Source organism: Aestuariivita sp. (genome assembly GCF_021404545.1).
In the GTDB taxonomy this organism is placed as follows: Bacteria; Pseudomonadota; Alphaproteobacteria; order Rhodobacterales; family Rhodobacteraceae; genus Aestuariivita.
The window spans coordinates 1-94,217 of record NZ_JAAWWD010000064.1; the positions used below are offsets into that span (position 1 = coordinate 1).

At 63.0% G+C, this 94,217-nt stretch carries 89 protein-coding genes, 1 tRNA gene and 1 pseudogene; 35 read left to right on the plus strand and 56 right to left on the minus strand.

Going from position 1 to position 94,217, the window contains the following annotated elements:
- Window positions 1-57: 57 nt before the first annotated feature.
- Window positions 58-651, minus strand: a complete 594-nt coding sequence (locus HEP69_RS20580; protein WP_290560390.1) for a riboflavin synthase — start codon at window positions 649-651, stop codon at window positions 58-60.
- Between the two features lie 158 nt (window positions 652-809).
- Here HEP69_RS20580 and HEP69_RS20585 point away from each other — a divergent pair, with 158 nt between their 5' ends.
- From HEP69_RS20585 to HEP69_RS20595, 3 genes are all read left to right on the plus strand, one after another.
- The gene (locus HEP69_RS20585; protein ID WP_290560391.1) at window positions 810-2,105 is read left to right on the plus strand and encodes a capsular biosynthesis protein; all 1,296 of its coding nucleotides are present in this window, start codon (window positions 810-812) and stop codon (window positions 2,103-2,105) included.
- 160 nt (window positions 2,106-2,265) lie between these two features.
- Window positions 2,266-3,396, plus strand: coding sequence for a polysaccharide biosynthesis/export family protein (locus HEP69_RS20590; RefSeq protein WP_290560392.1), 1,131 nt, complete (start codon window positions 2,266-2,268; stop codon window positions 3,394-3,396).
- Window position 3,397: 1 nt separating this feature from the next.
- Window positions 3,398-5,413: a capsular polysaccharide biosynthesis protein gene (locus HEP69_RS20595; protein ID WP_290560393.1), complete on the plus strand. Its 2,016-nt coding sequence runs from the start codon at window positions 3,398-3,400 to the stop codon at window positions 5,411-5,413.
- Window positions 5,414-5,422: 9 nt separating this feature from the next.
- Here HEP69_RS20595 and ribD read toward each other — a convergent pair whose 3' ends face one another.
- The 12 genes from ribD to HEP69_RS20655 form a co-directional block, all read right to left on the minus strand.
- Complete coding sequence (gene ribD, locus HEP69_RS20600; RefSeq protein WP_290560394.1) at window positions 5,423-6,526, minus strand: bifunctional diaminohydroxyphosphoribosylaminopyrimidine deaminase/5-amino-6-(5-phosphoribosylamino)uracil reductase RibD; 1,104 nt, start codon at window positions 6,524-6,526, stop codon at window positions 5,423-5,425.
- A gap of 6 nt (window positions 6,527-6,532) precedes the next feature.
- Complete coding sequence (gene nrdR / locus HEP69_RS20605) at window positions 6,533-7,000, minus strand: transcriptional regulator NrdR (RefSeq protein WP_290560395.1); 468 nt, start codon at window positions 6,998-7,000, stop codon at window positions 6,533-6,535.
- 123 nt (window positions 7,001-7,123) lie between these two features.
- Entirely contained in the window at window positions 7,124-7,543 is a 420-nt protein-coding gene (locus HEP69_RS20610; protein ID WP_290560474.1) for a secondary thiamine-phosphate synthase enzyme YjbQ, read from the minus strand.
- Window positions 7,544-7,546: 3 nt separating this feature from the next.
- Window positions 7,547-7,975: a hypothetical protein gene (locus HEP69_RS20615; RefSeq protein WP_290560396.1), complete on the minus strand. Its 429-nt coding sequence runs from the start codon at window positions 7,973-7,975 to the stop codon at window positions 7,547-7,549.
- 15 nt (window positions 7,976-7,990) lie between these two features.
- Window positions 7,991-8,392: a hypothetical protein gene (locus HEP69_RS20620; RefSeq protein WP_290560397.1), complete on the minus strand. Its 402-nt coding sequence runs from the start codon at window positions 8,390-8,392 to the stop codon at window positions 7,991-7,993.
- Window positions 8,393-8,833: 441 nt separating this feature from the next.
- Window positions 8,834-10,822, minus strand: coding sequence for an RNA polymerase sigma factor RpoD (rpoD, locus tag HEP69_RS20625; protein WP_290560398.1), 1,989 nt, complete (start codon window positions 10,820-10,822; stop codon window positions 8,834-8,836).
- A 115-nt stretch (window positions 10,823-10,937) separates the two neighbouring features.
- Window positions 10,938-12,884, minus strand: coding sequence for a DNA primase (dnaG, locus tag HEP69_RS20630; protein WP_290560399.1), 1,947 nt, complete (start codon window positions 12,882-12,884; stop codon window positions 10,938-10,940).
- Window positions 12,885-12,903: 19 nt separating this feature from the next.
- Window positions 12,904-13,233 carry a hypothetical protein gene (locus HEP69_RS20635; RefSeq protein ID WP_290560400.1) on the minus strand — a complete coding sequence of 110 codons (330 nt, stop codon included), beginning with the start codon at window positions 13,231-13,233 and terminating at the stop codon, window positions 12,904-12,906.
- Window positions 13,234-13,270: 37 nt separating this feature from the next.
- Window positions 13,271-13,816, minus strand: coding sequence for a sarcosine oxidase subunit gamma (locus HEP69_RS20640; RefSeq protein ID WP_290560401.1), 546 nt, complete (start codon window positions 13,814-13,816; stop codon window positions 13,271-13,273).
- Window positions 13,809-16,739 (minus strand): sarcosine oxidase subunit alpha family protein, encoded by a 2,931-nt coding sequence (locus HEP69_RS20645; RefSeq protein ID WP_290560402.1) that lies wholly within the window; start codon window positions 16,737-16,739, stop codon window positions 13,809-13,811. The genes HEP69_RS20640 and HEP69_RS20645 overlap by 8 nt, the downstream gene beginning before the upstream one ends.
- Window positions 16,736-17,002 (minus strand): sarcosine oxidase subunit delta, encoded by a 267-nt coding sequence (locus tag HEP69_RS20650; RefSeq protein ID WP_290560403.1) that lies wholly within the window; start codon window positions 17,000-17,002, stop codon window positions 16,736-16,738. The genes HEP69_RS20645 and HEP69_RS20650 overlap by 4 nt, the downstream gene beginning before the upstream one ends.
- 58 nt (window positions 17,003-17,060) lie before the next feature.
- On the minus strand, window positions 17,061-18,314 hold the full coding sequence (locus HEP69_RS20655) for a sarcosine oxidase subunit beta family protein (protein WP_290560404.1): 1,254 nt from the start codon (window positions 18,312-18,314) through the stop codon (window positions 17,061-17,063).
- Between the two features lie 252 nt (window positions 18,315-18,566).
- Between HEP69_RS20655 and HEP69_RS20660 the strand changes: the two genes are divergently transcribed.
- Both HEP69_RS20660 and HEP69_RS20665 read left to right on the plus strand, forming a co-directional pair.
- Window positions 18,567-22,007, plus strand: coding sequence for a pyruvate carboxylase (locus HEP69_RS20660; RefSeq protein ID WP_290560405.1), 3,441 nt, complete (start codon window positions 18,567-18,569; stop codon window positions 22,005-22,007).
- 193 nt (window positions 22,008-22,200) lie between these two features.
- Window positions 22,201-22,275, plus strand: a tRNA-Gly gene (locus tag HEP69_RS20665).
- A 703-nt stretch (window positions 22,276-22,978) separates the two neighbouring features.
- On the opposite strand, the gene HEP69_RS20670 is transcribed toward HEP69_RS20665, so the two are convergent.
- From HEP69_RS20670 to HEP69_RS20685, 4 genes are all read right to left on the minus strand, one after another.
- A complete protein-coding gene (locus HEP69_RS20670) occupies window positions 22,979-23,992 on the minus strand; it encodes a GGDEF domain-containing protein (protein ID WP_366111738.1) in 1,014 nt (337 codons plus the stop codon).
- Window positions 23,989-24,576 (minus strand): heme NO-binding domain-containing protein, encoded by a 588-nt coding sequence (locus HEP69_RS20675; RefSeq protein ID WP_290560407.1) that lies wholly within the window; start codon window positions 24,574-24,576, stop codon window positions 23,989-23,991. Before HEP69_RS20675 ends, HEP69_RS20670 begins: the two co-directional genes overlap by 4 nt.
- Window positions 24,577-24,675: 99 nt before the next feature.
- Entirely contained in the window at window positions 24,676-26,442 is a 1,767-nt protein-coding gene (locus HEP69_RS20680; RefSeq protein ID WP_290560408.1) for a DUF4153 domain-containing protein, read from the minus strand.
- 294 nt (window positions 26,443-26,736) lie between these two features.
- A complete protein-coding gene (locus HEP69_RS20685) occupies window positions 26,737-28,296 on the minus strand; it encodes a trimethylamine methyltransferase family protein (protein WP_290560409.1) in 1,560 nt (519 codons plus the stop codon).
- A gap of 202 nt (window positions 28,297-28,498) precedes the next feature.
- Between HEP69_RS20685 and HEP69_RS20690 the strand changes: the two genes are divergently transcribed.
- A complete protein-coding gene (locus tag HEP69_RS20690; protein WP_290560410.1) occupies window positions 28,499-28,636 on the plus strand; it encodes a hypothetical protein in 138 nt (45 codons plus the stop codon).
- A gap of 293 nt (window positions 28,637-28,929) precedes the next feature.
- Here HEP69_RS20690 and HEP69_RS20695 read toward each other — a convergent pair whose 3' ends face one another.
- The 4 genes from HEP69_RS20695 to HEP69_RS20710 form a co-directional block, all read right to left on the minus strand.
- Window positions 28,930-29,184 carry a hypothetical protein gene (locus tag HEP69_RS20695; RefSeq protein WP_290560411.1) on the minus strand — a complete coding sequence of 85 codons (255 nt, stop codon included), beginning with the start codon at window positions 29,182-29,184 and terminating at the stop codon, window positions 28,930-28,932.
- A gap of 786 nt (window positions 29,185-29,970) precedes the next feature.
- Entirely contained in the window at window positions 29,971-30,456 is a 486-nt protein-coding gene (locus HEP69_RS20700; protein ID WP_290560412.1) for a RidA family protein, read from the minus strand.
- A gap of 12 nt (window positions 30,457-30,468) precedes the next feature.
- Window positions 30,469-31,164 carry an HAD family hydrolase gene (locus tag HEP69_RS20705; protein WP_290560413.1) on the minus strand — a complete coding sequence of 232 codons (696 nt, stop codon included), beginning with the start codon at window positions 31,162-31,164 and terminating at the stop codon, window positions 30,469-30,471.
- A gap of 4 nt (window positions 31,165-31,168) precedes the next feature.
- A complete protein-coding gene (locus HEP69_RS20710; RefSeq protein WP_290560414.1) occupies window positions 31,169-31,453 on the minus strand; it encodes a DUF3572 domain-containing protein in 285 nt (94 codons plus the stop codon).
- Window positions 31,454-31,549: 96 nt separating this feature from the next.
- Between HEP69_RS20710 and HEP69_RS20715 the strand changes: the two genes are divergently transcribed.
- A complete protein-coding gene (locus HEP69_RS20715; RefSeq protein WP_290560415.1) occupies window positions 31,550-32,947 on the plus strand; it encodes a diguanylate cyclase in 1,398 nt (465 codons plus the stop codon).
- 259 nt (window positions 32,948-33,206) lie between these two features.
- Here HEP69_RS20715 and HEP69_RS20720 read toward each other — a convergent pair whose 3' ends face one another.
- The 4 genes from HEP69_RS20720 to HEP69_RS20735 form a co-directional block, all read right to left on the minus strand.
- On the minus strand, window positions 33,207-33,698 hold the full coding sequence (locus tag HEP69_RS20720; protein ID WP_290560416.1) for a periplasmic heavy metal sensor: 492 nt from the start codon (window positions 33,696-33,698) through the stop codon (window positions 33,207-33,209).
- A 3-nt stretch (window positions 33,699-33,701) separates the two neighbouring features.
- Window positions 33,702-34,058 (minus strand): hypothetical protein, encoded by a 357-nt coding sequence (locus HEP69_RS20725; protein WP_290560417.1) that lies wholly within the window; start codon window positions 34,056-34,058, stop codon window positions 33,702-33,704.
- A complete protein-coding gene (locus HEP69_RS20730) occupies window positions 34,048-34,644 on the minus strand; it encodes an RNA polymerase sigma factor (protein WP_290560475.1) in 597 nt (198 codons plus the stop codon). The genes HEP69_RS20725 and HEP69_RS20730 overlap by 11 nt, the downstream gene beginning before the upstream one ends.
- Window positions 34,645-34,711: 67 nt before the next feature.
- The gene (locus HEP69_RS20735; protein WP_290560418.1) at window positions 34,712-35,179 is read right to left on the minus strand and encodes an EF-hand domain-containing protein; all 468 of its coding nucleotides are present in this window, start codon (window positions 35,177-35,179) and stop codon (window positions 34,712-34,714) included.
- Window positions 35,180-35,378: 199 nt separating this feature from the next.
- On the opposite strand from HEP69_RS20735, the gene HEP69_RS20740 reads away from it, so the two are divergent.
- Window positions 35,379-35,786 carry a DUF983 domain-containing protein gene (locus tag HEP69_RS20740; protein WP_290560419.1) on the plus strand — a complete coding sequence of 136 codons (408 nt, stop codon included), beginning with the start codon at window positions 35,379-35,381 and terminating at the stop codon, window positions 35,784-35,786.
- Between the two features lie 31 nt (window positions 35,787-35,817).
- Entirely contained in the window at window positions 35,818-36,522 is a 705-nt protein-coding gene (locus HEP69_RS20745; protein ID WP_290560420.1) for an NUDIX hydrolase, read from the plus strand.
- A gap of 23 nt (window positions 36,523-36,545) precedes the next feature.
- On the opposite strand, the gene HEP69_RS20750 is transcribed toward HEP69_RS20745, so the two are convergent.
- Window positions 36,546-37,448: an EamA family transporter gene (locus tag HEP69_RS20750; protein ID WP_290560421.1), complete on the minus strand. Its 903-nt coding sequence runs from the start codon at window positions 37,446-37,448 to the stop codon at window positions 36,546-36,548.
- A 21-nt stretch (window positions 37,449-37,469) separates the two neighbouring features.
- The gene (locus tag HEP69_RS20755) at window positions 37,470-38,393 is read right to left on the minus strand and encodes a fatty acid desaturase (protein WP_290560422.1); all 924 of its coding nucleotides are present in this window, start codon (window positions 38,391-38,393) and stop codon (window positions 37,470-37,472) included.
- A gap of 107 nt (window positions 38,394-38,500) precedes the next feature.
- Here HEP69_RS20755 and HEP69_RS20760 point away from each other — a divergent pair, with 107 nt between their 5' ends.
- Window positions 38,501-39,358 carry a helix-turn-helix transcriptional regulator gene (locus HEP69_RS20760; protein WP_290560423.1) on the plus strand — a complete coding sequence of 286 codons (858 nt, stop codon included), beginning with the start codon at window positions 38,501-38,503 and terminating at the stop codon, window positions 39,356-39,358.
- A 197-nt stretch (window positions 39,359-39,555) separates the two neighbouring features.
- Here HEP69_RS20760 and HEP69_RS20765 read toward each other — a convergent pair whose 3' ends face one another.
- The gene (locus tag HEP69_RS20765) at window positions 39,556-40,305 is read right to left on the minus strand and encodes an SDR family oxidoreductase (RefSeq protein WP_290560424.1); all 750 of its coding nucleotides are present in this window, start codon (window positions 40,303-40,305) and stop codon (window positions 39,556-39,558) included.
- The gene (locus HEP69_RS20770; RefSeq protein WP_290560425.1) at window positions 40,302-41,774 is read right to left on the minus strand and encodes a carnitine 3-dehydrogenase; all 1,473 of its coding nucleotides are present in this window, start codon (window positions 41,772-41,774) and stop codon (window positions 40,302-40,304) included. Before HEP69_RS20770 ends, HEP69_RS20765 begins: the two co-directional genes overlap by 4 nt.
- Before the next feature lie 76 nt (window positions 41,775-41,850).
- Between HEP69_RS20770 and HEP69_RS20775 the strand changes: the two genes are divergently transcribed.
- Window positions 41,851-42,318, plus strand: a complete 468-nt coding sequence (locus HEP69_RS20775; protein ID WP_290560426.1) for a DUF1203 domain-containing protein — start codon at window positions 41,851-41,853, stop codon at window positions 42,316-42,318.
- A gap of 44 nt (window positions 42,319-42,362) precedes the next feature.
- Here HEP69_RS20775 and HEP69_RS20780 read toward each other — a convergent pair whose 3' ends face one another.
- Window positions 42,363-43,277: a 3-keto-5-aminohexanoate cleavage protein gene (locus HEP69_RS20780; RefSeq protein WP_290560427.1), complete on the minus strand. Its 915-nt coding sequence runs from the start codon at window positions 43,275-43,277 to the stop codon at window positions 42,363-42,365.
- A 97-nt stretch (window positions 43,278-43,374) separates the two neighbouring features.
- Here HEP69_RS20780 and HEP69_RS20785 point away from each other — a divergent pair, with 97 nt between their 5' ends.
- Complete coding sequence (locus tag HEP69_RS20785) at window positions 43,375-44,340, plus strand: GlxA family transcriptional regulator (protein ID WP_290560428.1); 966 nt, start codon at window positions 43,375-43,377, stop codon at window positions 44,338-44,340.
- A 7-nt stretch (window positions 44,341-44,347) separates the two neighbouring features.
- Here HEP69_RS20785 and HEP69_RS20790 read toward each other — a convergent pair whose 3' ends face one another.
- The 9 genes from HEP69_RS20790 to HEP69_RS20830 form a co-directional block, all read right to left on the minus strand.
- Window positions 44,348-45,391, minus strand: a complete 1,044-nt coding sequence (locus HEP69_RS20790) for an aldo/keto reductase (protein ID WP_290560429.1) — start codon at window positions 45,389-45,391, stop codon at window positions 44,348-44,350.
- Between the two features lie 97 nt (window positions 45,392-45,488).
- Window positions 45,489-46,343 carry a VOC family protein gene (locus HEP69_RS20795; protein WP_290560430.1) on the minus strand — a complete coding sequence of 285 codons (855 nt, stop codon included), beginning with the start codon at window positions 46,341-46,343 and terminating at the stop codon, window positions 45,489-45,491.
- Window positions 46,344-46,379: 36 nt separating this feature from the next.
- Complete coding sequence (locus HEP69_RS20800; protein ID WP_290560431.1) at window positions 46,380-47,696, minus strand: TRAP transporter large permease subunit; 1,317 nt, start codon at window positions 47,694-47,696, stop codon at window positions 46,380-46,382.
- Window positions 47,696-48,271 carry a TRAP transporter small permease subunit gene (locus HEP69_RS20805; RefSeq protein ID WP_290560432.1) on the minus strand — a complete coding sequence of 192 codons (576 nt, stop codon included), beginning with the start codon at window positions 48,269-48,271 and terminating at the stop codon, window positions 47,696-47,698. Before HEP69_RS20805 ends, HEP69_RS20800 begins: the two co-directional genes overlap by 1 nt.
- 75 nt (window positions 48,272-48,346) lie before the next feature.
- A complete protein-coding gene (locus HEP69_RS20810) occupies window positions 48,347-49,459 on the minus strand; it encodes a hypothetical protein (RefSeq protein WP_290560433.1) in 1,113 nt (370 codons plus the stop codon).
- A gap of 80 nt (window positions 49,460-49,539) precedes the next feature.
- A complete protein-coding gene (locus HEP69_RS20815; protein ID WP_290560434.1) occupies window positions 49,540-50,544 on the minus strand; it encodes a zinc-binding dehydrogenase in 1,005 nt (334 codons plus the stop codon).
- A complete protein-coding gene (locus HEP69_RS20820; protein WP_290560435.1) occupies window positions 50,544-52,055 on the minus strand; it encodes a class I adenylate-forming enzyme family protein in 1,512 nt (503 codons plus the stop codon). Before HEP69_RS20820 ends, HEP69_RS20815 begins: the two co-directional genes overlap by 1 nt.
- 13 nt (window positions 52,056-52,068) lie before the next feature.
- Window positions 52,069-52,491 (minus strand): PaaI family thioesterase, encoded by a 423-nt coding sequence (locus tag HEP69_RS20825; RefSeq protein ID WP_290560436.1) that lies wholly within the window; start codon window positions 52,489-52,491, stop codon window positions 52,069-52,071.
- A gap of 15 nt (window positions 52,492-52,506) precedes the next feature.
- On the minus strand, window positions 52,507-53,130 hold the full coding sequence (locus HEP69_RS20830) for a VOC family protein (protein WP_290560437.1): 624 nt from the start codon (window positions 53,128-53,130) through the stop codon (window positions 52,507-52,509).
- A 215-nt stretch (window positions 53,131-53,345) separates the two neighbouring features.
- On the opposite strand from HEP69_RS20830, the gene HEP69_RS20835 reads away from it, so the two are divergent.
- Window positions 53,346-54,350, plus strand: a complete 1,005-nt coding sequence (locus HEP69_RS20835) for a TetR family transcriptional regulator (protein WP_290560438.1) — start codon at window positions 53,346-53,348, stop codon at window positions 54,348-54,350.
- Between the two features lie 195 nt (window positions 54,351-54,545).
- Here HEP69_RS20835 and HEP69_RS20840 read toward each other — a convergent pair whose 3' ends face one another.
- Genes HEP69_RS20840 through HEP69_RS20855 form a run of 4 tightly spaced genes read right to left on the minus strand, consistent with a single transcriptional unit; the run spans window position 54,546 to window position 59,373 of the window.
- Window positions 54,546-55,064, minus strand: a complete 519-nt coding sequence (locus HEP69_RS20840) for a hypothetical protein (protein WP_290560439.1) — start codon at window positions 55,062-55,064, stop codon at window positions 54,546-54,548.
- Window positions 55,057-57,846 carry a 2Fe-2S iron-sulfur cluster-binding protein gene (locus HEP69_RS20845; protein WP_290560440.1) on the minus strand — a complete coding sequence of 930 codons (2,790 nt, stop codon included), beginning with the start codon at window positions 57,844-57,846 and terminating at the stop codon, window positions 55,057-55,059. Before HEP69_RS20845 ends, HEP69_RS20840 begins: the two co-directional genes overlap by 8 nt.
- Window positions 57,843-58,109, minus strand: coding sequence for a sarcosine oxidase subunit delta (locus HEP69_RS20850; RefSeq protein WP_290560441.1), 267 nt, complete (start codon window positions 58,107-58,109; stop codon window positions 57,843-57,845). Before HEP69_RS20850 ends, HEP69_RS20845 begins: the two co-directional genes overlap by 4 nt.
- A 10-nt stretch (window positions 58,110-58,119) precedes the next feature.
- A complete protein-coding gene (locus HEP69_RS20855) occupies window positions 58,120-59,373 on the minus strand; it encodes a sarcosine oxidase subunit beta family protein (RefSeq protein ID WP_290560442.1) in 1,254 nt (417 codons plus the stop codon).
- A gap of 83 nt (window positions 59,374-59,456) precedes the next feature.
- On the opposite strand from HEP69_RS20855, the gene HEP69_RS20860 reads away from it, so the two are divergent.
- Complete coding sequence (locus tag HEP69_RS20860) at window positions 59,457-60,101, plus strand: TetR/AcrR family transcriptional regulator (protein WP_290560443.1); 645 nt, start codon at window positions 59,457-59,459, stop codon at window positions 60,099-60,101.
- Between the two features lie 135 nt (window positions 60,102-60,236).
- Window positions 60,237-60,698 (plus strand): MarR family transcriptional regulator, encoded by a 462-nt coding sequence (locus tag HEP69_RS20865; protein WP_290560444.1) that lies wholly within the window; start codon window positions 60,237-60,239, stop codon window positions 60,696-60,698.
- A gap of 18 nt (window positions 60,699-60,716) precedes the next feature.
- Here HEP69_RS20865 and HEP69_RS20870 read toward each other — a convergent pair whose 3' ends face one another.
- On the minus strand, window positions 60,717-61,397 hold the full coding sequence (locus HEP69_RS20870) for an SOS response-associated peptidase (protein WP_290560445.1): 681 nt from the start codon (window positions 61,395-61,397) through the stop codon (window positions 60,717-60,719).
- An 88-nt stretch (window positions 61,398-61,485) separates the two neighbouring features.
- Between HEP69_RS20870 and HEP69_RS20875 the strand changes: the two genes are divergently transcribed.
- Window positions 61,486-63,270: a tetratricopeptide repeat-containing sulfotransferase family protein gene (locus HEP69_RS20875; RefSeq protein ID WP_290560446.1), complete on the plus strand. Its 1,785-nt coding sequence runs from the start codon at window positions 61,486-61,488 to the stop codon at window positions 63,268-63,270.
- A gap of 3 nt (window positions 63,271-63,273) precedes the next feature.
- On the opposite strand, the gene HEP69_RS20880 is transcribed toward HEP69_RS20875, so the two are convergent.
- Window positions 63,274-64,848, minus strand: coding sequence for a bifunctional metallophosphatase/5'-nucleotidase (locus HEP69_RS20880; protein ID WP_290560447.1), 1,575 nt, complete (start codon window positions 64,846-64,848; stop codon window positions 63,274-63,276).
- A gap of 274 nt (window positions 64,849-65,122) precedes the next feature.
- Between HEP69_RS20880 and HEP69_RS20885 the strand changes: the two are divergent.
- The 4 genes and pseudogenes from HEP69_RS20885 to arsC all read left to right on the plus strand — a co-directional run.
- A pseudogene (locus HEP69_RS20885) lies at window positions 65,123-65,449 on the plus strand (DUF952 domain-containing protein); the annotation flags it as partial.
- Complete coding sequence (locus HEP69_RS20890; protein WP_290560476.1) at window positions 65,432-65,887, plus strand: DUF1330 domain-containing protein; 456 nt, start codon at window positions 65,432-65,434, stop codon at window positions 65,885-65,887. The pseudogene HEP69_RS20885 and the gene HEP69_RS20890, both read left to right, overlap by 18 nt.
- Window positions 65,884-66,939 (plus strand): quinone-dependent dihydroorotate dehydrogenase, encoded by a 1,056-nt coding sequence (locus tag HEP69_RS20895; RefSeq protein ID WP_290560448.1) that lies wholly within the window; start codon window positions 65,884-65,886, stop codon window positions 66,937-66,939. Before HEP69_RS20890 ends, HEP69_RS20895 begins: the two co-directional genes overlap by 4 nt.
- A complete protein-coding gene (gene arsC / locus HEP69_RS20900) occupies window positions 66,936-67,280 on the plus strand; it encodes an arsenate reductase (glutaredoxin) (RefSeq protein ID WP_290560449.1) in 345 nt (114 codons plus the stop codon). The genes HEP69_RS20895 and arsC overlap by 4 nt, the downstream gene beginning before the upstream one ends.
- Here the strand turns inward: arsC and HEP69_RS20905 are convergent.
- From HEP69_RS20905 to HEP69_RS20915, 3 genes are read right to left on the minus strand one after another with little or no spacing between them, the layout of a single operon-like run.
- Window positions 67,277-68,599 (minus strand): MATE family efflux transporter, encoded by a 1,323-nt coding sequence (locus HEP69_RS20905; RefSeq protein ID WP_290560450.1) that lies wholly within the window; start codon window positions 68,597-68,599, stop codon window positions 67,277-67,279. The genes arsC and HEP69_RS20905 overlap by 4 nt on opposite strands.
- Before the next feature lies 1 nt (window position 68,600).
- Window positions 68,601-69,110, minus strand: a complete 510-nt coding sequence (locus HEP69_RS20910) for a PaaI family thioesterase (protein WP_290560451.1) — start codon at window positions 69,108-69,110, stop codon at window positions 68,601-68,603.
- The gene (locus HEP69_RS20915; RefSeq protein ID WP_290560452.1) at window positions 69,110-69,529 is read right to left on the minus strand and encodes a PaaI family thioesterase; all 420 of its coding nucleotides are present in this window, start codon (window positions 69,527-69,529) and stop codon (window positions 69,110-69,112) included. The genes HEP69_RS20910 and HEP69_RS20915 overlap by 1 nt, the downstream gene beginning before the upstream one ends.
- A 117-nt stretch (window positions 69,530-69,646) precedes the next feature.
- Between HEP69_RS20915 and HEP69_RS20920 the strand changes: the two genes are divergently transcribed.
- The 10 genes from HEP69_RS20920 to HEP69_RS20965 all read left to right on the plus strand — a co-directional run bounded on the left by HEP69_RS20920 (window position 69,647) and on the right by HEP69_RS20965 (window position 79,933).
- Entirely contained in the window at window positions 69,647-70,015 is a 369-nt protein-coding gene (locus HEP69_RS20920) for a MerR family DNA-binding transcriptional regulator (protein ID WP_290560453.1), read from the plus strand.
- A gap of 92 nt (window positions 70,016-70,107) precedes the next feature.
- Window positions 70,108-71,091, plus strand: coding sequence for an arginase family protein (locus tag HEP69_RS20925; protein WP_290560454.1), 984 nt, complete (start codon window positions 70,108-70,110; stop codon window positions 71,089-71,091).
- 257 nt (window positions 71,092-71,348) lie between these two features.
- On the plus strand, window positions 71,349-71,750 hold the full coding sequence (locus HEP69_RS20930; RefSeq protein WP_290560477.1) for a MerR family DNA-binding transcriptional regulator: 402 nt from the start codon (window positions 71,349-71,351) through the stop codon (window positions 71,748-71,750).
- Between the two features lie 39 nt (window positions 71,751-71,789).
- Window positions 71,790-73,571, plus strand: a complete 1,782-nt coding sequence (locus HEP69_RS20935) for an acyl-CoA dehydrogenase C-terminal domain-containing protein (protein WP_290560455.1) — start codon at window positions 71,790-71,792, stop codon at window positions 73,569-73,571.
- A 110-nt stretch (window positions 73,572-73,681) separates the two neighbouring features.
- A complete protein-coding gene (locus HEP69_RS20940) occupies window positions 73,682-73,894 on the plus strand; it encodes a hypothetical protein (protein WP_290560456.1) in 213 nt (70 codons plus the stop codon).
- A 28-nt stretch (window positions 73,895-73,922) separates the two neighbouring features.
- Window positions 73,923-75,080 carry an acyl-CoA dehydrogenase family protein gene (locus tag HEP69_RS20945; RefSeq protein WP_290560457.1) on the plus strand — a complete coding sequence of 386 codons (1,158 nt, stop codon included), beginning with the start codon at window positions 73,923-73,925 and terminating at the stop codon, window positions 75,078-75,080.
- A 286-nt stretch (window positions 75,081-75,366) separates the two neighbouring features.
- Window positions 75,367-76,005, plus strand: coding sequence for a glutathione S-transferase family protein (locus HEP69_RS20950; RefSeq protein ID WP_290560458.1), 639 nt, complete (start codon window positions 75,367-75,369; stop codon window positions 76,003-76,005).
- A gap of 15 nt (window positions 76,006-76,020) precedes the next feature.
- Window positions 76,021-77,232, plus strand: coding sequence for an acetyl-CoA C-acetyltransferase (locus HEP69_RS20955; RefSeq protein ID WP_290560459.1), 1,212 nt, complete (start codon window positions 76,021-76,023; stop codon window positions 77,230-77,232).
- A gap of 5 nt (window positions 77,233-77,237) precedes the next feature.
- Window positions 77,238-77,681, plus strand: a complete 444-nt coding sequence (locus HEP69_RS20960; RefSeq protein WP_290560460.1) for a hypothetical protein — start codon at window positions 77,238-77,240, stop codon at window positions 77,679-77,681.
- A 50-nt stretch (window positions 77,682-77,731) separates the two neighbouring features.
- Window positions 77,732-79,933 (plus strand): 3-hydroxyacyl-CoA dehydrogenase NAD-binding domain-containing protein, encoded by a 2,202-nt coding sequence (locus HEP69_RS20965; protein WP_290560461.1) that lies wholly within the window; start codon window positions 77,732-77,734, stop codon window positions 79,931-79,933.
- 156 nt (window positions 79,934-80,089) lie between these two features.
- Here HEP69_RS20965 and HEP69_RS20970 read toward each other — a convergent pair whose 3' ends face one another.
- Together HEP69_RS20970 and HEP69_RS20975 are read right to left on the minus strand one after the other, a co-directional pair.
- Window positions 80,090-80,740, minus strand: a complete 651-nt coding sequence (locus HEP69_RS20970) for a sulfotransferase family 2 domain-containing protein (protein ID WP_290560462.1) — start codon at window positions 80,738-80,740, stop codon at window positions 80,090-80,092.
- Window positions 80,741-80,749: 9 nt separating this feature from the next.
- Window positions 80,750-81,658 (minus strand): DMT family transporter, encoded by a 909-nt coding sequence (locus HEP69_RS20975; protein ID WP_290560463.1) that lies wholly within the window; start codon window positions 81,656-81,658, stop codon window positions 80,750-80,752.
- A 78-nt stretch (window positions 81,659-81,736) separates the two neighbouring features.
- Here HEP69_RS20975 and HEP69_RS20980 point away from each other — a divergent pair, with 78 nt between their 5' ends.
- Together HEP69_RS20980 and HEP69_RS20985 are read left to right on the plus strand one after the other, a co-directional pair.
- Window positions 81,737-83,362, plus strand: a complete 1,626-nt coding sequence (locus tag HEP69_RS20980; protein ID WP_290560464.1) for an AMP-binding protein — start codon at window positions 81,737-81,739, stop codon at window positions 83,360-83,362.
- 288 nt (window positions 83,363-83,650) lie between these two features.
- A complete protein-coding gene (locus tag HEP69_RS20985) occupies window positions 83,651-84,664 on the plus strand; it encodes a hypothetical protein (RefSeq protein WP_290560465.1) in 1,014 nt (337 codons plus the stop codon).
- 31 nt (window positions 84,665-84,695) lie between these two features.
- Here the strand turns inward: HEP69_RS20985 and HEP69_RS20990 are convergent, their stop codons facing one another.
- The 6 genes from HEP69_RS20990 to HEP69_RS21015 form a co-directional block, all read right to left on the minus strand.
- On the minus strand, window positions 84,696-85,814 hold the full coding sequence (locus tag HEP69_RS20990) for an SPOR domain-containing protein (RefSeq protein WP_290560466.1): 1,119 nt from the start codon (window positions 85,812-85,814) through the stop codon (window positions 84,696-84,698).
- Between the two features lie 223 nt (window positions 85,815-86,037).
- Window positions 86,038-86,670, minus strand: a complete 633-nt coding sequence (gene upp, locus HEP69_RS20995) for a uracil phosphoribosyltransferase (RefSeq protein ID WP_290560467.1) — start codon at window positions 86,668-86,670, stop codon at window positions 86,038-86,040.
- A 53-nt stretch (window positions 86,671-86,723) separates the two neighbouring features.
- On the minus strand, window positions 86,724-87,935 hold the full coding sequence (locus tag HEP69_RS21000; RefSeq protein WP_290560468.1) for a phosphopentomutase: 1,212 nt from the start codon (window positions 87,933-87,935) through the stop codon (window positions 86,724-86,726).
- Entirely contained in the window at window positions 87,935-89,239 is a 1,305-nt protein-coding gene (locus HEP69_RS21005) for a thymidine phosphorylase (RefSeq protein ID WP_290560469.1), read from the minus strand. The genes HEP69_RS21000 and HEP69_RS21005 overlap by 1 nt, the downstream gene beginning before the upstream one ends.
- Complete coding sequence (locus HEP69_RS21010; protein ID WP_290560470.1) at window positions 89,239-89,634, minus strand: cytidine deaminase; 396 nt, start codon at window positions 89,632-89,634, stop codon at window positions 89,239-89,241. Before HEP69_RS21010 ends, HEP69_RS21005 begins: the two co-directional genes overlap by 1 nt.
- Window positions 89,631-90,719, minus strand: a complete 1,089-nt coding sequence (locus HEP69_RS21015; RefSeq protein ID WP_290560471.1) for a cupin domain-containing protein — start codon at window positions 90,717-90,719, stop codon at window positions 89,631-89,633. Before HEP69_RS21015 ends, HEP69_RS21010 begins: the two co-directional genes overlap by 4 nt.
- 146 nt (window positions 90,720-90,865) lie before the next feature.
- Between HEP69_RS21015 and HEP69_RS21020 the strand changes: the two genes are divergently transcribed.
- From HEP69_RS21020 to HEP69_RS21025, 3 genes are all read left to right on the plus strand, one after another.
- Window positions 90,866-93,139 (plus strand): NADP-dependent malic enzyme, encoded by a 2,274-nt coding sequence (locus tag HEP69_RS21020; RefSeq protein WP_290560472.1) that lies wholly within the window; start codon window positions 90,866-90,868, stop codon window positions 93,137-93,139.
- A 138-nt stretch (window positions 93,140-93,277) separates the two neighbouring features.
- Window positions 93,278-93,559, plus strand: coding sequence for a metallophosphoesterase family protein (locus HEP69_RS23795; RefSeq protein WP_366111753.1), 282 nt, complete (start codon window positions 93,278-93,280; stop codon window positions 93,557-93,559).
- A gap of 152 nt (window positions 93,560-93,711) precedes the next feature.
- The coding region (locus HEP69_RS21025; protein ID WP_290560473.1) for an AMP-binding protein at window positions 93,712-94,217 on the plus strand (506 nt) is incomplete at its 3' end.

Sequence of the window (94,217 nt, forward strand, 5' to 3'; positions counted from 1 at the left end):
GGGGGGCTGGCCCCCCAACGCAAATGGCGTGCCGACCCGAACCAATGCCGGACCGGCCTACCCCCGCATCACTTCGCCCAGCCGTGCCACATAGCGCGCCAGCGTATCGATCTCCAGATTGACCCGGTCGCCAACGGCCGCATCGCCCCAGGTCGTCACCTCTTTGGTGTGCGGAATGAAGTTGATGCCAAAGATCGCGCCCTGCACTTCATTCACCGTCAGAGACGTCCCGTTCAACGCAACCGATCCCTTGGGCGCGATGAACTTGGCCAGATCCTCGGGCGCGCGCAGCTGCACCCGGGTGCTGTCGCCCTCATCGACAACCGACAGTACCTCGGCCACTCCGTCGATATGGCCCGACACAATGTGCCCGCCCAGCTCATCGCCCACGCGCAATGCCCGCTCCAGGTTCACACGGTGGCCCACCGTCCAGCGATCGAGATTGGTCTTGGACACCGTCTCGGCGCTGATCTGCACGTCATACCAGTCCGGGCCCAGCGCGATCACGGTCAGACAGACCCCGTCAGACGCGATGGAGGCCCCGATATCAATCCCATCGGTGTCATACCCGGTGGTGATCCGTGCGCGCAGATCGCCCGCCTGCTCCAGCTCCGCGATGGTGCCGATATCGGTGATGATCCCTGTAAACATGTGCGGCCTCCCCGGGGTTTTTGCGCCCTTTCACCTAGAGGCACACCTCGCCTACGGCAAGGCCCAACATCTTGCGCAACGGTCACGCGATTGCCATAGTTTAGCCGAACTTGCGGCTTAAGAGGTCACCCATGCCATTCCGGCACGTTACCAGGACCATGACCCAAGCATCGCAAGGCACCCGTGTATTTCTGTTTCTGCAAGGACCGCATGGCCCGTTTTTCAACAAGCTAGGGCGCATGCTGCGCGCTGCGGGTGCGGATGTCTGGCGCGTCGGCTTTAACGCGGGCGACCGGGCCTTCTGGTTTCATCCGTCGACCTATATCCCGTTTCGCGGCACGGTCGAGGACTGGCCAAAGACCTTTGCCGGTCTGATCGAGGCCAAGGGCGTCACCGATATCGTGCTTTATGGCGACACCCGACCCATCCACGCCGAAGCGGTCAAGGCCGCGCGGGCGCGCGGGCTGATGATCCATGTCTTCGAAGAAGGGTACATGCGGCCCTATTGGGTCACCTATGAGCGTGGCGGAACGAATGGCAATTCACGCCTGATGGATCTGTCGATCGAGGATATGCAAAAGGCGCTGGCCCTGTCGGATATGGAGGCGCCGCTGCCCCCTGCCCATTGGGGCGACATGCGCCAGCACATATTCTATGGCGCGCTTTATCATTGGTTCGTAATGTTCCGGAACGGCCAGTATCGCAATTTCCGGCCTCACCGATCCTTGACCGTGACCAAGGAATTCCAACTCTATCTCAAACGTCTGCTGCTGATGCCGTTTCAGGCCATCGACAGGCGACTTGCCACCGCACGGATTGTACTGGGCGGGTTTCCCTACCATCTGGCGCTCTTGCAGTTGGAACATGACAGCTCGTTCCAGATGCATTCGCCCTTCTCGACGATGACAGAGTTCCTGGCCGAGATCGTGGAGGGGTTCGCGGCAGGCGCCCCGCGCCATCACCATCTGGTGATCAAGGCGCATCCGCTGGAGGATGGCCGCGTCAACGTGCGGCGGGCGCTGCGCAAACTGGCGCGCGACCACGGGATCTCGAAACGGGTGCATTATGTGCGCGGCGGCAAGCTGGCACAGCTTCTGACCGATGCGCGCAGCGCGGTCACCGTGAACTCCACGGCCGCGCAGCAGGTGCTGTGGCGGGGCATCCCGCTCAAGGTCTTTGGCCGTGCGGTCTATGACAAGCCCGAATTTGTCTCAAAGCAGCCGCTGCGCGAATTCTTTGCCGGGGCCGCGCGCCCAGATGGCCGGGCCTATAAGGACTATCGCCGGTTTCTGCTCGAAACCAGCCAGGTTCCGGGCGGGTATTACTCTGCCAGCGCACGCAGACAGCTCCTGCGTCAGGTGGTCGATATGATGCTCTCGCCCGAAGATCCCTATGACGCCTTCAAGTCCGGCACCGCTGCGCCACGGCAACAGTTGCGTCTGGTGACCCAGTAACCACAAGGTCTAGGGCCAGACCGCGCCAGCGCGGCGCACAGGCAACAGTTCGGGGCGCAGGCCAAATCCCTTCACATACGGGGACTGGATTTTTGTGCGGGATTCCGATACGTTACAAAAAAAAACTTGAGGCAGAAACATAGGTCGAGGAGACCGAGCAGTGTATCCCAAACAAAAACGATGGGTGAAAACCGTCGTGCTGACCGCCGCTGTACTGGCCCTGTCGGCATGTTCGCTGTTGCCCAATGCCGGCCCCAATAAACGCCAGATCTTTTCCGGATCGGTCCAACGCGAAGGCGATGCCTTTATCGTCTCGGTCAACGACCGGGTCACACGCGCCACCGCCGTGATCCCCGCACTGGGCTTTTCGGAAGGGTTCAAGAACGCCTCGCCGCTCACCTCCGACACGATCCGGCCAGGCGACACGCTGGGCCTGACGATCTGGGAAAACGTCGATGACGGCCTGCTGGCCAGTGAAGGCGCCAACGCCACAGCGTTGGAAGAGGTGCAGGTCGACAGCGCGGGCTTCATCTTTGTGCCCTACGCTGGACGTCTGCGCGCGGCTGGTAACACGCCCGAGGCACTGCGCGGCATCATCACCCGTCAGCTCGAAGAACAAACCCCAGATCCTCAGGTACAGGTGCGCCGCCTCGCCGGGGACGGCTCCACCGTGACCATCATCGGCGCGGGCGGTCAGGGCGTCTTTGCGATCGAACGGCCGACCCGGACCCTGTCGTCGATGCTGGCCAGTGCTGGCGGCATCGTAACCGAGCCTGAAATCACCCGCCTCACTGTGACGCGGGGCGGTCAGCAGGGCACGATCTGGTTCAACGATCTGGTCGAGCATCCGGAACTCGACATCGCGCTACGCGGCGGCGACCGTATCTTTGTCGAAGAGGACACCCGCTCTTTCACCGCGCTGGGGGCCACCGCATCGCAGGCGCGCGTACCGTTTGTCAGCCAGAACCTTTCCGCCCTGGAAGGGATCGCCCAGGTTGGCGGTCTGTTGACCTTTGCCGCCGATCCAACCGGTGTCTTTGTCCTGCGGAACGAAGCGCCCGAGATCGCCGCCCAGGTGTTGGGCCGGGACGATCTGATCGGGCCGCAGCGAATGGTCTATGTGCTGGATCTGACCGAGCCTAACGGTCTTTTCATGGCACGCGACTTCGTGATCCGCGACGGTGACACCCTTTATGTGACCGAAGCCCCGTTTACCCAGTGGAACAAGACAATCTCGTCGCTCACGGGGGGTCTGACCACCGTCAGCTCGCTGACAACCCTGTCCGAGTAACATGGCCCGCATGTCGGGTATGCCTGCCGCCGGTGAGACCTCTCCCCGGCGGCTTTTCGTCTATAATGGCGGGTTTCTCACCCAATGGCGGCTCCGCCGTATCCTGACGCTGGCGGGCTACCGGATCGGTTTGGGCTTGCCTGGCGCGAACGATATGGTCGGTGTCTGGGGCAACAGCCCGACCGCCCATCGCGGTCTTGGCGTGGCCGCGCGGCGCAAGGTGCCAGTTCTGCGGGTCGAGGATGCGTTCTTACGCTCCATCCATCCCGGACGCGCGGGCGCGCCGCCCATCGGTCTGCATCTGGATCGAAACGGCGTGCATTTCGACGCCAGCCAGCGCTCGGATCTGGAACAGATGCTCGCCACGGCCCCCCTGGACGACACCGCCCTCTTGAACCGCGCACGCCATGCGATCGTCCGGCTGAAAGAAGCGCATCTGTCGAAATACAATGCCCATGATCCGCGCCTGCCGCCGCCCGATCCCGGCTATGTGCTGGTCATCGATCAGACCCGCGGCGATGCTTCGGTCACCGCCAGCGGCGCAGATCGCGCGGCGTTCCTGGAAATGCTCGCCTTCGCGCAGGAGGAAAACCCCGGCGCGCGCGTCCTGATCAAAGCGCATCCCGAAACAACCAGCGGCTATCGCGCAGGATATTTCGGGCCCGAGGATGAGAACGACCGCATTGCGCTTTACACCGATCCCGCAAGCCCGTGGTCGCTGTTCGAAGGGGCGGTGGGTGTTTACACCATGTCCTCGCAAATGGGTTTCGAGGCGATCCTGGCCGGTCACAAGCCCCGCGTCTTCGGCACGCCGTTCTATGCGGGATGGGGACTGACGGTCGATCACGCCGACCTGCCCCACCGCACGCGCAGTCTGACCCGAGCGCAGCTATTTGCCGCCGCGATGATCCTCTATCCGGTGTGGTACGATCCCTTTCGCGACCGGCTCTGCACGCTAGAGCGGGTTCTGGACATGATGGAGGCGCAGGTGAGCGCCTTTCGCGCCGACCGCGACGGCTGGGTTGCCAGCGGAATACGGCTGTGGAAGCGCAAACCGTTCCAGCGGGTCTTCGGTCAGGAAAAACGTATGATCTTCACCGATGATGCCGACCGGGCCCGCTCTATGGGCCGTGCCTGGATGATCTGGGCGGGCAAGGCCGGAGCCGAACACGCAGGTGCGGTGCGGATCGAGGATGGGCTGTTACGCTCACGCGGGCTGGGCGCCGAACTGGTCCCGCCGCTGTCCCTGGTCACCGATGATCTGGGCATCTACTACGATCCGACCCGGCCCAGCCGTTTGGAGCACTGGATCGCCCGGCGCGAGACCCTGCGCCCCGATCAGGCCCTGAGGGCCGAGCGGTTGATCGAGGCGCTGACCGTCAAGGGGCTCAGCAAATACAACCTCGGCGGCGCACTCCCCGACCTGCCCCGGGGGCATCGCATCCTGGTGCCGGGCCAGGTGGAGGACGACGCCTCGATCCTGACCGGTGCGGGCGCGGTGCGCACCAACCGCGCACTGCTCAAGGCCGCGCGCGCCGCCAACCCCGAGGCGGTGCTGATCTACAAGCCGCACCCGGATGTGGAGGCGGGTCTGCGCAAGGGCGCCATCGACGCGCAGGATCTGGCCGATTTCACTGCCGAACACGCGGATATGGCGGCGCTCTTGGGTGCCGTGCAAGAGGTCTGGACCATCACCTCCGGCACCGGGTTCGAGGCGCTTTTGAGGGGGCTTTCGGTGACCACTCTGGGCGCGCCCTTCTATGCCGGGTGGGGCCTGACCCGGGATCTGGCAGAGATGCCCGCCCGGCGCGAGGCGCGGCCCGATCTAAACGGGTTGGCGCATGCTGTGCTGATCGATTATCCGCGCTACTTCGACCCGGTGACCGGGCGGGCCTGTCCGGTTGAGGTGGTGGTGGATCGGCTGGCCTCGGGCACCGTTCCACATCCCGGAGCCGTCAATCGAGCGCTTGCGAAGCTGCAAGGGATCTTTGCCACCTACGCCCATCTTTGGCGATAAGCGGTGCGCTCAGCTTTCCTTCCGCTTCCAGCGGTGCAGGATGTCATCCCCCACGGGCTTTACGTCCACCAGATCGAAACGCGGCGCGGACTCAAGCCGATCAAGCCCCATGGCGCCGATCGCGGGCAGACCTTCGGCCCCGATCGCCAACCCGGCCGAGAATCCGATCAGTTCATCCACCAGATCGGCGGCCAATAGCGAGGCCGCCAGCGCGCTGCCTCCCTCGCAAAATACCGAAGTCAGACCGGCACTGCCCAGTTGCTGCACGACATCGCCGGGATCGAGCTGCGCACCAGCCACGGCACATGGGAACAGCCGTGCGCCCAGCCAATCCCAGGCGGTGCGCCTCTCGGCATCCGCATCGCCGCCATGCATCAACCACACTGGGACAGCGCGCGCGCTGCGCGCCAATTGCCCGAGCAGCGGCAGATCCAGCCTGCGGGACACGACGACGCGGACCGGCTGATGGGCGATACCCAGATCGCGCACGGTCAGAGATGGATCATCGGCGCGCGCCGTCCCCGCGCCAACCATCACCGCGTCATGGCGCGCGCGCATCGCATGCACCAGACGCCGCGCGGGCGCACCCGTGATCCACTGGCTTTGCCCAGTCGCGGTGGCGATCCGGCCATCGAAACTGGCGGCGAGTTTCAGGGTCACGCGCGGGCGCCCCAGATCGGTCTTGAGGAAAAACCCCGCGTGATCGGCAGCGGCCTCGTCCACACAGATGCCGGTGGTGACGGCGATCCCGGCGGCACGCAGCATCGCAAAGCCCTGCCCCGCCACGCGCGCATCGCTGTCCTCGATCGGGGCGACGACACGCGCGATGCCCGCCGCGATCAGCGCCTCGGCACAAGGCGGGGTGGCACCGTGATGGGCGCAAGGCTCCAGACTGACATAGACGGTGGCGCCACGCGCGGCCGCACCTGCTTGCGCCAGCGCCTCGGTCTCGGCATGGGGGCGGCCTCCGGGCTGGGTCCAGCCGCGCCCCAGCACGCGGCCCTCGCGCACGATCACGCAGCCGACAGCCGGGTTCGGCCAGACACGCCCCTGCCCCCGCCGCCCCAGCGACAAGGCCAGACGCATCCACCTGATATCGGTGGCGCGGTCCATGCCGGATCAGCTTTCCGGTGGAACCGGTGGGCGCAGCTCCTGGACGAAATCCTCGAAATCATCCGCCGCCTGGAAATTCTTGTAAACGCTGGCAAATCGCACGTAAGCGACGGTGTCGATCCGGGCCAGAGCCTCCATCACGATCTCACCGATTTTTTTGGACGGGATGTCCGTCTCACCCATGCTTTCAAGCCGCCGCACGATGCCCGAGATCATTTGGTCGATGCGTTCGGGCTCGATGGGTCGTTTCTGCATCGAAATCCGGATGGAGCGTTCAAGCTTGTCCCGGTCGAAATCCTCGCGCTTGCCGCTGCTTTTGATCACCACAAGATCGCGCAACTGCACCCGCTCATAAGTGGTGAAGCGCCCGCCGCAGGCCGGACAGAACCGCCGCCTGCGAATGGAGACGTGATCCTCGGCGGGCCGGGAATCTTTCACCTGAGTGTCGATATTTCCGCAAAACGGGCAGCGCATCGGCCTCCCCCTCTCCAGTTTTCCGCCTCTGTTGTGGGACGTGGAGCCCACTTATCCACAACTATAGGGACAACGCTAGGATTTGGGTAGGGGGGAAATGCGGCCCCCAGACATGGTGGGCCACTATCGTGTCAGATGGGCGACAACCTGACGTGTGTGCGGTGCGCGGCGGTGCTCGAAAACAAAGATGCCTTGCCAGGTGCCCAGCAGAGGTGCTCCATCTGCGACCGGGATGGACAGACTGACCGGCATCATTGCGGCCTTGATATGGGCAGGCATATCATCGGGGCCCTCATAGGTGTGGCGCAGATAACCCATTGTTGGGTGATCGGAAGGCGGCACCAACCGGTCGAAGAACGCGGTCAGATCCGTCTGCACCTCTGGATCGGCATTTTCTTGGATCAGCAGCGACGCGCTGGTGTGGCGCACAAAGAGTGTCAGGAGCCCGGGACCGCTCTGCGTCTCGGACACCCAGCGCCGGACCGGATCGGTGAACTCGTACAGGCCGGGTCCGGCGGTATGGATGTCAAAGGAGGTCTGCACCACTCAGGGAAAGAGTTTCCGCTGGTCGCCCAGCCCGCCATAGCAATACTGTTCAGCGAATGCGGCACGCAGGCTGTCGCCAATCGCATCGAGGTTCAATGTCAGGGGTTTGGTCGCGAAATTCGCAGCCTCTGGCGGCGCGTCGAGCGAGAACGTGACAGCGATGCGGTTGGTGCGCGTTTGGGCCGTGTCGCGTCCAGCCACCAGATAGACCGGCTGATTGGCGGCCACGCCAAGGACGCGGCGGGCATAATCACCCGCAGCACACCAGAAATCCGACGCGCCCGCCCCGGCGCGCTGGATCACCTCAAAGCGGGTCTGCGTGATCGGGTTGACCTCAAGGTGGTTTTTGGCGCGAAACGCCCAGGCGCTCGACGGCAACGCAATCACAATCGCAAGGCCGAGTGCGGCGCTCATCGCATAAAAACTCATTGCGTTATCCTTTCATCACGGTCGGCTGACCACGACGCCGCAGAACTCGCGGGCCACGGCCACGCTCAGGTTATCGCCCGGCACCTTCACCGTCAGCACCAATTGCGGCGTGAGCGGTGTGATGCCTGCGGCCCGGGGGTCCAAGGTGAAGCGCACTGCGGTGCGCCCCGGCTCGGTCACGCTCGGCTGGCGCCCGCTGACCAGGTAGACCCGGGTGTTGGTCGGCACACCCAAGGAAAACGCATAATCGCCGGCCGCACACCAGAACTGGCGTGCCCCCGAAATACCGGGCCGCCCGACAACCTCGTAAACGCCGCCGCCGATATCGGCCACGTTCAGCCGGTTTTCGGCAGTGAACGCCTGCGCGCTGAACGGAAGGGTGGCAATCAGGGCAGCAATGGCGAAGGCGCGGCGCATGGGAATAGCTCCTTTTTGAGTTGGATTTTTTTGACTATGTGACGCGTGGCAGGCTGGGGGCCAGTATCGCTCACGCGGGTTTTACCGAAAAGGAGTTTTGTGGTCGCGGCACAGTGGTTGACAGGAGGGGACCCCGCATGGGCTCGGCCCAGCCGATCAGCCTTCCGGGCCATGGCATCACAGCGGGGATGCGCCCTGTGTTTTCAAGCGCGCCTAAAGGTTTCCACCAGCAAGACCGCCTGGGCAAACTCACCACCAACAACGTGATTTTTGACCTGCGGCATCCGCCTCCCGGCCCAGACCCATCTCGGGTTGCGGCGATCATCCGACTGGAGAGAGAGAACAGCCTGTTGGCAAACAGCCCCTTTCTGCCCGCAATTGGCTGAAAGGGAACGTTTCGATAGTGTCATCCGTCAACGACCGGAACCGGCCAAACCAGCCTTACTGGTCCAGGAATGACCGCAGCTTGCGCGACCGCGAGGGATGCTTGAGCTTTCTCAGCGCCTTGGCCTCGATCTGACGGATCCGTTCGCGCGTCACGCTGAATTGCTGGCCCACCTCTTCGAGCGTGTGATCGGTGTTCATCCCGATGCCGAACCGCATGCGCAATACCCGTTCCTCGCGCGGGGTGAGAGAGGCCAGAACCCGCGTCGTGGTTTCCTTGAGGTTTTCCTGAATGGCACTGTCGAGCGGCAGGACGGCGTTCTTGTCTTCGATGAAGTCGCCAAGCTGGCTGTCTTCCTCGTCGCCAATGGGCGTTTCCAGCGAAATCGGCTCCTTGGCGATCTTCATCACCTTGCGCACCTTTTCCAAAGGCATCTGGAGCTTCTCGGCAAGTTCCTCGGGCGTGGGTTCGCGACCGATCTCGTGCAGCATCTGGCGGCCGGTGCGCACCAGCTTGTTGATCGTCTCGATCATATGCACCGGGATACGGATGGTGCGGGCCTGATCGGCGATGGACCGGGTGATCGCCTGCCGAATCCACCACGTCGCATAGGTGGAGAATTTGTAGCCGCGGCGATACTCGAACTTGTCCACCGCCTTCATCAGGCCGATATTGCCTTCCTGAATAAGATCAAGGAATTGCAAGCCGCGGTTGGTGTATTTCTTGGCGATCGAGATCACCAGGCGCAGGTTGGCTTCCACCATTTCCTTTTTGGCCTGGCGCGCTTCTTTCTCGCCCTTCTGGACCTGGTTCACGATGCGGCGGAATTCAGAGATATCCAGGCCGACATACTGGCCCACCTGGGCCATATCGGCGCGCAGTTCTTCGACCTTTTCGGTGGAGCGTTCGATGAACATCTGCCAGCCGCGCCCCGACTTGTCACCCATTTCGGCCAGCCAGTTTGGATCAAGCTCGCGACCGCGATAGGCGTCGATGAATTCCTTGCGGTTGATCCGCGCCTGATCGGCCAGTTTGACCATCGCGCTGTCAATTGACATCACCCGACGGTTGATACCGTAAAGCTGGTCGATCAGCGCCTCGATCCGGTTGTTGTGCAGGTGCAGTCCGTTGACCAGTTCCACGATCTCGGAGCGCAATTTCTGATAGGTCGCCTCATCCTTGACCGAGAAGGTGTCATCTTCGTTCAGCGTGGCGGAGATCCGGCTGTCCTGCATCTCGCTCAACTGCGCGTAATCGCCTGCGATCTGCTCCAGCGTGACCAGCACCTGATCCTTGAGCACGGCTTCCATCGCGGCCAGCGACATGTTGGCCTGATCGTCCTCGTCCTCGTCATCATCCGTGGCAATCGGGTTGCCATCGGCATCAAGCTCGGGCGTGCTTTCGGTCTCTTCCTTCTTGGGTGCCACCTGGGTGGCATCGACAAGCGGCTCTTCGACCTCGCCATCCTCGCCCAACTGGCCCGAGAACGTGGTTTCCAGATCAATCACATCGCGCAGAAGGATCTCTTCGCTCAGAAGTTCTTCGCGCCAGATGGTGATCGCCTGAAAGGTCAGCGGGCTTTCACACAAGCCCGCGATCATCGTGTTGCGCCCGGCCTCGATCCGCTTGGCGATGGCAATCTCGCCCTCGCGGCTCAACAGCTCGACCGACCCCATTTCGCGCAGATACATGCGCACCGGATCGTCGGTGCGGTCCAGTTTCTCCTGACCCGTGGAGCCCAGCGTCAGATCGCGCGCGGTCTCGGTCGTGGCCACCTCGGTCGAGCCTCTTTGCTCTTCCTCCTCGGCCTCTTCATCCTCGATGATGTTGATGCCCATTTCGCTGAGCATCGACATGACATCTTCGATCTGTTCGGAATTCACCTGATCGGGCGGCAGCACCTGATTGAGTTGATCATAGGTGATATACCCCTTTTCGCGCGCCTCGCCGATCATCTTCTTGACGGCGGCTTGGCTCATGTCAAAGGAGTGTTCCGCATCCTGATCATCGGATTTGCGGTCTTCATTCGTGTCTTTGGCGGCCATTAAATGCTCCCGAAGGCTACGGAGTGATTCGACATGAACCGAATCAATAGCGCGTTTCTGTGATTCGTCACCCCGTTTACCCTGTTTTTCTTTAGCTTTCCTTTACCAAATCGACTCAGCGCTCCGGTTTGGAAAACCTGATCTTGTCCAAAAGCGCGTCGAACGCCTGGCGTTCATCCCGGTTGATTCGCGCGCCGTTCTGTCCCGTGTCATACGCGGCCTTGTCTTCCTGCTGACTGCGCATCGCGCGATTTCGCGCTTCGGCCGCCTGACCCAGCCGCCAGGTCACCGCCTCATCGGCGGCGCCGTCAAGATCTTCGGTCGCCTCGGCAACCTCGGCCATCACCCCGCGATAGGCGTCCAGTTTGGCAAGCTCCTCGGCGACCGTCATCTGGGCGAGGTCCACGTTGCCGGGCTGACGCACGCAGGGCGTTATCGCGACATGGCGAAGGGCGTGCAGATTTTCAAGGGCCTGCGCGCCCAATTGCGCTTCGATTTGGTCCCCAAGCACGTCAGGTGTGTCAATCGCGACACGCAAAATCAGATCGCGCAGGATCGCATGGTCGGGATCGGCGCAGCGCAGCCCCTCGATCCCGCTCTCGAACTCGGCAGCGACCTGGGGCGTGGCGATGATGGCGGCCAGGATCACGGCCTCGCGCAGGCGCTCCTCGGCACCCTCGCCCGCCGCCACCAGCATAGAGGATTTGGTGTCGGCCCGAGGGGTGGCCAGTGCCTGGCGTCCAGGTTGCCAGGGCTTGCGGGCGCCGCCGCCGCGCGCGGGTCGGAACAGCTGCCAGCGCAGATCCTTGATCTCGGCGCCGTAATGCTGGCGGATCGACGGATCGCGGATCAGCTTGATCTTGTCGCGCAGCGCCTTGTCCAGCGCCGCCTTGCGCTCGGGGCTGTCAAAGCTCTTGCCCTCGGTCTCGCGCTGCCACAGCAGCCGCACCATAGGCATCGCCTGATCCAGTACCGCCTGCACGGCCTGCGGTCCTTTGGCGCGGAGCAGATCGTCAGGGTCCTGCCCTTCGGGCATGATGGCAAAGCGCAGGGATTGGCCCGCCTCCAAGAGCGGCAGCGCCAGATCGATCAGCCGCATCGCCGCGCGCAGGCCCGCCGTATCGCCATCCAGCGCGATGATCGGCTCGGGCGCGATGCGCCATAGCAATTGCAGCTGCGGTTCCGTCACCGCAGTACCCAGCGGCGCCACCGAGGCGCCAAAGCCCGCCTCCGCCAGCGCGATGACATCCATATACCCTTCGGCCACGATCAAGGGCTGGCCCTTGCCCGCAGCCGTGCGCGCGGGCCCGTGGTTGTAAAGGCTGCGGCCCTTGTCGAAAAGCTCTGTCTCAGGGGAATTCAGGTATTTGGCATTGTCGCTGGGGTCCATCGCGCGCCCGCCAAAGGCGATGGCGCGCCCGCGCGCGTCGCGGATCGGGAACATGATCCGGTTGCGAAACGTGTCATAGGGTTTCTTGCCCTTGGTGGAGGCTTTGGCGAGCCCCGCGCCAAGGATCAGATCCTCCTCCACGCCCTTGCCGCGCAGATGATCCCAGAGCGCCTGCCAGCCATCCGGAGCAAAGCCGATCTCCCAACGCTCAAGCACAGCGTCGCTCAGGCCACGGCGGGTCAGATAATCGCGTGCGTCGGACGCCGCCCCGGTGCGCAGTTGCAGGCGAAAAAACTGCACGGCCTGCTCCATCACATCGGCCAATTGCGTGCGCCGGTCGGCCTTTTGCTGGGCTTGCGGGTCGCGGGCGGGCATCGGCATCCCGGCCTCACGTGCCAGAATCTCGACCGCCTCCATAAAGCTAACGTTTTCGGTGTCCTTGACAAAGCCGATCGCATCGCCTTTCGCGTGGCAGCCAAAGCAGTAATAGAACCCCTTGCGGTCATCGACATGAAAAGACGCGGTTTTTTCCTGGTGAAAGGGGCACGGCGCCCACATGTCGCCCTTGCCCTGATTGGACTTGCGCGCATCCCACATCACCTTGCGCCCCACCACCTGGGTCAGGCTGGTGCGGCTGCGCAATTCGTCCAAGAATCCGGGTGGCAAGCTCATCCCCACCAACCTAGCAGGATTAGTCGCCGGGCAAAACCGACGACAGGTCTGTTGTCAGACAGGTCTGCTTCCAGAACGCCGCCAGATCCTGATCCAGCGCGGCTTCGGGCTGCATATAGACGTAATTGGTCAAAAGCGGGATCACCTGCTCGGTGTAACTGGCGCCCAGCTCGGCATGCGCTCGGTTCAGCTTGCGGGTCGCACGCCGCTCGGTATCGCCATCCACACGCAGCGCTTGCGCCTCGGCCACGATACCTGCGGTAATCTCGCAGGCTTCGGGGGCAATTTCATCGGCCTGCACCGCCAAGGGTATCAGGGTCAGGGCCAAAACAGTCAGGGTGAGCCGCATCGGATCCTCCGGAATCACGTGTTACACGCGGCGCACATTACCCCCGTGCAGCGACACCTTCCATGGCGGTTTCGAGATCGTGAACGAGTGTGGCGGACATCGACCGAAACACCATGATCTGAAACGCGCGCTCTCCGACCCGGGTGATCGAGGCCGTCATATGCATCAGCTGCGTGCGTGCCGTGTGTCCGCGTTTAAAGCTCTGGGGTCTCAGATCAATCGGCACCAGCCGCGCGAGCACCTCTTCGACCCCTTCCCCGTCAAGGCGCACAACCGACCAAGCATCGGATTGATCGGTGAGCGCGGCAAATCTGCCCAGCGCCACATCCGGTTCCGGCCCGATCAGCACCGCCTGCCCGCGGGAAAACCAGACCGCGCGTGCCCCTTCTTTGCCGGTGGCCCGGTTGGGGGCCGGAAACGCCATGCCATGCGCGGTCTTGAGCGCCTCGGACAAGGCCCCTTCCCGCCCCTTGAACGGCGCCACCGAGGTGATCGACGTCATCTCGACCTCCGTCAGGCTGATCCCGTCCATAGTCTTGGGCAACAGCCCGTCACAGGGGCTCTTGGCAATCAAATCAACCACGGACGCGCCCTCCTTCTGGGTCAAAAAAGACCGGGTTCACAACTTCGCAGAGCGCTTCGATCCCCCGCACGTGATCGACCATTTTCACAGTCTCACCATACCGGTCCGGCCCGTTCTTCAGAAAGCCCAGCGCCAGCATGCTGCCCAGGCTCGGCGAAAAGCCCACCGAAGTGATATAGCCCTGATCGTTAAGGCGCACCGGGTCGGCCCCTTGGGCAAAAAGATGCGCGCCCGTGGTCAGCTGTTTCGTCGCACCGGCGGGTTTCAGCCCCACCAGCCGTTCGCGCTCGGGGTCCATCAGACCGGGCCGCGCGGCCATGACCTTGCCGATGCAGTCTTTCTTGGCCGACACCATCCGCTCCATCCCGATATCAAAGGCAGTCACCCGGCCATGGATTTCGGAATGGGTGATGAACCCTTTTTCGATCCGGAGCACATTGAGCGCCTCCATCCCGTAGGCGCCGCCCTCCATCCCTTCGGCCCGGGCCACCAACAACCGGAAGAGGCTGTCGCCATACCGTGCGGGCACCGCGATCTCATAGGCGTGCTCGCCCGAAAAGGAGATCCGAAAGAGCCGCCCCTTGATGCCCGCGACGGAGATCTCGCCACAGGCCATGAACGGCCAGGTCGCATCGTCGAGCGGCAGATCCAGCAGGTTGTTCAACAGCGCGCGTGATTTCGGACCTGCCACGGCGAACTGCGCCCATTGCTCGGTCACTGACGTGAACGATACGTCCCATTCGGGGTGCAGGCATTGATGCACGAAATCCAGATGCGCCATCACCTGGCCCGCCGCGGCAGTTGTGGTGGTCATCACATAGTGATGCTCGGCCAGCCGCGCGGTGGTGCCGTCATCCATCACATGGCCATCCTCGCGCAGCATCAGACCATAGCGCACGCGCCCGACCTTCAGTGTCGAGAACATGTTGATATAGACGAAATCCAGAAGCTTGGCCGCATCGGGGCCCTGAATATCGACCTTTCCCAGGGTCGAGACATCGCAAATCCCCACCGCATTACGGACATAACCCACCTCCCGGTCGCAGGACTGGCGCCATGTGTCCTCTCCGGGATGTGGGAAATAGCTGGGCCTGTACCAGAGCCCTGCCTCGATCATCGGTGCTTTGCGTTCAACCGTGGCCTTGTGAGAGGTGGTGAAGCGTTCGGGCGCGAACCCCTTGCCCTGTGCCCCCGATCCCATCGCGGCCATCGCAACCGGTGCATAAGGCGGGCGAAAGGTGGTTGTCCCGGTCTCGGGGATCGCGCGACCGGTGGCATCGGCCAGCACGGCCAGCGCGGCAACATTGGAATTCTTGCCCTGATCAGTCGCCATGCCTTGGGTGGTATAGCGCTTCATATGCTCGACCGAGCGGAAGTTCTCCACCGCGGCCTGCCTGACATCCTTGACCGTCACATCGTTCTGAAAATCGAGCCAGGCGCGCCCCTTGCCCGGCACATGCCAGAGCGGCGCTGGACGATACGGATCATCCTCGGCCTCGGGCAGATCCAGCTCGGAGACGCTCTTGCCAAGATCGGCGACGATGCCTCCGGCGGCCTCGGCACCTTCGCGCAGGCAGGCGGCGGTCGACATCGCTCCGTTGCAGGCGCCTGCCACCTCCATGCCCGGAATGGCGTCGGGGCGCGGCACAAAGGCCAGGATATCGTCGCGCCAGGCGGGCCGCCCGTTCATGTGGCAGGTCAAATGCACCGTCGGGTTCCAGCCGCCCGTCATCGCAAGACAATCGGTTGAGATCTTCTCCTCCCGCCCAGCCGTCCGGATGGTGATGCTCTCCAGATGTTTGCCGCCCGCGCTGTCGCACACGACCGCCCCCTTATAGACCGGCACGTCGATGGGCGCATCGGCGTCGGCGCGCGCGTCAACCACGGCGGCCACATGCACGCCCGCGGATTTGAGATCCCGCGCGGTGCGGTAGATATCGTCAGTGTTGCCAAAGACGGACACGGCCCGCCCCGGGCTCACGCCCCAGCGATTGAGATAGGCGCGCACGGCCCCCGCCGTCATGATCCCGGGCCGGTCGTTGTTGGCGAATGCCACCGGACGCTCCAGCGCGCCCGCCGCCAGGATCGCACGCTTGGCGACGATGCGCCAGAACGTCTCCAGCGGGCGATGGCCCGCACGGGGCAAATGATGCCCGACCCGTTCAAGCGCCCCATAGGTGCCCTGATCATAGGCCCCAGTGACGGTGGTCCGGGTCATCAGGCGCACATTGGGCATCCCACCCAGGTCCTCGAGCATGGACGCGACCCACTCAGGGCCGGATGTCCCGCCCACCTCATGGCGTTCGGCCAAAAGCCGCCCGCCCATGCGCGCATCCTCATCGGCCAGAATCACATCGAGACCCGCGCGCGCCGCCGTCTGCGCCGCCATCAAGCCTGCTGGCCCCGCGCCGATCACCAGAAGGTCGCAGAACGCCCAGGCCCGCTCGTACCGATCCTCCACCGGGTCGCCGGACAGCGCGCCCAGACCGGCGGCCCGGCGGATCACCGGCTCATAAAGCTTTTCCCAAAAGGCGCGCGGCCACATGAAGGTCTTGTAGTAAAATCCCGCACCCAGGAACGGCGCCGCCAGATCGTTGACCGACATCACGTCAAAGGCAAGCGACGGCCAGCGGTTCTGCGAGCGGGCCTCCAGCCCCTCATAGATCTCCTGCACCGTGGCGCGCATATTGGGATCCTGAGCGGGCCCCGTGCCCACGGTGACCAGCGCATTGGGCTCCTCACTGCCTGCGGTCAGCACACCGCGCGGGCGGTGATACTTGAACGACCGCCCCATAAGGCGCACATCATTGGCCAAGAGGGCCGAGGCCAGCGTGTCGCCCTCAAAGCCCTCATACCGCACCCCGTCAAAGGTGAACCCCACAGGGGTCGCGCGGTCGATCAGCCCTTTGCCCAGAACTCTCATGCGCGCACCTCGTCGGCTGCCAGTTGGGTCTCCAACACCTCATGGGTCACGGTATTGCGCGTCACCACCACCCAGGCCGAACACCCCGCCGCGTGATGCCACAGATCGCGCGTTACACCCGCCGGGTTGTCGCGCAGATGCACGTAATCGTCCCACGCGGCCTCCGAGGCATCGGGTGAAGGTCGGCGCAAGGCCACATCCGCCCCCCGATACGAGAACTCGCGGCTGTCCCGCTCACCGCAAATCGGACAGGTGATCCTCATGGGCGCTGCTCCATTGCTTCTTCTTGCTTAAAAATACGACATCCCACGGCAGCCACCCTCAATGCAGGTTGTGTTGAGAGCCTGTGCCCTCTTCATCCATCAACCCATAACCGTCCCGGAACCGGTCCAGGCGGAATTTGGTGGCGTTCTCGTGATAGCGCTCCGTCGCCATCAGATGGGCAAAGGCATGGCCCGAGCCGGGCACCGCCTTAAATCCGCCGTAACACCAGCCGCCATTCAGGTAGAGCCCTTCAATCCCGGTCCGGTCGATAATGGGCGAGCCGTCGGGCGTCATGTCCATGATGCCGCCCCAGGACCGCAGCACCCGCGCCTTGCCGATCATCGGCATCAGCGCGATGCCCGCTTCCATCACATGTTCGGCCATGGGCAGGTTGCCGCGCGCCGCGTATGACGCGTAGAAATCCAGATCGCCGCCAAAGACCAGACCGCCCTTGTCAGACTGGCTGATATAGAAGTGCCCCATCCCGAAGGTCACGACGTGGTCGATGCAGGGCTTGAGCCCTTCGGTGACAAAGGCCTGGAGGATATTGCTTTCGATCGGCAGACGCATCCCGGCCATCGCCGCCACCTGACCCGAGCGGCCCGCGACCACGATCCCGACCTTTCTGGCCCGGATCGGCCCGCGTGAGGTTTGCACGCCGGTAACCTTGCCATCCTCGATGTCGATCCCGGTCACCTCGCAATTCTGCAACAGATCCACCCCGCGCCGGTCGGCACCGCGCGCAAATCCCCAGGCCACCGCGTCATGGCGCGCCGTACCGCCGCGGGGATGGTAAAGCCCGCCATAGATCGGAAAGCGCGCATTGTCGTAATCGAGATAAGGCAACATCTTTTTCACGCGCGCGCGGTCCAGAAGCTGTGCATCATCGCCCTGATTGACTATCGCATTCGCACGCCGTGCCGCATAATCGCGCTGCCCATCGGAATGAAAGAGGTTGATAACCCCGCGCTGGGAATGCATCACATTGTAATTGAGATCTTCTTCCAGCCCTTCCCACAATTTCAGGGAATGACTGTAGAACTCGGAATTGCCCGGCATCGTGTAATTGGCCCGCACGATGGTGGTGTTGCGCCCTACATTGCCGCCGCCGATGTAACCCTTTTCCAGCACCGCGATATTGGTCAGGCCGTGCTCCTTGGCCAGGTAATAGGCCGTCGCCAGACCGTGCCCACCACCCCCGATGATCACGATGTCATAGTCGGGTTTCGGCTCGGGATCACGCCAATGCGGGCCCCATCCCTTGTTGCCGGTAAGCCCCTCCTTGAGGACGCGCAGGCCGGAAAAACGCATGATCATCTCCTTGATCCGCCGGGACGATCCTACCCGACCCGGCCACTGCTATCAGGGCAGCCCGGCCCTGCCCAATCGCTTTTTCGACAAAAACATGCTCCGAACCGACGCACCCTGTTGCCGATAGGCCCGGATAGGCACAAGCCTGCGGGCCGGTTGCGCAAACATCGGCGATCTTGCCAGTTGCCCCTGTTTACGACGTGGCGGAAACTTCATAATGATCCGCAGAACCTGCCAAGCCAGAGGGCGCATATGACCGAGTTCCGCAAGATCCTGATCGCCAATCGCGGCGAAATCGCCATCCGCATCATGCGCGCCGCCAATGAGATGGGCAAACGCACCGTGGCCATCTTTGCCGAAGAGGACAAGCTGGGCCTGCATCGGTTCAAGGCGGATGAAGCGTACCGCATCGGCGAGGGGATGGGACCCGTTGCGGCCTATCTGTCGATCGACGAGATGATCCGCGTGGCCAAGCAATGCGGTGCGGATGCCATCCATCCAGGATACGGGCTCTTGTCTGAAAATCCCGATTTCGTGGATGCCTGTACCCAGAACGGCATCACCTTTATCGGACCCAAAGCCGACACCATGCGTGCGCTGGGTGACAAGGCCAGCGCACGCAAAGTCGCGATAGAAGCCGGTGTCCCTGTGATCCCCGCCACCGAGGTGCTGGGTGACGACATGGATGCGATCCGCAAGGAGGCGGGCAAGATCGGTTATCCGCTGATGCTCAAGGCCTCCTGGGGCGGCGGCGGGCGTGGCATGCGCCCGATCCAGGCCGAGGCGGAGTTGGAGGAAAAGGTCCTCGAAGGGCGCCGGGAGGCCGAGGCCGCATTCGGCAATGGCGAAGGCTATCTGGAAAAGATGATCCTGCGCGCGCGCCACGTGGAGGTGCAGATCCTGGGCGACAAACATGGCGGCATGTATCACCTGTTTGAGCGCGACTGCTCGGTCCAGCGGCGCAATCAAAAGGTCGTGGAACGCGCGCCCGCGCCCTACCTCTCTGACCGGCAACGCGCCGAGATTTGCGAGCTCGGCTACAAAATCTGCAAACACGTGAATTACGAATGCGCGGGCACGGTCGAGTTCCTGATGGATATGGAGACAGACCAGTTCTATTTCATCGAGGTGAACCCGCGCGTGCAGGTCGAACATACCGTCACCGAAGAGGTCACGGGCATCGACATCGTGCAGGCCCAGATCCTGATCGCCGAGGGCAAGACCATTGCCGAAGCCACCGGCAAGCCCACCCAGGAGGATGTGGTTCTGACCGGCCACGCGCTGCAAACCCGGATCACCACCGAAGACCCCCAAAACAATTTCATCCCTGATTACGGTCGCATCACCGCATACCGCGAAGCCACGGGCATGGGCATCCGTCTGGATGGCGGCACGGCCTATACCGGCGGGGTGATCACGCGGTATTACGATTCGCTTCTGACCAAGGTCACCGCCAAAGCGCCCACGCCCGAAATGGCGATTGCCCGGATGGACCGCGCCCTGCGTGAATTCCGCATCCGCGGGGTCAGCACCAATATCGCCTTTGTCGAGAACCTGCTGAAACATCCCACCTTTCTGTCGAATGAATACACGACCAAGTTTATCGACGAGACACCGGCCCTCTTTCAGTTCAACAAGCGCCGCGACCGCGGCACAAAGGTGCTGACCTATATCGCCGATATCACGGTGAACGGGCATCCCGAGACCAAGGACCGCCCGCGTCCGTCCGCCGATCTCAAAGATCCAAGACCGCCCGCCTTGCGGGCCGAACCGATGATGGGCACGCGCAACCTGCTGGAACAAAAGGGCCCGCAGGCCGTTGCCGACTGGATGGGCAAACAACGCCAGTTGCTGATCACCGACACCACCATGCGCGACGGGCACCAAAGCCTGCTGGCAACCCGGATGCGTTCGATTGACATGATCCGCGTCGCCCCTGCCTATGCCGCGAACCTGCCGCAGCTCTTCTCGGTCGAATGCTGGGGCGGCGCGACCTTCGATGTGGCCTACCGGTTCTTGCAGGAATGCCCCTGGCAACGTCTGCGCGATCTGCGCGAGGCGATGCCCAACGTGATGACACAGATGCTGCTGCGCGGATCCAACGGCGTCGGCTATACCAATTACCCCGACAATGTGGTGCAGGAATTCGTGCGGGTCGCGGCCACCACCGGCATCGACGTGTTCCGGGTGTTCGACAGCCTCAACTGGGTCGAGAACATGCGCGTCGCGATGGATGCGGTAATCGACCAGAACAAGATCTGCGAAGGCACCGTCTGCTATACCGGCGACATCATGGATCCTGAGAGGTCCAAATACGATCTCAGATACTATGTCGATACGGCAAAGGAGCTGCGTGACGCGGGCGCCCATATCCTGGGCCTCAAGGATATGGCGGGCCTTCTCAAGCCGGCAGCCGCGCGCGTTCTGATCAAAGCCCTGAAGGAAGAGGTCGGCCTGCCCATCCATTTCCACACGCATGATACGGCCGGTGTGGCTTGTGCGACGATCCTTGCGGCCAGTGAGGCAGGTGTGGATGCGGTGGATTGCGCGATGGACGCGCTCTCGGGCAACACCTCGCAGGCGACCTTGGGCACGGTGGTCGAAGCGCTCAAGAACACCGACCGCGACAGCGGGCTGAACACGGGCGCGATCCGCGAAATCTCGGATTACTGGGAGGCCGTGCGCGCCCACTATGCGGCATTCGAGACCGGGCAACAGGCGCCCTCCTCCGAGGTGTACCTGCACGAGATGCCCGGCGGCCAGTTCACCAACCTCAAGGCACAGGCCCGCTCGCTGGGTCTGGAGGAGCGCTGGCATGAGGTCGCCCACACCTATGCCGATGTGAACCGCATGTTCGGCGATATCGTGAAGGTCACCCCATCCTCCAAGGTGGTAGGCGATATGGCCCTGATGATGGTCAGCCAGGGGCTGAGCCGGGCCGAGGTCGAAGACCCCGACACCGATGTCGCCTTCCCCGACAGCGTGGTCGACATGATGCGGGGCAATCTGGGCCAGCCTCCGGGCGGGTTTCCGCAGATGATTCTGCAAAAGGTGCTCAAGGATGAGGCGCCCAACACCGAACGCCCGGGCAAGCATCTGTCGCCGGTCGATCTCGAAGCGACGCGCGCCGATGTCTCGACGCAGATGGGCGGAAAATCCGTGGATGACGAAGATCTCTCGGGCTATCTGATGTATCCCAAGGTGTTTCTCGATTACATGGGTAGGCATCGCCAATACGGGCCTGTCCGCACATTGCCGACCAAGACATTCTTCTATGGCATGCAATCCGGCGAAGAGATCACCGCCGAGATCGACCCCGGAAAGACCCTGGAAATCCGCTGTCAGGCGATTGGCGAGACGGACGAGAACGGAGAGGTCCGCGTGTTCTTTGAGCTAAACGGCCAACCTCGTGTGATCCGGGTGCCAAACCGTCTGGTGAAATCGACCACCGTGGCGCGGCCCAAGGCCGAGGACGGAAACCCCAACCACGTGGGCGCGCCGATGCCTGGCGTGGTGGCGACGGTGGCCGCACAGGCAGGCAAAGAGGTCAAGGAGGGCGATCTTCTGCTCACAATCGAAGCGATGAAGATGGAGACAGGCATCCATGCGGAGCGCGATGCAATCGTCAAGGCACTGCATGTCACGCCAGGCGGTCAGATCGATGCAAAGGATTTGCTCGTCGAGTTCGAATAACCTGCCAGGATGTGCGTCTGCCATCGGCCCGGTCTTGCGCGGGTCATGGGGTGGTGCAGAAACTGTGTCAGTTTCTGGCCAGTTTCTGTGTCAGAAACTGCTCCGGTTGCGGGCACCGACTTTTTTGTCCGCCGACGCATTTTCCTCTTGAAGCAGACCGCCCGGGCCAGTATCTCACAGCTCACCCAAGGACGCGGGCGTAGCTCAGGGGTAGAGCATTACCTTGCCAAGGTAAGGGTCGTGAGTTCGAATCTCATCGCCCGCTCCACTTTCATCCCACAGGATGGGGAATTTACAACAGGGTCGCCATTCGGCGGCCCTGTGTGCGTTTTGAGCCTGGGCACCCAGGAACCGGGTGTCGAGCACAGCCATCCGGTGATCAGACAGTGTCTTCGGCGCCTCACACTCCCGCAGAGGACAGGCGCACGCCCTCAACCAAGCCTGATCAGAACCGGCACCATCTGTATACCGCTTTCTCACCTCACGTGCCGGACCCACCAGATCAAGACCAGCCGCCCACCGTCAGGAAGACGGGCCCTGTCCTGCGGCAGCTAACCCGACCGTTTGCCAGTCCGGTCTTTTAGCCAGACAACGCAAAAGCCTCAGATGGGAGGCTCGTGGCACGCGTTGCAGTGACCCCGAACTGGCACCGACCACGCAGGTTCCCCGATTTGGGCAGACCGGCGGCTCCTGTGAGACGGCCGCCCCCGATAAACAAATGGCATAGCGTCCGAGCGGCCAGAACGCCGACCGGCGCCTGGCTCATGGGCATGGCACCAATCCAGGTCTTGTGAAGCGTCGACCCTCGCTGTCCTGGCATCCAGTCCAGTGCGCCTGAGACAGACACCATCTGCAATATGCCGCACGGCCCCCCGCCACCCCCGCGATGCGATGACAGATAACCGAGCTGCCGCGGCATCCGTCATTATCGCCCGCGCAAGGCCGCCACCACGCCCAGCCTTCCTAAGCGGTCAGACGTTTGTCGGATCCTTCACATGCACGCCTGTTCCGGCCGGCTTCAGCTGATGGTGAAAAACATGTCGCCCGCGCCCGGCGTTCTTGGACGCGTAAAGCGCAATATCGGCATCCTTAAAGAGTTGCGCGATCTCAGGCGCATCATAATCGGATGAAAACACGCTGCCGATGCTGCACGAGATGCGCGACGTCTCGCGGTCAAACGCCATCGGTTCCCGCAACCGGCTGATCAACCGCGCCCCAATCTGCTCCACCGCGACGACCGAGACCGGGCTGTCGATAATCAGCACGAACTCGTCCCCTCCGACCCGGGCGACCACGTCGCGATCCCGTGTCTCCTCCCGCATGATCTGGCCGACCCGTCGCAACACCTGATCGCCGACATCATGACCCAGCCGGTCATTCACCTGCTTGAAGAAATCCAGATCCACCTGCATCAATGCGAATCTGCCGTTTCGGGCAATCAACCGCTTCATCATGACTTCCAGCCCGCGCCGGTTCGTGAGGCCCGTCAGCGCATCGGTCACGGCCTGTTCCTCTGCGATGTCGCGGGCCCCCCTCAGACGCTGGTTGAGCCTGCGCGAGGCATCCATTGCGGCCGATTTCGCCTCTACCAGATAGAGCAGTTCAATGGTCAGATCGGTGGCCGCGAAATCCGCATGTGTCAGCGCATAATCCTGAACCGCCTCGACAATCGAAATCCCAAAAGACAGGTTGATCAACAGTCCGGTGCCGGACGGATCAGGCACGCTAACCGCCTTGAACGCGGTATGGGGCGCATCGCGAAACCGCAGATGCAGCGTGCGCCCCCGCATCGCCATCAGACCTGCGGCACAATCGATCCCCTGCGGCCGCGTCACCTCGAACATCTCAAGAATGCGGCGCCCAACCATCCCGGTATCGGGACGCAGCTTTTGCAATGTGGGACCGGCATGGCGGATAATCCCATCGGTATCCAGAATGGCATGCATTGGACAGATCAGGTCCATGGAGTCTTCTCGGGCCGTCATGCGCATCTCACTCCAAGTTCAAAAGTCTTGCCTTCGGAAAACGGGTCCTGAACAATCGCGATTGCAATCTCCTCCCCTTGCTCGCCGTATCCGTGGTGATCCAGCACCGCCAAGGCGCCATAGTCATCCGCCATTGCCCGCAGCACACCGACCATTACGTGGCCGAACCCTTCCAAACCCGGCTTGCACCTCAACCGGAACTGTCCTTGGCCCTGCTCGATCAGTGTCAGCTGCGGCAAAATCAGATCGTCCATCGCCAGGCGGACACGGTCGGACAACTCATCCAGCGAATGAAGGAAATCCTGATAGGTGACACCGCCGAACCGCATCAGACGCCGGATCGCGGGCAGCGACGGGCTGGCCACGAGGAAGGTGCCAAAATCCTCCAGCACCGCCTCGCGCGGCCGTCTCAACCGCTCAGCGATCGTGGCCAGCATACGATCGGTCAGGCACGGCTCATAGGTCAGCATGGCTTCAAACTCGGTGAACCCCAGACGTGCCTGACCTGCCACCTCAAGCCAGGTCGTCTGACCGTAGGTGTCAATCACAAACCGCTCGATCCCTTTATTGATCAGCCCGTGCATTCCGACCTCAGTATTCTGAGAGACCATTATGCCGCTTCAGGATCAAGAAATCCTGAAACAGATAGGAATGTACATATTTTTCCGCGAGACAGCGCGCCGTCAGTTTCCGGGAACCAGACGCAGGCTTTCAAGCTGCAGGGCGGACACACCGCTGGGGACAACCTCAAAGGCACCCTCAAGAACCTGCGAAATCGCATCCGGCGGCAGTTGCGCCCAACTGCCCGAGCCCAGATCATAGAGCTCCCGCACCCGTTCGGCGATACGCCCTCCGCGAATGACGACATGGTTGGCTTCCACCCGACCGCCAGCATCAAACAGGATCACAGCCTGATCCGTGGCCGCAATACCGGGCAGGAAAGCGCCCGAGATCCAGACACAGCCCGGCCTGTCATTCACCTCGCGGGCGCAACCGTCAGACCAGCGAGTGATCCGATAGTCGGGCAAATCGGCAAAGAGATCCGCCGACAGCGTCACCGCGCCCTGCGGACGGACGCCGATCCGCGGGATCAGCGCCTCAAGGTCCGTCCGTGCGCTCTGCCCGATAACGCTGCGCTGAAAATCATACCGTGTCTGCGCCGTGTCCAGCGCCGCCAGCCGCGCGGTCAGGACAGGATCGTCCAGCCCGGCCAGCCGGGCCAGCGCCGTCTGTCCGGCGCGCCCCCATTCGGACCGCATCTCCCACAGGGGCAACTGGTCGGCGGTTGCAAGACCCTGCTCAAATCGGGCAAGCTGGCTCTGGGCCGAGATCCGTTCCGCGTGCAACAGCGGCGTGAGCCACAGCGCCGCAGCCCCCAGCGACATCAGCGCCATAACCACGTTGCCACGCCGGATCGCCTCACGCCAGGCAGGCCCGCGCAAAGCCGCCACGACATAGGTCAGGCCATAAAGCAACAGCAGACCCGCCACGGTCGCCGCCAATACCCGTTCAGGCGTCCAGGCATATTGTTCCACCCGCAGCATCACCGCCCAAAACGCCAGCGCGCTAAGCACCGGCACCGTAAAGGCCAGCGCCCGCGCCGCCGCACGCATCAGCGGCGCGTGGACCCCTTGGGTATCGTCACGGTCAAGCGCGGTGCTGATCAGCGAAATCGCCGCAATAGCCACACCCATCAGGGTTGCCGCAGACGAAAAATCGCCAAAAAGCTGCGACAGCCCCCGGAACGGCAGGACCGCCAGAAACACCGAGACAACGACCAGCAGGACCGGCAACACCAGGCGCAGGAGCCGCAACAGAAGCTGAGGCGAGACGACCTCGCGCAGCTCGAACGCCACGGCCAATCCCAAACCCAGCATCGCACCGCTCAGCGCGAAACGCACCCAATCGACGTCAAAAAGGACCTCGATCACATCGATACCGACCAGCTCCAAAAGCGCGTTTGACAGGAACACGACACTCCAGAAGACCCCGACAAACAGCCACCCGGCCGCATAACGCACCGTGATCGTCCAGGCTGTGTCAAAAAGCGTGGCATAGTCCATGACCCGGGCCCTGTCCGACATCAGCACCGACAAAAACGGTGTCGCCAGCACCACGAACACACCCGCAAAGACAAGGCCTATCCCATCATCCAGAAACTGGCTGGCATCGGCGAACCGAAACCCCGCCCAACTGATCAACCCCGTCACAGGCAGCGCCAGTATCACCGCGCCAATCAGCGACCGGCCAACAGACAAGGGGCCCGACAGCGCCAGGGCCACGCCGAAAAACACCGCTGAAAACGAAAAAAGTGCCAGAAACACCCGGGCACCCATGACCTGCGCGCCCCAACTGTCCGCCAGCGCCCACAGGCAAAAGGCCCCGATCGCACCAAAGGCAATCAGAAAGAGGCGCGCGCCGATCCCCGCATCGCTGTCTATCTGCCGCATATCCCTGCCCCCGATGACCTGATCCTAAAGCTAATGCCAAGCCATGCCCGGGCCAAGAGGGCGCAACCGCGCCACCGCTCACTTTGTGTACCGGCTGACGCGAAAGACAGCCGACCAAAGGCGCCTTTTGTGTACCCTCGCGGCCAAAACGCCGACGTGTCTCCCACCGCACGAACCGGCCCGAACGGGCCCAGGGTTTGGGACAGCGTCCCAAGGCCCGTGCGGCCGCGCACAAATAGAATAGAATGCGGCGCAGCCGCTCCGGCAGATCAGACCCACCGGTCATGGGCGCGGTCAGAAATCCGTCGGGGCGCCACCTTCGCGTTTGCGACGCTCCACAAAGGCGGCCAATTCCTCCCGAATACCTTCATCCATCGGCGGCGGCTCGAACCCGCCGATGATCTCCTTAAAGATGTGATGCGCCCGCTCCGGCGTCCAGACAGCGCCCGCGGCCTCCCAGGCCTCATAGTTCTTCCAGTCCGACAGGTACGGCTGATAGAACGCCGTGGTATAGCGGTCCTGGGTGTGCTGAATGCCAAAGAAATGGCCCTGATTGCCGACTTCCCGGATCGCGTCCAGAGCGATCTCATCCGGCCCGGTCGCGGTGATCGCGGGCTCCATATAGCGCTGGATCTGTTGCAGGATCTCGCAATCCATGATGAATTTCTCCGGGCTCGCGATCAGCCCGCCCTCCAGCCAGCCCGCCGCGTGATAGACCATGTTGGTGCCCGACTGCACCGCCGCCCAGAGCGAGTTCGACGTCTCCCACATCGCCTGCCCGTCCGGCACATTGGCCGCACAGACGCCCGAGGACCGCATCGGCAGACCGTAATACCGGGCAAGCTGCCCCGTCATCTGTGTGGAGCGCATGTATTCCGGTGTCCCAAACGCAGGCGCGCCCGATTTCATATCCACATTCGATGTAAATGTGCCAATCGCACAAGGGCATCCGGGATTGATGTATTGCGCCAGGGCAATCGCACACAGCCCTTCGGCAATCGACTGCGCCACCGCACCGGCCATCGTGACCGGCGCCATGGCTCCGGCCAGGGTGAACGGTGTCACCACCAACCCTTGCCCGCGCCGCGCCAGCCGCATCCAGCCATCCAGCATCGGATAGTCGTGTTTCAGCGGCGAGGTTGAATTGATGTTGGTGTACATGCGCGGGCTGGCGTCGAAGTCCTCGTGGCTTAGCCCGGCCGCGATGCGCACCATCTCCATCACATCCTCAACCCGCTCTTTGCCCAGCGAATAGGCATGCATGGTTTTGTCGGTCAGCGTCAGCTTGTCATACACAACATCCAGGTGACGCACGCTGGCGTGGATATCCACCGGCTCCACCGGATAGCCGCCCGCGAAATGGATGCAGTTGAAATACTGCGTCAGTTTCAGCAGGTTGGCGCACATCTCGCGGTTGCCGGGCACCTTCCGCCCGATCTCCATGTCCCAGTAATTGGGCGGGGACGACACATTGCCAAAAAGGATATGTTTGCCCCCGATGGTGATCTTGTGGTCCCGATTGCGCGGGGTGATGGTGAATTCCGACGGCGCCTTGCCCACCATCTCCATCACAAAGTCCCGGCCCATCCGAACCAGCTCACCGTCGATGGAGCACCCCGCCTCGCGGAAGATTTCCAGCGCTTCGGGGTTCAGGATTTCGATCCCGATCTCCTCGAGGATACGCATCGCACCCTCGTGAATGGCCGCCACGCCCTCCTCGTTCAGAGGCTCGGTCGGGCGATCGATATTGATCGGCAAACGCCAGGGCATCTGGTCGATCACCTCGCCCCCGCGCCTGAGCGCGTTCCCCGCGCGTCCGCCACCGCGTCGTCTGCGTGTTGCCACCTCTGCCATCTGTCCGGTGCCTCCTGAGACCTCTTGGGTCTCAGAAGGCCTCAACTGCGCCCGAATGGCGGCGCTGTTTGCGACGCTTCCTGTCGTTTTCTGAGCGGACCCCTCAAATCCAGCGCGGCCAAGCCGTGTCGGGGTCTGGACCGCCCGAATGCTGTGATCGAAGCGCGACACCACGCACACGGTATTCGAAGGGCACCGAAAGATGACGATCAAACAAAAAACTGGCGGCGTGATCGAGAGCGCGCTCACCGCTTCAAACCTGCCGTCGAAAAAGGCGATTGGCGATGACGGGACCAAGGCGGGAGGCGCGGCCGACGCTATCTTAGCGGTTTTCGCTTGAGGATCAGTCAGGCGCATCCTCGGGCTGGGACGGCTCGGATAGCGAGACCTATGCGGCACCCAGGGTAAGCGTACCCTCGCAGCCACCGCCCGGAACCTCCGGACCCCGGCCACACTCAAGCCGATGATGCCCACAGCCGGACAAATGGCGGGCGCGCACGAGATCCAAGTCAAATCGACGCGGTGGTTTGCGGAAACAAGCCAGAACCAAAGGCTTTTTCGACAAAATCAGCCCAAACTGTCAGATGCTGCGGTCCTCATGGCTGGCGAAGAACGGGCGACCGAAAGGATCTGTCAGATCTTTCCAGACTGCGGCAGGTCAATTGTCCGATCCGCCTCTCTCTGCACGGCGGATTGAGCTCCTGACCAAGCCTGGGCAGCCGCATTGAGTTTTTCCGCCCCAAACATCGTCAGGCACAGCACCCGCTTGCAGGCGCCGGACATATCGGCGACCGCTTCAAACAGTCCGGATCGAACAGGCGGTGCGACGCCGCGCGATGTGGTCGAGTGATCCATGCCCACGACATCCGGCATTTCCTGGATCGTCATCGTCCCGACACCCGCCATCGCACAGCACGTCACCGGCGCCAAAACCAGCGCGCACCATCCAGTTGGGCGCGCTGCTTGCGCTCTTGCTCGGGTCATTGGCATTCAGTACGGGCGCATTTGTCTTCGGAGGCCTGCTGTCTCCAATGGCTGGACGTCTTGGTGTTTCCGTTAACGCGGTGGCGCAATTGCGGACGGCCTTCGCGATTGGCTGCACGGTTGGCGGCCTCATTGGCGGCGTCTTCGGCCGGCAGGCTTTGCTTTGGTACATATCGGCCCTCAGCATCCTTGTCGCTGTGTTGATCGCCATCCTTGTGCCCCCGAATGCGGCGATCGCAAATGGACCTGTCCGGCAAGATGCCTCATGGGTTCTGCGCTGGCCGCTGACTGGCCTTTATGCCACGACCTGTCTTGCGGTTTCGGCACCCTTTGCATCGGTCGGTCTGATTGGGCCCATCGGCGACGCTGGCCTTCGCGCTGAACGGCGCAACCGTGTTTCTCGGGCAAGGCGGCGGTAGCGCTCTGGCTGGGATTGGCTCTGGTCTGGGGGGGCTGGTCGGCGCATCGCTGATGGGCCTTGGTCTGGGCCTTTTGGGGATGGAGTTGGCAACCCGGGTATCAGCTTACCCGAGCGCCACGATCTGCAAGACGACGTTTCGCAGACCCTTTCACGCCTCCGATTGCCCCGCAAACAGAGGTCTTTTAGCCATACCGGACGGCAGTCATGTACGCATGGTCGATAAGCGGCGGAGGGCGCACTCTCCGATATGCGTCAGATCTGCATAACGGTCAGACCCGGACTTCGACTTCCGCCTCGATCTCCACCGCAATCTGCATCGGCAGCGAGGACATGCCCACCGCCGAGCGTGCGTGCTGTCCGATCTCGGGGCCGAACACATCCAGGATCAGGTTGGAGAACCCGTTGATCACCGTAGGTTGCTGTGAAAACTCGGGCGCGCAGTTGACCATGCCAAACGCGTGCACCCAGCCGCTCACCCGGTCGAGATCACCCAAGGTCCGTTTCAGACCAGCAATCATCGCCAGCCCCGTCAACCTGGCCAGATGCGCCGCCTCTTCGACCGTGACATCCGTTCCGACCTTCCCAAAAGGTCCAGCGACCGATCCGTCCGGGTTCAACGGCCCGGTGCCCGAGATAAAGGCCCGCGTGCCGCGCAGGTTCACTTCCGGAAACGGCAGCACCATACCTTCGGGCAGTTGCAAGGGCGCAGGCAGAACCAGCCCCCGTTCGGCCAGTTTCGCGTCTACTTTCGACATCGTTGGTTCCTTTCAGGATGCGTTTCGATCCAGCCAGCCTGGAAGATGGCCGATATCGGGGAATACCGCGTCGGCATAGGGTGTCAGCGTCTCGCTCTGGGCCATCCCGGTCAGGACGCCAATCGTGCCCATACCCGCGCGCCGCCCGGCGATCAGATCATGCGTGCTGTCGCCAACCATTACCGTTTCGGCCGGTGAGACATCGACCGCGGCACAAAACGCCAGCAGCGGCTCGGGCATCGGCTTGGCGCCATAGCCGCTGTCGAACCCCGCGACAAAGGCAAACCGGTCCAATATCCCTGCCTCGCCCAGATGGGCATGGGCGACCTCTTCGCTGTCATTGGTCATCACGCCGAGGGTAAGGCCCCGCGCGGCCAGCCCGTCGAGAAACGGCTCCAGCGGCACCGCTTCGGCCTGGGGTGCCGCGGCCGCCTCGCCATTGAGCATATCAAGGAATGCGTCCGCCTGCTCTTCCGGGAAATGCGGCAAGAGCGCCTCGGCCACCTCGCCGGGTGTGCCCGCGATCGCCACGCTGTCGGGCCGGAACCGGCGGGTTGTCATATCAAAGCCGATGTGATGCCCAATCCGGGTGGCGCGCGTATGATTCCCCTTTGCGGCGCGCAACAGGAACGACACGGCCCAGGCCTCCCAAGTGGCGCCGAAATCGAAGAGCGTGCCGTCCTTGTCGAAAAGAATCGCCTTGATCATCCGCTCATGTCCAATGCACCTGCGCCCCGCCCGGCAAAGCAGCGCGCGCCTGCATCGGGGTCTCATAGCTCAGATCCTGGGCATCGCAGAATGCCACCACCCAAGCGTCGTCCATCGTCAGGAACTCCAGAACCGACCCCAGAAACTCCGGATCGGCGGCCCGGGCGCGCAGATCGCCCTCCGACGCGCCCGACGCGCCAAGAAACACCGGCAGCAGATCGTCATTGGCCACAAGCCAACCCAGCGCCTGGAGCGCCACGGTCTCGGCGAATTCTTGCGTCATGCTCATGAGTACGAAGTGTTTTAGCGATCGCGGAAAGGGTTTGTTAACCAGTTACCTAAAGACTGTGACGTAGACGTCAAGCATGATGGCGAAAGGACAAACGTGCAAGGAACGCTTCTGATCGCGGACGGGGTGGCCACCAACAGGATCCTGCTCAAGACCAAACTGGCAGCGTCCACCTTTGAAATGGTCCAGGTGGCAAGTGCGGCCAGCCTGATCAAGGCCGCACGTGCCAAACGCCCTGCGTTGATTCTGTTGGCCGATACCTTGCCGGATGCGCGGGCCGCTGCCTTGTGCGGTTGGCTCAAGTCCGACAGCGATCTCAAAGAGACCCCTTTGATCGTGATCGCCCGCTCCGATGATATGACCGAACGACTGATTCTGTTACAGGCCGGCGCGGATGAGGTCTTTGCCCCGCCGCTCAAGAAAACGGTGCTTCAGGCGCGTGTGCGCAGCCTGGTGCGGGCCCGCACGGGGGTGGAGGAGTTGATGCTGCGTGACGGCACTTCGCGGGCGCTGGGATTTGGCGAGGCTCAGGACGGCTTTGCACCGGCCGCCAACGTGGCGCTGCTGACTTGCGACGCCGGGACTGCGGTGCGCTGGCGCACCGATCTGACCCAGCATCTGAGTGCTGCGCGGCTGTCGGCCTATGGGTTCGGCGATGCGATGGCGGGCATTTTGCGCAAGGCGGTGCCGGATGTGTTTGTGATCGGCCTGAGCGGGAAGACAGCGCCTGAGGGGCTGCGGCTTCTTGCGGATCTGCGCGCCAACCCGACCACGCGCCATGCAGGCGTTCTGGCGGTGTTGGAGGATGATGCCCAACCCCTCGCGGCGGACGCGCTGGATCTGGGCGCGGGCGATCTGATGGTTCATGGATTTGAACCGCGCGAACTGGCCCTGCGCCTGAAGAGCCAGATCGCCCAGAAACAGACGCATGACAGGCTGCGCACCTCGGTCGAGATCGGGCTGCGCGCGGCGGTGATCGACCCGATGACCGGGCTGTTCAATCGGCGATACGCTATGCCGTATCTGAGCCGCGTGATCGGTCAGCATATCCAGGGCGGGCGCAGCTTTGCGGTGATGTTGGCCGATCTCGATCATTTCAAGGCGATCAACGACCGGTTTGGCCACGTCGCGGGCGACGCGGTGCTGACAGAGACGGCTCAACGGCTCAAGAACGATCTGCGGGCCGAGGATTTGATTGCTCGCATCGGCGGGGAGGAGTTTCTGATCGTACTGCCGGATGCCTCCAAGAAAGAGGCGCAGGTCGCAGCGGAACGATTGCGCAAACGCATTGATGCAGAGGCCTTTGTGTTGCCGGAAGGCGCCGGAACAGCGCATGTGACGGTCAGCATCGGTGTGGCGGTGATCTGTCAGGGCGTCTTGCGTCCGCATAGCGGCGGGGACACGACCACGACCCTGCTGAAATTGGCCGATGATGCGCTTTATGGATCCAAAGGGGCCGGCCGCAACCAGGTGACGCTGGTGGATGCGGCGTGACGGATCGGGGCAGAGCCATGCTCCTTCTGGGATCCGGCGCCGCGCATTTGGGGCGTTGAGCCGACCGGACGGCACCGGCCAAAGACCGGTATTCGCCCATTCCTGCGGGGTCGGACAGTCGCCCGAGACGGGGCCTTTCCACAAGGCCGATACCGCTGCGCCCCGCGCACCGCACGGCGACGGGCCCTGCGCCGTTATCGACAGTCCGGCGCTGTGTCGGCTGGCGCGCAGTTGCCCCGGCCCAAGCGCCATGCCCGGATCAGGGCCGGTCCTCGGGCGGCCCTTTGTGCCGTCTGTCCAGCGCGGCTTTGAGCCGGTCCGCATAGGCCTGACGGCCCTCAGGGCTCATCTGTGACAGGATCTCGATCCAACCGTCACGCATCGCGTTCTGCCCGGTCATCAGCGCGCGCGCCTGACGGTCCATCAAGACACGCACCGCCTCGGGCTCAAAGGGTTCGGCGCGCAACAGGGCATCCAACTCGGGACCAACACGCATTTGCCGCAACACGCTGCGATCCACGCTCTCGCGCAGCCTCTCACGCATCGCGCGGCGCTCTTGCCGGGACAACTCGCGATACAGCACCTTGCCGATCGCCCCGCGGGAACTGAATTCCCGATCCGGCGGACCATGGCGCAGCCAGGCCCCGGCCAGTGTGCCGACCACCAGAAGGTTCAACGCCAGCGACAGCACAAAAACGATGCGGATGCCCCTGGACATGCGGGGCGCGGCGGCGGGGGGAGTGTCAGTCATCGCTCAACCTCCGTCCAAGACCATGGCATAGTCAAACGCAGTCTCCGACAAAATCTCGACCGTGGAGGAGGTGTTCAACACCACCGCCACCTGATCGCTGAGCGACGCGGGCGGCGCGATCCCGATCCACAGGCCCGCGCCACAGGCCACAGCCATGCCGCCCAGCCCCTGCCAGCCGCCCAAGACGCCGCTGATCTGTTGCCAGAAGGACGGGGGCCGTCGCCCTGCGCGCCGCCGGATCTCGCTCTCGGCATCCTGCGCCACGCGCCCGAGCCAGGCCTCATCCGCGACCGGTCGGCTTTGCGATGCTGCCTCGAAAAGCGCATCCAGCTCAAGTCCCGTCAGTTTCTTATCCGCCATCTTCAAACCCCAATTCTGCACGCCGCCCGGCCAGGGCCTGGGCGAGACTGCGTTTTCCACGGGCAGTCAGACTTTCGACCGCCTCAACACTGATGTCCATTACCGCGCCGATCTCGGGGTTGGAGAGCCCTTCGATGTGGCGTAAAATCACCGCCTCGCGTTGCCGCTCGGGCAAGTCTGCCAGCGCCTGCTGCAAGGCCGCATTGCGCGCAGCATTCTGCATTTGATCGGGCACGGAAGGCGCGGGATCGACCGGTTCGGCCACGTCCTGCAACCCGACCTGCGCGCGGCGACGTCTGCGCAACCTGTCGGTGCAAAGATTGCGCGCCACCTGATAGAGCCAGGTCGAGACCTGCGCCTGCCCCGCCTGCCAGTCCGGCGCCATCCGCCAAAGCCGCAGCATCGCTTCCTGCGCAATGTCCTCGGCCTCGGCCCGGTCGCCCAGCATGCGCCAGGCCAGGCCGATCAGACGGCTGCCATGGCGCTTGGACAGCTCGGACGCCGCGCTGGCATCGCCTTCTGCATAGCGTGCCAGCAACACGTCATCGGGAACGGTGTCGGAAAGGGGGGCCACCTGCCGGAACATCACTTGGTCAGTCTTACCTTCATTGTCCCGCCGGTTCCAACCATCCAGGTCACCCCCCAGGCCCCGATCAATCCGAGTGGCGCTTGCCATGGCCATGCCCGGCCATCCGGTCGCGCATCTTTTCGCGGCCCGCGTCATATTCGGCCTGTGACAGGGTGCCGTTGCCGTCGCTGTCGAACCGCGAGATCATCCGGCCCGTGTCGCGCCGCGCCGTCAACTCGTCCTGGCTCAGAACGCCGTCACCGTTGCTGTCGAGCCGCTCGATCATCCGTGTGGCGCGCGCCTCGGCCCGGCCAACGGCGGCCGCGATGAGCTCGGCCCGGTCGAGGGTGCCATCGCCATTGCCATCGGTTTCGGCAAAACGGGCCTCGCCCAGTGCGTTCAGCTCAGACTGCGTGATCTCACCGTTGCCGTCCTGATCGAGTGTCTCAAAACCGGGCATGGCCCGGTCCGGCCCACCTCGAGCCAGACCTGCACTGGCGGAAATGGCAAGGGCGGTCAGGCTGACCAATGTCATGAATCCTGCACGTTTCATGTGTCGTCCTCTTCTTGCTTCTGACCGGTTTGTCCGGCCATTCGTACAGGGTCAAACGCGCCGCGCCGCACATTCCGTCGCTGGATTGAGCAGATATCCCGACGGTTTTGCGACATGGCGCCGCAACAGCCATCTGTCGCCTTCCGTTACCGGCGCGCCGGGTCCACATACGACCCGGTGAATACCAAGGATGACACCGATGTTTGACGGACAGGACCACACTCTCCCATCTGAGACCGAAGCGGATCGCCCGCTTTGGCCCGCGCTGCGGCGCGGCTGGCGCAGGCGCTGTCCCAAATGCGGCAATGGGCCGGTCCTCAAAGGGTATCTCAAGGTCAGATCGGAATGCCCGGTCTGCCGTGAGGAGTTCTTTCATCACCGCGCAGATGATGGGCCCGCCTATCTGACGATCCTGCTGGTCGGGCATCTGATGGCCCCGGCACTGCATGTCGCCTTTGTCGAGTTTCGCCCAGATCCGCTGACGCTTTTCACAATCTTTGCGGTTGGCTGCGTTGCGCTGTCGCTTTATCTTCTGCCCAGATTGAAGGGGGCGATCGTGGCCTATCAGTGGGCGCGGCAGCTTTACGGGTTCGGTAAACCGGCCTGATGGACCCCCTCCGACAGGTGCGAGGGGATGCATGAGCATCATAGACAAAACAGCGATCCGCAACGCGGCCACGGTGATCGCGTTGCGGGACCGGGACAGCGATCCCGCGATCCTCATGGGCCAGCGCGGTGCCAAAGCCGCGTTCATGCCCAACAAATTCGTCTTTCCAGGCGGCGCGGTCGATGCGGCTGACGCCTATATTCCGCTTTTGTCAGACGTGCCGCGGCCCTGTTTTGACCGGCTGGAGGAGGACGCCCCCTCCGGCATGCAACGCGCCCTGGGGGCGGCGGCCGTGCGCGAGCTCTGGGAAGAGACGGGTCTGATCCTGGGCGAACCCGGGCGCTGGTCCGGTGAGGTGCCCCCCGATTGGCAGAGCTTTGCCCGCACAGGTCATTTGCCCAGCGCGGGCGGGCTTCAGTTTGTCTTCCGTGCGCTGACACCACCGGGTCGGCCACGACGCTTTGACGCACGGTTCTTCCTGGTGGATGCAGCGCTGATCCGCAGCAATCTCGATGATTTCAGCCACGCCACCGAAGAGCTGTCGCATCTGCAATGGATCCCCTTGTCCGAGGCGCGTGGCTTTGATTTGCCGTTTATCACCGAGGTGGTGCTGGCCGAGGTGGAAAGCCGCCTGCACCGCACCGACCCACCGGCCTCTGTGCCGTATTTCAAGAACGATGACGAAGCGAGCCTGTTCAAGCGGTTGCGCGGCTATGAGATGCCTGAGGTGGACTGACCCGCCCTCTGGCCAGGCGGGTCTCATATCACAAGAACCAGCACCAGGATAGAAAGCACCAGCACACCCATTCCGGCAATTTCGCGACGGGTGATCGTTTCCTTGAAGAACAGGACCGAGGCCATCAGGCTCAGCACCAGTTCCACCTGTCCCAAAGCCTTGACGTAAGCTGCCGTTTGCAACGCGAATGCCACGAACCAGCACAGCGACCCGGCCATGGAAGTCAGCCCCACCCACAGTGCCACACGCCGTGCGCGCCAGACCGCCAGCAGCTCTGCCCGGTCGCGCAGCCCCAGCCAAAGCGCCATGACCAGAACCTGCCAGCAGACGACCGCCGCCAGTGTGACCCCGGCCCTGAGCAACGGATCCTCGGCGCCCAGTTGCAGCGTGGCCCCACGGTAACTGACGGCCGAGACCGCAAAGAGCAGACCAGACGCGAGACCCAGCGCCACCGCGCGGCTGGCCAGATGCCGCCACCAGGCCCCCTCCAGCCCCGGCGTCTTCGACAAGAGCAGAACACCAAGCACCCCCAGCAGAATGGCGCCGAACCCTGCCAGGCTGACCCCTTCGCCCAGAACCACCAGCCCGACCAGCACCGACAGGATCACTTCGGTCTTCTTAAAAGTAATGCCAACGGCGAAATTGCGCGCCTGAAACAGCAGCACCACGCAGACCGTCGCCAGAATCTGCGCCAACCCGCCGACAATGGCATGCAGCCAGAATCGCGCGGTTATCTCCGGCAAGGCCTGCCCCGTGCCTTGCATATACACAGCCAGCCCGATCAAGATCAGCGGCGCGGAATAGATGAACCGCGCGAATGTCGCACCAGACGCCGTAAGCGGACCCATGCTGAGGAATTTCTGCAGCATGAACCGCACGGTCTGAAAACTCGCCGCGGCCAGCGTAAAGGGGATCCAGAGACTCATGACCCCCGTTCTGGCCTCAATTCACCGCCTGTGCCAGAGCGGATGCGGCACCGGGTCCTTAGGCCGGAACAGGAAACGCGCGAACACATCGACGTAAGAGCGATAAAGATAGCCGTCATTGCGCTCCAGATACCGCGCCTTGTTCTGCCGATAGAGACCTGGAAGCCGATACCACGGCACCCTGGGATGCATGTGATGCACCACGTGCAAGTTGTTGTTGAGAAAAAGAAATGCCAGCGGCCCGCGGTCCTCGATGATCACGGTGCGGGCGCGGGCATGCTCATGCGCCTGATGCTCCAGAAAGGTGCGGATTTTCAACAGCGCAAGGCCGATATGCACCGCGATGAGATAGGCCCAAACCGGCATATCTGTGGCCAGAACGACCCAGGCCAGAACCGATGCCACCCCCGGCAGGTGCAACGCCCAGCCAAGCCATACCGCCCGGTTCCCGGCCCATGCCGCGCGCCACTCGCTTTGCACAAAGAGGATCTGTCCCAGAATCGGGCCAATGACCATTCGGCCAAGAAGCGTGTTGTTCAACGTGAAGATCGCGCGTTTCCAGCCTGTCATCCGGTCCCAATCGTCTGGGTCCAGATAGTTCGATTCCGGATCGTCGTAAGGATCCGTGAGGCGCTGATCCTGGTGGTGGGCCAGATGCAGATCGCGAAACCGGTTATACGGAATGCACAGGTTCAGCGGCAGGGCCATCAGCACCTCGTTCAGCATCCGCGACCGGAACGGGTGGCCATGCAAGGCCTCATGGGTCAATGATGCGTGAAACGCGATCAGCACGCCTGTGACCAGCACCGAAAGAACCGGCGCCACGACAAAGACCAGAGCCGTCACCAGGGCCCAAAGCCCGTAACAGGCCAATATCATCAAAAAAGTCGGCCATTCCACGGCGCGTGCGCGTGGCGGCGCAATCGCACCGGCATGTAACGTCATTCGGTTATCCTGTTCCGCATCCCCGAGGGTACAGGACCATGGTCACCAAACCGTTACCATTCGGAATGTAGTAAACAAAATTCAGCAGATGTGTTATTTATCACCAAATGGAGATTTTCATCGACAAACGTGTGCGAGCCCAACAGTTCCGCCTGCGGCTGCGCCGGGCGATGGACGACGCACATATCTCGCAATCGGCGCTTGCGCGCAGCGTTGGGGTGGATCGCTCCACCGTCTCGCAACTGCTTAAAGACACCGGTGCGCGCCTGCCCAATGCGCATGTCGTAGGTGCCTGCGCACAGGCGCTGGGCGTGTCGGCGGACTGGCTCTTGATGCTGTCGGAACGTCCGGAAAACGCCGCCGACCTGATGTCGAACACCCTCACCCTGACCGAGGCGCCGCGCGCGCTGGTCGATGAACGGATCTTCGAGTGGCATAAGGAGGCCGCGGGCTACAAGATCCGCCATGTGCCCGCGGCCCTGCCCGACATGATGAAAACACCTGCCATGCTGGAATGGGAATACGCGCCGCATCTGGGCCGCACCACCGCACAAGCCATTGCGGCATCCCAGGAGCGGCTCGAATTCATGCGCGGCGCACAATCGGATTACGAGATCGCTCTGCCACTCTACGAGCTGCACAGCTTTGTGCAGGGCACCGGATATTATAATGGATTGCCCGATTCGATCCGGCTCGAACAAACAGACCGGCTCCTGGAGCTGACCGAACAACTCTATCCGCGCCTGCGCCTCTATCTTTTTGATGCGCAGCGGCTCTACTCGGCGCCCATCACCATATTCGGCCCGTTGCTGGCGGTGTTCTATGTCGGCAGCTACTATATGGCCTTCCGCGACCGGGAACGGATCGAAACCTTTACCGATCATTTCGACCGTCTGGTGCGAGAAGCCGATGTGACCACCCGGCAGCTGCCGGAATACCTTCAAAAGCTGCGCGACACCCTCTGACCACGGGCCGCACCGCACCGGGGCACCCCTAAGGCCGAGCCGAAACGGCACCGCGCAAGGTCCCGGTTTCTTCTTGCCAAAAATACGACCCTGCTCCGGTGGCCCGGTCCAAAACCTCATATGACCGCAGGACCCGCCCTGACCCACAGGGCGGCAAATCATCAAAAAGGAATGCGCGCGCAGCGCGCTCCGCCGGATCAGGGGCGCGGATCGGGGTTGACGGTAAAGCCATCCACCGCGATGACCTGTCCCGAGATCAGGCGTGCCGCGCCCGATCCCAGAAACACGGCCATCTCCGCGACGTCGCGCGCCTCGATGAACCGGCCCATCGCCGTGCCTGTGGCATAACCGTCATAGACCGCATCACGGCTCATGCCCTTGGCGCGCGCCTCGCGCTCCATCCGGGGACCTTCCACAGCGCCCGGACAGATCGCATTGGCGCGCACGCCGTGACCCCCCAATTCCATCGCCAGCGTCTTCATCAGACCGATCACCGCCCATTTGGCCGCGGCATAAGGTGCGCGATTGGGATAGCCATATTGCCCCGCCGTCGAAGAGGTCAGGATCATCGCACCGCTTTGCTGCGCCTTCATCAGGGGTGCTGCGTATTTCGCGCATAGAAACGCGCCATCCAGATTGACCGCAAGACAGGCATGCCAGGCCTCCAGCGCGACGTCCTCCACCGGCGCGGTCGGCCCCGCGATCCCGGCATTGGCACATAGCACATCGAGCCCGCCCCAGCGCGCCCTGATCCCGGCGAACATGCCTTCCACCGCCGCCTCGTCGCTCACATCGACAGGGCTGCACTCCCAGTCGGTCGGACACCTGGCCAGAGCCGCCGTATCCACATCTGCCACCCAGACCCGCGCGCCGGTCGCGGCAAACCCTTCGGCGATCGCGCGTCCCACGCCAGAGGCGCCCGCCGTCACAAGAACGCGCGCGCTCACCCTGGCGCCCGGATCGCCGCTCCGGCCTCATCCGGATAGGCCAGCGCCGCCTGTGCCGCGGCAATCCGCGCCATCGCCGCCTCGATCTCGGAGGAGGGCGCGCAGGGGCGGCGCGTCTCAAGGCTGACATGCAGCAGGAAATGCTCACCCGTGGCGATCACCGTGTCACCCTTCATCATCCGGTGAAACAGGTGCAGCTTTTTGCCCTGCCCCAACAGCATTTGCGTCCGCACCGCAATCCGGTCGCCCGCCAATGCTTCGTCCAAATGGCGGATATGCGTCTCGGCGGTAAAATAACTTCCGCCCGACGCGATATAGTCGGCATCGCAGCCAATGATCTCCATGAACCGGTCGGTGGAGTGCGCAAAAGCCTCCAGATACCGGCTTTCGGTCATGTGCCCGTTATAGTCGGTCCAGTCGAGAGGCACCGCCCGGTCGAGCGTCAGGATCGGCTGTGAGAGATCTTCCAACGCATCCACACCGCCCGCCAGACCCGCTGCCGGGCGCAGGCCCGCATCATGGGTGTTCAGAAGCGCCCCCGCCCCCCAATCCTGCGCTTTGAGGGCCCGTATCATGCCCACCAGATTGGTGTCGCGGATCCGCTCCAGCTCGCGGATCGAATGGGCGCCCGATTGCGCATCCGACTGACCCGCGATCAGATCGACCAGCTCATCGGTGAACTCCGGCACATCCATCAGTTTGGTCCAGGGCCATTTGAGAGCGGGACCGAACTGCGCCATGAAGTGTTTCATGCCCGCCTCCCCGCCTGCCACGCGATAGGTCTCGAACAGGCCCATCTGCGCCCATCGGATGCCGAACCCGTAGCGGATCGCGTTGTCGATCTCCTCGGTGGTGGCAATACCGTCCTTGACCAGCCACAGCGCCTCGCGCCAGACCGCCTCGAGAAAGCGGTCGGCCACATGGGCGTCGATCTCCTTGCGCAGATGCAGCGGATACATGCCAAGACAGGTGATCACCTCCCTGGCCCGTGCAATCATGCCGACGGTATTGGCCGGGGACGTCACCAGCTCGATCAGGGGCAGCAGGTAAACGGGATTGAACGGATGCGCGACCATGATCTGTTCGGGGCGCGCCGCGCCTTCCTGCAACTGCGACGGTTTGAACCCGGACGTGGAGGAGCCGATCACCGCATCCCTCTCACACACGGCCTGAAGCGCGGCAAAGACCGTGTGCTTGATCTCCAGCCGTTCGGGCACGCTCTCCTGGATCCAGATGGCCCCCTCGACCGCGCCCGCCAGATCGTCGTGAAAGCTCAGACGCCCCTCGGGCGGCAGCGCCACATCCGACAGCCCCGGCAGTGACCGGCGTGCATTGGCCAGAACCTCGCCGATCTTGCGCTCGGCCTCCGTGTCGGTGTCGAACACCCGCACATTCCAGCCGTTCAACAAGAACCGCGCGGCCCAGCCGCCACCGATCACACCGCCTCCGATGATCGCCGCTGTTGTCATGTCTTTTTTCCCGCATGTTCCGGGTCGCGCAACCGCTCTCGCGCGACCAGTTTGGTCTCAAAGAAGGAGCCCTGATATGAAGATCGCATTCCAAGGATTGCCCACCGCCCAGGTGATGGCGGCAAAAATCGCAGGCACGGACGCATACGGCCAGAAGATCGAACGACATCCCCTGCAAGAGGAGACGTATCCCTGCCGTCACTGTCTTGGCCCCATAGCGGCGGGCACGGATCTGCTGATCCTGGCCTGGAAACCGTTCGAAGCCACCCATGCCTATACCGAGACCGGGCCGATCTTTCTGTGTGGAGAGGACTGCAAGGCCGCCCCTCCCTCCGACAAGGCGCCGGATATACTGAGGGCGCCCCAATACCTTGTCCGGGGCTATTCGGCAGACGAGCGGATCGTCTACGGCACGGGACAGGTTTTGGCGACGCAAGAGATTGCGGACTACGCAACGCAGCTGCTGCACGATCGCGGCATCGCTTTCGTGGATGTGCGCAGTGCGGCGAATAACTGCTATCAATGCCGCGTGCGGCGCGCCTGAAGGCACGCAGCGGCAGCAGACGCACGGCCATCAACCCCACCCGGTCACGCCGCAACCGGGGCGCGTTTGGTCAGCCCCAGCTTGGCGCGCACCTCTTCCGGGCCGATCACGCGAGCGCCCATGTTCTCGATGATTGTCTGGGCGCGTTCGACCAATTGCCAGTTCTGGGCCAGCGCGCCCTTGCCCAGCCAGAGGTTATCCTCCAGTCCGACGCGCACATGCCCGCCCGCCAGCACAGCGGCGGCGACATAGGCCATCTGATCGCGCCCCAGCGAAAAGGCCGAAAAATTCCAGTCGTCGGGCACGTTATTGACCATCGCCATGAAGGTGTTGAGGTCATTGGGCGCGCCCCAGGGCACCCCCATGCACAGCTGCACCAGCGCCGGACCGGTCAACACACGGTCCTTGACCAGTTGCTTGGCGTACCACAGATGGCCGGTATCGAACGCTTCGATCTCGGGCATCACGCCCAGATCGGTCATCAGCCGCCCCATCGTGGTCAGCATGCCGGGCGTGTTGGTCATCACGTAATCGGCCTCGGCGAAATTCATCGTGCCGCAATCGAGCGTACAGATCTCGGGCAGGCATTCGGCCACATGGGCCACCCGTTCACTGGCGCCCACCATATCGGTGGCGTTCGACAGGGGCAGCGGCGCCTCCGGCCCGCCAAAGACCATGTCGCCGCCCATGCCAGCAGTAAGGTTGAGTACCACGTCCACCTCCGCCTCGCGGATCCGGTCGGTCACCTCGCGGTAATAGGCCAGATCGCGGGACGGCACGCCGGTCTCGGGATCGCGCACATGACAATGGACCACCGCAGCCCCGGCCTTGGCCGCGGCGATCGCGCTCTCGGCAATCTGCCGGGGCGAGCGCGGCACATGCGGGCTGCGGTCCTGGGTGCCGCCCGATCCGGTCACGGCACAGGTGATGAAAACCTCGCGGTTCATGGCAAGCGGCATCTTGGACCTCCCTATCTTGGACCTCCCTTATGTCTGATCCCGGTCCAGAATGACCGGTCTTGTCACATTTCTATTTCCGAAATACGCTGTTGACTTGATGAAGTCCGCACAATCCATCCTGACATCCGCCTCTGCTACGCTGAACGTCGCAGTGCTGACATTTCAGGCGACCAACACACTTTCGTTTGCGGCCGCCATCGACCCGATGCGCGCCGCCAACCGTCAGGCCGGGCGCCAGCTCTTTGACTGGACCTATGTCACGCCAGGATCCGATCCGGTCGTTCTGACCAGCGGTATCACGCTGACCGGCACGCCGTTGGCGCAGTTGATCGCGACCGACCTGCTGATCGTCGTCGCCGGTTTCCGGATCGAGGAGCAGGCCACCCCGGCCATTGGCGCCAGCCTGCGGCGGCTGGCGGCCTCGGGCGCGACGCTGGCGGGCATCGACGGGGGGCCATGGATCCTGGCCGCCTCAGGCGTGCTGGATGGCGAAACCGCGACAACCCATTGGGAAGACCTTGGGGCGTTCGCCATCCGCTTCCCCGATGTGACAACCGTGGCCAACCGTTTTTGCATTTCGCACGCGCGGATGACATGCGGCGGGGCGATCCCTGCAATCGACATGATGCTGCATCTGATCGCGGCGCGGCATGGTCGCAAGCTGGCCCGCCAGGTGGCAGGCGCCTTTATCCACGACGTCGCCACCGATCCCGCGCGCCCCCAGACCCGCGCAGGCCCCGACCCGCGCCACAACCGGCTGACGGCAGAAGCCAGCGCGCTGATGGAGCATACCCTCGATGCGCCCTTGCCGATCCCCGAGATTGCGAGACGGTTAAGGATCAGCCCACGCACGCTGGAGACGCAGTTTCGCGCACGCCTCGGACGCTCTCCCAAAGCGCATTACCTGACTCTGCGCCTGGCCGAGGCGCTGCGGCTGGTGACCCAGACCGATCATGCGCTGATCGACATCGCCCTGGCCACGGGGTTCGGATCGGCCGCGAGCTTTTCGCGCGCGTTTCGTGCCGCACATGGTACCTCGGCCCGGCGCCTGCGCAGCGGGTAAGGCGGCATCAATAGGGCATGGGATGCGCACGATGGGCCTGATCGATCTCTGCCAGAACCTCATCGCTCAGCGTAACCTCGACCGACCCAAGGGCCCGCTCCAGATGCGCCATACGGGTCGCCCCGAAAATGGCCGAACACATGAAGGGCCGCGTTCGGCACCAGGCCAGCGCCATATGCACCGGGTCGAGCCCGTGCTGCTGGGCGATCTCCAGATAAGCCCCCACAGCACCAAACACGCGCAGCGTCTTGCGCCCGCCCATTTCTGGCACCAGTGACATGCGCGAGCCCTCGGGCACGGCGCCATCTTGATACTTGCCGGTCAAGAGCCCCGCGGCCAAAGGTGAGAACGCAATCAGTCCGACATCCTCGTTCACGCTGAGCTCGGCCAAATCGGTGTCGTAAAGCCTGCACAGCAGCGAGTATTCGTTTTGCATCGTGGCCACGCGCGGCCATCCCCGACCCTCCGACAGGCGCAGCCATTGCGCGGTGCCCCAGGCGCTTTCGTTCGACAAACCGAAATAGCGGATCGTGCCACGATCCACCTCGCGCTGGAGCGCCTCAAGACACTCTTCCATATTGGCCAAGGTCGACGCGCGGTCCTGTGACGACGGATCATAAGTCCAGTTCTGCCGGAACATATAGCTGCCGCGATTGGGCCAGTGGAACTGGTAGAGATCAATCACATCGGTCTGCAACCGCTTGAGCGAGGACTCGATGGCCAACGGGATCGTCGCAGACGAGATCGGCGCACCGTCCCGCGCGGCCTGCATGCCTGCGCCGGAATGCTTGGTGGCCAGGATGTAGTCGCCCCGCCGCCCTGATGTCGCATTCCAAGTGCCGATGATCTCCTCGGTGCGGCCCAGGGTTTCGGGGCTGACAGGGTTAACGGGATACATCTCGGCCGTGTCGATGAAATTGATACCCGCCGCCAGCGCGCGGTCGATCTGGGCGTGGCCTTCGGCTTCGGTGGTCTGGGTGCCCCAGGTCATCGAGCCCAGGCACAGCTCGGAGACGGTCAGGCCAGTGCGGCCCAGCGGGTTCATCTTCATGTCTTATGTCCTTGATTGCGTGCCCTAAACCTAAGGGTTGGCGCGCAAAGGGCAACGGCGGGCGCGCAGATTTCACCGCGCCCATGCGGTGCGAGCCTCATGCCGGTTCAAGCACCAGCACCGAGCCCACCGCATCGCGCCCCGCAACGGCAACCCCGGGGCCGTGGGGCCGGGTCTCGATCCCGGCATCGGCCAGATACGCGCGCGTGTCGTCCATGTCCGCCACCTGATAGTGATGCGCCACCGGAAACCCTCCGGTATGAACCGGGACGGCGACCATCAGAAGATCACCGTATTCCGACATGGCCGCCTCGGGCGACATCACTGCACAGATATCGCCGCGCCCGCCACGCATGCAGAACCCGGTCTCATCCGCCGTGTCGGCCGCGTGACCAAAGGACCGCTCGAAATAGCTGCGATCCGCAACGGGGTCCGTTGACATAAGGCTCAGCCGGGTGAGGCGCTGCGCGCCATTGGCATGATCAGCATATTCCGGAATAAAGATCGTTTCGGGCTTGGGATGTTCAGAGAAAAACAGCGACACGTATTGCCGAACCGGGTGCCAGTTATAAAGCGAGGCCGACGCAGTCTGATCAAAGCTGCCATCGGGCATGATGACATCGCGGGAAAACTGCAAGATGTCGCCGGGCCGGAACCCCTCCGACAAAAGCCGCAGCGTCTCGGCACGCAGATCGTCGGAGGTCAGGCTGATATGGCAGAGCCCCTCACCGTCTTCCAGCCGCGGCATATAGAGTGCGGCAATGTCCGAGCGCGCGCCGAGGGTATAGACAAGCTCATGATACGTCTCGGGAAAATGGATGATCGCATTGGCCGAGCCGACCCCAATATGATGCGCGATCGGGCGCACGTTAAAGCCAAGGCGGCGCATCGTTTCCGAGGCCGCAACAAGATCGCGCACCAGAGTGACGGTATGATCAACGGATTTGCGCATCATGCGGTCCTTGTTGTTTTTGTCCTCCCTGCGCGGTCAATCGACCAACACCGACGGCAGCCACACCGCCAAAGCCGGGAACCAGAACACCAGCAGAAGGGTCAGCACCTGCGCTCCGATGAATGGAAGAACGCCCAGATACATGTGCTTGTAGGTGATGTCAGCCGGCGCGATGGATCTGAGATAAAAAATCGACGGCGCCATGGGCGGCGTCAGGTACGAGGTCTGGATCACGATGATCATCAGCACCGCAAACCAGATCATGTCGATGTCGAAAGCATCGAAGATCGGGATGAAGATCGGCAGGCATATCAGCACCACCGACACCCAATCCAGAACGAACCCCGCGATAAAGACCACCAGCAGCATCAACAGGATCACGCCGGTTTCGCCAAAACCGGTGGCGGTGAAGAGATCGCGCACCATCTCGTTGCCGCCATGGATACGGAAGGTGCCCGAAAAGATCGTACCGCCCACCACGATCATCAGGATCATGCTGTTCACGATCAGGGTCTGGCGCAGCGCGTCGAAAAAGCTGGACCAGGTGAACCGGCCATAGGCGATGGTCAACAAGACCGTTGCCACCGCCCCGACCGAAGCGGCCTCGGTCGGGGAGGCGATGCCAAAGGTGATCGAGCCCAGCACCGCCACGATCAACAGCACCATCGGCACCAACGCCACCAGCGTGATCCACAGCTTTTCGCCCAAAGGCACATCGGATTGGCTGGTGTCGCGCGGCGCCTTGGCCGGATAGAGAATGCAGATGATCAGAACATAGGCGACAAAGAGGCTGACCATGATCAGCCCCGGCATCATCACTGCGGAAAACAGTTGTCCCACGGACATCTGTGCCACGGTGGCATAGATCACCACCACAATCGACGGCGGGATCATCGTGCCCAGCGACCCGCCCGCACAGATCACTCCGGCAATCAGCGCCTTGTCGTAATTTCGTGCCATCATCGCGGGGATCGCCATCACACCGATCAGCACCTCGACCGCGCCCACGATGCCGGTCGCCGCCGCCAGAATACCCGCCATTCCCATCGCCGCCAGTGCCAGCCCGCCGGGCAGCCGGTGCAGCCACATCTGAAGCGCCGTGAACAGTTTTTCGGCCACGCCGGAGCGTTCCAGCATGTATCCCATGAAGATAAAAGGCGGCACCGCGGAAAGGACAAAGCTCGATGCGGTCTGGTTGAGCCCGCCATAGAGCTGGTTGCCCACCGCGTCGCCAAAAAGCGGCCAGGCAAAAATCGCCGCCGTCACAAGCAACGAAAATGAGATCGGCAGGCCAAGAAAGATAAAGACGAACAGACAGGGCAGCATGAGCGCCGCCAGAACCTCACCGGACATCAGATCGTTCCTCGGGCAGGTTGCGCGCGCTCCAGCACGTCCTGACCCGGCGCAGGTACCGCATGCGGATCAAAGATCCCGATCAGATGACGGATCAGGTGCAACACGACCTGCAAGGCCAAACCCAAAAGCCCGATCGCGATGCCCGCAAGAAACGGCCAGATCAGCGGCTCCCAGGTGCTCATGTTCTCGACTGTGCCGCGCTCGAACGCGCGCCAGGCCTTACGCACGGAGCTGTGGGTGGTGAGGTAAAGCAACGGCAGCAAGAGTGCGCTGTAAAACGCCGCGTTGATCAGATGCTGCACCCTCAGCGGCAGGCGCGAGGACAGAAAATCGATCCGCACATGTTTTTCCCGCAAGAGCGTATAGCTCGCCCCCATCAGAAAAAGCGTGCCGTTGACCATATAGACGATATCGACCGACCAGATCGTGGGGGAGTTGAAGATCCGCCGCGCCACGACCTCGAAAAACATCACGCCGATCAGGACGACGATCATCACCTGAGCCACCACCGCAAGCCACCGGGAGACCCGGTCAAGCGGTGGCAAGAGCGTGTGGAGGAGGAAATCTTTCATCGCAGAGGTCGGCCTTTGATCCATCGGGTGAGGGTCGCGCACTGGAAACGGTCCGGGTGCGCGACCCGGTTTGGCTTATCGCGACGCGTGGTCCGTCACCATGTAGTAAGACCCTTCCTGCCAGCGGTCCTGAAAGCTGGTGATCGAGGCCAGCACCTTTTCCGGCCATGCGTTGCCATCCGCCGCGGCCTCACCCGCCACCCGGGTTGCCCAGGCCCGTGCGGCCACACGGGCCTCGGCCTGAAATTCAGGCGAGAGTTCCAGCAGGGTGTTCTTGCCATCTGCGGCGCGCTGATTGATCTCCAGCACGGCGCCGATGTCTTCGTTGATGGTGCGGAACATGCTGTCATAGGTCACCAGACGGGCGGCCACTTCCATGGCGCGCTTGTGCGCATCGGGCAATTCGGCCCATTTGTCTTGGTCGATCATCAGCTCGAACGTCCAGGCAGGCGCGTGGATGCCGGGATAGATGATGTATTCCGCCGTCTCGTGATAACCTTGGCGCAGGTTTTCGGCCGGCAGAGAATACTCCGCCAGATCGAGGCCCTTTTTCTCCAGCATCGAATAAACCTCGGAGCCGGGCACGGTGGTCGGCGACGCACCGAACGCCTCGCCCACGATGGCGGCCCAGTTGCCCAGCGTGCGGTATTTCAGATTGGCCAGATCCTCGGCATTTTGCACCGGCACGTGGCTGTGGGCGAACCATTCGGATGGCCCGCTGCCCAGAACCATGGCATGCACATTCATCGTCTCGGCCCGGTGCTGGGTCAACAGCTCCTGACCGCCGCCGTAATAGGTCCAGGCCAGGAGGGAATCGGTACCAAGCCCGGTTGGAAAGCCGCCGATCATTGCATTGACCGGATCGGCAGTGCCCAGAAAGACGGTCGGCCAGTTGACCATGTCCACCAGCCCGTCATCCAGCGCCTCATGCAGTTTGAACACGCTGCCCACGGTGCCTGCGGGCAGTGGCTGGATCTCGACCGCGCCGCCGGTCAGCTCGGCCACCAATTCGGCAAATGGTTTGGCGATGTAGTTGAAGTAATTGCCGGTTTCCACGTCGATGGTGGCCAGACGAAAGGAATAATCGGCGCTGATTGCTTGGGTCGGCGCCGTGAATGACAGCGCCGCCAGGGTTGCGATGGCAACCGGCTTGGCGGTCCGTGCCGTCAGGCAGTTGAGAAGGGACATAGTGTATCTCCTGGTTGGGTTGAGGGATGCCCGGCCGGTTATCGTGCGCAGCCGGGTCGTTGATTTGGGTTTCGCGGCCGTCAGGGGGTGACAATCACCTTTCCGAAGGCACGGCGCCCTTCGAGCGCGGCAATCGCCGCGGGTGTCTCATCGAGCCCGTAGACCATATCGACCACCGGTTTCAGTTCACCGCATTTGACCAGGTCGAGAAGGGCGACGATGTCCTCCTTCTCCCACCCGTTGGAGCCGATGATGGATTGCTCGAACGTCCAGATGAACCGAATGTCGGTCTTGGGATCAAACCCGGCGGTGGCACCACAGGTCAGCATGCGGCCATGGCGCGACAGGGATCGCAATGCCGGGACCCAGGTGTCGCCGCCGGTGAAATTCACGATCACATCGACGCCGCCGCCGCCCGCGATGCGCGGCTTGCCATGCAGATCCCAGATCTGGTCGCGAAAGGGCGCCTCGGTATAGTTGATCACCTCGTCCGCACCGATCGCGGTCAGCCGGTCCATCTTGTCCTGGGTCGAGGCGGCCGCGATCACATGCGCGCCCGCCAGCTTGGCCAGTTGCACACAACAGGTGCCCACGCCGCCCGACGCCCCCAGGATCAGCACCTTTTCACCCGCGCTGACCCGCCCGCGCGACACCATCATCCGGTAGGCCGTGCCATAGGCGCAAGGCAGGGCCGCGCCCTGCTCGAAGCTGACCGCGTCTGGCAGCGCGACAAGCTGATGATCGGCAACCACCGCGCGCTCTGCCAGCCCGCCGTTTTCCATCTCGCCAAAGAGCTTGCCCGTCTTGCGGTTGATCGGATCGACCAGAATGCGGTCGCCCACGGACCAGCCCTCGACATCTTCCCCCAGGGCTGTGATCACCCCGGCCGCGTCAATCCCCATGATCACCGGCAGCGGCACCTTGATCCCGGGCATGCCCCGCATGGTGAAAATGTCGTGGTAGTTGAGCGCGCAGGCCTTGACCTCGAACTGGACCTGCCCCGGACCCGGCTGAGGATCCGGAAATTCGGGGTCGAGAGCGACATCATCGACGGTGCCGTGCTGGTGCAAGACCTGGGCCTTCATCATCTGGTCCTTTCGGTAGGTTTGGCGTCGCGCGACAGGGACGCGGCCCGCGCGATCAATGCCTTGCGATCCGGTTTGTTGGTGCCTGACAGTGGCAGCGCGTCAAGAAAGACGACAAATCGCGGGTGCTGATAGGCCGGAGCGTTCTCAAGCGCGAAGGTCTTTATCTCGGCCTCGGTCACCTCGGCACCCGGGCGGCGCACGACAAAGGCCGCAGGCAATTGCCCCTTGATACTGTCGGCGACCGGAACCACCGCGATCTGCGCAATGGCGGGGTGCCGCAAAAGCATCGCCTCCACATCGCCGGGATGAATGTTCTCGCCGCCGCAGACAAACATATCGTCAGCCCGATCGACGAAGGAATAGAACTCATCCGCATCGCGGCGCATCACGTCGCCGGTATTGTACCAGCCATCGCGAAGACTTTGCGCGGTTTTCTCGGGCAGGTTCAGATAGCCGGGCATCACGACGGGGCTCTTGACCCAGAGCGTGCCCTCATCCGGGGTCGGGCCATCGCGCAATTCGATCTCGGCAAAGCGCGACGCCACACCGATTGCGGGCCAGGGCGTGGGGCGGCCATCGGGATGGGGCATGAAGGCGGTCGGCCCGGATTCGGTGGTGCCATAACTGTTGGCGATGCGCACGCCGGGAAAGGTTGCGGCCAACTGCTCCATCAGCGCCTTGGGAAAGGGCGAAGAGCCGACGATGATCGTATCAACGGATGTAAGATCGAGCGTTTCTATCAGATCGGTTTCACGCAAGATCAGGGCGGCCATCGTGGGAATGCCGGTCAGCAGGGTCACCCGGTTGCGCGCAATTGCCTTGAGATAACCGCGCGCGTCGAATGTCCGCATCAGAACGAATTGCGCCCCGCCGGCCACCACCATTTTGCTGAAAAACAGCCCGTTCATGTGATAGAGCGGGGCCGCGACCAGCGCCACGTCGTCGCATTTTTGGTCAAAACCGAACAATGCCGCTTCCAGGCTGTATCGGTATCCGCCATGGGTCAGCGGCACCCCCTTTGGCATACCGGTCGAGCCGGACGTGTAGAGGATATTGGCAAAATCCGTCGGCGCCACATCCGCTACAGTTAGCGCGCCCGGGGCCATCAGCGCCTCCCAATCCGGGCCGTCCATCCGGATTTGCGGCACACTGTTATGCACAAGCGCGGTATGGGCGGTGTCGGCAAAGGCCAGCGCCACCTCCGCATCCCTGTGGATATGGGCGATCCGGTCGACAGGCAGCTTGAAATTCACCGGCACCGCGCACAAGCCCGCGCGCATGATCGCGAAATAGGTGATCAGATAGCGTGCCGAATTGTCCGCGACGATGGAGATCCGCGTGCCCGGCGCATAGCCTGCCTCTTGCAGGCCCAGACCCAGAGCATCCGACTGCCGCCGCAGATCGCCATAGGTCACGATATGCTGGCTGTCATCGGGCAACACCTCGATCAGCCAGGTGTCGCTGTCGGCGCGCGCTTGGGGAAAGATATCCCCCAGATTTGACGTCACCGCCGCCACGCGCCTAGCCCACGACCGCGCTGTAGGTGCCGCGCCCGATGGCGCAGAGACGGCCCTGATCGTCGGTCACGTCGATATCCACCACCGCCACGCTGCGCCCGATCCGGCGGGCGACCGCTTTGGCCGTCAATTCCGTCCCGCTGGAAGGGCGCAGGTAATCGACCCGGAAATTCATCGTCGGCACGCCACCGCCCACCGCCATGGCCACGGCGAAATCGCCCACCGTGTCGATCAGCGAGGCCACAGGTCCGCCGTGAAACTGACCTGTCATGGGGCCGCCGCGTTCCAGTTCGGGCCGAATCGGCATGGTCATTGTCACCGACCCTTCCCCCGCATCCGCGTCCGTGACCTTCAGGCCCAGAAACGCGATGAAGGGAGAGGCGTCCATATGCCCCTGCACCTGCTGAATGGTCATCTCATAGGCCATTGCGCGCGCGCCTCCTCAAGTGAATACGACCGTGCCGTTGGGTGTCGCGAATTGGGCCACGAACCCGGTCGAGGCCCCGGCATGAACCGGCACCGGACACCCGATGGCGGCATAGATTTCAGCCAGGGCCGTGGCCTCCGGGTCGAGCGCGTAGAACGCCTCCAGCGTGCAGCCCCCGGGGGTGGTGGCCGCTGGATGTGGGGAGCCTTGCCAGTCGATGAAGAACGGCAGCCGACCCGGCCACCGCGCGTCCGAGATGCGCAGGATTGACCAGTCCAGACACACACCTTCAGGTGTGGTGCGCGACATCGCAATCGGATCCTCGACCGATACTCCGACGCTTTGTGCGGCCGCAGCGGTCGCCGACAGATCATCTGATTTCAGGGCAAAGGTGAAGAGCTTTGGCGCCGGCAGCGCCGCAATCGCCTCCCCCATCGTGCCCGACAGATCCTGCGCAGGATCCGGCGCAATCAGTTCGATATAGGTGCTGTCAGATAGTCCGCTCAGGGCGTTGCGTGTCCCAAAACCGGGATGACTGCCTCCGGTCACCGATGCGACTCCGGTCAACCGGTCGAAAAGCTGTGCACCAGCGTCCAGATCGGGCACCGCCCACAGCAGATGATCAAGCTCGATGTTCATGCGTCCCCCAGGTATGCCAGGACCCGAGCCTTGACGGGCGTCGGGCACGTGGCCATAAAATAACAAGCGCTTGTTAACGTGAGCGACCTTACGTCAAGATGTCAACTGCATTCTGTGATATTAGATGGTATGGGGGTTAGACTGCTGGTTTATGAGGCGTGCAGAGACAGTGATCAAAGGATGACATACCCTCAGCCCTTGGCGGGATGCACTCCGTGAGCGTTGTCGGAGCGCAATCCCAAAACACCCGGAGCGGTCGCCAGGCTGCGCGGACACCCGCCTCGCGTGAAAAGGTCCGGCCCCTGACCGCCAGCGATATGGATTCGAACGGGGCGGTTTCAATCGGGACGCTGATGTCGGCGGCCAGCGAACTCGCGTTCCGGGAAATCGGGCGCGGCGCCACAATCCGCGACTGCAAGACACTGTTTCTCAAGCCGCGCCCGACAGATGCGCTGCGGCTCACCGCCCAGCTCTTGCATCAATCGGAGGGCGAAGCGGTCTGGCAAAGCCGGATCGCCGCCTCGGACGGTCAGGTACTGGCGCTGATCGTGCAGGCGTTCGACATCTCCCCTGCCGATCCGTCGCCCCCCGCTCCGGCCAGGGGAAAAACCGGATCGCAGCCTCAGAGCCCGGTACGGCAACGTCGGCTGGACGCATTGGTCGCAGCCGCGACCCGCGTGATCGCGGAAAAAGGATTCGCCAACGCAACGACCCGCGAAATAGCCAGTGCGGCGGGTATCCATGTGCCGACGCTCTATCAATATGTCGCCAGCAAGGAGGATCTGCTGGAGCTGGTCTATATCCGCGAGATGGACCTGGCCATCGACGCGCTGGCGGCGGGTGTGCAACCGGATTTGCCGGCGCGGGACCGGCTCATCCGGCTGATCTCCAACCATATCGATGTGTGCCAGGCGCGAAGGCAGGAAATCGGGCTTTTGAACCGCGAGTTCAAACATCTTGGATTTGCTTCCCGCCGCCAGGTCGTACAGCAGTATCGCAAATTATTGGCCCCGTTCGAGGCGGTGCTGGACGCTGGCATCGCCAGCGGCGAATTTCGCAACATCGACACCTTTATCGTGGCCAATTTCATGGATGTCTCCGGCGATATCTGGAGCTTGCGCCAGTTCTTTTTCGACGCGGTGGGTTTCGAGCATTTCAAGGCGAGCGTGACGGATTTCCTGTTGGCAGCGCTGGAAACGGACACCAAGCGCCCGCGTTAGGTTCCGACCCATCATTGCATTCGGTCAGTTTTGGGTTGGAAACCTGCCCGGCAAGGGGATCGCGCATTGCGCTGCTCATTGCTGCGCAAACCGCCGAGAGGCCACCGCAGCGCCACCCTTCGGGCCGCGCGGATGGGCCCAGATACCGGGACAAACACCCGCCCTCCAAAGCGCGCGACTGATCCGGGCGTGAAGTTAAATCTCAGCTCCGTGCTGAGACAGATGGGCGCGCAGAGCGGATCGCAGCGTCTCGGCGCGCGGGCCGGGTACGCAAAGGCCAAAGCCCGAAGCGCCCCGACAGTAAAGCAGCACATCCATCCCGAACATCAGCCGCACAACCGAGGGAGAGGGCTGATCGGGCCTCGCGACGCCGCCGCGTTTCAGCAAACCCAAGGTCCGGTCCCCGTCAAGATGGAACATCGCATAGCCGTCGGTCATCTCCGAGATCGCAAGACCCGCCTCGGCATCCCAGCCCGGCAGGCGATCGGGGCCGCCGACCTCAAGGATCCGGTCGCGCCGCAGACAAAGCGCGAACTGTTCCGAGGTCACCTGATCGGGCCAGCCGATCAGCGGCAAGGCGCTTGCCCGGCGCGCTTGCACCCCGCTGATCAGGGTCAGCCGGGTGGGGCGGACACGAGTGACATGCAGCCCGTCCTGCGCCAGTACCTTGGGGTCTGAGGCCGGAGCATCCCATTTCAGACGATCGTCACGCATCCAGCCGCGCCCCTTGGCGGTCAAACGCGCAGGCTGCGGTGATCGTGGCGCTGCGCGTCTCATCCATATGCCAAATCGTCACCTCTTCGCCCAAGCGGGCATGGCCTCCGGCAATCAGCGCCATCGCAATGGGCCTGCCCAAGATAGGGCTGTCATAGCTGGACGTGACATAGCCTTGAGACGCGGGCCTTTCCCCACCCGTCACAATATGGGCGCCGGTGGGCAGTGCCGGGGCGCCCTCCTCCACGGCGAGGCCCACCAGTTGCCTGCGGTCGGAGGCGTTTGCGGTCGCCGTATGCAGGCTGCGGTCGCCGACAAAGGCGGCCTTCTTTTTCTCACGTGGCCCGGTAAAGCCCAGATCGTGGGGCATCGTCTCGCCATCGGTGTCCTTGCCGACCATGATATAGCCCTTCTCGGCCCTCAGAACCGACAGCGCCTCGACCCCGATGGGGCCACCGCCGCGCCCCTCCGCCGCCTCCTTCACCGCCTGCCAGAGCGCAAGCGCGCTGCCTGTGGGGACCGACATCTCGTAACTGGTATCGCCGGTGAAGCTGACCCGCGCGATGCGCAGCGGGCGGCCCGCGAAGATCGCGTCGCAAAAACTCATATGCGGAACATCCTGCACCGGCAGATCCAGCGCCCGCATCACCCTGCGCGCCTCGGGGCCGGTCACCGTGATGGTTGCCCAATGGGCGGTACAGTCATGCACAAAGATCCGGTCGGGGTCGTTGCCATCCTGCCGCCAGCTCTCCAGCAGAGCGGTCACGCCATCCACATGCGACGACGAACACGAGATCACGAAATGATCCGCCGCAACCCGCGCAATCACCCCGTCATCATAAACCACGCCGCCTTCGGTCAGCATCAGACCATATCGGATCCGCCCAGGTTTGAGGGTGCGGATGGTGTTGTAATAGATGAAATTCACGAAGGCTTCGGCATCCGGGCCCATCACTTCGATCTTACCCAGGGGCGAGGCGTCAAGGACACCGACTGTCTGCCGCGCCATCAGCGCCTCGTCCCGGATCGCCTGCGTCATGGGGTTTTCGCCATACCAGGCGGGCCGCAGCCAGCCGCCATATTCACCCAACGCCGCACCCGCCGCACGGTGCTGCGGTTCGAGCGCCAGCCGTTTGAGCGGGTGGAACTGCTGGCCGCGATTGGTCCCGTGATAAAGCTCCATCGGCACCGGCACGAAGGGCGGGCGGAAGGTGGTGGTGCCCACTTCGGGGATCGGTCGGCCCTGGATCGCGGCCATCGCCGCAAGCCCTGCCATATTCGAGGTCTTGCCCTGATCCGAAGCCATGCCCAGCGTGGTGTAGCGTTTCAGATGCTCGACGGAGGTATAGTTTTCGCGCGCAGCCTGTTCCACATCCTTGAGCGTGACATCGTGCTGAAAGTCGATCCATTGCCGTCCTTCGCCGCCCGGTTCGGGCCAGTGCGGCGCGATATGATAGCGCGTGCGGGGCTGCGGCAGGGGTGTGCCAGTGGCAACGCAGCCCGCCTCCTCCACCGCGTGATCGAGATCGAAGGTGCCATTGGCGGCTCCCACTGCGGCCATGCCTTCTGGCGGATCGCCCGGCAGGAAGGCCGACAGCGCGTCGGACCAGCGCAGCTTGCCGCCCGCGTGGCGCCACAGGTGCACCAGCGGCGTCCACCCGGCAGAGGCCAGAAGCACATCCGCGTCATAGCGGTAGCGGCCATGGCGCACCGCCTCCAACCCCTTGCGGCCGATGCCTTGCAGGGGTCTGGCGGTCGGATCATAGCGGCGCACGGTGGCGCCCGCGGCTTCCAGCCGCTCGGCGGCCAGATCGCCAAAACTGGTGTTGGAGGCCAGGGCAATTTTTTGCCCCACCAGCACGCCGTGGCGGCCCAGAAATTCCAGACCGGCCTCGACGGCCATGATCCCCGGCAGATCGTTATTGGCGAATGTCAGCGGTCGGTCGGTGGCGCCTGCCGCCAGAATGGCGCGCCGCACCCGCATCCGCCAGAGGCGCGGCGCCTTGGCAAATCCGCGATCCTCGCTCAGTGCCACCAGCCCGTGATCGTAGACGCCATAAGCGGTGGTGCCGGTCAGAATGCGCCCGCCTGCGGCCTCAATGGCATGCCTTTGTTCGGCAACCCAGGCAACCGGCGGCTGACCGTCCACCGGTGTGCCGCGCCGGTACAGGCCGCCCCCCAGCTCGGGATGATCCTCGACCAGCAGCACGCCCTGCCCCGCCTCGGCCGCAGCGCGCGCAGCACTCAACCCCGCAGCCCCACCGCCCACCACCAGAAGATCGCAGACATCGTCCACCCGATCGGTGACGTGCCCCTCGATCCCGGACATCTCCAGCGCGCCCAGACCGGCCATCTTGCGGATCGACGGCTCGAAAAGATGCCAGTTCGGCCACATGAAGGTCTTGTAGTAAAACCCCGCCCCCAGCCAGCGGTGAAAAAGATCGAGCCCGCCTTTGATATCGTGCGCAGCACTGGGCCAGGCATTGACCGCGCGGGCGCTCATCCCGTTGACCAGCGCGGTGGTCGTGGCCGGGCAATTGGGCAGCTCATCGCGCCCCAGCCGGACGTTCATCATCGCGTTGGGATCGTCGAACCACGCGCCCCACGGCCCGCGCGGGCGGTGATACTTGAAACTGCGCCCCAGGATACGCACCCCATTGGCCAAAAGCGCCGAGGCCAGGGTATCGCCCGGATGGCCTGTGTAATTCCTCCCGTCAAAGCTGAAATTCAGCCGTGCGGCCCGGTCGATCAGACCGCCCGCCTCGATCCTTCGCCCGGTCATGCCGGATCCTGTCTGAGCGGGGTCGCTCGCAATACCGCCATGGTGACGCTGTCGCGTTCCAGCACAAAGAGCTCGGCACAGGTCAGATGCACCCAGACCTCACGTACCGGGCCTTTGTCGTTGCGCTGCGCATAAAGATACGTGGCCCATTCCGCGTCCGAGACCGCCCCGGTGGTGTCGGGCCGGGACTTGCCCGCCTCCGCGGCAAAGTGGAACTCCCGCTCGTCGCGGTCGCCGCAAAAGGGACAGGGGAAAAGCTGCATCTGTCCTCTCCTAATGCGCGATGCCCCAGGCGGCACCCTCGTCGATCAGACGCCCCGCCGCGAAGCGGTCCGGATCGAAGGGGCGGCTGATCTCGTGATGACGGCCTTCGGCCAGAAGATGCGCGAAAAGATACCCGCCAGCCGGGATCGCCTTGAACCCGCCGGTGCCCCAGCCGCAATTGATGTAAAGCCCCTCGATCCCTGCCGGACCGATCAATGGCGAGCTGTCGGGGGTCACGTCCACGATCCCCGCCCAGTGGCGCAGGAGTTTGACCTTGCCCAGCATCGGCGCCATCTCGATCAGGCCCGACAGGACCGCCTCCTGCATCGGCAGATTGCCGCGCTGGCCATAGGACGGCACCCGGTCCAACCCGCCGCCGATCACCAGACCGCCCTTGTCGGACTGGCTGAAATAGGTGCCATAGGCGGGCGAAAACGCCACCGTGTCGATCACTGGTTTGAGCGGTTCGGACACGAAGGCCTGCAACGCATAGGAATGGAGCGGCAGGCGCTGCCCTGCCATCCCCGCAATGACCGAGGAATGGCCCGCCGCCGCCGCACCGACAACACCGGCCCTGATGCGTCCGCGCGTGGTCTCGACACCTGTAACACGCCCCGCCTCGACGATCAGATCGGTGACCTCGCAATTCTGGAGGATATCCACGCCCAGCCGGTCGGCGGCCCGGGCATAGCCCCAGGCCACCGCGTCGTGCCGACCGGTGCCCGCCCGCCCCTGCCAGACCGCGCCGTGGATCGGATAGCGCGCCTGCGGGCTGAAATTCAGCAAAGGCGCGCGTTTGCGCACACCATCCGCCTCCAGCAGCTCGGCATCCGCACCGTTCAGCCGCATCGCGTTGGTGTGGCGCGCGGCCATCTCCATCTCATGCTCGGAATGGGCCATCACCAGCATGCCGCGCTGCGAGAACATCACGTTATAGTTCAGCTCTTTCGACAGCCCCTCGTAAAGCCGCACCGACAGGTCATAAAGCGCCACGCTTTCGGGATAGAAGTAGTTCGAGCGGATCACGGTGGTGTTGCGCCCGGTATTGCCGCCGCCCAGCCAGCCCTTGTCCAGAACCGCGACATTGCGCAGCCCGTGCCGCTTGGCCAGGTAATAGGCGGTGGCAAGCCCGTGACCGCCTGCCCCGATAAGGATCACATCATATGCGGGTTTAGGATCGGGCGACCGCCAAGCCTGCCTCCAGCCGCGCCCGCCGCGCAGGCCTTCGCGCAGAATCGAGAATGCGGAATAGGTCGAAGTCATCAGCGCAGCCACCAGCACAGAGCGTCGTGACGGTAGCAACGAACCCGGTTATGTTCAATGCTGTACGTAATCTGGAGAGGCCCGTGACCGATCCCCGCAAACCCCGCATGCGTGGCCCCACGCGCACCACACGACAAGACTGGCTGATGGCCGCGCTCGACACGCTGATCTGCGAAGGGGTGGAGAACGTCAAAATCCTCACGCTCGCACGGAAACTGGACTGCGCGCGCTCCAGTTTTTACTGGTACTTCAAGAACCGGTCGGAACTCTTGAATGCGCTGCTTGAGCATTGGGCGACCTCCAACACCAAGGTCATCGTCGAAAGCGCCAGCGCAGAGGCCGAGACGATCAATTTCGCCCTCTCCCGGCTTTATGCCAGTTGGGTGCGCGAGGACCGGTTCGACACGCAGCTTGATTTCGCGATCCGCGACTGGGCCCGCCGGTCGGGCCGCGTGCGGCGCGCGGTGAGTGCTGGCGATTCTGCCCGGATGGAGGCGCTCGCGTCGATGTTCCGCCGGTTCGGCTATGATCCGGCCGAGGCCACGGTGCGCGCCCAGATCGTCTATTTCACTCAGCTTGGCTATGCCCTTCTCGATCAGCGCGAGAGCCGGGAGACGCGGGCCGCGCGCGCGCGCGAATATCTTTTGTGCATGACCGGTCAGACACCCACCGAGGCCGAGGTGGCGTCCCTCATTGCCGCCGACCCCGCCAGGGCGCCGGAGCGTTGAGGTATCGCACCGCTTGCGGCGCGTCCGATTGCGCGAAATGGCAACAATTGCCAGTTCAATTATAGGCACACTTGCAAAGAGGGCCCACGCCCTCGACACTGGCCGTCCAAAACATTCTGCAACACGAGGCGGCATATGGAAATCCACTCGATGCCGGGGCATCTGATCCGGCGGCTCAACCAGATCTCGGTCGCACTGTTCTCGGAACATATGGCGCGGGCTGGACTGAACCTGACACCGGTACAATACGCCGCCCTTGTGGCGGTGTCCGATCATCCCGGCATCGATCAGGCGACGGTGGCGGGGCTTGTGGCTTATGACCGTGCAACATTGGGCAAGGTGATCGATCGGCTGGAGGCGCGCGGCCTGATGGCACGCACCACCTCTCCGCGCGATCGGCGGGCCAAGGCGCTGACCCTGACCGACGCGGGCGCGGCGTTGCTGGAGACCGCGCGCCCCAAGGTGCAGGCGCTGCAACCTGACATCCTCGCCGGTCTGGACGAGACGGAATGCAAGATTTTTCTGGCCCTTCTCGAAAAGATCACGATGGCTGGAAACACGTTGAGCCGTGCGCCACTGAAACCCCTGACGCGCTAGGGGTCGATGCGGCGCCGTTCAGGGCGCGCCGTCCACCGGCTCAAACGGCGCGATCAGCTCGGGACCGCTGGCCCGATTGGAGTTTACCGCGGGGCCTACCCGATGAAAGACCAGCGTGGCCTCAGCCCCCGGCACCATCAGACGCGCCGCACCTTTGCCCGCCTCCCCCAGCCACAAGGGCCAGTCCTGCGGCTCCAGGATAAGCGGCATCCGATGATGGAGCTGCGACATATGCCGATTGGCGGGTGTGGTCACGATGGCACAGGTGGGCATCGTCTCTCCCCCAGCTCCCCAGCGTTGCCAGACCCCGGCAAAGACCACCGGTGCCTCATCGCTGCGCCGGATGTACCATGGCAGCCGAGCGCCATCGGGCGTTTTGGTCCACTCATAAAACCCCGTGGCGACGATCAGACAGCGCCTTGCGCGGGCCGCCTCGCGGAAGGCGGGCTTGTCGGCAATCGTTTCGGACCGCGCGTTGATCAGCAGCGGACCGTCGGTTGGGGATTTGTACCAATGCGGCAGAAACCCCCAGCGCATCGCGCCCAAATGACGCGCGCCACGGGCGGCCACCACGACATGGGCCCGGTTGGTCGGACAGACGTTGAAATTGGGCACATCCGGCATGTCATTGGCCGGATGCGCCTCAAAAAGCTGGGCCATCGCATCATGGGGCAGCGTTACGGCATATCGTCCACACATGGCCAGAGATTACCCCGATTGCGCCGAAAGGCCAGTGGCGCAAAGGCGGCTCTTGTTGGCCGCAGCGGAAACAACGTATGACGGTCAAATGACAGACCTCTCGACCTTGAACACCGCGCTTGACCTTCTCAACAAAGGTCAGTTCAAACGCGCCTTACAGCTCTCGAAATCCGGGATGCGCACCGCGCCCAAAGATGCGCGTTTTGCCAATCTGGCAGGCATGGCCCTGAGCCAGAGCGGCAAGCCCCGCGAAGGGGCGCAATATTTTGCCAGGGCGCTAAAGAGTGATCCCGCCTCGCCGGCTTACCAGGACAATCTGGTGACCGCGCTTGTTCAGTCAGGCCAACACGACAAGGCCCAGGACCTGATCATCCGGCTTTTGAAGAAATGGCCGGGCCGGGGCACGCTTTGCTATCAACTCGCCATGCTGGAGTTGCAGCGGGCAAGACCGGACCAGGCGCTGGACGCGGCAAATCAGGCGATTAATGCCGAAGCTGCCGCGCGCGACGCAAATGTGCCCAATGCCACCCAGGCGCTCAGCCGGGCCTATAACCTGCGCGGCGTGGTGCATGACGCACTCGGAGATGAGGACGCGGCCTGCGCCGATTATCAGCAAGCCCTCGACCTCAATCCCGACAATGTCGAGGCCCTCAGCAACATCGCCCTGCCGCTTGCGCGCAGATTGCAGCCGGATGCGGCAATTGCCGCGCTGGAAAAGGCTCTGAGCCTGATGCCCATGCATCTCAACGCGCTGCACCGCTATGGCCTTCAGCTCAATGAGCTGGGGCGCAGTGACGAGGCGATACGTGCGTTTGAGAGCGTCCTGAACCTCAGCCCATACCATGCCGAAACGCTGCGTCTGCGCGCGTCCCTCGCGTCAGCGGAGGAGGTCAGCGCACTCAAACCCCGGCTGGAAGCGGCCTATGCCAAGGTCAAAAGCAAATCGCTTGAGCATGCGAGCATCGGATTTGGTCTGGCGCATCTTGCCGAGAAATCCGGCGATCATCCCGAGGTCCAGCGCCGCTATAAGACCGCTAACGCGCACGCCGCCGCCTTGCGTCCCTATGACCTGCCCAGGCAACGGCAGGTCGAAGAGCGCATCGAGCGGCTGTTCGCGGCAGGCGCGCCCACCATCCAGGCCGCACCCACGCCCGGCCCGCGTCTGATGTTTGTGATCGGTCAACCCCGCTCCGGCACAACCCTGACGGAACGGATCCTAGCCGGCCATCCCGATGTCGTGGGTCTGGGAGAGCAGGCAGCCGTGGGGCGGCTGGCGCATCCGTTTTTGGCCGAAGAGGTCGCCTTTGACACACAGGCGGCGCACGCGTTTGCCGTTGCCTATCGCGCGTCTCTGCCACGGATCGAACCGGCAGCCCCTGCCCTCGTCGACAAGATGCCCGCAAATTACAAATACGCAGGTTTTATCCTCAGCGCCTTTCCCGATGCGGTCGTGATCCACACCGCGCGCGATCCCCGCGATGTGGCCTGGTCGATGTGGCGCACCTGGTTCCCCGGAGCGCCGATGAACTATGTCTTTGACCAGACCGCAATGGCAGCCGAGGCCAACGCCTATGCGCGCTATATGCGGCTTTGGTCCGAGCGGTTTCCGGCACGGATCCACACAATCGCCTATGAGGAGATCGTCTCCGATATCGACGCCGCCAGCCACCGGTTGGCGAAGATCTGCGACCTGGACTGGAGCGCCGAAATGGCCGCACCGGAGCGCAACGCCGCCCCGATCCGCACGGCCAGCGTGACCCAGGCGCGCGCCCCGGTACACGACCGGTCGGTCGGGGGCTGGCGTGTTTATGAAGAGGCACTCGGCCCCTTCATCGACGCTCTGGATCCCGACCTCTGGCCCGATCTCGACTAAGCCTTATCTGCGGCTGATCCGGCCATCCGTGTAGGGCTGGTAGGGCGCATATTCCGCCAGATACTCGGCCGTTACATCCGCCAGATCGGGACCATAATCATAGGCGTTCTTGTCATCGCCCGAGAACATGGCATAGCCGTCGCCACCATTGCGGACATAGTTGTTGGAGACCACGCCATAGATCCGCGCGGGATCAAGCGACACGAACGCGTCGCCCTCGGCCACCTCGACCGAAACGATCCGGGCACCGGGCTCCGCCGCGGCGTCCCAGACAAAGCGCAATCCGGCCACCTGCGGGAACCGGCCGGCCCCCTCTTCGACCTGGCTCACACCGTTCTCCAGTGCCTCGACGATCACCGCACCCGACACCTGAAAGGTCGAAAGCGTGTTCTGGAAGGGCAGAACCGTCAGCACTTCGCCCATCGTCACCTCGCCTGCGTCGATGGAGGCGCGGATACCGCCGCCGTTCTGGATGGCGATCTGGATGCCCTGATCCGCCACCCGCGCCAGCATCGCATCGGCAATCAGATTGCCCATCGTGCATTCCTCGGCGCGGCACACCGCCCGGTCACCGCCCAGCGGCACCGCCGTCTCGGCAACGACACGGTTGCGGATCTCGTCCAGCGGACCGGCAAGCTCGCCCAACCGCGCGACAACAGTCGCATCTTCGGAAACCGCCGCATCCATGATCAGCGGATCGCCCACGGCCTCGGTCACGATGCCCGCATCGTCGAATGTGACGCTCAACTCACCCAGAAACTTGCCATAGGCATAGGCCTGCACGATCGCCACGCCGTTCACCATGGTGGGATACGGACCCTGCGCGCCGTCATGGGTGTTGCTGAGCAGCGTGTTTGAGTGCCCGCCCACGATCACATCGACGCCGGTCGTCTCGGCAGCGACACGCTGATCCACGCCAAAGCCCGAATGGCTGAGCACGATGATCTTGGTCACGCCATCGGCGGTCAGCCGGTCGACTTCGCCCTGCACGGCAGGCACCGGATCGGAAAAGGTGATGTTGGGGCCCGGGCTGGCCAATTCATCGGTGTCTTCGGGGGTCAGACCGATCAGGCCGATCCGTGCGCCGCCGCGTTCGATCACCGTGGATTTCAGGATCTTGCCTGCCAAAAGCTCCTCGCCAGAGACATCGGCATTCGACATCAGCACCGGAAACTGCACCGCATCCATAAAGCCGCGCAGCACCTCTGGCCCGTCATCAAACTCGTGATTGCCGACGGTCATCGCGTCGTACCCCATGAGGTTCATCATCTCGGCCGCGACCTGGCCCTTGTAGTAGGTGTAATAGAGCGTGCCCTGAAACTGATCCCCGCCATCGACGAGGATGGAGTTTTGGGCACGTGCCCGCGCCTCGCGAATGGCGGTGATCAGCCGGGCCGAGCCGCCGAAACACTTGCCTTCGGCGTTGTCCTCCGCCTTGCAGCCGCTGTCAAAGCGGTTGATCGGCTCAAACCGGGCATGAAAATCGTTGGTGTGCAGAATGGTCAGCGTGTAATCGGCCTGCGCTGCGGCGGCACTCAGCACGAGTGCGGCCGTGGCTGTCATCAGGGACTTCAGCATTGGGGATCTCCTCTTTGACATTCCCTGCCATGCTGCGCCTTTGACCGACACCTGTCAAAGATCTTGACCCCTGACCCCGCGACAAGCGGATTCTGATACGGGCTTTCGCCGGTTGGCCCGGCCGACCCGAGCCGCCCATGGTTTGGCGATGGCGCCGGTCTTGCCAGGGTCTGCTCCCGAATGCCGCGGCCTTGGGTCACTGCCAATGACCTGCGCCAATCAGGGGCCGCATAGATCGCTTGACCGCTCCTCGCGTCCAAGGCATCAGGCTCATATGCTGATATACAAGATTTTCCGGGCCGATGAATGGAGCGCGTTTCGCGCGGCGGGCGAGACGCGCGGCGCACCTATCGACCTCCAGGATGGCTATATCCATTTCTCCACCGCCGCCCAGGTGACCGAGACCGCAGCCAAGCATTTCGCGGGGGCCGAGGGGCTGATGCTGCTTGCCCTGGAAGCCGACACGCTGGGCGACACGCTGATATGGGAGCCGTCACGCGGCGGCGCGCTTTTTCCGCATCTCTACCGTCCGATGCGGCTGACCGAGGTGCATTGGGCGCACCCTTTGCCGCTGGTGGATGGGGTGCATCAGTTTCCCGAGGGGGTCACCAATGGCCATGTCGATCCCACCCGCGCACAGTTCGAGGCGTTCAAGGGGTTGGACCGGGACCATCCCATCGAGATGCTCAACCTCGTCAGGCTGCGCGATCTCGCGTGCTATCCTGAGGGGCATGCGTTGGCTCAGGATGGCCTTACCGGCGCTGCGGCCTATGCCCGCTATGGTGCCGAAAGCGGCCCAGTTTTGGCCCGTGTCGGCGGCACGATCCTGTGGCGCGGCGGCTATGAGACGATGCTGATCGGCCCGGAATCCGAGGTTTGGGATCACGTCTTTGTCGCGCGCTATCCGACAACGCATGCGTTTTTGCAAATGGTCACCGACCCCGAATATCAGCGCGCGGTCGTACATCGGCAGGCGGGTGTAGTAACCTCGCGCCTGATACGCTGCGCCCCAGCCGATGCGGGCCTGTCGTTCGGATGAAGGGGCTTTTGGAAAAGGCCGGTCTGGTGTTGTTGCACAATATGGACCCCGAGGCCGCGCATGGCGCCTCCATCAAGGCTCTGAAACTGGGGGTGGCACCGAGGCCGGGGCCCGTGCAATCCCCTCGCCTTGCCACGGATCTTGCCGGTCTCGCCCTGCCCAACCCGGTGGGGCTCGCCGCCGGGTTCGACAAGAATGCCGAGGCACTAGGGCCGCTTTCCCAAGCAGGCTTTGGGTTCATCGAGGTCGGCGCCGCCACGCCGCGCGCCCAGCCCGGCAATCCGCGCCCGCGCCTTTTCCGACTGAGCGAGGATCGCGCCGCGATCAACCGCTTTGGGTTTAACAATGACGGGATGGACGCTATCGCCACCCGGCTGGCCCGGCGCCCGCGCGACGCGGTGATCGGCCTCAATCTGGGGGCCAACAAGGACAGCACCGACCGTGCGGGCGATTTCGCACAGGTGCTCGCGCGCTGCGGGCCGCTGGTGGATTTCGCGACCGTCAACGTCTCCTCTCCCAACACCGAAAAGCTGCGCGATCTTCAGGGGCGCGACGCTCTGGCCGCCCTTCTGGGCAATGTGATCGACACCCGCAACCGGCTGGAGCGGCGCGTGCCGATCTTTCTCAAGATCGCACCGGATCTGACGGCGGAAGAGCTGGCCGATATCGCAGCCGTCGCCAATGAGGCCCGCGTCGATGCAATCATCGCGACCAATACGACGCTGTCGCGGGACGGGCTCAGAAGCCTCTCTCGCGGCGAATCCGGCGGGCTTTCGGGACAACCGCTTTTTGATCGTTCCACCCGTGTGCTGGCACGGCTCTCGACGCTGACGGAAATCCCGTTGGTCGGCGTGGGGGGAGTTGGTTCGGCCGAACAGGCCTATGCCAAGATCCGGGCCGGGGCGACCGCCGTGCAGCTTTACACCGCGCTGGTCTATGGCGGGCTTTCGCTGGCGGGCCGGATCGTGCGCGGGCTCGACGATCTGCTGGCCCGCGACGGGTTCGCAACGGTGGCGGATGCCGTGGGCACCGGGAAAGAGGACTGGTTATGATCACACTCTGGCACAATCCGCGCTGCTCGAAATCGCGGCAGGCACTGGCGTTGCTGGAAGAGGCGAGCGCCCAGGTATCGGTGCGCCGGTATCTTGAGGAATCGCCCACGCTGGACGAACTGCGCGCGGTTCACGCGTCGATGGGCGCGCCACCGGTGATTGCCATGATGCGCACAGGCGAGGCAGAGTTCAAAGCCGCCGGTCTGGGCAAAACCGATGACGATGAGACCTTGCTGCACGCCATGGCCGCGCATCCCAAACTGATCGAACGGCCCGTCGCGATCCGCGGCGACCGCGCGGTTCTGGGCCGACCGCCCGAACGGGTTCTGGAGCTGCTTTAGGCCACCCGCGCCTCGATCCGTGGGTAGCGCAAACCCAAGGTCATGCCGCGCGCCACGAATGAGATGATCAGCGCCAGCCACAGCCCATGATTGCCCATCACCGGAATCAGGGTAAAGACGGCCAGCCAGTAGATTACAAAGCTGATGACCATCATGTTGCGCATATCCCGTGTCTGGGTCGCGCCGATGAAGATCCCGTCGAACATCCAGGCCCAGACGCCCAGGATCGGGGCCATCACCATCCAGATCAGATAAATGCGCGCCTCCGCCTGAACCTCGGGCGCCTTGGCCATCGTGTCGATCAGCCAGCCGCCGCCCAGCGCGAAGGCCACCATCAGGATCAGCACGACGATGACCCCCCAGCCGGTGGTCAGAACCGCGCTGCGCCGCAGATCGCCCAGATGGCGGGCACCCAGGGCCTGACCCACGAGCGCCTCGGCGGCAAAGGCAAAGCCATCCAGCGCATAGGCCGTGATGTAAAGAAACTGGAGCAGCACCTGATTGGCCGCCAGCGTCACATCGCCGAAATCGGCGCCGATGAACAGAAACGAGGTAAAGATGATCTGCAACAAGAGCGACCGGATCAGGATATCGGTATTGACCGACACCATGTTTTTGATCCGCGCCCCGTCGAACACACGCGGCCAGTCGCGCCAGCGCGGTGTGGCGAACGCCCCGCGACAAAGCCACAGAGCAAGCGCCGCGCCGGACCATTCGGCGATGAATGTGGCAATCGCCACGCCCTGCACGCCCCAGCCCAGCCCCAGAACGAACCACAGGTTCAAAACGATGTTCAGACCGTTCATCCAAAGCTGGATGACAAGCACGGCCCGTGTGCGCTCCTGCGCGATCAGCCAGCCGGTGATCCCGTAAAGCGCAATCGCGGCAGGCGCGGACCAGACGCGGATGGTCATATAGTCGCGTGCCAGCTCTTCGACCGCGGCACTGCCGGGCGAAATCGCGAGCGCCGCCGCAAAAAGCGGCCATTGCAACACGATCAGGGCCGCGCCAAAGCCCAGTCCCGCCATCAGCACCCGCGTCAGCAGGGCCGAGACCTCGCCCGCATCCGCCGCCCCCAGCGCCTGAGAGGTCAGCCCCACGGTACCCATGCGCAAGAACCCGAACATCCAGTAGATCGAGGTCAGGATGATCGCGCCCAGCCCCACCGCGCCGATGGGCGCGGCCTCGCCCATCTGGCCCACCACGCCGGTATCCACGGCGCCCAGGATTGGAACGGTGGCGTTGGACAGAACAATCGGCAGGGCGATGCTCAGAACCCGCCGGTGACCCAGCGGCGCGCGCGAGGCGGCCTCGGCCATGCTACCGCTTGTCCCGGGGCATCAGAAAGTGACCGGTGGCCTGGGCAAACCGCTTTTCGCGGTGATCCTGCCAGCCTTCGACATGCACGCTGGCATAGCGCCGCCCCGACCGCGACACCATTGCGCGCGCATAGGCGTCCCGCGGCAGGCCCGAGCGCAGGTAGTCCACGGTGAAATCAATGGTCTTGGGCAGGCGCGGCAGATTGCCCGCTGCCATCTGGTCGGGGTCGATGGCGCCGCTCTCGATATCCTGCCACAGATAGCTCCAGCTGAGTGTGATGACGGATGTGATCTCCAGAAATGCCGCTGTCACGCCGCCATGGATCGCGGGCAGGAACGGATTGCCGATCAGCTTGTCGTCAAACGGCAGAACGGCGGTCAGCTCATCCCCCCGGCGGTCGAACTGAACGCCCAGATACTTGATGTATGGCACCCCGTCCACCAGCGCCTTGAGCGCGGCATCGCGGCGTTGCTTGATCACCTGAACGGGTTCGGGTCGCGATCGTGCCATCAGCCGCCCTCCACCGTGAACGCGCCCGAGGCGGTGGCCACGGGCCGGTCGCTGTCGTCATCCGTCGCCGTGGCGCGCACAAAGGCGACCGAACGGGTGATGTGATAGCACGTGGCACGCGTGGTGATCGCCTGCCCCGGTGTGGCCGCGCGCATGTAATCGATCCTAAGATCGATCGTGGCGGTGCCCGCGGGCGAGGACGGATGGCTCATCACCGCGGCCCCGCAACAGGTGTCCATCAGTGCCGAGACCGCGCCGCCATGAATCACGCCGGTCTTGGGGTCACCCACGAACCGGTCATCATAGGCCATCGTGATCACTGCCGTGCCATCGCCGATTTCCGTCAGTTGCATGCCCAGCGCCCGCGAATGCGGGATCGCTTCGATGAACTGTCGCGCCAACTTGGCCTTATCTGCCATGGGGGGTCCTTTGCGTCGAGGTGCTGCCCCTATATGTTCCGTGACCGCGCGAAAGAGCAAGCCCACCTGTTGAACTCCCCCCGCGACGCGCTTACCCTTGGGTCGAGGAGAGGTGGCATGTCCGACAACCGTCTGACGTTCAAGGAAATGTGCGCGAAGTTCGATGTAACGCCGCGCACCTTGCGTTACTATGAATATATCGAGCTTTTGCAGCCCGATCGCGAGGGGCGGTCACGCTATTACGGCGCGCGCGAACAGGCCCGCATGGTGCTGATCATGCGCGGCCGCAAATTCGGCTTTCAGCTCGAAGAGATCCGGCAATGGCTGATGATCTATGAAAACGAGGGCAATGCCGCGCAGATGAACGCCTTTGTCGAGATGGCCGACCGCCAGATGAAAGAGCTTCAGGACCAGCAGCGCCAGCTGCAGGAGGCGATGGATGCGCTCAAATCCCTGCGCGATCAAACGGCGGCGGGGCTCGTCTGAGCCCTGCACAGCTCACCGCGCGGCCAGGTGCCAGGCGTCGGTAAGGCGCGGAATGGTTTGAACTCCGTCGGCTCAAAAGGACACGCCGGACAATGACAGATCCCTATCAGCAGTCGATGATGGAAAACCTTTATTGGTGGGGGATCCCCACCTTGTTTCGCTGTCCCAACGAGGGCCCGCAGGATAGCGACATCGCACTGGTGGGGGTGCCTCACTCCACCGGCAATGGCACGACGGAGCGCGATCAGCATCTGGGGCCACGCGCGCTGCGCAACGTCTCAAGCGTTGCGCGACGCATGCATGGGGAATTCCAGCTCGATCCCTGGACAGCCGCCAGAATCGTGGATGTCGGGGATGTTCCCCTGCCCCGCGCCAATGACAATGAACATTGCATCGAACAGATCACCAGGTTTTATGCCGATATCGACGCCACCGGAGCCAGACCCATCTCGGTCGGCGGCGATCATTCGATCACCGGCGGCATCGTCCAGGCGCTTGGCCGGGGACAGATCTGCAAGGGCGAGCCGGTGTGCTTTCTTCACATGGATGCCCATACGGATGTGTTCACAAAGGTAGACCATTTCCTGGGGGCCAAGAAATCGGCGGCGCATTGGGGCGCCTATCTGGTGGATCAGGGCAAGGTCGATCCCACCCATTCCATGCAGATCGGGCTGCGCGGCCATGCGCGAACCCTCGACTGGCTCCAGCCTTCGTATGATTACGGCTACAACGTGGTGACGATGAAGGAGTTCAGGACGCGCGGCATCGAGGATGTCATTTTCCAGATCAAACGCGTGCTTGCAGGAAAACCCGTCTACATCACCTTTGATCTGGATTGCCTGGACCCTACGATCGCGCCAGGCGTGTCGAATATCGAGGCCGGAGAAAAGGGGTTCGACATAGACGAAGCCGTCGCCTTGCTGCGCGCGGTGCGCGGGATGAACATCGTGGGTGGAGACATTGTGTGTATGATGCCCACGAAAGACAATCCAAACCAGATCACCGCCCTGACCGCCGCCGCGATCATGTTCGAGATGATTTCGATGTGCGCCGAGAACGTGGCGACAGCGCCCTAGCCGATAGCAACCCGGCGATGCGACCCCGCCCAGGGGGCTGCGGTCCCATGCAGGTAGGGTATTCCGTACCCGATCCCGGTTCGCCGGTGACCCGATTGGGGAATAAAATGTCGCTCGAACCCGCATGACGTTGGTGGATGTTACGTCAACTTGAAAGTGACGTGACGTCCAGGTTACGTCAACGTCAATCACATGTTGTAAAACGCTCCAAAGCTTCGCACCTAACCGGTATCGCCCAGATGACGGAGAGCGACATGATGAGTGAAGACGTAATGACAATCCGCGAGATGTGCGACGCCTATGAGGTGACGCCGCGCACATTGCGGTTCTATGAAGCCAAAGAGCTTTTGTTCCCCATTCGCGAGGGGCAGAAGCGCCTGTTTACCAAACGCGACCGGGCGCGGCTCAAGCTGATTCTGCGCGGCAAGCGCTTTGGCTTCAGCCTTGAAGAGATCCGCCAGTTGCTGGACCTCTATCACATGGGCGACCAGCAGCTCACCCAGATCAGCCGCACCTACGATATCGCCCGTGAACGGCTCAACGACATGGAACGCCAGCGCGACGAGTTGACCGAGGCGATTGACGATCTGAAAGAACAGCTCAAGTGGGGGGAAAAGATGATCGCCTCGCTGAGCGTGCCGAAAAAAGCCGCCGAGTAAGACGGCGCCGCGACCAACCGACTTTGAGGGAGATACCCGATGCCGACCTATACAGCCCCGACCAAAGACCTGCAGTTCGTGTTGCACGATGTGCTCAAGATCACGCAATCCGACATTCCAGGCTATGCCGATCTTGAGGTCGATTTCACCTCGGCCATTCTCGAAGAGGCAGGCAAGATCAGTTCAGAGGTTCTGGCGCCGCTCAACACCGTTGGCGATACCGAAGGGTGCCGCATGGAAAACGGTGTGGTCTACACCCCCACCGGGTTCAAAGAGGCCTTCGAGCAGGTCAAAGAGGGGGGCTGGCCAGGTCTGGATATGCCCGAGGAATACGGCGGGCAGAACATGCCTGCGGTGATCGGTTCGGCCGTGGGCGAGATGTTCTCGGCCGCCAACCAGGCCTTCACGATGTATCAGGGCCTGACCCATGGTGCGGCCTCGGCGATTTTGGCGCATGGCACCCAGGCGCAGAAAGACACCTATCTGCCCAAGATGGTCAGTTGCGAATGGACCGGCACGATGAACCTGACCGAGCCGCATTGCGGTACCGATCTGGGCCTGATGCGCACCAAGGCCGAACCTCAGGGCGATGGCGGCTATAAGATCACCGGACAGAAGATCTTTATCTCGTCGGGCGAGCATGACATGGCCGACAACATTGTGCATCTGGTGCTGGGCAAGATCGTCGGCGGGCCTGAGGGCATCAAGGGTGTATCGCTCTTTATCGTGCCGAAGTTCCTGGTGAACGAGGATGGCAGCCTGGGGGCGCGCAACGGCGTGACCTGCGGCAAGATTGAAGAAAAGATGGGCATCCACGGCAACTCCACCTGCGTGATGAACTATGACGAGGCCACCGGCTATCTGCTGGGTGAAGAGCACAAGGGCATGCGTGCGATGTTCACCATGATGAACGAAGCGCGCCTCGGCGTGGGCATGCAGGGTCTGGCTCAAGCCGAGGCCGCCTATCAGAACGCGCTCGAATACGCCAAGGACCGGCTTCAGGGCCGCGACGTGACCGGCGCCAAGAACCCCGACGGCCCGGCCGATCCGCTGATCGTGCATCCCGATATCCGCCGGTCGCTTATGGATCAGAAGAGCTTTGCGGAAGGCGCGCGCGCCTTCATCCTCTGGGGTGCCACGATGATTGACGCCGCCCATCGCAGCGGCGACAAAGATGCCGATGGTCTGGTGTCGCTGCTGACGCCGGTGATCAAAGGCTTTCTGACCGATCAGGGCTATGACATGACCATCAAGGCCCAGCAGGTCTATGGCGGTCACGGCTATATCGAGGAATGGGGCATGTCGCAATACACGCGCGACGCCCGGATCGCGATGATCTATGAGGGCGCCAACGGGGTGCAGGCTCTGGATCTGGTGGGCCGGAAACTGGCACAAGACGGCGGCAAGCATGTGATGGCGTTCTTTGACCTGGTCAAATCCTTTATCAAGGACACTGCCGGTCAGGACGCGGATTTTGATCGCGATTTCCTCGATCCGCTGAAAGCGGCCTCCAAGGATTTGCAGTCCGCAGGCATGTATTTCATGCAAAACGGGATGAAAAACCCCAACAACGCGTTGGCCGGATCCTATGATTTCATGCACATGTTTGGCCATGTCTGCCTGGGCCTGATGTGGGCGCAGATGGGCAAAGCCGCTCGGGACGCTCTGTCTGCGGGGGCATCCGACGCCGCGTTCTATGAGACAAAGCTGGCCACGGGGCGTTATTACATGGCCCGTCAGCTGCCCGCGACCGCTCTGCACCTGTCGCGCATCCAGTCGGGTGCGGATACGGTAATGGCGCTGGAGGCGGCGAATTTCTGACCGGGCCGGCGGGACAAGTCCCGCCCTACCGGCGGTGGGACCGTCCCGCCAAGCAAAGATCCGTAGGGCGGGACGTGTCCCGCTCAGCCCAAAGAGACCGGGGAGAGACGATGCCCAAACGGTTCCGACTGACCCGCCGCTTCCCCGTCGCAATGACGGAGGACGGCTATCGCAGGCTGAAACGCTTCGCGTCCGAGGCCGGGCTGGACGAGGGAGAGGCGCTGTCGTTCCTCTTTGAGCATTTTGACAGCGTCACGGATACCGAGACCTTGGGCCACCGGCTTCGCGTCTTTAATGCAGAGCTGGACAACCGCAAGCGCTGAGCGCGCACGATACCAAAAGGGGGGACCTATGAGAGATTTCTTTTCGGCCAACTCATCCTGGATGAGCGAAGAACACCGCATGCTGTCGGATATGGCCGCACAGTTCATCACCAATGAATGGGCACCGAAATTCGAAAGCTGGCGCAAGCAAGGCGAGATGGATCGCGAAATCTGGCCCCAGGCCGGCGCGCTGGGCCTGCTCTGCCCGTCGATCCCCGAAGAATATGGCGGACCGGGTGGCGATTTCGGGCATGAGGCAGCGATCATGATCGAGGCCTGCCGCGCCAACATCGCCAGTTGGGGCTATCCGATCCACGGTCCGATCGTATCGCATTACGTTTTGACCTACGGCACCGAAGAACAAAAACAGCGCTGGCTCCCGAAACTGATTTCCGGCGAGATGGTGGGGGCGTTGGCGATGACCGAACCCTCCACGGGTTCGGACGTGCAACGGATCAAGACCAAGGCGATCAAGGACGGCAATGCCTATCGGCTGTCGGGACAGAAAACGTTCATCTCCAACGGCCAGCATGCCAATCTGATCATCGTTGCGGCCAAAACCGACCCGAACGAAGGTTCAAAGGGCGTGTCGCTGGTGGTGCTGGAAACCGACGGAGCGACAGGCTTCCAGCGTGGACGCAACCTTGAAAAAGTGGGGTTGCACGCTGCCGATACCTCCGAGCTTTTCTTCGACAATGTCGAGATTCCGCCCGAGAACATCCTGGGCGGCGAAGAGGGCCGCGGCTTTTATCAGATGATGGAACAATTGCCCCAGGAGCGGCTGGCCATCGCTTGTGGTGCTGTCGGCGCCATGGAAGGCGCGGTGGAACGCACCGTTGCCTATTGCAAGGAACGCGAGGCTTTTGGCGGCCCATTGACCCAGTTCCAGAATACGCGCTTCAAGCTGGCTGAATGCAAGACCAAAACGGCAGTCGCGCGGGCATTCCTCGATCAGTGTATCTCGGAGCATATGCGCGGAGAGCTGACTTCGGACAAGGCATCGATGGCCAAGTACTGGCTGACCGATACGCAAGGCGAGGTCCTGGACGAATGCGTCCAGCTGCACGGCGGGTATGGGTTTATGCAGGAATACGCCGTGGCGGAAATGTGGGCCGATGCGCGCGTGCAGCGGATCTATGGCGGGACCAACGAGATCATGAAAGAGCTGATTGCACGGTCCTTGTGAACGATGGCGCCTGTCCGACCCGATGCGTGCCGTATTTGGAAAGAGAAGAAGATGCTGTGTTATGCACCCCACCGGCCGAGGCTGATCTCGTTAGACGGCACTCAGCCGGGCCAGCGGGGCTTCTCCTCTTACGGCCATCGGCTCGGCAGCCTGTACCGCAGAGACAGCAAACGCCCATTCACGTTAACACCGCGTTACCAGGATGGCGAACCCTGTGCTTCTTCTCTTCAAAAATACGGAAAAAAACCTGTCCGTGACACACGCGCCCGGGGAGGGCATTGAGACGATGACCATGAAACTCTACTGCTTTGGCGAGTCCGGCAATTCCTACAAGGCTGCGCTGGCGCTTGAGCTCTCCGGCCTCGACTGGGATCCGGTATTCGTTGATTTCTTTGGTGGCCAGTCGCGCACGCCGGAGTACCGCGAGGGCCTGAATGTGATGGGCGAGGCACCGGTCCTGGTGGATGGAGACATCCAGCTGAGCCAGTCGGGCGTCATCCAGGACTATGTTTCGGAGAAATCGGGCAAGTTTGGCGGTCAGGGCGCGCAGGAACGCCGTGACGTGCTACGCTGGGTGCTGTGGGACAACCACAAGCTGTCCTCCATGGCCGGGATGACCCGCTTTTTGATGAACTTCTTACCCGAGGACAAGCGCCCCCAAGAAGTGATTGCGTTTAGTCAAGGCCGCCTCAAGGCTGCTTATGCCGTGCTCAACAGCCATCTGGCAAACCGGGACTGGATCGTAGGTCGTGGCATCACCAATGCCGATCTGTCCTGCTGTGGCTATCTCTACTACCCTGAACCGTTCGGGTTCGACCGGGCGGAGTGGCCCCATATCGACGCGTGGCTCACGCGTTTGTCGCAACAACCGGGCTGGAAGGCCCCTTATGATCTGATGCCCGGCAGCCCGGCTGACCGCGCCTGAACTGGAGGAACGAGAATGACCGAAGCCTATATCTATGATGCCGTGCGCACGCCGCGTGGCAAGGGCCGCAAAGACGGCAGCCTGCATGAGGTGACCTCGCTGCGCCTGTCGGCCCAGACCTTGAACGCGGTGAAACAGCGCAACAACCTGGATGGTCACGCGGTCGAGGATGTTATCTGGGGCAATGTCACCCAGGTGATGGAACAGGGCGGATGTCTTGCACGCTCGGCCGTGCTGGCCTCGGATCTCGATGAATCGATCCCCGGTCTGGCCATCAACCGGTTCTGTGCGTCCGGCATGGAGGCCGTTAACCTGGCCGCCAACCAGGTCAAGGGCGGCGCGGGTGATGCATACATCGCCGGCGGGGTGGAGATGATGGGCCGCGTCCCCATGGGATCGGACGGTGCCGCCATCGCCGTGGATCCAAGCGTGGCCATGGACACGTATTTCGTGCCCCAAGGCATCAGCGCCGACATCATTGCCACCAAATACGGATTTACCCGCGATCAGGCCGATGCCCTGGCGATGGAATCCCAACGGCGCGCCAAAGCGGCTTGGGATGACAACCGGTTTTCCGGATCGGTCATCACGATCAAGGACCAGAACGGCCTGCCGATCCTCGATCACGACGAATACATGCGCCCCGGCACCGACATGCAGGCCCTGGGGTCTCTCAACCCCGCCTTTCAGATGATGGGCGAACAGATGCCCGGCTTCGACAAGGTCGCTTTGATGAAATACCCCGAGCTGGAGCGGATCAACCACATCCACCATGCGGGGAACTCCTCCGGGATTGTCGACGGTGCCGCTGCCGTGCTGATCGGCAACAAGGAATTCGGCGAGCAGAACGGGCTCAAGCCCCGCGCCCGGATCCGGGCAACAGCCAAGATCGGCACTGATCCCACCATCATGCTGACAGGCCCCGTACCGGTGACCGAGAAGATCCTGGCCGATAACGGCATGGCCATTGGCGATATCGACCTCTTTGAGGTGAATGAGGCCTTTGCGTCGGTTGTCCTGCGGTTCCAACAAGCGTTTGACGTTGATCCGGAGCTTGTTAACGTGAACGGTGGCTCCATTGCGATGGGCCATCCCTTGGGGGCGACCGGCGCGATCATCATCGGCACGCTGCTTGATGAGCTGGAGCGCTCGGACAAGGAGATGGGTCTTGCAACGCTCTGCATCGCGTCTGGCATGGGCGCGGCCACCATCATCGAAAGGGTGTAATACGTGTGACGGCAGAGATCTTCGCAGACACCGGTGAGCGCCTGACACAGGCGCTCGTGACCGGGGAGTTCGAGCTTTATCGGCAGGCCATGGACCTGCCGATCGAGATCATACCCCGCACAGGTAAGCCACGTGTCTTGCAAGATATCGACGACCTGACCGAAGACTTCGGGATCTACCGCCAGACCATCACACTGTGGAAAGTCACCGACATCTACCGCAAACCGCTTTCGATCCGACATTTGGCGGATGGCTTGCTGGAGGTGACTTGCGAAATGCACATCATGGCCGATGGCACCCGGATCGTTGATCCGTTCACCTCGATCATGACCCTGCGCCACACCGAAGAGGGCTGGAAATTCTGCCGCATCCACAGCTCGCTTGGCCACATCAACTGGACCTTTGGCCAGGCCGATATCTCAGATTCGGGCAGCTTCACCCACAGGTGAACCCGGCCCACCGAACCCCAAGACGACATTCGCCGAACGGAGGCATGACAATGACCGATTTCAAAATGACCAAGGACGCAGACGGCGTCGCCATCATCACCTGGGACGTGCCCGAAAAATCCATGAACGTGATGTCGTTCGAGGGTCTTGAAGAGCTCAATACCCAGATTGACGCGGCACTGGCCGACGATGCCGTCAAGGGCATCGTGATCACCTCAGGCAAGGAAGACAGCTTTGCCGGGGGCATGGATCTGAACCTGCTGGCCAAGATGCGCGACGATGCGGGCGATGAGCCTGCCAAGGGCCTTTTCGAGGGGACGATGCAGATGCATGCGCTGTTGCGCAAGATCGAACTCGCCGGGATGGATTTCAAGACCAAGAAGGGTGGCAAGCCCATTGCCGCCGCCCTGCCCGGCACCGCCGTCGGCATCGGTCTGGAACTGCCGCTGTCGACGCACCGCATCTTTGCGGCCGACAATCCCAAGGCGCGGATCGGCCTGCCGGAAATCCTCGTGGGCATCTTTCCCGGCGCGGGGGGCACCACGCGGTTGGTGCGCAAGATGGGCGCGATCAATGCCGCGCCCTTCCTTCTCGAAGGCAAGCTGGTGGCGCCTGCCAAGGCCAAGAGTGCCGGCATCATCGACGAGGTGGTCGACGATCCGCTGGCCGCCGCCAAGGATTGGGTGCTGAACGCAGCCCCCGCCGATCTGGTCAAACCCTGGGACGCCAAAGGATACAAGATGCCCGGCGGCGCGCCCTATCACCCGGCAGGATTTCCCAATTTCGTCGGCGCCTCGGCCATGGTCAACGGCAAGACCAAGGGCGTCTACCCCGCGGCCAAGGCCCTCTTGAGCGCGGTTTATGAGGGCGCGATGGTCGATTTCGACACCGCACTCAGGATCGAGGCGCGCTGGTTCACCTCCGTGCTGATGAACCCCTCGTCGGATGCGATGATCCGCTCGCTCTTTCTCAACAAAGAAGCGCTGGAAAAAGGCGCCGTGCGGCCCAAGGACATCCCCGATCAGCGGGTCAAGAAACTGGGCGTGCTGGGCGCGGGCATGATGGGCGCGGGCATCGCGCTGGTCTCGGCCCAGGCGGGGATGGAGGTTGTGCTGATCGACCGCGATCAGGAGGCCGCCGACAAGGGCAAGGCCTATACCGAGGCCTATCTCGACAAGGGCATCGCGCGCAAAAAGGTCACGCCAGAGAAGAAAGAGGCGATGCTGGGCCGGATCACGGCGACGCCAGATCTCGATCACCTCAAAGGGTGCGATCTGATCATCGAGGCGGTGTTCGAGGATCCGGCCGTCAAGGCCGAGATGACCAAGAAGGTCGAGGCGATCATCCCGGAGGACTGCATCTTTGCCTCCAACACATCGACCCTGCCGATCAGTGATCTCGCGAAGGCGAGCGCGCGGCCCGAGCAGTTCATCGGCATCCACTTCTTCTCACCCGTGGAAAAGATGCTGCTGGTGGAAATCATCAAGGGCAAGGAGACCGGAGACCGCGCGGTGGCCAAATCGCTCGATTACGTGCGCCAGATCCGCAAGACGCCGATCGTGGTCAATGACGAACGGTTCTTTTACGCCAACCGCTGCATCATTCCTTACATCAATGAGGGCGTGATGATGGCGGGCGAAGGGGTGACCCGGCCGCTGATCGACAATGCGGCGCTTTTGTTGGGCTTCCCTGTCGGGCCTATTCAGCTGGTCGATGAAACCTCACTGGACCTGGGTGCCAAGATCGCCAAGGCGACGATGGCGGCGATGGGCAATGCCTATCCGAAATCCATCGCCGACGACGTGACCTTCTGGATGGTGGATGAGGGCCGGTTCGGCCGCAAATCCAAGGCCGGGTTCTTTGACTATGACGACAAGGGCAAACGTCTGGGATACTGGGCCGGGTTCAACGACACGTTCCCGCTGGCCGAGGAGCAGCCCGACCTGACCGAAGTACAGCACCGGTTGCTGTTCGTGCAAGTCCTGGAGGCGGTGCGCGCGCTGGAGGCGGGTGTTCTGGAAGATATCCGCGAGGGCGATGTGGGTGCGATCCTGGGCTGGGGCTTTGCGCCCTGGTCGGGCGGCCCATTCAGCTGGCTCGACATGGTGGGGGCGGCTTGGGCGGCAGAGCGCTGCGATCAGTTGCAGGCCAAATTCGGTGACCGGTTCGCCTGCCCGGCGCTGCTGCGCGAGATGGCCGAAAAGGGTGAGAGCTTTTACGAGCGTTTTGCGCCCGAGGCACAAGCAGCCTGAGGCGGTGAACTCAGGACCGCAACCCACTTGAGGGGATTGGGGCGGCGCAGCGATGTGCCGCCCTTCTATGTGTTTTGTGAGCGTTCTCTCATGCCCGCGGCGCGCGGGCGAGGCTCTGCCTCGCGCTCCGGGAATATTTTTGGCCAGAAGAAGCCATCAGGGATCGAAGCCATATTCGAACCGGGCAATGTCCTCGGCGCAGATTTGGGCCACGATGGCCGCCGTGCGGTCGGTGTAATAGCGGCGGTAATCGCGGAGGCGGTCCGACATGTTCGCACGCGGAAGGGTCAGGAGGAAGCCAAGATGCGCGTGCAGCGGGACCACGTCCTGCTCAAACGCCTCGATGCGGATATAGGCCTGGCATTGTTCTGTTCCGTCGGCGCGGGTCATATAGCGTGATGCGGGGTTGGCCCTGAGGCTGTCTTGTGTGTGGGTCTGTTCGAGAAAGCCCGCGAAATCATACGACTGCGCCAGTGTGACCGCCGGGTGCGCAAAGCGTTGATCGCGCAGCCAATGGTAGTAGCTGACGATGCGGTCCCAGGGGTTGCGCACCAGAGTGAAGGCAAAGAGCGGGGCGATCTCATCCACGGTGTAAAGCCCGTCGATATCGCTGAGCATGCTGTGTTTCCACACCCGCCCCCGGGCGCGGGTGGCCTCGACCCGGCGGCGGCGTTTGCGCGCCTTGGGGGTATCGCCGATCATGACATCGTCCTTCATCGCCCGCGCCTCAAGTGCCAGCGCCATGGCCGTTCCACCGGTCTTGGGGATGTGCACAAAGATATAGCCGCGCCCGGGTGAGAGGATCATGATGTCACGCTAACGCGCCCTGAGCGCGATCACCATGCCCGCCAGCATGATCAGTGCGATGCCCGCCAATTGCCCTATGCTCAGGGTCTGCCCAAACAGGACAAACGCGTAAAGCGGGCCAAAGATCATCACCGAATACTCAAAGACCGCCACATAGGATGGCTCGCCCAGTTGGTAGGCCTTGATGATCATGAACACCCCGGCCACGGATCCCACGGCCTGAAGCAGAACGAAGGGGGACGCCTGTGGCATGGGCCAGACCCAGCCGCGCGTGACGAACCCTGCAGGACCCGCCGCGCTCTCCATCGGCCAAAGATGAAGGGTGAGCAGCCCAAGCGCTCCGAGACTGCCCAGCATCACCAGCAAACCCGCCAGCATCGACACTGTGCTTTCGCCGGCACAGAATGTGCGCGTGCTGATCGCGCCCAACGCATAGAAAAAGCCGCCCGCCACTGGCAGCACCGTGAGCCAGCTGAACGTCCGCGGATCAACCTGCAACACCATCAGGATGCCCAGAAACCCCAGGGCAACCGCGAGGATGCGCCATCGCCCAATCGGTTGGCCCAGCACCAGCACGGTGATGATCAGGATGAAGATCGGAGAGGTGAAGAGCCCCGCCAAGGCCTGCGCAATGGGCATCAAGGCCAGTGCGCTGAAGTAAAACAACATCGACAGAGCCACCAACCCGCTGCGCAGAGCCACGGCCCACCATCTGCGCGGCCAGAGCGTACCAAGACCGATCAGCGACAGCACAATCACCATCGGCAGCGCGGTCAGCGCGCGGGTAAAGTGGAACTGCCACAACCCGATCTCCTGGGCGACAAGCACGATCACATTGTCGATCCCGCCGATGATCAGCATGGCGCCGACCATGAAAAGCGCGGCCGACAGCGGTTTGGTGGCAGCGGTGTGCAACATTCCCCTTTCCATACGTGAGGGCGCGACCCATTATCACAGCCCACATAGGACCAAACAGCGATTCAGGGGGGACATTCAATGGGCTGGATGACGGACGAGACGGGTTTGGGAAAATGTGCCGCGAATTTCGTGGCGCTGACGCCCTTGTCGCATCTGCGGCGCGCGGCATTGGTGTTTCCCGATCATCCCGCCGTGATCTATGGCGGGCACCGCAAATCCTATGGGGAGTATTATGCACGGTGTTCGCGCCTCGCCTCGGCGCTGAGCCAAAAGGGGGTGATGCCCGGCGATGTGGTGGCAACCCTGATCCCCAACCTGCCCGCCCAGGCCGAGGCGCATTTTGGCGTACCGGCCTGTGGTGCAGTGCTGAACACGATCAACACGCGGCTGGATCTGGACACGGTGAGCTATATCCTTGGCCATGGCGAGGCCAAGATCGTACTGGTGGATACGCAGTTTCTGGAGCTTGCCGAAGAGGCGGCGGACGCGCAGGAGACCCCGCCCCTGCTGATCGAGGTGCCCGATCCTCATGCAGGCTACCCCGCGTCGGGGCGCCATCCAACCTATGAGGATTTTCTGGCCGTCGGCGATCCCGACTTCGACTGGATGATGCCGGAGGATGAGTGGGAGAGCCTGGCGCTCAATTACACCTCCGGAACCACGGGGCGGCCCAAGGGTGTCGTCTATCACCATCGCGGGGCCTATCTGATGACGATGGGCACGGTGGTGTCGTGGCGCATGGTGATGCACCCGATCTATCTCACGATCGTGCCGCTCTTTCACTGTAACGGCTGGAACCACACCTGGATGATGCCGATGCTGGGCGGCACGTTGGTGTGCTGCCGCGATATCACCGCCGAAAACATATTCAACGCCATCGCCTATGAGGGGGTCACGCATTTCGGGGCCGCGCCCATTGTTCTGAACACGCTGGTCAACGCGCCGGAGGAAGAACGCACGCCCTTTGACCACACGGTCGAGGTCTTTACCGCCGGCGCGCCCCCCGCCCCGGCCACGCTGGCCAAGATCGAGCCGATGGGGTTCAACGTCACGCAGGTCTATGGGCTGACCGAGACCTATGGGCACGTCACCGAATGCCTGTGGAAATCCGATTGGGAAGAAACCGCGGGCACCGCGCGCGCCGCGATCAAGGCGCGCCAGGGCGTGGCTTTTCCGATGATGGAACATATCACGGTGCTGGATGAGGAAATGGTGCAAGTGCCCATGGATGGCAAAACCCAAGGCGAGATCGTGATGCGCGGCAATTCGGTAATGAAAGGCTATCTCAAGAACCCCGAAGCCACCGCCGAAAGCTTTCGAGCTGGGTATTTCCATTCGGGCGATATCGCGTTGCAGCACCCCGACAGCTATATACAGATTGCCGACCGGGCCAAGGATATCATCATTTCGGGCGGCGAGAACATCTCATCTGTCGAGGTTGAGGGCGTTCTGATGGGCCACCCGGACGTTCTATTGGCCGCCGTGGTCGCCAAGCCGGATGAGAAATGGGGCGAGATTCCGTACGCCTTTGTGGAGTTGAAGGATGGAGCCACGGCGGACGCGCCAGAACTGATCGCCTTTTCCCGGCAGACCCTGGCCGGATTCAAGGCCCCCAAGCAGGTGGTGTTTCAGGAATTGCCCAAAACCTCCACCGGTAAGATCCAGAAATTCGAGCTGCGCAAGCGCGCGGCAAATCTCGACTGATCCTCACCTCGCACAGCGTCTGTCAACACGGAGCGGCTGCGCCGCATTCTATTCTATTTGTGCGCGGCCGCACGGGCCTTGGGACGCTGTCCCAAACCCTGGGAATATTTAGAGCCAGAAGAAGCATCCGCGGAGTTGAGATGCCATGATCTGTTGGGAGATCCCCACGGAAGACATACAGTCCGGTGTCTTTGGTCCTTTGCATGGTCCGGTGTTCGGTGTCACGGTTGCGGCCGAGGGTACGCTTGGAGTAGCCTGCGGTCAAAGAGAGGCCGGGCAGCCCCAGAGATGACAGCGCTTAAGAAATACCAGCGGTTGGAGGCCAGCGGCCTCTGGCGCCCAACGCCGGAAGATCAGCGGCGAGAGGTTGTGGTGTCGATCGGCGATGCCACTCTGGTGATCACCGATACCCGTGATCGGGCGTTGACGCATTGGTCGCTCGCGGCCATCGACCGGCAAAATCCGGGGGCGTACCCCGCCATCTATTCGCCCGATGGCGATACCGGAGAAACGCTTGAACTGGCCGCCTCGGAGGATCAGATGATCCGCGCCATCGAAAAGCTGCGTGGCGCGATTGCCCGGGCGCGGCCGCATCCCGGGCGGCTGCGTCTGGTGTCGGTGATCCTGTCCTGTCTCGCGGTTGTGGCGCTTGGCCTTTTGTGGTTGCCGGGGGCCATGACCCGTCACACCCTCAGCGTGGTCCCCGAGATCACGCGGACTGAAATCGGTCAGGATCTGTTGGCCCGCATCACGCGTGTGTCGGGCCCCGCCTGCCAGGAGGCCGCCGCCGATCCGGTACTGGCACGGCTTGCCGAGCGGACCGGCGTGCGCGAGGTGGTCGTGCTGCCCGCCGGGGTGCGCGACAGTTTGGCCCTGCCCGGGGGCCTGGTGCTTTTGAACCGGGCGGTGATCGAAGATCACGAGGATCCGGATGTCGCCGCCGGCTTTATCCTGGCCGAACGGGTGCGCGCGGCGGCGCAGGATCCGCTTGCCGATCTGCTAAGGCAAGGCGGTTTCCTGGCCTCGTTCCGGCTGATCACTACCGGGGCGCTGGCACCTGCCACACTCGATGCTTTTGCCGAAACGGTTCTGGTCGCAGACCGCGCGGACGGGCCGTCAGAGCCATTGCTCGCGGCCTTTGCCAAAGCCCGCATCCGTTCCACACCCTATGCCTATGCGCTTGATATTACGGGTGAAACCACGCTGCCGCTGATTGAGGCAGACCCAATGAACGGACAAACCCCGCAATCCGCGCTCCCAGATCGCGATTGGCTGGTCCTGCAAGCCATCTGCGAAGGATAAGGCGTGACTTGGGTCAGGCGCCCAGAAGTCCCTAGTTGCGAATATACGCATCCGAAAAGCCCGCGCGCCGGGCTGCCGCCATTGCACGGGACGCTTCGGCCTGGCTGGCGAAAGGGCCCGCCATGACCAAACGATAGGATGTGCCGCCCCGCGTCAGCGTGCCCATACGGGTCGGAAATCCGGTGCGGGCCATGCGCTGTGCGCTGGCACGGGCGTTGGCCTCCACACCGTACATGCCGACCTGCACATAGATCGAGGCCGAGCCTGCTCTCTCTGCCTTGGCCACTTCACGCTGGGCTGTCGGTTGCTGCCGCGATGTGATCACAGGTCTGTATGCCCGGGTGCTGACCGGACGATCCGAGATGATCTTGGGCTGTTTGATCCGGTTTTGGCGGACAGTTCCGGTGCCATGGCGCGGCACGGTATTGGTCCAGCTATACTGTGTGGAGAGATAGCCGCTCACCGATTGCTCGGCGCGGCGCGGGTTCAGACGCCCATCCTCCCAGACCGGGACATAGCCTTCGGGCACCCGCACGACACTGGCCTCGCGGCGTTGACCCAATAGATGTGCGGGCAAAATACGCTCACCGCCGCCGGAGCCGAGCGACGATTGGCCCCCTGGCCTGGTGATCGGCGATTCAGGTTGCGGTCCGCAGCGGACGGGGAATTGGCTGCCATCGTTGATGTAGCGTTGCGAGAAGCTTGAGGCGTTCGGACACCTTGTACCCCGGTTGCGCGTGCCGGGCGCAGGGGCGGCCGGTTGCGGCGCCGGAGACACCACGGTGGGTTGCGGGGCGGGAGATGGCGCGGGCGCCTGCCTGCGTGGCGCGGGCACCGTTGCAGGGGTCGCGCGGCGCGGTTGTGCCGCTTGCGGGGCGCGGCGCGGTTGGGTTGCCTGCGGTGCGGCCGCCGGACGGCGCGTGATCGTGGTCGCCACGGTCGGCATCGGCTGCTGCGTCGTGGTCTGGCGTGGTGCCGGAGCGGCTCGTGGAACGATCTGAACAGGCTGCGCCGTCGCGGCGGGCTGTGTCGCGGGGGGGGCCGCAGCCTGGCCCGCCAGTGTCGGGCGCGCGCCGCAGACTTGCTGCCGACTGCGCGACACGCGCGGCACCCATGTCACATTGCCGTCGATGCCGGCCCGGATGAACACACATCCGGTACTATCAACGTACTGATTTCCTTGAAAACTCGCCGGCGGAAACTCCGCCGGAGCCGCATTCCGATCAATGGTTTGGGCGTAAAGTCCCGTTACCCCAAAAGACGCAAGCAGGACGCTTGTGGCAATAATTCTGGTATATCTCATCACATGTCCCCACAGGATGTAGAGGTCAGGATGCCGCAAATGAAACGCTGAGTAAAGCGTTGAGAAACAGTTATTTTGTCCCGAACATGCGATCTCCGGCATCGCCAAGTCCGGGCATGATGTAACCGACATCATTGAGCTCGCGGTCAAGCGAGGCTGTCACGATGGGCACGTCGGGATGGGCCTCTTTCATGCGCGCGACGCCTTCGGGCGCGGCCAGCAGGCACATGAAGCGAATGTTGGTCGCACCGGCGCCTTTGAGCAGGTCAATCGCCGCGACAGAGGAATTTCCGGTCGCCAGCATCGGATCGACCGCAATCACCAATCGATCGTCAAGACCGTGTGGCACCTTGAAATAGTATTGCACCGGTTGCAGCGTCTCTTCATCGCGGTAGAGCCCGACAAACCCCACCCGCGCCGAGGGAATGAGTTCGAGCACACCATCAAGAAGTCCGTTGCCCGCCCGCAGGATCGACACCAACGCCAGTTTCTTGCCCGCAAGCGTGGGCGATTCCATCTCTTCCAGCGGGGTTTCGACGGATTTGGTGGTCAGTGGCAATTCGCGGGTGGTCTCATAGGCCAAGAGCTGACTGATCTCGCGCAGAAGCTGGCGAAAGACGGCTGTGGGCGTCCTGCGATCCCGCATCAGGGTCAATTTGTGCTGCACCAGCGGGTGATCCACGATTGTAAGATGCTCGGCCATATCCGTCCTCCTGTCAGTTCCCCTTTTGCGCCGCGCATGGGTCGAGGGCAAGATCAGAAAAAACTGCGCCCCGGCCCTTGGGCAGGCACGCCGAGATGCGCGGCGACGCTGGCCGCGACATCGGCAAAGGCAATTTGGCCGAGACAGCCCGCACCGCGCCCGGCCACCAGAACCGGTACCCGTTCGCGGGTATGGTCGGTGCCGGTCCAGGTCGGATCGTTGCCATGATCGGCGGTCAGGATCAGGATATCGCCCGCGCGCAGCCGTGCCAGCACCGGGCCGATGGCCGCATCGAACCCTTCCAGCGCCCGGGCATAGCCCGACACATCGCGGCGGTGGCCATAAAGGCTGTCGAACTCGACGAGATTGGCGAAGGTCAGGCTGCCCTCCTCGGCCTCCTCCACCAGATCGCTCAGATGGCGCATCAGGGTGGCATCGTCGCCCTTGCGCAGATCATCTATCCCTTGCATCGAAAAGATATCGCCAATCTTTCCAACGCCATAGACGCGCCCGCCTCTGTCTTGCACCCAGTTGGTCAGAACCGGTCCGGGCGGGGCAATCGCATAATCGCGCCGGTTGCTGGTGCGGGTAAAGCCGGTAGAGTCATCGCCGGTGAAGGGCCGCGCGATGACCCGGCCCACTTTCATCTTATGCAGACATGGGGCGACGGCCTGACAAAGGGTGAGCAGACGCTCCAGCCCGAAACGCTCCTCATGAGCGGCGATCTGAAAGACGCTGTCAGCAGAGGTATAGCATATGGGCCAGCCGGATCTGAGATGCTCTGAGCCCAGCCGCGTCACGATCTCGGTGCCCGACGCGTGGCAGTTGCCAAGAATGCCGTCTGTTCCGGCCATTTGCGCGACATGGGCGCTCAGATCCGCGGGAAAGGCGGGTGTTGCGTCGGGGAAATAGTGCCAGGCCCAGGGCACCGGCAACCCGGCCAGTTCCCAATGGCCCGAGGGCGTGTCCTTGCCCACCGACTGCGCGGTCGCCGCGCCATAAAGGCCGCTGAGCGGTGCTTTCAGGCCCAGCACCTCAAGCCCCGAGGCCAGTGCCACCGCCTGCCCCAGACCAAGCGCCGCCAGATGGGGCAGATGCAGCGGTCCGCTGCGCCCCTCCTCTGCCTGACCCGCCGCGCAAGCTTCGGCGATATGGCCGAGGGTGTTGGCGCCGGTATCGGGCGTGTCGCCGTTAAAGAAGCGGTCCGCATCCGGCGCGCCGCCAATGCCGACCGAATCCATCACCACCAGAAAGGCACGTGGCATCAGCCGATCCTTTCATGGATCAGCGGCGGCGGCGCCTGATGCCGGTCCCCCAGCCGGATCGCCTGACGCACGGCGCGTTCGGCAGCGCGCGCGGCATCTTCGCGCCCGGCATGAATCACGGCGAGGGGTTGGCCTTTGCTCACCTGTGCGCCCAATCGCACGACACCCGACAGACCGACGGACGGGTCGATCAGATCCGCCTCAATCTGTCGACCGCCACCCAGCGCAACCACAGCCAGGCCCAACCCCTCGCCGTCGATGCCGGTGACATAACCATCCAAGGGCGCGGCCACCTCGCGGATCACATTGGCTTCGGGCAAGAAACGCGGCCAGTTTTCCACAAAGGCGACCGGCCCGCCCTGGGCTGCGATCATCCGGCCGAACCGGTCGGCCAGACGGCCATCGCGCAGCGCATCGAAAATCATGTCGGCGCCGTTCTGCACCCCCTCGGCAAGTTCGGCATTGGCCAAGAGTACACCGCCCAGCGCCGCCGTAATCTCGACCAGCGGGCCGTGCGCCTCTCCGGTCAGGACCCGCATCACCTCTGCCACTTCCAGCGCGTTGCCCAGCGCGGGTGCGAGCGGCTGATTCATATCGGTGATCACGGCGGTTGTCTTACAGCCCGCCGCAGTGGCGGTTTCGGTTAGCGCCTGGGCCAGTGCACGCGCCTCCTCAATGGTCTTCATAAACGCGCCCGAGCCGATCTTGACATCCAGCACCAGCGCATCCAGCCCTGCGGCCAGCTTTTTCGACAGGATCGACGCGGTGATCAGATCAAGGCTCTCGACCGTCGCCGTCACGTCACGGATCGCATAAAGCCGTTTGTCGGCGGGCGCGATATTGCTGGTGGCCCCCACGATGGCGCAGCCCGCCTTGTCAAGGATATCGCCCAGCCGATCAGAATTGACCTGGGTCACCAAACCCGGGATCGCCTCAAGCTTGTCAAGTGTCCCGCCTGTATGGCCCAGACCGCGCCCCGAGATCATCGGCACCAGCCCACCGCATTCGGCAAGAGCAGGCGCCAGAAGCAGCGAGACACAATCGCCCACACCGCCGGTCGAATGCTTGTCGATCACCGGCTGGTCGCGGTCCCAGGCCATCACAGACCCGCTGTCGCGCATCGCAAGCGTGAGGGCGGTACGGCCCCCCTCGCCCAGCCCCTGCAGACAGACCGCCATGGCAAAGGCCCCGGCTTGGGCGTCGCTCACCGTGCCATCGGCAAGGCCCGCCGCGAACCAGGCCAACTCGGCCTGCGATGGGGCCTCGCCCCGCCGCAGCCGGGCGATAATCGCGCGGGCATCCATCAGATATCGTCCATATGGTCGGTGTTGAACGCCCCCGGCAACAGCGCACCCAAGGTCATGGTCAATTCGGTGTCGTTGGCGGTGGTGCCCATCGTGACGCGCACCTCTTCGGCCCCAAACTCCGCCAGCTTCTGACGGCAGCCACCACACGGGGTAACAGGCATGGAACTGCCCGCGATCACATAAACCTCGGAAAGCTCGGTCTCGCCCGCAGCGACCATGGCCGCAATTGCGCCGGCCTCGGCACAGGTGCCTTCGGGATAGGCCACGTTTTCCACGTTGCAGCCCACATAGACCGTACCGGATGCCGCGCGGATCGCTGCACCCACCTTGAAGTTCGAATAGGGCGCGTGGGCATTTGCCATCACGGCGGTGGCGGCGTCTTTCAGGCTCATGGTGTCCCCTCGGTCTTGAACGCGCCCGGCAGCGACACTTCCAACAATTCCAGATCGTCCGACGGACCGGTGAGCCGCGTCTTCATCCCCGGCGGGATCACGAAGGCATCCCCGGGCGATAGGGCATAGGGGTCGCGCCCTTCGCCTTCCAGCGTGACGTTTCCGTCCATGACAAAGGTAAACAGGATATCGGCATTATGCGACGACCACACAGGTGCGCCGTCACCGACCCGCACCACATGCACCCCCGCGACATTCCCGGTATTGGCGGCGATCGTAGTATCGCGCGAGCGATATCCGGGCAGGCGGAACGGGGACCATGTCGCCTCCTCGACCTTGTGATGCACGAATTTCTGCCCTTGAAACACGCGGTCGGGTTTGGCGGGGCCATTGGGTAAGGTCATTTCGTGATCGATGGTAGTAATATGTTCGGCCGGCACCCCGATCTCGATCACTTCGATATTGTCCGACGCAAAAAGCACGCGGTGCCGGATCTCGGGCGGCTGGATCACACAGCACCCGGCATCCAGGCGGAACGGCTCTCCTTGATCCTCATAGACCAGATCGACCCAACCGCGATAACAGAAGATCAGCTGAAACCCGACGGTGTGGTAGTGCACCATATCCGGTACGGGGCCGCCATCGGGGATGCGGATGTGGCTGGCGATGATCGACCCGCCCAGCCGGTCGGGGATCAGGTCCCGGTACTGCATGCCCGCGCGCCCGATGATCCAAGGCGCCTGATCGGCCAGACGGCGCACCACGAAGGAATGCACGGTCTCGGGCATGACCAGGGGCGGATGCGCCTCGTCAATCTCGACCCGGGTGCCATTGGGCGCGGTCAACGCGCGCGCACCATCCGCAAACCCCTCGGGATCCTCCGTAAGAATGCGGATTGTGCCCGGTGGTTCGGTCGCTCCGGTCTCCACCCGCAGCCGCAGCCCATGGCCGGAAAACACCGCGATCTGCGGGTTATCGGCAGGGTAGATCATATCCAGCCTCATCCCCAGGGTCTTGGTGAAAAACGGGATATCGTCGCGCAATTCAGAGGTGGGCAGGCGGATTTCAGCTTTGGGTTCTGGCATGATGGCGTCCTTCTGAACCGCGAGAGTGGCGGGACGTCCATAAATTTGCAAGACATCGCATGCGACACCGTTGTGCATGAGACGGCTTTCCCTGTCCGAAAAAGTAGTTTAATACTAAACCAATTTTTCGGGAGAGGAACCCAAGGATGTCCGACAACCAAACGCTCAGACAGGCGGCGCTGTTTTATCATGAGCATCCGAAACCCGGAAAACTCGAGATCCGGGCCACCAAACCCATGGCCAACGGTCGGGACCTGGCGCGCGCCTATTCACCCGGCGTGGCCGAAGCCTGTATCGAGATCAAAAACGATCCGGCCAATGCCGCGCGGTTTACCGCACGGGGCAATCTGGTGGCGGTGGTCACCAATGGCTCGGCGGTGCTGGGATTGGGCAATATCGGCGCGCTGGCCTCCAAACCGGTGATGGAAGGCAAGGCGGTCCTTTTTAAGAAGTTCGCCAATATCGACTGTTTCGACATTGAGCTGGACGAGGCCGATCCCGAAAAGCTGGCCGAGATTGTCTGTGCCCTGGGTCCGACCTTCGGGGCGATCAATCTCGAAGACATCAAAGCGCCGGATTGTTTCATTGTCGAAAAAATCTGCCGTGAGCGGATGAATATCCCGGTGTTTCACGATGACCAGCACGGCACCGCCATCGTGGTGGGCGCGGCGGCCAAGAACGCATTGCATGTCACCGGCAAAAAGTTTGAGGAGATCAAACTCGTCTCTACCGGGGGGGGCGCGGCCGGGATTGCCTGCCTGAACATGTTGCTGAAACTGGGGCTCAGGCGGGAAAACATCTGGCTCTGCGATGTTCACGGGCTGGTCCATGAGGGCCGCGATGTGGATATGAACCCGCAGAAGGCGGCCTTCGCCCAACCCTCCGACCTGCGCACGCTGGATCAGGTGATCGACGGGGCGGATCTGTTTCTGGGTCTGTCGGGCCCCAACGTGCTCAGCCAGTCGATGGTCGGACGCATGGCGCAGAAACCGATTGTCTTTGCGCTGGCCAATCCCACGCCCGAGATCCTGCCCGAGGACGTGCGCGCGGTCGCCCCCGACGCGATCATCGCCACGGGTCGCAGCGATTTTCCCAATCAAGTCAATAACGTGCTGTGTTTCCCGTTCATCTTTCGCGGCGCATTGGACGCGGGCGCGACCGAGATCAACGACGCGATGCAGCTGGCCTGCATCGACGGGATCGCCGAATTGGCCCGCGCCACGACCTCGGCCGAGGCGGCCGCGGCCTATCGCGGCGAGCAACTCACCTTCGGGCCGGATTATCTGATCCCCAAACCGTTCGACCCGCGCCTGATCGGCGTCGTCTCGACCGCTGTGGCCCGCGCGGCAATGCAAACCGGTGTGGCCGCCCGGCCCATCGCGGACATGGAGGCCTATAAGCAAGGCCTCGACGGGTCGGTTTTCAAGTCCGCGCTGATCATGCGACCCGTATTCGAGGCCGCGCGCACCGCCACGCGGCGCATCGTCTTTGCCGAGGGTGAGGATGAGCGCGTGCTGCGCGCAAGCCAGGCGATGCTGGAAGAGACCACCGAAAAGCCCATCCTGATCGGCAGGCCCGAAGTGATCGAGACGCGGTGCGAACGCTATGGGCTGACCATCCGACCAGGCCGGGACTTTGAGGTGGTGAACCCCGAAAACGATCCGCGGTACCGCGACTATTGGGGCACCTACCATCAGGTCATGGCACGGCGGGGTGTGACCCCGGATCTCGCCCGCGCGGTTCTGCGCACCAATACGACCGCGATTGGTGCGGTGATGGTGCATCGGGATGAGGCCGACAGCCTTATCTGCGGCACCTTCGGGCAGTATCTGTGGCATCTGAACTATGTCACCCAGCTTCTGGGTGGGCCGGGGGTCCACCCCGTGGGCGCGCTGTCGCTGATGATCCTGGAGGATGGCCCCTTGTTCGTGGCCGACACCCAGGTGCATCCCGAACCCACGCCAGAGCAGATCGCCGAAACCGTAACCGCGGCCGCGCGCCATGTGCGCCGCTTTGGTCTGGAACCGAATGTGGCGATTTGCTCGCATTCGCAATTCGGAAATCTCGACACCGCCTCGGGCAGACGCACCCGGGCGGCTATCGACATCCTGGATGGGGAGCCGCGCGACTTCTGCTACGAAGGCGAGATGCATATCGACGCAGCCCTCGATCCCGAGCTGCGGAGCCGGATCTTTCCCGAAAACCGCATGCAGGGCACCGCGAACGTTCTGGTCTTTGCCAACTCCGATGCGGCGTCTGGGGTGCGCAACATCCTGAAAATGCGCGCAGGCGGGCTGGAGGTCGGGCCGATCCTGATGGGCATGGGCAACCGCGCCCATATCGTGACACCCTCGATCACCGCACGCGGCCTCTTGAACATGGGTGCCATCGCGGGCACGCCGGTGGCCCATTACGGGTGAGGCGTAGGGCGGGACTTGTCCCGCCACCCACTCGGCATATTCGATGCGCAAGACGGGCCCGCGCGCCGAGCATGAAAGGGCCGCCAAAGGCCCGCATCGACCTTGTTCACCTGCTTTCAATGGTGTGATGCCGCAGGCATGAGATTCGCGGTTTTGGCTGACATCCATGGCAACTTGACTGCTTTAGACGCGGTTCTGCGGAACATGGAGGCGCTTGAGATCTCGACCGCTGTGAACCTCGGCGATTTTTTCAGCGGTCCGCTCGACCCCACGACAACCGCTTCGATCCTGATGGAACGTGATTTCATATCGATCCGGGGGACTCATGACAGATACCTCATTGAACAACACAGCGTGGATATGGCCCATCGGACGGGGTCGGCTTCGATCAACTGGAAGGAGTCCACCTTGATTGGATAGCCGGCCTGCCCGTCAAAAGAACCAACTCCAAACTGCAAACGCTCCGGCATAGCGACACCAACGCGCAGCCGATCCCCCCTTGCCCTTTCCCCTCGCAGACAGTCATAAAGCCTGCGCGCGGAGGAGAATTGGCGTGAGGGAAGGACAACCACATGACGTACGCGGAGGTTTATGAAGGCTGGAAGGCCGATCCGGAGGGATTCTGGATGCAGGCGGCCGAGGCCATCGACTGGGATACCGCACCCAGCCGGGCGCTGACCGACAAGGGCAATGGCCTTTACGAATGGTTCGCCGACGGTCGGGTCAACACCTGCTGGAACGCCGTCGACCGGCATGTGGAGGCCGGGCATGGCCACCGTGTTGCCATCATCCATGACAGCCCGATCACCCATACCAAGCACGAAATCACCTATGAGGAATTGCAGACCCGGGTCTCTCTCCTGGCAGGCGCCCTGCGCGCCAAGGGGATCGAGGCCGGTGACCGCGTCATAATCTACATGCCCATGGTGCCCGAGGCGCTGGAGGCAATGCTGGCCTGCGCGCGGATCGGCGCCATTCATTCTGTGGGCTTTGGCGGGTTTGGGGCCATGACACTGGCCGGCCCCTGCCGTTGCCCACCAACAGGGCGCAGCCGGCCCCCCCGGGGCGGGACGGGGGC

What these genes read in the sequence shown, in the direction of transcription:
- HEP69_RS20580 (WP_290560390.1), bottom strand. Translation starts at nt 651, where the DNA reads ATGTTTACAGGGATCATCACCGATATCGGCACCATCGCGGAGCTGGAG.
- HEP69_RS20585 (WP_290560391.1), top strand. Translation starts at nt 810, where the DNA reads ATGACCCAAGCATCGCAAGGCACCCGTGTATTTCTGTTTCTGCAAGGA.
- HEP69_RS20595 (WP_290560393.1), top strand. Translation starts at nt 3,398, where the DNA reads ATGGCCCGCATGTCGGGTATGCCTGCCGCCGGTGAGACCTCTCCCCGG.
- ribD (WP_290560394.1), bottom strand. Translation starts at nt 6,526, where the DNA reads ATGGACCGCGCCACCGATATCAGGTGGATGCGTCTGGCCTTGTCGCTG.
- nrdR (WP_290560395.1), bottom strand. Translation starts at nt 7,000, where the DNA reads ATGCGCTGCCCGTTTTGCGGAAATATCGACACTCAGGTGAAAGATTCC.
- HEP69_RS20615 (WP_290560396.1), bottom strand. Translation starts at nt 7,975, where the DNA reads ATGAGTTTTTATGCGATGAGCGCCGCACTCGGCCTTGCGATTGTGATT.
- HEP69_RS20620 (WP_290560397.1), bottom strand. Translation starts at nt 8,392, where the DNA reads ATGCGCCGCGCCTTCGCCATTGCTGCCCTGATTGCCACCCTTCCGTTC.
- rpoD (WP_290560398.1), bottom strand. Translation starts at nt 10,822, where the DNA reads ATGGCCGCCAAAGACACGAATGAAGACCGCAAATCCGATGATCAGGAT.
- dnaG (WP_290560399.1), bottom strand. Translation starts at nt 12,884, where the DNA reads ATGAGCTTGCCACCCGGATTCTTGGACGAATTGCGCAGCCGCACCAGC.
- HEP69_RS20635 (WP_290560400.1), bottom strand. Translation starts at nt 13,233, where the DNA reads ATGCGGCTCACCCTGACTGTTTTGGCCCTGACCCTGATACCCTTGGCG.
- HEP69_RS20645 (WP_290560402.1), bottom strand. Translation starts at nt 16,739, where the DNA reads ATGAGAGTTCTGGGCAAAGGGCTGATCGACCGCGCGACCCCTGTGGGG.
- HEP69_RS20650 (WP_290560403.1), bottom strand. Translation starts at nt 17,002, where the DNA reads ATGAGGATCACCTGTCCGATTTGCGGTGAGCGGGACAGCCGCGAGTTC.
- HEP69_RS20655 (WP_290560404.1), bottom strand. Translation starts at nt 18,314, where the DNA reads ATGCGTTTTTCCGGCCTGCGCGTCCTCAAGGAGGGGCTTACCGGCAAC.
- HEP69_RS20660 (WP_290560405.1), top strand. Translation starts at nt 18,567, where the DNA reads ATGACCGAGTTCCGCAAGATCCTGATCGCCAATCGCGGCGAAATCGCC.
- HEP69_RS20670 (WP_366111738.1), bottom strand. Translation starts at nt 23,992, where the DNA reads ATGACGGCCCGAGAAGACTCCATGGACCTGATCTGTCCAATGCATGCC.
- HEP69_RS20675 (WP_290560407.1), bottom strand. Translation starts at nt 24,576, where the DNA reads ATGCACGGGCTGATCAATAAAGGGATCGAGCGGTTTGTGATTGACACC.
- HEP69_RS20680 (WP_290560408.1), bottom strand. Translation starts at nt 26,442, where the DNA reads ATGCGGCAGATAGACAGCGATGCGGGGATCGGCGCGCGCCTCTTTCTG.
- HEP69_RS20685 (WP_290560409.1), bottom strand. Translation starts at nt 28,296, where the DNA reads ATGGCAGAGGTGGCAACACGCAGACGACGCGGTGGCGGACGCGCGGGG.
- HEP69_RS20690 (WP_290560410.1), top strand. Translation starts at nt 28,499, where the DNA reads ATGACGATCAAACAAAAAACTGGCGGCGTGATCGAGAGCGCGCTCACC.
- HEP69_RS20695 (WP_290560411.1), bottom strand. Translation starts at nt 29,184, where the DNA reads ATGACGATCCAGGAAATGCCGGATGTCGTGGGCATGGATCACTCGACC.
- HEP69_RS20700 (WP_290560412.1), bottom strand. Translation starts at nt 30,456, where the DNA reads ATGTCGAAAGTAGACGCGAAACTGGCCGAACGGGGGCTGGTTCTGCCT.
- HEP69_RS20705 (WP_290560413.1), bottom strand. Translation starts at nt 31,164, where the DNA reads ATGATCAAGGCGATTCTTTTCGACAAGGACGGCACGCTCTTCGATTTC.
- HEP69_RS20710 (WP_290560414.1), bottom strand. Translation starts at nt 31,453, where the DNA reads ATGAGCATGACGCAAGAATTCGCCGAGACCGTGGCGCTCCAGGCGCTG.
- HEP69_RS20720 (WP_290560416.1), bottom strand. Translation starts at nt 33,698, where the DNA reads ATGACTGACACTCCCCCCGCCGCCGCGCCCCGCATGTCCAGGGGCATC.
- HEP69_RS20725 (WP_290560417.1), bottom strand. Translation starts at nt 34,058, where the DNA reads ATGGCGGATAAGAAACTGACGGGACTTGAGCTGGATGCGCTTTTCGAG.
- HEP69_RS20730 (WP_290560475.1), bottom strand. Translation starts at nt 34,644, where the DNA reads ATGTTCCGGCAGGTGGCCCCCCTTTCCGACACCGTTCCCGATGACGTG.
- HEP69_RS20735 (WP_290560418.1), bottom strand. Translation starts at nt 35,179, where the DNA reads ATGAAACGTGCAGGATTCATGACATTGGTCAGCCTGACCGCCCTTGCC.
- HEP69_RS20740 (WP_290560419.1), top strand. Translation starts at nt 35,379, where the DNA reads ATGTTTGACGGACAGGACCACACTCTCCCATCTGAGACCGAAGCGGAT.
- HEP69_RS20745 (WP_290560420.1), top strand. Translation starts at nt 35,818, where the DNA reads ATGAGCATCATAGACAAAACAGCGATCCGCAACGCGGCCACGGTGATC.
- HEP69_RS20750 (WP_290560421.1), bottom strand. Translation starts at nt 37,448, where the DNA reads ATGAGTCTCTGGATCCCCTTTACGCTGGCCGCGGCGAGTTTTCAGACC.
- HEP69_RS20755 (WP_290560422.1), bottom strand. Translation starts at nt 38,393, where the DNA reads ATGACGTTACATGCCGGTGCGATTGCGCCGCCACGCGCACGCGCCGTG.
- HEP69_RS20760 (WP_290560423.1), top strand. Translation starts at nt 38,501, where the DNA reads ATGGAGATTTTCATCGACAAACGTGTGCGAGCCCAACAGTTCCGCCTG.
- HEP69_RS20770 (WP_290560425.1), bottom strand. Translation starts at nt 41,774, where the DNA reads ATGACAACAGCGGCGATCATCGGAGGCGGTGTGATCGGTGGCGGCTGG.
- HEP69_RS20775 (WP_290560426.1), top strand. Translation starts at nt 41,851, where the DNA reads ATGAAGATCGCATTCCAAGGATTGCCCACCGCCCAGGTGATGGCGGCA.
- HEP69_RS20780 (WP_290560427.1), bottom strand. Translation starts at nt 43,277, where the DNA reads ATGCCGCTTGCCATGAACCGCGAGGTTTTCATCACCTGTGCCGTGACC.
- HEP69_RS20785 (WP_290560428.1), top strand. Translation starts at nt 43,375, where the DNA reads ATGAAGTCCGCACAATCCATCCTGACATCCGCCTCTGCTACGCTGAAC.
- HEP69_RS20790 (WP_290560429.1), bottom strand. Translation starts at nt 45,391, where the DNA reads ATGAAGATGAACCCGCTGGGCCGCACTGGCCTGACCGTCTCCGAGCTG.
- HEP69_RS20795 (WP_290560430.1), bottom strand. Translation starts at nt 46,343, where the DNA reads ATGCGCAAATCCGTTGATCATACCGTCACTCTGGTGCGCGATCTTGTT.
- HEP69_RS20800 (WP_290560431.1), bottom strand. Translation starts at nt 47,696, where the DNA reads ATGTCCGGTGAGGTTCTGGCGGCGCTCATGCTGCCCTGTCTGTTCGTC.
- HEP69_RS20805 (WP_290560432.1), bottom strand. Translation starts at nt 48,271, where the DNA reads ATGAAAGATTTCCTCCTCCACACGCTCTTGCCACCGCTTGACCGGGTC.
- HEP69_RS20810 (WP_290560433.1), bottom strand. Translation starts at nt 49,459, where the DNA reads ATGTCCCTTCTCAACTGCCTGACGGCACGGACCGCCAAGCCGGTTGCC.
- HEP69_RS20815 (WP_290560434.1), bottom strand. Translation starts at nt 50,544, where the DNA reads ATGAAGGCCCAGGTCTTGCACCAGCACGGCACCGTCGATGATGTCGCT.
- HEP69_RS20825 (WP_290560436.1), bottom strand. Translation starts at nt 52,491, where the DNA reads ATGGCCTATGAGATGACCATTCAGCAGGTGCAGGGGCATATGGACGCC.
- HEP69_RS20830 (WP_290560437.1), bottom strand. Translation starts at nt 53,130, where the DNA reads ATGAACATCGAGCTTGATCATCTGCTGTGGGCGGTGCCCGATCTGGAC.
- HEP69_RS20840 (WP_290560439.1), bottom strand. Translation starts at nt 55,064, where the DNA reads ATGCGTGACGATCGTCTGAAATGGGATGCTCCGGCCTCAGACCCCAAG.
- HEP69_RS20845 (WP_290560440.1), bottom strand. Translation starts at nt 57,846, where the DNA reads ATGACCGGGCGAAGGATCGAGGCGGGCGGTCTGATCGACCGGGCCGCA.
- HEP69_RS20850 (WP_290560441.1), bottom strand. Translation starts at nt 58,109, where the DNA reads ATGCAGCTTTTCCCCTGTCCCTTTTGCGGCGACCGCGACGAGCGGGAG.
- HEP69_RS20855 (WP_290560442.1), bottom strand. Translation starts at nt 59,373, where the DNA reads ATGACTTCGACCTATTCCGCATTCTCGATTCTGCGCGAAGGCCTGCGC.
- HEP69_RS20865 (WP_290560444.1), top strand. Translation starts at nt 60,237, where the DNA reads ATGGAAATCCACTCGATGCCGGGGCATCTGATCCGGCGGCTCAACCAG.
- HEP69_RS20870 (WP_290560445.1), bottom strand. Translation starts at nt 61,397, where the DNA reads ATGTGTGGACGATATGCCGTAACGCTGCCCCATGATGCGATGGCCCAG.
- HEP69_RS20875 (WP_290560446.1), top strand. Translation starts at nt 61,486, where the DNA reads ATGACAGACCTCTCGACCTTGAACACCGCGCTTGACCTTCTCAACAAA.
- HEP69_RS20880 (WP_290560447.1), bottom strand. Translation starts at nt 64,848, where the DNA reads ATGCTGAAGTCCCTGATGACAGCCACGGCCGCACTCGTGCTGAGTGCC.
- HEP69_RS20895 (WP_290560448.1), top strand. Translation starts at nt 65,884, where the DNA reads ATGAAGGGGCTTTTGGAAAAGGCCGGTCTGGTGTTGTTGCACAATATG.
- arsC (WP_290560449.1), top strand. Translation starts at nt 66,936, where the DNA reads ATGATCACACTCTGGCACAATCCGCGCTGCTCGAAATCGCGGCAGGCA.
- HEP69_RS20905 (WP_290560450.1), bottom strand. Translation starts at nt 68,599, where the DNA reads ATGGCCGAGGCCGCCTCGCGCGCGCCGCTGGGTCACCGGCGGGTTCTG.
- HEP69_RS20910 (WP_290560451.1), bottom strand. Translation starts at nt 69,110, where the DNA reads ATGGCACGATCGCGACCCGAACCCGTTCAGGTGATCAAGCAACGCCGC.
- HEP69_RS20915 (WP_290560452.1), bottom strand. Translation starts at nt 69,529, where the DNA reads ATGGCAGATAAGGCCAAGTTGGCGCGACAGTTCATCGAAGCGATCCCG.
- HEP69_RS20920 (WP_290560453.1), top strand. Translation starts at nt 69,647, where the DNA reads ATGTCCGACAACCGTCTGACGTTCAAGGAAATGTGCGCGAAGTTCGAT.
- HEP69_RS20925 (WP_290560454.1), top strand. Translation starts at nt 70,108, where the DNA reads ATGACAGATCCCTATCAGCAGTCGATGATGGAAAACCTTTATTGGTGG.
- HEP69_RS20930 (WP_290560477.1), top strand. Translation starts at nt 71,349, where the DNA reads ATGAGTGAAGACGTAATGACAATCCGCGAGATGTGCGACGCCTATGAG.
- HEP69_RS20935 (WP_290560455.1), top strand. Translation starts at nt 71,790, where the DNA reads ATGCCGACCTATACAGCCCCGACCAAAGACCTGCAGTTCGTGTTGCAC.
- HEP69_RS20940 (WP_290560456.1), top strand. Translation starts at nt 73,682, where the DNA reads ATGCCCAAACGGTTCCGACTGACCCGCCGCTTCCCCGTCGCAATGACG.
- HEP69_RS20945 (WP_290560457.1), top strand. Translation starts at nt 73,923, where the DNA reads ATGAGAGATTTCTTTTCGGCCAACTCATCCTGGATGAGCGAAGAACAC.
- HEP69_RS20950 (WP_290560458.1), top strand. Translation starts at nt 75,367, where the DNA reads ATGACCATGAAACTCTACTGCTTTGGCGAGTCCGGCAATTCCTACAAG.
- HEP69_RS20955 (WP_290560459.1), top strand. Translation starts at nt 76,021, where the DNA reads ATGACCGAAGCCTATATCTATGATGCCGTGCGCACGCCGCGTGGCAAG.
- HEP69_RS20965 (WP_290560461.1), top strand. Translation starts at nt 77,732, where the DNA reads ATGACCGATTTCAAAATGACCAAGGACGCAGACGGCGTCGCCATCATC.
- HEP69_RS20970 (WP_290560462.1), bottom strand. Translation starts at nt 80,740, where the DNA reads ATGATCCTCTCACCCGGGCGCGGCTATATCTTTGTGCACATCCCCAAG.
- HEP69_RS20975 (WP_290560463.1), bottom strand. Translation starts at nt 81,658, where the DNA reads ATGTTGCACACCGCTGCCACCAAACCGCTGTCGGCCGCGCTTTTCATG.
- HEP69_RS20980 (WP_290560464.1), top strand. Translation starts at nt 81,737, where the DNA reads ATGGGCTGGATGACGGACGAGACGGGTTTGGGAAAATGTGCCGCGAAT.
- HEP69_RS20985 (WP_290560465.1), top strand. Translation starts at nt 83,651, where the DNA reads ATGACAGCGCTTAAGAAATACCAGCGGTTGGAGGCCAGCGGCCTCTGG.
- upp (WP_290560467.1), bottom strand. Translation starts at nt 86,670, where the DNA reads ATGGCCGAGCATCTTACAATCGTGGATCACCCGCTGGTGCAGCACAAA.
- HEP69_RS21000 (WP_290560468.1), bottom strand. Translation starts at nt 87,935, where the DNA reads ATGCCACGTGCCTTTCTGGTGGTGATGGATTCGGTCGGCATTGGCGGC.
- HEP69_RS21005 (WP_290560469.1), bottom strand. Translation starts at nt 89,239, where the DNA reads ATGGATGCCCGCGCGATTATCGCCCGGCTGCGGCGGGGCGAGGCCCCA.
- HEP69_RS21010 (WP_290560470.1), bottom strand. Translation starts at nt 89,634, where the DNA reads ATGAGCCTGAAAGACGCCGCCACCGCCGTGATGGCAAATGCCCACGCG.
- HEP69_RS21015 (WP_290560471.1), bottom strand. Translation starts at nt 90,719, where the DNA reads ATGCCAGAACCCAAAGCTGAAATCCGCCTGCCCACCTCTGAATTGCGC.
- HEP69_RS21020 (WP_290560472.1), top strand. Translation starts at nt 90,866, where the DNA reads ATGTCCGACAACCAAACGCTCAGACAGGCGGCGCTGTTTTATCATGAG.
- HEP69_RS23795 (WP_366111753.1), top strand. Translation starts at nt 93,278, where the DNA reads ATGAGATTCGCGGTTTTGGCTGACATCCATGGCAACTTGACTGCTTTA.